Raw genomic sequence first — 108,376 nt, 5'->3', positions numbered from 1 at the left:
GCCCGTCCTCGGCCCCGAAGGCGCACCAGCCGCGGGTGGCCAGCGCCTCACGCAACGGCGGCGCCTTCCGTCTCGGCCAGCGCCGCGCGCAGCACGTCGAGCCCCGCATCGGGGCGATGCGCCCGCTCCGACAGCACGCGCCGCCAGCCCCGCGCCCCGGGCCGTCCCGCGAACAGTCCCAGCATGTGCCGCGTGACCTGGTGCAGCCGCCCGCCCCGCGCGAGATGGTCCGCGAAATAGGGCTCCATGGCCGCAACCACCTCCGCCGGAGCGCGCCTTCGCGTGGGCGCGCCGAAGATCCGCGCATCGGCCTCGGCCAAGATGTCGAAGGGCCGCTGATAGGCCGCGCGCCCGACCATCACCCCGTCGATCCCCCGCGCAAGCAACGACTCCGCCTCGTCCAGGCTCTGGATCCCGCCGTTCAGCGAGATGTGCAGGTCCGGATACGCCGTCTTCATCGCGACGACGAGGTCGTAATCGAGCGGCGGGATGTCCCGGTTCTCCTTCGGGCTGAGCCCCTGCAGCCAGGCCTTCCTCGCATGGATCTGCACCCGGTCGACCCCCGCCGCGCGGATCCGCGACAGGAAGTCGGGCAGCACCTCCTCCGGCGCCTGGTCGTCGACGCCGATGCGGCACTTGACCGTCACCGGCACGCCACGGGGCACCTTCGCGATCATCGCGGCGACGCAGTCGGCCACCAGGGCCGACCGCTCCATCAGCACGGCGCCGAAACATCCCGACTGCACCCGGTCCGACGGACATCCGCAGTTGAGGTTGATCTCGGCATATCCCGCCTCCGCCCCGAGCCGCGCCGCCTCGGCCAGTTCCCCGGGGTCCGAGCCGCCCAGCTGCAACGCCACCGGCGCCTCGCGCGGATCGTGCTCCAGCAGATGCACCGCGCCGCCCCTGACCAGCGCCGGCGCCGTCACCATCTCGGTATAGAGCAGCGCATGCGCCGAAAGCTGCCGGTGCAGCATACGGCAATGACGGTCGGTCCAATCCATCATCGGGGCCACGGACAGACGGGACGAACCGCGAACTTCTGATTTCACTTCACCAATCATCTCTCATCCGTCGGTTTACCGGCTGCAAGATCACGCCGTTCCGGGGGGGTTATGACTCATTTTGCCGGGTTCCGCGAGCCGTGCCGCTGCGGCGTGGCAACTCACGCGCCGCCTGTCCAAGCGGTCGGTAATCCCTCCGGCCCCGTCGGAGCGTCCCCATGTCCGGGCGTCCGGCCCCGGACCAGCCCTCTGCCACAACCGACCACGGATGCCCAACCGTGACCGCGCATCATCCGGTGGCCCGGCAGGGTCACCATCCACGTTAGATGTCATTCCTGATCGAGGTTTCCAGTCGGCGCTACGAAAGCGGGCAGCGTATCAGGCCCCCAGCTCCCTGTGTGACTGGATGAAGCGCGCGGGAGGCTCCGCTCCGAGGGCGCGTGTTATCTCGATCGCCGTTCCGGTCACCGCCGAGGCGATGCGGGTCTCCAGTTCCGGCGTGATCCGCGAGGCGAGGCAGGCGGCGGCTACGGTTCCCATGGCATGGCCGGATGCGTCGAAGATCGGCGATGCGATCCCGATGGTCTCCAGTTCGAAGCTGCTGCTCGAGACGGCGTAGGCGCCGCCGCGAATTTTCGCCAGCGCGTCGATCAGCACCTCCCTGCTCGTGATCGTGTGCTCCGTATGGGCGCGGAAATCGGTGGAGGAGAGCGCATGGTCGACAAACTCCGCGCTTGCGAAGGCGAGGAAGGCGAGACCTGACGCCGTCGCATGGTAGGGAAGCGGTTGCGACGGGTCCACGTAGACGCGCGTGGCACGCTGGGGTTCGACGATGTGGACCGTGGCAAGCGCATCCGCTTCCGGCAGACAAACGTGAATGGTTTCCCCGATCGACGCCGACAACCTCTCGGACGGCGGCTTGGCGAGGGAAAGAAACGGAAACGAGGCTTCGCGGACCCGCGCCAGCTTCAAGACGGCAGTCCCGATTCGAAAGGTCCTGGCGTCCGGATCCTGCTCCACGAAGCCGCCGGCCATGAGGCTGTTGAGCAGGCGCAGCGCGGTCGCCTTGTCCTGTCCAGCCCTCCGCGCGAGGTCGCTCAGGCCCCACTCCGGCTCGGTGACCGTGAAGCACGACAACAGGTGGAACGCCTTGTCCACCGTTCCCATCGATTTTCCCATGACTCGGCAGACCTCCCGTAACCCGTGCAGCGATGTCTACTTCAAACCAGAGTTGACACAAGGTAAGGGGGCGTGCAACATATTTGAACCACTGGTTACAATAATGAACCGATCAACAGGTAGAACAGGGAGATACCTCGAATGCGCAAGGATTGGAGGAAGGGCGTGGCCATGGCCATCGCCGCGTCAGCAAGTCTCATCGCGGGCCCCGCGCTCGCCGAGTATCCGGAGCGTCCGGTCACGTTCATCGTTCCGTGGCCGCCGGGCGACCTTGAAGATCAGCTGACCCGGGTCATCGCCGAGGAGATGACGCGCGAGACCGGCGTGCCTGCGAAGGTGGTTAACCGGCCCGGCGGTGGCGGCATCGAGGGTGCCACTGCCGTGTCCCAGGCAGGCGCCGACGGCTACACCATCGGGTCGTTCGTGATCGACGTGCCGACGATGCATGTCATAAAGGGCAATGCCGCCTACGGCCGCGACACGTTCGAACCGATCGGGATCTTCCTGACCTATCCCTTCGCGCTCGTGGCCGCCGCCGACGCGCCCTACTCCAACCTCGCGGAGCTTGCCGAATACGCGAAGTCCCACTCGGTGCGGCTGGGCCATTACGGCTACGATCTGGTTCCGACCATGGCGACCTTCGCCGCGGCACGGGAGCTCGGGTTCGAGTTCGGCGCAGATGCCGCGTTCGACCTGCTGGACTGCTCGACCTTGCGGACCGGCGACGTGGACGTGATGAACACCACCATGGCGACCGTCCTGGCCTGCCTCGACGACGTGAAGGTCATCGCCGCCTACACCGACGAACCGCTGTCGATCAAGCCCGACGCCAAGCTTCTGTCCGAGCAAGTGCCGGGCCTGAACATCACCCTCTGGAACGGCCTGTTCGTGCCGGCCGGCACGCCGCAGGAGGTGAAGGACAAGATCGCAGCCGCGGCCGAAAAGGCCGTCGCGTCGCAAGACGCCCAGGACATCGCCGCCGCGACCGGCGCGGGTGTCTACTGGATGGGGGCCGAAGAGGCCGCTGCACGCATCGAGGCCGACTACTCGGCGGCAGAGGCGCTCGTCGAGGCGGCGAAGAAGTGATGCGCGTACCGGGCGCGGCCTGTCCGCGCCCGAACTGTCCAACCCCAGGAGGTGACGATGACCCGCAGCGGTCCACCGGGCAGTGAACTCGAGATCATGGAGGACGATCACGAGGAGGTCGTGCCGCCCGAGGCGGAAGGTCTGGCCTCGACCATCTTCCTGATCGTGACCCTCGTCCTGCTCGGGCTCGCCCCCTTCGCGACGCAGCCGCAACCCGAGGGCCGCGGCTGGTATCTCGCCCCGATCGGATGGCCGCTCGTCAGCCTGGGAATGGCGGGGATCGCCGGGCTTGTCCTTGCCTGGGGCTTCCTCCGTGATCTTGCCAGGTCCGCCGACAAGAGCGGCTTTCTCAGGCAGGCGCTCTGGGCCTTCGGCGGAACGGCCCAGGCCATCGAATACGCCGTCTATTTCTGCATCTACCTCGTCGGGGTCTCGTACCTCGGGTTCGGGATCGCAACACTGATCTTCCTGGTCTTCGTGACCTGGCGGGCAGGACTGCGCGGGCGGGGATGGGTCCTGAAGGCGTGCTGCGTGGCCGTGGGCCTCGTTCTGGTCTTCCGCCTGGGCATCGGCCTGTGGTTTCCGCTCGCACCCATCTTCCAATACCTGCCCGGCTGGGTGGGAAACACGCTGGGGTCCGTCCTGTGATCGACAACTTCCTTCTGGGTCTTGAATACGTCGCCCACTGGCAGGTCCTGGCAGCCCTCGTCGCCGGCGCCGTCCTCGGCATCATGGTGGGCGCGGTCCCCGGTCTCGAACCGGCGGGGGCGATGGCGATCCTGCTGCCATTCAGCCTCCAGCTCGACCCCCTGCCCGGGATCATGCTGCTGCTCGGCGCCTATGGTGGCGCGTGGTACGGCGGAGCCATCCCGGCGATCCTGATCCGTGTGCCGGGCACGCCGGTCAACGTGCTGACAACCTATGACGGCTACCCGATGTCGCGGCGGGGCGAGACCTTCCGCGCCCTGTCGCTGGCCTATTCCTCGTCCTTCATCGGCGGGATCGTTTCGGTTCTCGCGCTCGTCCTTCTCGCGCCCTACCTCGCCAGGGTGGCCGAGCGCTTCGGGGCGCCCGAATTCGCGATGGTCGCGGTGCTGGCCCTCGTCTCGGTCCTGCTTGCGCACCAGAGGCAGATCGCGGGCGCGATCCTGTCGCTGGGCCTTGGCATGTTTCTGGGTACGGTCGGCTTCGAGTCGCCGTTCAACACGCAGAGATTCACCTTCGATCAGCAGTGGCTGCTGGGCGGCGTACCGCTCGTGCCTGTGGTCATCGGCCTCTTCGCGATGTCGCAGGCGTTCGTGCTTCTGGGAACGGACGCCCGGCCGAAAGCCGACATGGGGGGCGCGGGGGAAAGCCGCTGGAGCGGCTTGGCCGAGGCGCTGAAATACCCGCGCACGCTGGCGCGGTCCTGCGGGCTGGGCGTGTTCATGGGGCTTCTTCCGGGGGTGGGCGAATTCGGCGCGCAGTTCCTGTCATATTCGCTGGCCCGCCGCTTTTCCAGGAAGCCGGAGGAGTTCGGGAAGGGATCGCCCGAGGGTCTCGTCGCGTCGGAAAGCTCGATCAACGCCTGTACCTCGACGGTTCTCGTGCCGCTCCTTTCGCTGGGCATTCCGGCGGATCCCCTCATGGCGATGCTTCTGGCCGTCCTCATGATCCACAACATCGTTCCCGGCCCGGAGCTGTTCGCGAGCCGGCCCGAGTTCATCTCGGGGCTCTACATCTCGCTCTTCGTGCTGAACGTCGTGATCCTGCTGCTGCTGCTCGTCTCCACGAAGTCCATCGTCAAGCTGTCGAACATCAACCCCCGGATGATCGGCGCGACCATTCTCGTCCTCGCGCTGGTCGGATCGTACACGCAGAATTATCGTCTGACCGACGCACTCATCACGGTGATCTTCGCCATCATCGGCCGTTTCATGCTGCGCAATGGCATTCCGCCGTTCCCGCTGGTCATCGGGCTGGTTCTGGGGCCATTGCTGGAGCTTCGGATGAAACAGTCGCTCAGCCTGTCGAACGGCGATCCGAGCGTGTTCCTGACGCGCCCCATCGCGGCGACGCTGCTGGGGTTTTCGGTCGCCGCCGTTCTTCTCTTCACGATCTCGCGCTTTCGCGCGGGCAAAGCGCAGGAGTGAAGCCTCCGGGAGGCCGGCTGGCCGGCGGAACGCGATTGCGCTCCACCTGCGCGCATCACCGGCCATCGGCAGGCTGCCTGCCTGCGGCTAGGGTCGCGCCAAGGCCGCCGAAAGCTGGAACGCAGTCTTGCCGGACAGCGCGGCGACGTCCCGCAAGGACAGCTCGGGCGACGACATGTCAAAACCGGCAGTGTCGAGCCGCGTCACGATCACGTCCGCCGGGATGCCCAGAACGGGCGACAGGGTGGCGGCATTGTTGTCGATAAGCCTTTCGACCAGGGCGAATTGCGGCGGGCCGCCCGCGGCGCCTTCGGTGTTCACCATGAAGAATGGCACGGACAGCGCGACGGCGACGACAAGGGAAAGCATCATCGGCATGCGCTTGAAGTAGTTGACCATGGGTCTCCAGTTCTTCCACAGGTGCAGGGCGAACGGAATGATCAGCACGATGCTCAGCCATTCGTGGATACCGTGCCATGCCCGCCCTCCGAGGTGAAAGAAAAGGGCAAGGCCGGACACCAGGGATACGACAAAGAATGTCGTGATCATCGGCGTCGCATATTTCCTGAATGTGGATGTCATCGTTTCGTCCGCTTCGTGGCTGCAATTACACCTCTTGAACGGGGTGAAGGTCAGCCTCCGTCGCGGACGGCATGAACTTTCCGATCCCGCCGGGCCGGCGGATCCGGACCACGACTTGCGGTGAAAGCGGAGGAAGGCCGGGAGGAGCACGACCCTACCCGGCCTGATAGTGACGCCGATCAGTCCGTGACGGGGCGTGCCGGTCGCACCTGTCCGCTGCACGCCCCGAAGCCGATGCGGTAGCCCTTCCCGAGCGCGGCGCCGCGCAGGGTTAGGGTGTCGCCGTCCTCGATGAAGCTGCGGCTCTCTCCGGTGTCGAGCGTGATCGGCGCCTTGCCGCCCCAGCTCATCTCGAGGAGCGAGCCGCGGGCGTCCGGATCCGCGCCCGAGATCGTGCCGGAGCCGAGGAGGTCGCCCACCCGCATCGGACAGCCGCTGCTGGTGTGGTGCGCAAGCTGCTGGGCGGCGGAATAGTAGAGCTCCCTGACGTTGGTGCGCGACAGCACCGTCTCCTGCCCGCCCTCCGGTGTCAGGCCCACCTCCAGCGTGATATCGTAGAGCATCGGCGCGGGCTCGGCGAGGTAGGGAAGCAGCGGCACCTCGCGCGCGGGCGTCGGGATGCGGAATGGCTCCAGCGCGGCGGCGGTGACGATCCACGGACTGATCGTCGTGGCGGTCGCCTTGGCCTGGAACGGACCCAGCGGCTGGTATTCCCAGGCCTGGATGTCCCGCGCCGACCAGTCGTTCAGCAGCACGTAGCCGAAGATGTTGTCGAACGCCTCCGCCACCGTGATCGGCCCGTCCGAGGGCTGGCCCACGATGGCGCCCATCTCCAGCTCGATGTCGAAGCGCCGGCTCGGCCCGAAGCGGGGCGCGTCGTCGTCCGGGCCCTTCAGCTGGCCGTTGGGCCGGACGACAGGCGTGCCGGAGACGACGACCGAGGAGGCGCGGCCGTTGTAGCCGATGGGAATGTGCAGCCAGTTCGGCGGCAGCGCGTTCTCGGAGCCACGGAACATGCTGCCCACGTTGAAGGCGTGGTTCTTGCTGGCGTAGAAGTCGGTGTATTCGCTGACCCGGAACGGCATGTGCATCCGCACATCCGCCTGGTTCACAAGGTATTCGGGCCGGGGTTCGGCGCCTTCGGACAGCAACCCGGTCAGGCGGGCGCGCAGCTCGGCCCAGGCCTCGTGCCCTAGGTCCATGAAGTCGTTCCAATAGGGAACGTCGAAAACCGGATGGCCCGCCGGTGTCACCAGTCCGTCGCCCTCGGCGGCGCAGAGGTCGAAGATCCTGTCGCCGATGGCCACCCCGCAGCGCGGCATGGTTCCATCGTCGGCCGCGAAAACGCCGTAAGGCAGGTTGTTCAGCGGGAAGTCCGTGCCGGGCGCATTGGCGCTCTCGACCCAGGAGCGGATCAGGTCGGTCATGTCGGTGCCTTTCAGGTCGCGTCGGGTTGGTTTTCGGGCCGGGAAGCCTCGAAGGCCGGCAGTGCGAGGCAGCGCGCCTCGATCTCTGTCAGGCGCTTGAACGGGGCCAGGTCGCAGCCCCAGCGATGCGCGTTGTAGAGTTGCGGCACGAGGCACAGGTCGGCGAGGCCGGGCGCGTCGCCGAAGCAGAAGGGTGTGTCGGCCTCGATCATCGCCGCGAAGGCCGCAAGGCCCCGCGTCATCCAGTCGTTCATCCAGGCCACGGCCTCGTCCTGGCCGTGACCCATGGACTTCAGCTTGGCCACGACGCGCATGTTGTTGACCGGGTGGATGTCGGTTGCCACCGCCAGCGCCGCGGCGCGGACACGGGCGCGGGCCATCGGATCGGGCGGCAGGAGTGCCGGTTCGGGAAAGGCCTCGTCCAGCCATTCGAGAATGGCCATGGACTGCGTCAGCACGGTGCCGTCGTCCAGCATCAGCGTCGGCACGCCCCGCCCGGGGTTGAGCGCGACATAGTCCGCCGCGCCCTGTTCCCCGGCAACGAGGTTCACCGGGACCGCCTCATGGGCGACCCCCTTCATCGCCAGAGCGATCCGCACCCGCCAGGACGTGGTCGACCGCCAGTAGGTATGGAGCTTCATTTCCGGCCCGGCGTGCCGTCGAACTTCTTCTCCAGGCTGTCCCAGCAGTCGATGTAGTCGTCCTGCAGCGGCGCCTCCTTCCCGGCGAACTCGGTCAGGTGCTGCGGGAAACGGGTCTCGAACATGAAGGACATGGTGTTGTCGAGCTTGTCCGGCCCAAGGTTGGCGTTCGACGCCTTTTCGAAGGCCTCCCGGTCGGGCCCATGGGGCAGCATCATGTTGTGCAGCGACATGCCGCCCGGGACGAAGCCCTGCGGCTTGGCGTCGTACTGGCCGTAGATGTTGCCCATCAGCTCGGACATGACGTTCTTGTGGTACCAGGGCGGGCGGAAGGTGTTCTCGGCCACCAGCCAGCGCTCGCGGAACAGCACGAAGTCGATGTTCGCGGTCCCCGGCACGGCCGAGGGCGCGGTCAGCACGGTGAAGATCGACGGGTCGGGATGATCGAACAGGATCGCGCCGACCGGGCAGTAGGTCTTGAGGTCGTATTTCAGCGGCGCGTAGTTGCCGTGCCATGCCACCACGTCCAGCGGCGAGTGCCCGATCTTCGTCTCGTGGAACTGGCCGCACCACTTGATCGTCAGGGTCGAGGGTGTCTCGCGATCCTCGAAGGCCGCGACGGGCGCCTTGAAGTCGCGGGGGTTCGCCATGCAGTTCGCACCGATGGGCCCGCGGCCCGGCAGGGCGAACTTCTGACCGTAGTTCTCGCAGACGAAGCCGCGGGCGGGGCCTTCCAGCAGCTCGACCCGGTAGACGAGGCCGCGCGGCAGGATCGCGATCTCCTGCGGGGCGATGTCGATGATCCCGAGCTCGGTGAAGAAGCGCAGCCGGCCTTCCTGCGGAACCACCAGAAGCTCGCTGTCGGCGGAGTAGAAATAGCTGTCCACCATGCTCTCGGTGACGAGGTAGACGTGGGCGGCCATGCCGGTCTGCGTGTTGACGTCGCCCGCGGTGGTCATGGTCCGCATGCCCGTCAGCCAGGTCAGCCCGTCCTGGTGCGGCACCGGGTTCCAGCGGTACTGGCCGAGACTCGTGACGCCATCGGGATTATGCGGCGCCGTCTTCCAGTACGGCAGCGCGATCCGTTCGTAGCGGGCAGAATGCTTGACCGAGGGCCGGATGCGGTAGCACCAGGTCCGCTCGGGCCGGACGTCGGTGAAGGCGGTGCCGGACAGCTGCTCGCCGTAGAGGCCGTATTCGCATTTCTGGGGCGAGTTCATGCCCTGCGGCAGCGCGCCGGGCAGCGCCTCGGTCTCGAAATCGTTGCCGAAGCCCGGCATGTAGCCCGGCGTGGTCGTGCCGCCCTCGGCCTGGATGGTGACGTCCGGTTGATACCTGGTCATGGCGCATCTCCTGATCTGGGTTGGCCCGAGGTGCGGGCGGCTTCGAGGGCGGCGGAAAGCGTGGCGCGGTCGCCGATGTGGTTGGCGAGGATGAGGATCAGCCGGGCGTTGAGGGCGTGGCTTTCCTCGGGCGCCAGCCCTTCGTGCACGCCCAGAAGCTCGGCGTAGAAGCCGTCGGGATCGGGGATATTGGGGGCGAGGTTCAGCATGTCGCCTCTCCCATCGCGCGGCGCATCGCGGCGCGGACCTGCGGTTCGTCGAAGGTGGGCCAGCGCCCCGCCACGTGCTGGTCGGGGCGTATCAGGTAGAGTCCCGTCGGCGCCTCCCCGAGATAGCGGTCGCGGATCAGCGGCGCGACGGCGGTGTCGACGCTCAGGCGCCTCGCGGTCACGCCCGCCTCGGGGAGGCTCTCGGGTGCCTCGCAGTCGAGGGCAAGGAGCGTGAAGCCCGCGCCGAGGGACTTCAGCAGAAAGCCGTCGCCGAGGGGCGCGTCTGGGCAGGGTGCGCCCGGGCGGCTGCGGGCCGGGGCGTCCAGCGCATCGGGCGTGTTGAGCGGCGAGCCGTCATAGATGCAGGGCACGCTCAGGCGGCCCGAGTTGATCAGCTGACGGGCGAACGGGTGATCGCGCGCAAGGTCCAGCACCGCGTTGCGGAAGAGGCGCGAGACCTGCGACTTCGGGGTGAGGAAGTCGGTGGAGCGGGAAGAGTTCAGGATGTTCTCGTCCGCCGCCATCACCCGCTCGGCATCGTAGCTGTCGAGCAGTCCGTCGGGTGCGCCTTCCAGCACCGCCTTGAGCTTCCACGCCAGATTGTCCGCGTCCTGCACGCCCGAATTCGCCCCGCGCGCCCCGAAGGGCGAGACCTGGTGCGCGCTGTCACCGGCGAACAGCACCCGGCCGTGGCGGAAACGCTCCATCCGGCGGCACTGGAAGGTGTAGATCGAGCACCAGTCGAGCTCGTAGTCCGAATGCCCCAGCATCTGGTCGACGCGGGCGCGGATGTTCTCGGGCCTCAGCTCCTTCTCGCGGTCGATGTCCCAGCCAAGCTGGAAGTCGATGCGCCAGATGTCGTCGGGCTGCTTGTGCAGGAGTGCGCTGTCGCCGGATTTGAACCACGGCTCGAACCAGAACCAGCGCTCGGTCGGGAAGTCGGCGGTCATCTTCACGTCGGCGATCAGGAAATTGTCTTCGAAGACGCGACCCTCGAACCCCAGACCCAGCATCGACCGGACCGGCGAGCGGGCACCGTCGCAGGCAACGACGTAATCCGCTTCCATCCGGTAGGGTCCGTCCGGAGTAATAAGGTCGATCGCCACCCCGTCGCCGGTATCCTTCACGGCGTCGACACGGTTCTTGCCCCGCACCTCGATCGGCGCGCCCTTTGCCTGCGCCCGCGTGACCGCCTCCATCACGAAGCGTTCGAAATGCGGCTGCTGGAGGTTGATGAAGGCGGGATATTCATGGCCTGCCTCGGGCAGCAGGTCGAAGTCGAAGATCTCGTCCCGGTCCCGGAAGACGCGGCCCTTCTGCCAGACGATACCCTTGCCCAGCATGTCCGGCCCTGCCCCGAGCCGGTCCATGATCTCGAGCGTGCGCTTGGCGAAGCAGAGCGCACGAGACCCGAGGCCGACGCCCTCGTGATCGTCGAGCACGACGACCGGCGTGCCGCGCAGGCCGAGGTCCAGGGCCAGCGACAGCCCGACCGGACCCGCGCCGACGATGACGACGGGGTGCCGGACGGGCGCCCCGGCATCCTGATCGGGCACGCGGGCATAGGGGTACAGCTTGAAGGCCAGCGGATATCGGTCCTGCATCGTCATGTCTCTCCTCCCCTCGCCGGCCCTCTCAGGCCTGAAGCTGCTCCCACATCTCCAGATCGCGGGCGGCGGTCCAGATCCGCGGCGTGTCGATGCCGCGGGCCTCGTCATAGGCGCGGGCCACGTTGAACGGCAGGCAGTGTTCGTAGATGGCATAGTCCTTGAACTTCGGGTCGCAGGCCTCGCGCACGGCGTCCCAGGCGTCCTTGAGGCTGCCGCCCCGGGCCGCGACCTGCCTGACCGGACGATAGGTGCTCTCCACGAAATCGCGGGTATTGGCGAGCGCCGCATCGACCATCTCCCGCCCGACCAGCGCATCGCCGCGGCCGGGCGCGATGCTTTGCGGATCGTAGGCCTTCACCGCGTCGAGCGTCCCGCCCCAATCCTCGAAGTGCCCGTCGCCGCAGTAGCAGGCGGAGTGGTATTCCACGATGTCGCCGGTGAACATGGTCTGCGCGTCGGGCACCCAGATCACGCTGTCGCCCGCGGTATGGGCGCGGCCGATCTGCTTGATCTCGATCTTCCGGTTGCCGAGGTAGACGGTCATACCGTCACTGAACGTCGTCGTCGGCCAGGTCAGGCCCGGGATGCTCTCGTGGCCTTCGAAGAGGCGCGGGAAGCGCTGGAATTCGCTGTCCCAGTCCTCCTGTCCGCGCTCGACCACCATCGCGCGGGCGGTGTCAGACATGATGATCTGGCTCGCGCCGAAGGCCGAGGCGCCAAGGACGCGCACGGCATGATAGTGGGTCAGGACCACATGGCTGATCGGCTTGTCGGTGACGGAGCGCACGCAGTCGATCACCTTGTTCGCCAGCCGCGGGGTCGCCTGCGCCTCGACGATCATCACGCTGTCGTCGCCGATTATGACACCAGAGTTGGGGTCTCCCTCGGCGGTGAAGGCATAAAGACCCTCGCCGATCTCGGTGAACGAGGTCTTCTTCTCGGTCATGTCCCCCTGGGACGCGAATGCCTTGGCCATGTGGGTTCCTTTCCGTGCGTTTCGTGGCGATGTCGTTTCAAACGCAACGAGTCGGTTATCGTTGCATCTGCAATGAAAGTCAATATTGTTGCACCTGCAACGATGCCGGGATCCTGCGACCATGCCGACCGCTTTCCGCCTCTCCGCCTTCCTGCCCTACCGGCTCGCCGTCCTGTCCGAGAGGGTCAGCCGCCGGCTTGCCGTCGAATACGAGCGGAGCCATGACCTGTCGGTGGCCGAATGGCGTGTCCTCGCGCATCTGTCCCGCTGCGGCGCGGTCTCGGTCCGCGACATCCACGACTGCGTGAACCTCGAGAAACCGCGCGTGAGCCGCGCCGTCAGCCGACTCGAAAGCCAGGGCCTCGTCACCAAGGCGCCGGTCGACCGCGACGGCCGACTGCTGGCGATCTCGCTGACTCCGAGTGGTCGCGCGATCCTGGACGACATCGTGCCCAAGGCGCACTCGGTCGAGCGGAGGTTGCGGGAGGCGGTCAGCCCCGAGGACCTCGCAACCTTCTTCAGCGTCATGGAGCGATGGCACGCCGTCCTCGACGACGACCCCGACGCCAGACCGCGGTCGCGGATGGACGTCGAGGGCCTCGATGCGCCCGAGGCACCGGATCCGGCAACGTCCGGTCTGCCGGGCTGAAGCCGCCACGACGCTCATCCGGCGGTCGCGAGGCCGGCGTCGAGCGCCGAAAGGATCGCCGCGACATCGGCTTCGGTCACGACCAGCGGCGGCGACAGGATGATGTTGTTGCCGGAGACCCGCAGCATCGCGCCGCTCTCGTAGGCCACGCGATGCACGCGGCCGATGGTCTTCTTGTCGATCGGTTTCCTGGTGTCCCGGTCCGAGACCAGCTCGACCGCGCACATCAGGCCATGCCCGCCGCGCACGTCGCCGACGACCGCATGCCTGTCCTTGATGGCCTGCAGACCCTCCCAGAGCTGCGCGCCACGGGCGGCGGCGTTGTCCTTGACCTGAAGGCGCTCGGTCTCGCGAAGGCAGGCGATGGCCGCAGCAGCGCCCACGGGATGGCCGGAGTAGGTATAGCCCGACCCGATGGACCCCTTGCCCGACGTGTCCGCCTCGAAGACCTCGGCGATCCTGTCACCGATCATCACCGCGCCGAAGGGGAAGTAGCCGTTGGTGATGGCTTTCGCCGTGCACATCATGTCGGGCCGGACGCCCCAGTGACGGGAGCCGGACCAGCTTCCGGTGCGACCGAACGCGGTGATGACCTCGTCCGCGATCAGAAGGATGCCGTGCCGGTCGCAGATGTCGCGCACGCCGGGCATGAAGCTTTCGTGGGGCGGGATCACCCCTCCCGCGCCAAGGACCGGCTCCATGATGAAGGCCGCGATGGTCTCGGCCCCTTGGAAGGCGATCTCGTCCTCGAGCGCCGAAAGGCAGAGCTGCGCCAGCCGCGCGGGGTCGGCCTCGTTGAACGGGTTGCGGTAGGTGTAGGGCGCCGGGATGTGGAAACAGCCCGGCATCAGCGGTTCGTACTGGGTACGGAAATTGGCATTGCCGTTGACCGAGGCGCCCAGCGTATGGGTGCCGTGATAACCCTTCTTCAGGCTGAGGAACTTGGTCCGTCCGGCCTCGCCGCGCAGCTTGTGATATTGCCGCGCGAGGCGCAGCGAGACCTCGACCGAGTCCGATCCGCCGGAGGTATAGAACGCGCGGGCCATTCCGTCCGGCGCGAAGAAGTCCCGCAGCATGGCGCCGAGTTCGATGACCGCATCGTTGGAGGTGCCGCGGAAGATCGAGTAGAACGGCAGGCGGTTCAGTTGATCGGTGATCGCCTGTTTCACCGGATCGCAGGAATAGCCGAGATTCACGTTCCACAGACCGCCGACGGCGTCCACCGTCTCGTGACCGTCCACATCCCGGATCCGGACCCCCTGCCCTTCGACGATGATGTCGGGCGGATTGGCGATGCTGTCGGCCGGATGCGCCATGGGGTGCCAGACGTCGCGGGCGTTGTGTTCTTTCAGGGAATTCACGTCTTGGCGCATGGCGGCCTCCTTGATGTCCGGGTCCGGCGGTCTCAGTCGAGCATCGGGTCTGCGGCGAGTTGGTCGTGGGGCCCTCCGACGAGGGCGGTTTCCAGCCTCTCGACGCCCACGCGCAGGCTGTCCACCAGGAAGCGCTCGTGTTCCGGCGTCAGGTTCAGGTCGGGCACCGCAATCGCGATCGTGCCCGACGGATCCGCCGAGCCCAGAAAGAACGGCATGGCGACGCTCGCCACGCCCACCTCGACCGTATTGCGTGTGCAGGCATAGCCCGCGGTCCTGGTCGTGGCGCAGAGCGTGCGAAGGTCGTCGGCATCCGTGACCGTGAAGCGCGTCAGCCTTTCGCGCGGAAGTTCGAGAAGGCGCTCGCGGGTCTCAGGGGTGCAGAAGGACAGGTAGGCAAGGCCCGAGGAAGACGAGTGGAACGGATACCGGTCCGCGGGACGCAGGTTGATGACGTTGCCGCGTTGCGGAAGGTTGTAGGCCACCGTCGACATCCCTGCCTGCCCCGCGATGCTGACGTGGACCGTCTCGTTCGTCTTTCTGCTGAGCCAGGCCGACACGATCTGCGTCGCGCGGACCATCGGGACGGTCGCTTCACGCAGACGCGCGAGCGCCAGGAATCCCGAGCCGAGGAAATAGCGCTGGTTCTCCGGGTTCTGTTCGACGAAGCCGCTCTTCACGAGCGAAACGAGGATCCTGCGAACGACGGCCTTGTCCTCGCCGGTCAGTCTGGCCATCTCGTTCAGGCCGATTTCCAGCCGCTCCAGCGAGAACTGTCGCAGCACTGTCATGGCCTTGTCGACAGTCGTCATGGCTCGCTCCCGTCCCTCTCCCTACGGCCCGCAAAGTCATCGGTAAGGCTGCACGGGGCCTCGTTCCAGAAAATTGCGCTTATGGTGCGTTAATCGCACCTCTGGTGCAATTTCTTTTGAGAACCGACTCCGCCTCGGCATGCTGCCCGGCAAGACGACTCTTTCCGACCGCCCGAGGTCGCACCGTGGCGAAAGGCCGACAGCAGATGACCAGCACCCTTCCCGAGACCGCTCCCGCCGTTATCATCGGTGGCGGCATCATCGGTGTCTCGACGCTTTATCACCTTGCGAAGCGCGGCGTTCCTGCGGTTCTGATCGAACGGCGCAAGCTCGCCAGCGGGACGACCTGGCACGCGGCGGGCATCGTGGGCCAGCTGCGAGACAGCACCGCCCAGACCGAGCTGGGCAAGTACACCGCGCGGCTGTTCCGCGAGCTGGAAGAAGAGACCGGACAGGCGACAGGCTACAAGCCCAACGGCACCATCAACCTTGCCCTCGGCGAGGTGCGCCACGAACAGCTGCTGCGCAGCCACGACCACGCCGTGCGCATGGGCATCGAGACGCAGCTTCTGTCCGTCGCCGAGTTGCAGGAGAAATGGCCCTGGATCGAGACCTCGGACGTCAGGTCGGCCTTCTTCGTCCCCTCCAACGGCCAGGTGAACCCGCTCGACGTGACCGTCGCCATGAGCAAGGGCGCGCGGGCCAATGGTGCGCAGGTGTTCGAGAACACCAAGGTCACCGACCTGCTGGTGAAGGACGGCAAGGTGATCGGCGTCGAGACCGACAAGGGCGTGATCGCCACCGACAAGGTGCTGCTGGCGGGCGGCATGTGGAGCCACCTCTTCGCCAAGGCGAAGGGCGTGACGGTACCTCTGCACGCGACCGAGCACTTCTACATCGTGACCGAGCCGGTGGAGGGGCTGCCGAGGACACAGCCGATCCTGAATATCGCCGAGGAACGCACCTACTGGAAGGAAGACACCGGCAAGCTGCTGATCGGCGCGTTCGAGCAGCGCGGCAAGCCCTACGGGCAGAACGGGATCCCCGAGGATTTCGAGTTCGACGAGCTGCCCTTCGACATGGAGCACGTCGAGGCGAACCTCGAGAAGATGTTCGAACGGATGCCGGCGCTTGGCGAGATGGGCATCCAGACCTTCTTCAACGGTCCCGAGAGCTTCACCCCGGACGGGCGCCCCTATCTGGGTCCGACGGCCGAGATCAAGGGGCTGTTCGTGGCGACCGGTATGAACTCCAACGGCATCCTCAATTCCGGCGGCGTGGGCCTGACCATGGCGGAGTGGATGACCGACGGCGCGCCGTCGCGCGGGATGGGGCCGATGCTGGCGCGGCGCGCGCATCCGTTCCAGTCCAACACCCGCTACAACCGCGAGCGGGCCATGGAGTCGGTCGGCTTCCACTACGGCGTCTCCTGGGTCGGGCGCCAGATCCACTCGGCCCGGGGCGTCCGCCGCGTTCCGCTGCACGACCGGCTGAAGGAGGCCGGTGCGACCTTTGCCGAGCGGATCGGCTGGGAAGTGCCGATGTATTTCGACCCCGGGAAGAAGGGCTGGAACGAGGAACCGAACCTGCGCTGGAAGGACTGGGCGCCGCATGTGCAGGCCGAATGCCTTGCCGCACGCGATGCCGCCGTGATGATCGACCAGTCGATGTATGCCAAGATCCAGGTGCAGGGGCCGGACGCGGTGAGGGCGCTCAACCGGGTCTGCGGCGCGCAGATGGACGTCGAGGTAGGCACCTCCGTCTACACGCAGTTCCTGAACGGCCGCGGCGGGATCGAGGCCGACGTGACCGTCACCCGCATCGCGCACGATCGTTTCATGGTCATAACCGGCCACCCCAGCCAGATAAGGGATCAGGCCTGGATCAGGGACCACGCCGATCCCGACTGGCGGTTCGAGATCTTCGACGCGACATCGGCCTACGGCCTGATCTCGCTTCACGGCCCGAAATCGCGCGAGATCCTTTCGGCCCTCTCCGGCGACGACCTGTCGGACACGGCCTTCCCCTTCGGCGCGGCGCGCGAGATCGACATCGCCTATGCCCGCGGCTGGGCGATCCGCCGATCCTTCCTGGGCGAGCTCGGATACGAGCTGATGGTGTCCACCGAGTTCCTCGCAGGCATCTACGAGGCGCTGATGGAGGAAGGCGCGAAGCACGGCCTGAAGCACATGGGCATGTTCGCGATGAATGCCTGCCGGCTCGAAAAGGGCTTCCGCCACTTCGGCCACGACATCGCCGAGGACGACACGCCCTACGAGACCGGCCTCGGCTTCGCCGTGAACCTCGGCAAGGACGACTTCCTCGGCCGCGACAGGCTGGCCGGGCAGAAGGCCAACGGCCCGGCGCAGAAATACCGCACCGTGTCCTGCATCGTCGAGGGCGTCGACCACACCGGCCCCTACCTCATTCACAACGAACCCGTCTGGAAGGGCGGCGCCATCGTCGGCCATGTCACCTCGGGCGACTGGGGCTTCCGGATCGAGGCGATGGTGGGGCTTGCCAGCCTTCACCACGAGGACGGCGTCACCAAGGCGTGGATCGAGGACGGCGGCTTCGAGGTGCAGATCGCGGGCGAGATGTATCCGCTGAGGGTCCAGCTTGCGCCGTTCTACGATCCGTCGGGCGCGATCATGCGGGGCTGACCGCAGGGGGAGGAGAACCCATGGCCGACAAGACCATCCTGATCGTCGGGACCTACGACACCAAGAACGACGAACTCGACTTCATCGCCGCCAAGATCCGGGCGCTTGGCGGAGGGACCCTGACGCTGGACGTCAGCGTGCTGGGCGATCCCGCGCAGCCGACCGACATCTCGAAACACGAGGTGGCCGAAGCCGGCGGCAGCTCGATCGACGAGGCCATCGCCAGCGGCAGCGAACACGTCGCCATGAACATCATGTCGAAGGGCGCCTGCCTCCTGTCCCGCCGGTTGTGCGATGCGGGGTCCATCGACGGCGTCATCATCCTCGGCGGCACAATGGGCACCGACCTGGCGCTCGACGTCTGCCGGGGACTGCCGCTCGGCCTGCCGAAATACGTCGTCTCGACCGTCTCCTTCTCGGCGCTCATCCCGTCCGAGCGCCTGTCTCCCGATATCCAGATGATCCTCTGGGCAGGCGGCCTCTACGGGCTGAACGCGATCTGCCGGTCGTCGCTGTCCCAGGCGGCCGGGGCGGTGCTGGGGGCGGCCCGCGCCGCCGAGCCCACGACCAGCCAAAGGCCGGTGATCGGCGTCACGTCGCTGGGCACCTCCTGCCTGAAGTACATCAGGTTCCTCAAGCCCGCGCTCGAGGCGCGCGGTTACGAGGTCGCGGTGTTCCACGCCATGGGCATGGGCGGCATGGCGTTCGAGCAGATCGCCGCGCAGAAGGGCTTCGCCTGCGTCTTCGATTTCGCCGGGTGCGAACTCGGCAACCTCATGGCCGGGTCGGTCGTGAACGCCGGCAAGGACCGCCACCGCGCCGCGGGCCGGGCGGGCATCCCGCAGCTGGTCGCGCCTGGCTGCATGGACCTGATCGATTTCGCGGGCTGGCAGGAGATCCCCGAGCGTTTCCGGGACCGGCCACTGCACATCCACAACAAGCTGGTGACGAACACGATCTACAACGCCACGGAACGACGCGAGATCGCGCGGGAGCTGAACAGGCGGATCGGAGAAAGCGCCGCGCCGACCCATCTGCTGATCCCCGGCGGCGGGATCGAGGAGTGGGACAGGCCGGGCGGGGATTGCCACGATCCCGAGGGGCTCGGCGCTTTCCTGTCCGAGCTGCGCGCCACCGTCGCCGAGGGCGTCTCGGTCAGCGACACCGACCTGCACATCAACGATCCCGGGTTCTCGGAGCTCGCGCTCGAAATCTTCGACGGCTGGGTGAAGGACGGCATCGTTCCGGCCGCCGACAGCGCGGGGTCGGCTCAATGACTGCAGCGAAGGGCAAGACATGCTGAACCAGGCCACCATCGACGCGCTGCGCCATTTGCCGGTGCCGCCTCAGGCACATTTCATCGGCGGAAGGCGGACCCCTGCCCTCGACGGCGGGCTGCTCGACGTCGTCTCGCCCATCGACGGCCGCGTCCTGACGCAGATCGCGGATGGCAGCGCGGGCGACGTCGATGCCGCCGTCGCAGCGGCACGCGCGGCCTTCGAGGATGGCCGCTGGTGCCGCATGGCGCCCGCGGCGCGCAAGAAGGTGCTGATGCGTCTTGGCGACCTGATCGAGGCGAACGCCCTCGAATTGTCCGTCCTCGGCGTGCGCGACAACGGCACCGAGATCGCCATGGCCTACAAGGCCGAGGCGCTGTCGGCCGCCGGGACCTTCCGCTACTACGGCGAGGCCATCGACAAGGTCTATGGCCAGATCGCGCCGACGGCCGAAAATGTCCTCGGTCTCGTCCACCACGCACCGGTGGGCGTGGTCGGCGCCATCGTGCCGTGGAACTTCCCGCTGATGATCGGCAGCTGGAAGGTCGCCCCGGCGCTCGCCGCGGGCAATTCGGTGGTGCTGAAACCGGGCGAGACCGCCTCGCTGACGCTGCTGAGAATCGCCGAACTGGCGAGCGAGGCCGGCGTGCCGGACGGCGTGTTCAACGTCTTCACCGGCCGCGGCGCCACCGTGGGCGAGGCGCTGGCGCTCCACATGGACGTCGATATCCTGGCCTTCACCGGCTCCGGCGCGACGGGGCGGCGGCTGCTGGAGTACGCCGCGCGCTCGAACCTCAAGCGGTGCTACCTGGAATTGGGCGGCAAATCCCCCAACGTGGTCTTCAGTGACGCGCCCGACCTGGCCGAGGCGGCGAAAGTGTCGGCCGCCGGGATCTTCCGCAATTCGGGGCAGGTCTGCGTCGCCGGCTCGCGCCTGCTGGTGCAGGAGGATATCGCCGAGGATTTCGTGGCCGAGCTGACCCGCCACGCCGAGGCGTTCAGGGTCGGCGATCCGCTGGACCTCGGCAGCCAGATCGGCGCGGTGCATTCGGAAACCCAGCTTGCCGCCAACCTCGATTTCGTCCGCGCCGCCGAGACCGAGGGCGCGGAGCGCCGGACCGGCGGCGAGCGCATCCTGACCGAGACCGGCGGCACCTACATGCAGCCGACGATCCTCGCGGGCGTGAAGGAGGGCGACCGCCTGTTCCAGAACGAGGTCTTCGGCCCGGTCCTGTCGGTCACAACCTTCGGGGACGAGGACGAGGCCGTGCGCCTTGCCAACGGCACTGCCTTCGGGCTGGCCGCCGGCGTCTGGACGTCGAACCTGTCGCGCGCCCACCGCATGATCGGGCGCATCCGCGCGGGCGTCGTGCACGTCAACACCTATGGCGGCTCGGACCTGACGGTGCCGCTGGGCGGACACAAGCAGTCCGGCAACGGCCACGACAAGTCGCTGCACGCGCTCGAGAAATACACCGACCTCAAGACGGCCTGGATCCAGCTATGACCGAACCAACCCTCGCCAAGGCGCTCATCTTCGATTTCGGCGGCGTCATCTCTCGCACGCTCTTCGAAACCCACGCCCAGACCGAGACGACCCTTGGCCTGCCCCCCGGCAGCCTGACCTGGCGGGGGCCGTTCGACCCGGAGACCGATCCGCTCTGGCGCGACATGCAGGCCGACAGGATAAGTGAGCGCGACTACTGGTATGCGCGCACGCGCGAGCTGGGCGAGATGGTGGGTGAGGACTGGACCGAGCTTTCGGATCTGGTGAAAGCGGTGCGCGGCAATGCCCCGTCCGAGGTGATCCGGCCCGAATTTCTGGACACCATCGCCGCCGCCCGCGCCCAAGGGGTGCGGCTGGCGATCCTGTCGAACGAGCTCGACCTGTTCTACGGGGCGGAATTCCGCGACAAGCTGCCGTTCCTGCAGGATTTCGAGGTGATCGTCGACGCGACCTATACCGGCATCCTGAAACCCGATCCGCGCGCCTACCGGATCGTGCTCGACAAGCTGGACCTCGCGCCGGGCGACTGCGTCTTCGTCGACGACCAGGACCGCAACATCGCGGGCGCCGAAAAGGTCGGGCTGCGGGCCGTCCCCTTCGACGTCACCCGCCCCGGCGAAAGCTACGCCCGAGTCCGCGCGGCGGCAGGGTTGCAGCAGACGGGAGCCACCGCATGAAGCGCGACACCGAAACCCTGATCGCCGACCGCAGGCGGCTGCTCGGCCCGAACGTCTCGACCTTCTACGACGACCCGGTGCACGTGGTGCGCGGCGAGGGCGTCTGGCTCTGGGACGCCGAAGGGCGCAAGTACCTCGATTGCTACAACAACGTGCCCGTGGTGGGCCACTGCAACCCCCGCGTGGTCGAGGCGATCTGCCGTCAGGCGGGCACGCTCAATACCCACACGCGCTACCTGCACGACGGCATCCTCGACTATGTCGAGAAGCTGACCGGGACGATGGATGCCTCGCTCAATACGGCGGTGCTGACCTGCACCGGGTCCGAGGCGAACGACATCGCGCTGCGCATGGCCGAGGCCATGACCGGCAAGCGCGGGATCATCGCGACGGATGCCACCTATCACGGCAACACCGCGCTGGTCAGCCAGCTGAGCCAGTCGAACAAGCCCACTGTGGGCTTCGGACTCGGGCGGTATTTCAGGTTTGTCGAGGCGCCCGACAGCTACCGCAGCCCCGACCCGGACGGCACGCGCTTCGCCGATGCGGTGGCCGAGCAGATTGCCGAGCACGAACGCTCCGGCACCGGCTTCGCGGCGCTGGTGATCTGTCCCTATTTCCTGAACGAAGGCTTCCCCGACAACCCGGACGGCTGGCTGAAGCCGGTGGCCGAGGTCGTGCGAAAGGCCGGGGGCCTGCTGATCTGCGACGAGGTGCAGTCGGGCTTTGGCCGTACCGGCACGCACATGTGGGCGCACCAGAAGATGGGCGTCCTCCCCGACATCATGGTGCTGGGCAAGCCGATGGGGAACGGGCATCCGATCGCGGGCCTCGTCACGCGCGCCGAGATCGTGGCCAAGTTCCGAAAGGGCTATCGCTATTTCAACACCTTCGGCGGCAACCCCGTCTCCTGCGCGGCGGCGATGGCGGTGCTGGAGGAGATCGAGGAGAAGAACCTTGTCGAGAACGCCCGCACCGTCGGCCTCTACGCCCGCAAGCGGCTTGAATCGCTGAAGGCCAGGTACGACGTCGTCGGCGACGTGCGCGGGTCGGGCCTGATCTTCGGGGCCGAGATGGTGCTGGACCGCGAGACGAAGGATCCGGCGAGCGACTTCACCGACCGCGTCATCAACGCCATGCGCCACCGCGGGGTGATCCATTCCAAGCTCGGGCGGCACAAGAACACGCTCAAGATCCGCCCGCCCCTGCCCTTCTCCATCGAGAACGCCGATCTGCTGTTCGACACGCTCGACGAGGTTCTGGCCGAGACGCCGCTTCGATCATGAGCGATGTGATCGGAAAAGCGCTGTCGCTCTGGGGCTTCGACGGCGCGGGTTGCCGCCTGATCGCCGCGCGCGAGAACAAGGTCTACCGCGTCGACCGTGACGGTGCCGCCTATGCGCTGCGCCTGCACCGGCCGGGCTATTGCTCGGAGGCCGAGTTGCGCTCCGAGCTGCAGTGGATGGCCGCCGCCGATGCAGGCGGGATCCACGTTCCGTCTCCGGTCCCCTCGGCGGACGGCAAGCTGCTGCACACCATCGACGGGGTGGCCGTCGATGTCCTGAGCTGGCTTGGCGGCACGCCGCTCGGAAAGACGGGCACGCCGCTGGCGGTGGCCGACCGGCTTGGCCTCTTCCGCGCGATCGGACGCGAGATGGCCCGCCTGCACGCCGTCTCTGACGCCTGGGCGCTGCCCGACGGCTTCATCCGACGCCGCTGGGACCGGGACGGTCTTCTGGGCGAGGCTCCCGTCTGGGACCGGTTCTGGGACAACCCGACCCTGTCGCCCGAGGATCGCGCGCTGTTCTTGCACCTCAGGGTGGTTGCGGCCGCGGACCTCAAAGCTCGCGAGGGTGCGCTGGATTACGGGCTGATCCATGCGGACCTCGTGCGCGAGAACATCATCCTCGACGCTGGCCGGGTGCAGCTCATCGACTTCGACGACAGCGGCTTCGGCTTCCGCCTTTTCGACATCGCGACGACCCTGCTGCGCAACCGGCCGGAGCCGGACTTCGAGGCGCTGAAGACCGCGCTGCTGGACGGCTATCGATCGCAGCGCGACCTCGACCTCGACGCGCTCGACCTCTTCCTGGCGCTGCGCGCCGCGACCTATGTGGGCTGGATCATCTCGCGCATGAGGGAGGACGGGTCGGTCGCACGGAACGCCCGCTTCGTCACCACCGCGCGCGACCTGGCCGAGGCATATCTCTCGAAAGGCGAAGCATCATCATGACCCGTTTCCAAGGCAAGACCGTGATCGTGACCGGGGCCGGCACCGGCATCGGCGCGGCCTGCGCGCGCCGCCTCGCCGGCGAAGGCGCCAACGTCATCCTCACGGGCCGCAGGCCCGAGCCCCTCGAGGCCGTCGCGGCGACCTGCAACGGCGTGGCCGTCGCCGGTGACGCGGCCTCAAAGGATCACGCCGAGGCGCTGGTCCGGCTCGCGAGGGACCGCTTCGGCGGGCTCGACGCGGTGGTGTGCAATGCGGGCGGCTTCGGCTTCGGCACCCTGACGGACGTCTCGGACAGCGATTGGGCGAAGGCCGTCGAGGCGAACCTGAATACCGCGATGGTCATGGCCCGGGCGGCGATGCCCGCGCTGGTCGAACGCGGTGGGAATGTCCTGATGATGGCCTCCATCGCCGCACTCGCCGCGGGGCCGGAAGCCTGCGGTTACGTCACCATGAAACACGGGCTGATCGGCCTCACCCGCTCCATCGCGCGGGATTTCGGCCGACAGGGCGTGCGCTGCAACGCGATCTGCCCCGGCTGGGTCCGGACCGAGATGGCCGCCATGGAGATGTCGGAGATGATGGAGCGCAAGCGCCTCGCCAGCCGGGAGGAGGCCTACGCGCTGGTGACGCGGGACGTTCCCCTGGGCAAGCCCGCGATGCCCGAGGACGTGGCCGCCGCCGTCGCGTTCCTCTGCTCTGGCGAAGCGTCGATGATCACCGGCGCGGTCCTGACCGTCGATGGCGGGGCGAGCGTCGTCGACGTGCCCACGCTGGCGTTCTGAACGCGAAGTCGCCCCCCCGACCGGCCAAGGCTGCGGGGAAATCCGAAGTTCGCCGACTAAGGGCTTGTCGCCGACCTCTTAACCTCCATTCCGGAACTGACCGGAAAGCTCTGACACCGCGACCACCGCCGGACAGCCAGGGAATGTCCCACGGCGGGTCGATCCGACCTGAAAGGCTGGAAACATGACATACGTTCTGACCGTCCGTTGCGCCTCGCGGCGCGGTATCGTCGCCGCCGTCTCGGGCTATCTGGCCGAACACGGCTGCAACATCACGGACGCCGCCCAATTCGACGACACCGAAAACGGAAGCTTCTTCGCCCGTATCAGCTTCGCGGCCGAGACCGGCGTCCCCCTCGCGACGCTGAAGGAAGGGTTCGCCCCGGTCGCCGAACCTTTCGCCATGGAATGGGGCATGCACGACACCCTCGACCGCATGAAGGTCGTGATCATGGTGTCGAACTTCGGCCATTGCCTGAACGACCTGCTGTATCGCTGGCGCATCGGCGCGCTGCCGATCGACATCGTCGGCGTGATCTCGAACCACATGACCTATCAGAAGCCGGTGGTGAACCACGACCTGCCGTTCCACCACATCAAGGTCACGAAGCAGAACAAGCCCGCGGCCGAGGCGCAGCTTCTGCAAGTGGTCGAGGACTCGGGCGCCGAACTGGTCGTGCTGGCGCGCTACATGCAGATCCTGTCCGACAGCCTGTGCCGCAAGATGTCGGGGCGGATCATCAACATTCACCATTCCTTCCTCCCCAGCTTCAAGGGGGCCAACCCCTACAAGCAGGCCTTCGAGCGTGGCGTGAAGCTCATCGGCGCGACCTCGCACTACGTCACCGCCGATCTGGATGAGGGGCCGATCATCGAGCAGGACACGACGCGCGTCACGCACGCCCAGAGCGCGTCCGACTACGTGTCGCTCGGCCGCGATGTCGAGGCTCAGGTTCTCGCACGCGCGGTCCATGCCCACAGCCAGCATCGGGTCTTCCTCAACAAGGACAAGACCGTCGTCTTCCCGGCCAGCCCCGGAGCCTATGCGTCGGACCGAATGGGTTAGCAGCGGCTTCCAGTTCGCCTTGCGCGGAAGTGCGCCGGGGATCTGCGCCCCGCAACCTGCGTTCCGTCGCAACCCCGGACCGCGAGGCACCTCCCGGAAGGTCATGCGGGGTGGACGGCCTTCGGGCTTTCGTCCATCTGACCGATCACACGGTCGAGGAGGCGCGCCGTCATTCCGGCCCGTACATCCGCGAACGTTGGATCGTCCCACTTGTTGTCGATGTTCTCGGGGTCCGCTTTCCGGTCGTAAAGCTCCCCCCACCCCTCGCCCGCGGGCACGATCAGTGTCCAGTCTTCGCTCATAAGGGCACGGATGCGGGCCGGTGAGCGATAGCCTTGCCGCGCGTTGGCGTCGTTGTATTCGACCATGACATCCGGGCGCTTCTCTGCCGTCTCGTCGGCGAGGACCGGCAGGAAGGATCTGCCCTGCACTCCGTTGAAGGGCGCCAGACCGGACCGCTGAAGGATCGACGGCGCGATGTCGACGGTCGAGGTCAATGCGGCGCATCGGGCCGGCTGTCGGGGAACGGCAGGATCGCTCCAGATCAGGGGAACCCTGGTGATCGACTCTCGCATCCACGGTCCCTTCAGCAGCAGGTCGCTGTCGCCGAGATAGTCGCCGTGGTCCGAGGTGAAGATCACCACCGTGTTGCCCGCGCGGCCCGATTCCTCCAGCGCCGAGAGGATCTCGCCTACCGCGTCGTCGATCATCGCGATCATGCCCGCCGTCAGCGCCATCGCCTCCCGCAGATGCCGTTCGTGCGCCATGAACGGGAAGGTGCGCGCCGCCGGTGGCGTTCCGGCCCGGAAGTCGGCGTGCAGCGTCTCCAGCGGCAGCGGGGGCGCCTTGTGATCGGCGTAGCGGGTGCCGAGGGCGAACTGGGCGGGGTCGTACATGTCCCAGTATTTTCCGGGCGGATTGAACGGGTGATGCGGGTCGGGAAACGACACGAAGGTGAAGAGCGGCCGGTCGGAGGCCGCCCGATCGCGCAGATACCGGGCCGCCCTGTCGCGGATGTAGGAGGTGGTATAGGCCTCTTCCGGCATGTCCGGGCGCAGCGCCTGCGGCACGGAATAGGCGTGCGGCAGCGCAGGCACCGGTCCGTCCGCGAGGTGGGGGTAATGCCGCCGCAACCATTGGCGATAGTGGCCCCCCGCCTCGGTTCCGTGGTCGGTCACCATGTCGACGTGGTCGAAGCCGTAATAGGGCAGCGCGATGCCGTAGCCGTCCGCGCCCCGATAGCGGTCCGGCTGTTCCTCGCCATATCGGTCCTGATCGACCTTCCACGCCTCCGCGATCGGGCCGGCGTCGGCCCGCGCGGGCAGCCGGCGGCCGATCATCGGTTGAAGGTGCGACTTGCCGATGGCCGCCGTCCGGTACCCCCCCGCGCGGAGGACGTCGACGAAGGTGTTGGCTTCCAGCGGCAGATGGCAGCCGTTGTAGCGCAGGCCGTGCACCGTCGGGAACCGCCCCGTCATGAAGCTGGCCCGGTTCGGCATGCAGACCGGCGAGGCCACGAAATACTGGTCGAACGACGTGCCCCGCGCCGCGATGCCGTCGATGTGCGGGGTCCTCACCACCGGGTGGCCATTGCATCCCAGCCAGTCGCGGCGGTGCTGGTCTGTCATGATGACAAGGAAATCGGGTCGGTCGGTGATAGCCGTCGCGAGCCGAGACATGTCAGGCCTGCCGTTCGCCGGCGGCCCTTGCGGGCGCCGAGGGGGCCTTCCTGGCCATCAGGTAGTGGCCCGCCACCACGAGAACACCGGCGAGTGTCGCGACGCCGTGAATCCAGGGATCGTGCAGGATGATCGCGACCGCCAGTGCCAGACGCAGCACCACCTGCCATGCCCGAAGCCGCGCGACGTCGAACCCGGCAAGCGCGCTGGCCAGCAGGTAGAGCGCGACGAGAAGCCTCAGGCTCAGCAGCGCGAGGTGGCCCGCATCGACCGTGCCGTCGTAGCCCGGCAGATAGACGATGCCGGTCGCCTGCGGATCGAGGACCGCCTGCGGGATCAGCAGAAGCTCGGGATAGGCGGCGAAGATGAAGGGGATGACGAACATCACGATGCCGGAGCGCAGCGCCGAGAAGCCTGTCATGATCGGATCGGCCTTGGTGATCGAGGCCGCGGCATAGGCCGCCAGCGCCACCGGCGGGGTGATCGCCGATGCGGCGGCGAAGTAGAAGATGAACATGTTCGCGGTGAAGATCGACAGGCCCAGCCCCGCCAGCACCGGCCCCATCAGGAGCGACACGTTGATGAAGGCCGGCGCCGCCGGCATCCCCATCCCCAAGAGGATCGCCAGCAGCATCGTCACGGTCAGCGCAAGGAACTGGAAGAAGCCCGCTCCGCCCTCGCCGAGGTTCAGGCTGTTGAGCCACTGCAGCACGTCGAGCGAGATGTAGAAGGGCATCCCCGTCAGCTTCAGGCTGAAGTCGATGATCGTGACCACGAGGAACATGAGGTACAGCGTCGCGATCAGAACGCCTGCATTGGACAGCGCGTCGATCAGGTTCCGCGGCCGGGCCCGCATGGCGGGGTCGAGGAACAGCAGACCCATCAGCAGCAGAACCGCCCACCACCCGGCGCCTCCCACGTCACCGGCGGCATTCTGCAACAGTTGCAGCAGCCATGGCAGGTCGCGGGCAATGCATCCGTTCGCGGTGATGCTCTGCTCGACGCCCAACAGGCTGCCGAAGACACCGCAGCCGACGGCCTCCTTCGGGGTCAGCAGCAGCGTCGTGATCAGGACGATCGGCGCGAAGATCATCAAGAGGTTCAGCAGGTCCTGACGGCTCAGGTGCATCTCCGCCGTGAACTCGCCCACCGCCTGGATGTTCTGGCGGCGGGCCTGGAACACGACGGTCAGGAACAGGCACAGGAAATAGGCAACGGCGGGGATCAATGCGGCGACGATCACGTCCCCGTAGGGCACCCCCGTCATCGCCGCCAGGATGAAGGCCGCCACGCCCATCACCGGCGGCATGATGGTGCCGCCCGAGGATGCCGCCGCCTCGACCCCGCCGGCGAAGGTCTTCGAGAAGCCGCGCTTGAGCATCATCGGGATGGTCAGCACGCCGGTGGACAGCACGTTGACGACCGGCCCGCCCGATATCGTGCCGAACATCGCCGAGGACACGATCGCCGCATGGGCCGGGCCGCCGCGCAGCGACCGCGTCCAGCGGAAGGCAAGCTTGATGAGCGACTGCCCGCCCGCCGACACGCCGAAGAGCGAGCCGAGGATGAGATAGGGAAAGATCTCGTTCAGGACGATGGACATGAACCGCCCCAATAGGCCCGAGGCGTTGCTGGTCAGGATGTCGTGGACCCGCGAATAGCCGTCCGCGAGGGTGCGCGGTTCTCCGCCCAGCTTGGTGATGAAGTACTTGTTGATGCCGGTATCGCCGAAGGCATACCAGATGCCGATGGTGGTGAAGGCCCATGCGACGACGATGATCGCCACGATCACCAGCGGCAGGCCCCAGACCCGGACCGCATTGGCCAGGAACACGACGATCGACAGGCCGACGATGCCGACCAGCCAGCCGCCCAGCGTGTTGAGGCACTGCGGATCGTCCACGGTCGACGGCTCCGGCATCCCGAACAGCGCGGCATTCTCCTTCTCGATCCGCAGCGCCTCGCCGATCAGGCGCGCCCGGTCGCCGGTGATCTGGTCGGCGAGGCAGACCGACTGGATCTCGTTCAGGTAGGCCAGCGAGATCGCGCCCGCCGCCACGACGAGCGCGATGTCGAGCGCCAGCGCCAGCGGGCTGCGGACCCCTTCCAGCTTGCGGGTGTTGTACTGCCGAAGGGCGACGATCAGCATCATCACGAAGAAGGCGATCGGGTAGAAGTATTCGAACGGGAAGCGGCGGATGCGCAACGCCGTCTGGTCGGTCAGGTCGGCGAACAGCGCGTCCAGCCCCGGAATGCCGGGCATGGCGTTGAACAGCCCGACCACCACGAAGGCGAAGGCCAGCCAGTAGGCGAGGCGGATCGAGAAGGTGTTTGCCTGAACGGCGGAAGGATCGTGATCGGCCATGTTGCACCCGTTTGAGAACTGGCGGCCGAGGTCCGGCCGCCGGTCTTGACTGATGGTGTCGCCTCAGGTCAGGACGCGGGCTTGGCGCAATCCGGCACGGTATGGCCGGCCTCTTCCCAGGCCGCGACGGCACCGGGGTGGTACTTGACCGGGTTGGGGCCGCACATTCCGGTCTCGGCCGCGTCGATCGCGCCCAGCAGCGCGTAGCGCATGTAGGGGGCCTTGCCTTCGAAGGCGGCGATGTTCTTCAGCATCAGCGCGGTCATCGCCTTGGCCGTGTCGAAATCCATGTCGGAATTCACCACGATGGCCCCCGCCGTCACCGGGCTGCGCCAGGTGTCGTCCTCGGAGCTGATGGTCACGTTCTCCTGCTGCGGCAGCTCGGCGATCGGGATCTCGTAGCCGACGGTGCCGGGGCTGGAGAGGTACTTCTGGAACGGCTCGCTGTCATAGGCGGCCTTGGGCACGGAATAGAGGGTCAACGCGCCGGCGGCGGAGGCCTGGGTGATCCGGTCGTCCGGGAAGTAGATCGGCAGCACCATGGCGTCGCCGGATCCGTCGGCGATGAATTGCGACATCTGCCCCCAGTTCGACTGCACCCCCTCGTAGCCCTTGCCGTCCTCGAGGCCCGCGATGATCTGGATCATCGCCCGCGCATTGGCGAGCGCGCCGCCCGAGGGCGGGCCGTTGATGATGCGCTTGCCCTCGAGCGTGTCCCAGCCCGACACGTTCGAGCTGTCGTAGGAATAAAGGCTCATGGCACCGAAGCTTATGGTGAAGAGCGCAGACACCTTGCCCACCAGCTGCGTGCCCTCCTCTGCCCCGATCGAGGCATAGGGGCCGGCGCCGCGCGACAGCAGGAACGGAGCGATCAGCGGCACCGGGGCCACGTCCGTCGTCCCCCGCGCCACGTTGACCAGCGAATCCGTCAGGGTCTGGCCGTCCTGCACCTGGAAATCCGCGATGCCCTCGGCCCCGGCGAGTTCGGCCAGCACCATGATCGTGGTCAGCGGCGTGCTGCCCGGGTTCGAGCCTTCGGCGGTCATGGTCTGCGCCTGCGCCGCGAGGGCGATGCAGGATGCCGCCGCGGCGACGCCGAGTGTTGCGGTGATCTTCATGAGGTTTCCTCCCTTGTGGCCGGACCGGTCCGGCGTTTGAAATGCCTGCACGAACCTAGCCGCGCGCCGTCTCTCCCGAGTGGATCGCGATGGATGCGCCGAAGCGGATGACGGTCAGATCGCGGGCCACCATGACGGGCTGGTCGTACTCCTGTCCCACCTCCTCCAGCAGCTCGGCGAGGCTGGGCGCGTCGGGCGCTTTGAGGACGACATGCGTCAGCATCGCGACCTTGGGACCGACCTGCGCGAAGACGCGGCCGACCTCGCGCGGGGTGATGTGATGCTCCAGCACCGTGCGCGCGTGCGGATCGCGTTCCAGCGTCTCGGCCCGCGCCATGGCGACCTCGTGCACCAGGACGTCGGTCCCTTCGGCGTGTTTGATCAGGTTGTCGCAATAGCGGGTGTCGTGGCTGTGCACGAAGACATGCCCGCCATACTCGACCCGGTAGCCGAAGGCAGGCTTCACGAATTCGCCGTGGTCGACCTCGAAGGCGACGATCCGCAGGCCGTTCTCCTCCAGCACGACGCCTTCGGTCAGCACGCCCACATCGAGGCGGTGCAGCTTGGCGTCGATCTCGCTGTCGGCCACGCGGATGTTGCGATCTGCGCTGGTGAAGGCCCACAGGCCCTCCGCGACCTCGCGCACGCCTTCGGGCGCGATCAGGCGCAGCGGCCTTTTCCGACCGCCCCAGGGCGCCGGGATCGCCCCGGTCATCACGATGTCGGGCAGCGCCGCGTAATGGTCCGAATGGAAGTGCGAGATCAGCACCGCGTCGATGGAACCGACCGGTACACCGAGCTGCGCCAGTCGCACCACGGCACCGCGGCCGCAATCGAGAAGGACACGCATCCCCCCCGCCTCGACCAGGGTGCTGGTGCCGAACTTGTGCCCGTCTGGCTGAGGGGTGCCCGTACCGAGCAGGGTGATCTTCAGGGTCTGGTCCATGGCATCCTCCCGATGCGCTCGGGCGCTTGGCGCGCCCGTACTCGATTATCCCGCCGATGGTGCGCCCATCGCTTCGGGGCGGACGCCATGGCCTGTTCGGTCAGGACCAGACATCGACCAGCCAGAAGCTGAGGGCCGGGAAGGCGATCAGGAGCCCGATGCGGACGAACTCCGACATGATGAACGGCACCGTGCCCCGGAAGATCGCCGCGGTGGGAATGTCCTTCGCGATGGCGGATATGATGAAGAGGTTCATCCCCACCGGCGGCGTGATCATGCCGAGCTCCACCACCACGAGGGTCAGGATGCCGAACCAGAGCGCCTGCTGTTCCGGCAGGAGTCCGAAGTCGAGGCTCATCATCGTGGGAAAGAACACGGGCACGGTCAGCACGATCATCGAGAGGCTGTCCATCACGCATCCCATCACGAGGTAGAACCCCACGATCAGGAGCAGGACGGTCATCGGTCCGATCTCCGCGGCGATGAAACAGTCCGCCAGCGTCGTCGGCGCCCGCGACAGCGCCATCGCCACGTTGAAGATGTCGGCGCCGAACAGGATGACGAAGATCATCGCGCTCGTCGCCGCCGTCTCGACCAGGCTTTCGACAAGGGCGTCCAGCGACAGGGCGCGCGTGAAGACGCCCACGGCGGCGGTCAGAACCACGCCGATGGAGGCGCCCTCGGCCGGGGTGAAGAAGCCGCCGTAGATGCCGCCCAGCACCACGACGAAGATGCCGACGATGTGCCAGATGCTGCCGAGGCTCTTCAGCCGGATCCGCAGGCTCGCCTTCTGCTGCAACGGCGCGGCATCGGTGAAGATGCGGACGTAGATCGCGATGGCGATGATGAAGCCCAGGACGGCAAGCACGGCCGGGACCGTCGCGGCCAGGAACAGCTTGACGATGTTCTGCTCGGTCAGAAGCGCATAGATGATCAGCACGATGGACGGCGGAATCAGGATCCCGAGCGTGCCCCCCGCGGCCAGCGCGCCCGACGACAGAGCGCCGCTGTAGCGATGCTTCTGCATCTCGGGCAGCGCGACCTTCGCCATGGTGGATGCCGTGGCGATGGACGAGCCGGAGATGGACCCGAACATCGCGCATCCGGCGACCGCGGCCATGGCAAGGCCGCCGCGCCAGTGCCCGATCCAGGCGTTGGACGCCGCGAAAAGCGCGGAGGAAATCCCGGTCTGCGTGGCCAGGTGGCCCATCAGGATGAAAAGCGGGATGATCGCCAGGTCATAGGACATGAACTTGTCCGGCCAGGCGGTGGACAGGTAGGCAAGCAGACTGGCGGGGCCGGACAGCAGGACATAGCCGACCGCCCCGATGGCCCCCATTGCAAGGCCGATGGGGGCGCGCAGGACGATGGCACCCAGCAGGCAGGCGACCAGGACGACGGCCAGAAGGGTCGGATCCATCCTCAGTGCCCCGTCTGCACGATGGGTTGCCGCGGCAGCACGAAGACCTGCGCGAAGGCGATCAGGCTGGCCGCGCCGGTGCCGAGGGCCGACGGAATATAGGCCCACCACACCGGGACGGACAGAAGCATGGTCCGGTCGCCGTAGGCCCGGATCTCCGCGAGGCCCTGAAGGGTCAGATAGCACACCGCCGCCCAGCCAAGCGCGAAGCCCAAGAGCCAGATCCAGTCGAGGCCCGTCCGCACGCGCCGCGGCAGCCATTCCGTGAACAGGTCCACCATCACGTGACCGCGGTTCAGCTGGCACAGCGGCAGGAACAGTCCCGCCGCCGCGACGCAGGACATCTCGACCATCTCGAAATCGCCGCGCAGCCCCTGAAGTCCGACGATACGCATGACGACGGAAAGCGTGACCGCAACGGCGACGCCGAAGACGACCGCCCCGCCAAGGGCGGCAAGGATCCGGGCAAGCCTGTCCATCCAGACCAGCATGGGGGAGGCGCCTCCCCCATGTCCGGGCCACAACGCGGTCCAACCGGTCATCTACGCGCCCTGATCCAGCAGCGCGTTCGCCCGCGCCAGGATCGCGGCACCGTCATGGCCCGCGGCATCCAGGGTCTTCTGCCATTCGGTATAGATCGGCTGCGCCGCCTCCTGCCAGCTGGCGATCTCCCCGGCCGGGATCTCGACGATCTCGTTGCCCTGCTCTTGCACCATCTTCCGTCCGACCGCCTCGAACTCGTCGAAGGTCTTGCCGATGCGGCGCGACAGCTCGATCCCGGAATGGGCGTCGATCACGCCGCGCAGGTCGTCGGACAGTCCCTCGTACTTGCCCGCGTTCATCAGCAGCACGTTGGTGTTGGCATAAAGGCCGCGGGCCCCCGGAGCCGCCTCGCTGGAGGATTTCGTGAGCTCTTGAAGCTTGAAGGGCGGCACGACCTCGTAGGGAAGGCAGCAGCCGTCGATCACGCCGTTGCTGAGGCCGACGACCATCTCGGTCACCGGGAAGAACACCGGCTCGGCCCCGAGCGCCGTCAGAAGCTCGCCCATGCCGGCATTGGGGCTGCGGATCTTCCTGCCCTTCAGATCCTCGGCGGTGCGCACGGTGCCCTCGCGCATGTGAAGCTTGCCGCCGTCGTGGCTCCAGAAGGCGAGCGGCTTCATGCCCCTGAACTCGTCGCCGCCGAATTCGTCCATCAGCCTGTGCAGCGCGACGGAGGTTTCCTCGGCATGCTTGGCGAGAAACGGCAGACCCATGGTTTCGGCGACGGGATAGCGGCCGGGGGTGTAGGTCGGCAGGGCCCATGCCATGTCGACGATGCCCTTGTTGACCTGGTCGGCCAGCTGCGGCGGCTTGCCGCCCAGCTGCATCGCCGGGAAGATCTGCACCTCGATCGCGCCATTCGACGCCTCGGCCAGTTCCGCGGCCCAGGGTTCGAAGAACTGGGCATGCATCGGCGCGACGGGCGGCAGGAAGTGGTGCAGGCGCAGGGTCACTTCGGCCGCGGACGCGCGCCGGACCAGAGCCGGGGTGGCGATGAGGGCGGCGACGCCGGCCAGCACCTGACGGCGCGACGGTTTGAATGATGTCATGGATGGACCTCCCGATGTTCCAGATGTCGTGTTGCCCGCGCAGGCCCGGCCTGTGGCGGGAAAGGCTATTTGCCCTGCTCCGCCTGCAGCCGCTCCGCCGCCCGGTCCCGCAGGAACGCGATCTGCGCCAAGAGCCCCTCGGGATTCACCAGCACGTGCGCCTCGCCCGGCGCGCGGGCGGCCAGCGCCTGGCGATCCTCGTCGAGGTTGTTGGAGAAGCCGTGGGTGGACAGATGGACGTCGATCCCGTTGCCGGGCGCCTCGACCAGCGCGCGCAGGTGATCGACGCTCGCGATATAGGCCTCGACCTGCTCCGGCCCCTCGATCGCGTTGAGGCCGAGGCCCCCGATGGTGATCGCGCGGTAGGTCTCGTCGCCATCCTTCACGTCGAAGGTATAGGACGCGGTGCCCCAGGTGTGGCCCGGCGTCTCGATGACGGTGAAGGTATTGCCGCCCAGAGTGATCCGGTCGCCATCGGCGGCCACCATGTCGGGGGCGATCATCTTCCACGCGCGCGGCGTGCCCTCGGAGGCCGCGGCACCTGCCATCGCCTCGTCCCAGCCGCCCCGCGTCATCACGAAGGTGGCGTTCGGCAGAAGCGGTTTGAGCGCCGCGGCACCGCCCACATGGTCGAAATGACCGTGGGTCATCAGGACGTAGCGGATGTCGGACAAATCCGTGCCGGTCTGCGCGATGTTGTCGATCAGGGTCTGCTGGAAGGGTCCGTAAAGCGTGTCGATCAGCACGGTGCCCTCATCGGTGTGCACCAGCCAGGCCGACACCCAGCAGATGCCGACGTAATCGACGTTGTCGAAGGCCTTCCACGGCGCGACGGCCTGCGCCTCGGGCGTGTTGAGCCAGCGGCCGAGATCCGGCGGCATTTTCCCCGTCTTTCCGAATTCGGCGAACCGCTGCTGGATCTGGCCCGACGGGCAGCCGTCGAACAACGCCTGCGCGGACACCGCCCCCGCCGCGCCAAGCGACAGGACGACACCGGCGACGATCTGGCGAACCATTGCAACCATTTCGGCCACTCCTCCCCTTCCCGCACCCCGCCGCAACCTCCTCGCGACGGCGATCCGGCTTCATCCGAACGCTGCGGCTTCGGATCTCATCCCTAAAAGTTATATAACTAGCTTTTCAAATGTCCGCAATCGGATTCTTGCCTAACGGCGTTCGCTGCTCCGATGATCGCGCCGTCAGGACGTACACGACGCCGGAAATCCGAACCTTGACATTAAGCTATAAACATAGCTTATAGCCTTTGCAACGGACGTTTAAGCCCGGCTTCGGCCGGACGGGCCGATCGTCCGGCACCCCACGGGAGGAGGCAAAGACCATGACCAAAGCTTCTGCGACAAGGGCCTACGATCCCTGGCCGGAGGGCGTGCAGCCCAGCGTTCCGATCGAGGGCTACACCAACACCTGGACGCATACGCCCTCGCAACCGGCGTTCAAGCGGCCCGTGACGCGGACCGATACCACCGGCCCGGCCGAGCTGTGGCGCAAGCTGGTCTGCGGCGACAACAACCTCGCGGCAAGCCGGACCGGCAAGCTGGCGCAGGGCCTGCTGATGCAGGTCTCGGGCCGAATCCTCGACGAGGACGGACGCCCCGTCCCCGGCGCCATCGTGGAACTCTGGCAGGCGAATGCCGCCGGTCGCTACACCCATGCGCTCGACCAGCGCGCGGCACCGCTCGACCCCAATTTCCTCGGCCATGGCCGCGTGCGCTCGGACGAGAACGGCGCCTACAGCTTCCTGACGATCAAGCCGGGCGCCTATCCGGTCCCGGTCAAGGACACCTGGTGGCGCCCGCCGCACATCCACTTCTCGGTCCTCGGGCCCAGCACGCTGTCGCGGCTGGTGACGCAGATGTATTTCCCGGGCGATCCCCTGAACGACTGGGACCGCATCCTCAATTCGGTCGGCGACGAGGGCGCGCGTAAGCGGCTGGTCGCGACCCAGATTCACCCCGCCGAGGTCGGCGTCGACCACCTCGGCTTTCGCCACGACATCGTCCTGCGCGGACGCAACGCGACGCCGGAGGCATGATGCCGACCCCTGCCCAACCCCGCCACATCCCGCTGTCGCAGCACACCATCGGGCCGTTCTTCCCGGCGGATTTCTTCCAGCCTGGCGACAACGACCTGACGCGCCTGTCCGCCGATGCGGCGCCCACCACGCAAGGCACGCCTTTCCTGCTGACCGGCACGGTCCGCAAGGAAGGCGGAGAGCCGGTCGCCAACGCCATCCTGGAGCTCTGGCAGGCCGATGCGGCAGGCCGCTTCCGCCATCCCGATGACCCGGAGGGCGACCGGGCCGATCCGGATTTCCTGGGCTGGGGCCGGGCGTGGTCGACCGCGGAAGGCGCCTATTCCTTCCGGTCCATCCGCCCGGGATCCTACGCCGAGAATGGCCGCATGCGCGCGCCGCACCTGAACATCATCGTCATGGGCATCGGGCTGATGCGCAACGCCGAGACGACGCTCTTCTTCCCCGAGAACGCGCAGGCCAATGCCGCAGATCCGGTCCTGTCCGTCCTTCCGGAAGACCTGCGGCACCTGCTGGTGCTGCGCGATCTGGGCAAGGCGGACGGCGTGCAGACCTACGGTTTCGACATCCTGCTGCGGGGGCCGCGGGGGCAGGAAACCCCCTTCTTCGAATCGTGACCGCCGGGGCCCGGCCGGACCTTTCAGGTCCGGCTTCTGTCCAGCAGCCGCGTCAGGCCATAGACCCCGTCCATGACCGGCGTGCGCACGTCCAGCCTGCGCGCCAGTTCGACCAGCGCGCCAAGGATCGGGTCCAGTTCCAGCGCGCGCCCGGCGTCGAGGTCCTGCAGCATCGACGTGCGGAACGCGCCCAGCTTGCGCGTCATGTCGATCCGCGCGGGGATGTCGTCGAAGCCGGTCAGGCCGATGCGGGTGCCCACGGCCGACATCTCCTCCATCATGGCGATGGCAAGGCCGCGCACGCCGTCGTCGTCCAGCATGGTGGACAGATCCGCCCGCGACAGCGCCGAGAGCGGGTTCATGTTGGAATTGCCCCAGAGCTTGCTCCAGACATCGTGGTGAATCCGGTCGCTGGCACTGGCGGGGAGGCCGCCCGCGGCCAGGTGCCGGGCGATCTCGGGCGCGTGCCCGCCCTGCCCCGCATCCCCCAGCAGTACGCGGTTCGCCGCCACGAGGCGGATGCGCCCCGGCGCCTCCACCCGGCTGCCGGCGTGGACGACCGCGCCGACCACGCGGTCTGCGGGCATCAGCTGCGCCAGGGCGCCGCCCGGATCGACGGCGTCGAGGTGCAGGCCATGCGCGGGGCCGCCGAACGCCTCGAAATACCACCAGGGCAGACCGTTGATCGCGGCCACCACGGTTGTCTCCGGACCGAGGGCAGCCTCGATATGGGGGGCCAGCCCCGGCAGATCGTGCGCCTTCAGCCCCAGCAGCAGCACGTCGACGTCCCGCAAGTCGGCGGGATCGTCGGTGGCCCTCACATCGAAGCTGCGCACCGCCGCCCCGTCGTCGAGCGTCAGCCCGCCGGCCCGCAGGGCCTCCAGCGTCTTGCCGCGTGCGAGGACCGTCGCCGTCGCGCCAGCCTCGACAAAGCCGCAGGTCAGCCAGCCGCCGATCGCGCCGGCACCGATGACACCCAGTTTCATGAACTGTCTCCCTTCCCTGAACGCACTTGTGCGCCCATCCTTGTTGAAAATTGCAGCTCGCACGCATGATGACCAGCACCCCCCGGACCAAAGCCGACGACGTTCACCAGCGGCAGCTGAGCCGTGACGGCATCACCCTGCACTACCGCGTCTGCGGCGCAGGGCCTTCGGTCGTGCTGATCCCTTCGCTCGGGCGCGGGACTGAGGATTTCGACCCGCTTCTGCCGCCCCTGCTGCAGGCCGGGCTGCGCCTGATCCTGCCGGAGCCGCGCGGCATCGGCGGCTCCTCGCCGTTGCGCGACGGCGAGACGCTGCACCAAATGGCGGCCGACGTCGCCGCGATCATCGCGGCCGAGGCGGCGGGCCCCGCGGTTCTGGTCGGCCACGCCGCCGGAAACTGGGTGGCGCGCGTGCTGGCCCACGATCGGCCCGACCTGACGCGCGCTGTGGCCCTCGTCGCCGCCATCGTGACCAACGTGGTACCGGAAGGCGTGAAGACCTCGATCTCGGCCAGCTTCGACATGGCGCTGCCGGACGAAGAGCGGCTCGGCCACCTGAGGGCGGTCTATTTCGCCGCCGCCTCCGACGCCTCGGTCTGGCTGGACGGCTGGTGGCCCGAGGTCTCCGCCGCGCAACGCGAGGCTGCCCGCCTGACCCGTGACCAGGACTGGATCCGCGTCGCGGACCGATTTGAGACCCTCTATGTCGGGGCGGCCGAGGACGTGATCTCGCCACCGCCGGACCTTGACGTTCTGCGCGACAAGATCGGTCCCAAGGCCGATTGCGTCGTCATCCCGGGCGCGGGCCACGCGCTCCTGCCCGAACAGCCGGAGGCCGTGGCGCAGGCGCTGGCGGACTGGGTCGGCGGCCTGCCCGGCTGAGCGGGGCCCGCGCGCGCCCCTCAAACCGCCGCGATGGCCAGCGCGATGCCCTGTCCCACCCCGATGCACATGGTCGACAGGGCGCGTTTGCCCCCCGTCTCGCGCAATTCCAGCGCCGCGGTCCCGACGATGCGCGCCCCGGACATTCCCAGCGGATGGCCCAGGGCAATCGCCCCGCCGTTGGGGTTCACGCGGGGATCGTCGTCCGCGATGCCGAGGTCCCGCAACGTCGCCAGTCCCTGGCTCGCGAAGGCCTCGTTCAGCTCGATCACGTCGAAATCCGGCTGCGACAGCCCGAGCCGCGCCATCAGCTTTTTCGACGCCGGGGCCGGGCCGAAGCCCATGATCCGCGGCGGCACCCCGGCGGTCGCGCCGCCGAGGACGCGCGCGATGGGTGTCAGGCCATGTGCCCGCGCCGCATCTTCGGAGGCGAGGATCAGGGCGGCGGCCCCGTCGTTGACGCCCGAGGCGTTGCCCGCCGTCACCGACCCGCCCGCGCGGAACGGCGCACGCAGCCTGGCCAACCCTTCCAGCGTGGTGTCGGGGCGCGGATGCTCGTCGGTGTCGACGACGACCGGATCGCCCTTGCGCTGCGGAATCTCGACCGGCGTGATCTCGGCCGCGAGCCGCCCGCGCGCCATCGCCGCCGCGGCCCGTTGTTGGGACCGCAGGGCGAAGGCGTCCTGATCTTCGCGGCTGATATTGAAATCCTCGGCCACGTTCTCGGCCGTTTCGGGCATCGAATCGACGCCGTACTGCGCCTTCATCAGCGGATTGACGAAGCGCCAGCCGATAGTCGTGTCCTCGATGGCGGCCTGCCGCGAAAAGGCGCTGTCGGCCTTGGGCAGGACGAAGGGCGCGCGGCTCATGTTCTCGACTCCGCCCGCGATCATCAGCTCGGTCTCTCCGGCGCGGATCGCGCGGGCGGCGGTCATCACCGCATCCATCCCCGATCCGCAGAGGCGGTTCATCGTGGTGCCCGGCACCGTCTCGGGCAGGCCCGCGAGCAGCGCCGCCATCCGGGCGACGTTGCGGTTGTCCTCGCCCGCCTGGTTGGCGCAGCCGAAGATCACATCGTCCACGGCAGCCCAGTCGACGCCCGCATTGCGGGCCATCAGGGCGCGCAGCGGGATCGCCGCCAGATCGTCGGCCCGGACCTGTGACAGCGCCCCGGCGTAGCGGCCGATGGGCGTCCGGATGTAGTCGCAGATGAAGACGTCACGCATGGCCGGATTTCCTTTTCTCGATCTCGTCCCGCTCGGTCCGCAGCGGGGCGAGCATTCCATTGACGTTGCCGGTTCCGTATCCCGGACCGGCGGCCCCCGCGACGGCCTGCATCATGCCGTCGATGCGCGCGCGCGGCTCAGCCGACGCCCACCAGAGCGGGCCGCCGCGCCACCGCGGAAACCCGTAGCCATGCACCAGCGCCACGTCGATGTCGCCGGGCCGCTGTGCCACGCCTTCGTCCAGCACCAGCGCCGCCTCGTTCAGGATCGCGCCGAGCAGGCGATCCCGGATCTCTGCCGCGGTAAAGCGGCGGGGGCTTATGCCCTTGGCGGCGCGCGCCTTTTCGATGATCACGGCGGCCGCCTCGGATGGCGACGTCTTGCCGCCCTCGTAATCGTAATACCCCCCGCCGGTCTTGCGTCCGAACCGCCCCGCCTCGCACAGCCGGTCAGGAACATCGACATATCGCATCCGAGGATCGCGGGTGCCCGCCTGCCGCTTTCGCATGGCCCAGGCGATGTCGAGCCCCGACACGTCGCCCACCGCGAAGGGCCCCATGGCGAAACCGAAGGCGGTCGCGGCGTTGTCCACCTCCATGGGTGTCGCGCCCTCCTCCACCAGATACTCCGCGTGGCGGCGATAAGCGGCATAGATGCGGTTGCCGATGAAGCCCTCGGCCACCCGCGACACCACCGGCTGCTTGCCCAGCCGCCTGGCGAAGGCAAGGGATGTCGCCAGCGCGCGGTCGGATGCGCTGTCGGTCCGGACGATCTCCAGAAGTTTCATGATGTCGGCGGGGCTGAAGAAATGCAGGCCGACGACATCGGCGGCGCGACCGGTGACCGAGGCCATCTCGTCGATGTCGAGGTAGGAGGTATTGGTCGCGAGGATCGCGCCCGGTTTCAGGATCCGGTCGAGCGCGGCGAAAAGCTCCTTCTTCACCGCCATGTCCTCGAACACCGCCTCGATCACCAGATCGCAGTCCGCCAGATCGTCCAAGTGATCGGTGGTCGTCAACCGCGCCGTGCGGTCCGCGGCGGCGTCTGCGGTCAAGCGCCCCTTGGCCACGGCGGCGTCGAGCGACCTGCCGATGGCCTCTGCCGCCGCGTCGCGGGCTTCGGCGTTCCGTTCGGCGAGCGTGACCGGCAGGCCGGCCGCCAGCACCGCCCGGCAGATGCCTTGGCCCATGGTGCCGCCGCCGACGATCCCGACCCGAGCGATATCGGCCGGATCGTCGGTCAGCCCGTCGATCCGCGTCGCGGCGCGTTCGGCGAAGAACAGGTGCCGCAGCGCGAAGGCTTCCTCCTGCAACCGCAGCGTCTGGAAGGCGGCGCGCTCGATGCGCAGCGCCTCCTCGACCGACTCCTCGGCCGAGAGCTTCACCAGGCGGATCGCCTCGGCGACGTTCGGACGGCCCTTGCCGCGCTTCAGGGCATCGGCCTCGGCCTTTTCGACGGCGCCTGCGTCGGCGGGCGGCACCGGCCGGTCGCGCAGCCTGCGCTTGGCGGGCGCGGCCGTGATCGCGGCCTCGGCGGCGGCGATCAGCGCCTCGGGCGTGGCGCTCTCTGCCAGCGCGTCGATGATTTTCAGCCGCAGCGCCTCCTCCGCCTTCACCCTGCGACCCGAGCAGACCAATTCCATCGCTTCTGCCAGTCCGGTCAGGCGCGGCAGGCGTTGCGTGCCGCCTGCCCCCGGCACCATGCCAAGCGTCACCTCGGGCAGACCCAGCACCGCGCCGGGTGCCGCAACACGCAGATCGCAGCCCAAAGCCAGCTCGAACCCGCCGCCAAGGCACGCGCCATGGATCGCGGCGCAGACGGGGTGCGGACTGTCCTCGATCGCGGCGATGACCTGCGGCAGTTCGGGGGCCGCCAGCGGTGCGCCGAATTCGCTGATGTCGGACCCGGCGATGAAGCTGCGTCCGGCCCCGAGGATCACGATGCCCGCCAGGTCCCGCCCGGCAAGGTGTTCGAGAGACGAAAGAAGACCCGCGCGCACCGCCGTCGAGCCGGCGTTCACCGGGGGATTGTCGATGGTCACGATGCCGACCCTGTCCCGCACCTGCACGTGAACGACGCTGTGATCCTGGGTCATTGGCCCCTCATGCTACCGGACTGTCCAAGGCTGGCCCGCGCCGATGCATGAATGCCATTCCGCAGCCGCCCCACTTCCTTTTATGCTATAAAACTAGCTTAATGGATACGTCAATGCGTTTGTCCGGTTCGGATGAAGGCCCGTCGTGCATGCAAGGGATGCTTTCGGAGGTCATGTTGCCCGCGTTGGGACATATTGTGCCCCGCGGCAGATCACCCGGGCGTGAAAATGCGGATTGCGTTCGGAGTTAAAAACCATATAACTAGCTTTTAGATTATCAGTGCGATCGGAGACCGGAGAGGCATGGCGGTGCAGGCACCATTCGGCAGGACACTGTCGGTTCCGCGGGACGGCTACACGCTCCACGCGGAAGCGATTCCGCCCGCCTCCGATGATGCCCGCTGGCTCGTCTTCGGCAATTCGCTGGTGACCGACCTGTCGATCTGGGCGGCGCAGGCCGCCGCCCTCGCCGGGCGATACGGCATCCTGCGCTACGACCAGGCAGGACACGGGCAATCGGGCGTTCCGCAGGCGGCGGTGGACTTCGACGATCTGGGCGGCGATCTGCTGGCGGTCATGGATGCGGCCGGGCTGCGCCGGGCGACCTACGTCGGCCTGTCGATGGGCGTGCCCACGGGGCTTGCCGCGCACGCCCAGTCGGCGGACCGGTTCTCGGCCCTGGTCCTTTCCGACGGTCAGGCGAAAACCGCGCCGGGCGGTGCCGCAAGCTGGGCCGAGCGGATCGACGGGGCACGCGCCGCGGGCATGGGTGCCTTCGCGGAAGAGACCGCCGGTCGCTGGCTGACCGAAGGGGCCACTGCCGCGCAAAGGGCGGAGTTGACCGCGATGATCGCCGCCACGCCCTTCGAGGGGTTCGAGTCCTGTGCCACCGCGTTGAAGGGCTATGACTACGCCGAGGAGCTGCAGCGCATCGCCTGCCCCGTCCTGCTGCTGGCGGGGGCGCAGGACGGCGCGATGCCTGAGGGCATGGTGACCAAGCTGAAGCCGGCGATTGCCGGGGCCGAGATGCAGGTGATCGACGGCGCGGGCCATGTCCCCTGCTTCGAGCAGCCGGCAGCCTTCACCGCGCATCTGACGCGCTTTCTGGAGGGTGCCGCGTGATGAAGCTGCACTGGTCCCCCCGCTCGCCCTTCGCCCGCAAGGTCAGCATCGTGCTGGCGGAATGCGGCCTGACCGACAAGGTCGAGCGGATCAATTCGCTCGCCATCTTCGCCGCGCCGCCCAACCCCGCGATCCTGAAGGACAACCCGCTGGGCAAGATCCCCTGCCTCGTCACCGACGACGGGCGCAGGCTGATCGATTCCCGCGTGATCTGCGAGTTCCTGATCCTGCAGGCGGGCCGTGACGACCTGCTGCCCGCCGAGACGGACGCCCGCATCCGGCAGTTGACGTGGCAGGCGCTGGCCGACGGGCTGACCGACATCCTGCTGCTGTGGCGCACCGAGCGCGGGCGCGGCGACAAGGCCGACCCGGTGATCCTCTCCGCGTTCGAGACCAAGACCCGCGCCACCCTTGCGGTGCTGGAGGACGACAGCGCAGCCCTCGCGCAGGCGCCCTTCGGGCTGGGGCAGATCGCGGTGGTCTGCACGCTCGGGCAGCTCGACTTCCGCTATCCCGGCTGCGGCTGGAAAGGGGCGCTGCCGGGCCTTGCCGCTTGGTATGCCGACGTCTCGCAACGCCCATCGGTCGCCGCGACGGTGATCGTCGACGACGGCGGCGCGCCGCCGACCGGGGCGGACCTCATCCCCTCCTTCACATACGGGACGAACTGATGACTGGACCCCTGAAACACATCCGCGTGCTCGACCTGTCACGGATCATGGCCGGGCCCTGGGCCGGGCAGATCCTGGCCGACCTCGGCGCAGAGGTGATCAAGGTCGAACGCGCCGGCGTCGGCGACGACACCCGCAAGTGGGGACCGCCCTACCTGAAGGACGAAAGCGGCGCGGATACCGCCGAGTCGGGCTATTACCTCTCCGTCAACCGCGGAAAGAAGTCGGTCGAGATCGACATCGCCTCGGCGGAAGGACAGGCCACCGTCAAGGCGCTGGCCGCCAAGTCGGACATCGTGCTGGAGAACTTCAAGGTCGGCACGTTGGAACGCTATGGCCTCGGGCCGGACGATCTGCGCGCGGTGAAGCCCGACCTGATCTTCTGTTCCATCACCGGCTTCGGCAAGGACGGCCCGCGCGCCCATGACGTGGCCTACGACTTCATGATCCAGGCCATGGGCGGGTTGATGAGCGTCACGGGCGCCCCCGACGACGCCCCCGGCGGCGGGCCGCAGAAGGTGGGCGTGCCCATCGTCGACATCATGACCGGCATGTACGCCGCCATCTCCGTGCTGGCCGCCCTGGCCGAGCGCGGGCAGAGCGGCAAGGGCGACACCATCGACATCGCCATGCTCGACGTGGCGACGGCGATGCTGGCCAACCAGGCGATGAACCACCTCGTGTCCGGCGCGACGCCGGTGCGGCGGGGCAACAAGCACCCGAACATCCAGCCGCAGGACGTGTTCCCGGTGCGCGACGGTCACATCGTGCTGGCCGTCGGCAACGACGAACAGTTCGCCCGCTTCGCCAACGCCATCGGCCGTCCCGACCTCGCCGGGGACGACCGCTATGCCACCAACCGCCAACGTGTACGCAACCTCGACACCCTGCACCCGATCATCGTGGAGCAGTTCGCGGGCAAGGACCTTGCCGACTGGACCCGCATCCTGGGCGAGCACAAGGTGCCCTGCGGTCCGATCAACACCGTCCCGATGGTCTTTGCCGAGGAGCAGGTCAGGCACCGCCGGATGCTGCGCGACCTGCCGCATCCGCTGTCGGGCAAGGTTCCCTCCGTGGTCAGCCCGATGAAGTTCGAACGGGCCGCGCTGAGCTTCGACCGGCCGCCGCCGCTTCTGGGCGAGCACACCAGCGAAGTCCTCGAGGCACTTGGCCTGAAGGCGGAAACGACATGACGGGCCCCCGCATCCCCCTGCCCGGCCCGGACGAGATGAACGCGGCCCAGCGGGCCGTCTACGACAAGATCGTCAGCGGCCCGCGCGGCACCCTTGTCGGGCCGCTGCGCGCAGCGCTCCACAACCCGTCCCTCGCCGATGCCTGGCAGGCCCTCGGCCAGGTCCTGCGGTTCGAGACATCTCTGCCGCGCAGCCTCAACGAACTGGCGATCCTCGTCACGGCCCGGCACTGGAACAGCGAGCTCGAGTGGACGATCCACGCCGACGCGGCGCGCACTGCCGGACTGGACGAGACCGTCATCGAGGCAATCCGCACCTGCAAGGTTCCCGACTTTTCGGATGTGGCCGCACGCGCGATCTACGAATTCTGCCGGGAACTTCTTGAACACGGAAAGGCAGGCGACACCGCCTATGCCGCCGTGCTCGACCGCTGGGGCGCTGTCGGCGCCGTCGAGCTGTCGGCCGTCGTCGGTTATTACTCGATGGTCGCGATGACGCTGAACAACCATGGCATACCGCTGCCCGATCACATTCCGGCCCAGCTGAACTCCGCTGCGACGTCGCGCACGTTGCTCCCCCCCGGCCCGATGCGCGCCGCCGCCGAATAGACCGCAGGCGATCCCGTCCCGGAAAACATCGCATGGCCACAGCCGCCCGGGCGCGGGTCGATCCGGCTTGCCGGACAGCTTGAAAACATATTAAGCTAGCACAATTATATGTTTCACCTTGCCGGTGCGAGGTGGGTGCGAATGCGGAGGCGCGGATGCCCGACAGCGAACCGACAACCACGACGGCGACAGCCATCCGGAAAAGCGCCGTGGCCCGCTACCTGCAACTGGCCGCCCTGTTCCGCCGGCGGATCGAGACCAGCGAATGGCCCGTCGATTCCCGCATCCCTACGGTCGAGGAACTGGCCAAGGAATGCGGCGTCGCCAACATGACCATCCGGCAGGCCCTGAGCCTTCTCGAACAGGAAGGCCTGATCGAGCGGTTCCGCGCCAAGGGAACCTTCGTGCGCAAGAACAACCGCCGCGATCTCTGGTGCGAGGTGCAGACCGACTGGAACGGCCTTCTGATGGCGCGGGCCAATGCCCGGATCGAACTCCTTGGCTCCGAAGCCGACGCTACTCCGACCGACATTCCCGCGGGGACTGGTGAGCTTGCGCCCTCCTACCGGCACCTTCGGCGACGCCACAGCAGGGAGGGCCAGGCTTTCCTGCTCGCCGACGTCTTCATCGACGAACGCCTCGCGGACAGAATTGATGAGCGGGATTTCACGACGAAGACGTCCATGCGCCTCATTGCGGATATTCCCGGCCTGAAGATCGTCGACGCCCGACAGACATTGACCATCGGCTCGGCGGACCCCGAAGTCAGCGAACTGCTGGGCGTGCTGCTGGGCGACCCCATCGCCTATGTCCAGAGGGTCGCGGTTGCCGAAGACGGAACAACGGCCCTTATCGCCAACGGGATCTACCGCGGCGACACGGTCCGGGTCGAGTTCAAGCTGACCTGACGGGCGCTCAGGCCCCCCTCGCCTTCCGCATCTCCTCCAGAATGGCTTGCCGTTTGTCCAACGCAGCCGCCGTCGTCCGGTCGTAGATGCTGTTGCCGTGCGCATCTATCCCGACGGTCAGAGGCCCGAGGCGATCGACCTCGATCCGCGCGATCCGGTAATGCGAGATCATCTCCGGCCACCCGATACCCGTCACCCGCCGGATGCCCGCCGTGATGATCTCTGCCCCGCCACCGAGAAACGCGAGGTACACGCAACCGGCCTCGGCCATCGCCTTCGCGCTCTCCGCGCTCAGCCCCCCCTTGCCGCCGGTGGCCCGCAGACCGAGGCCCGGAATGAGCCGCGGCATATGGGCGTTGAACCGCGTGCTGGTGGTCGGGTTCATGTAGACGATCCGGAGCGCGCCGTCCTCGCCCTCCTCGTTCAGGCTTCCGAGGTGGAACAGCGCACCGCCCTTCAGGTCGAACGGCAGATCCTCCACCCCGTCGAGGCAGCCCAGCAGGCGGTCATGGGTCGGCATGCCCGCCGTCGCGAAAATCTCGCCCGTCAGATAGACGATATCACCCACGTTCAGCGCACGGACGGCGTCTTCCGTGAGCGGCAGCGTGAGGTCGTGTTCGCGCAGCGTCATTCGCCCCACTCCATCCGGCCGTCGCCCCAGATCTTCACGCTGGTCCGCCGGTTGATCCAGCAGTTGAACGCCACGGCCACGGGGGTGAAGCCGTGCCCGCTCGCATAGTCCACATGCACCCCCAGCACGGTCGTGTCCCCTCCGGTGCCCATCGGGCCGAAGCCAAGGGCATTCACCGCCCTGAACAGCCGCTCCTCCATCGCCGCGAGCGCCGGATCCGGATTGGTCGTGCCGATCTTGCGCAGCGTCTGCTTCTTGGCGAGACCCGCGCAGTGATCGAACGTGCCGCCGATCCCGACGCCCATGACGACGGGCGGACAGTGCTGCGCCCCGGCCTTGATCGCGACGTCGAGGATGTAGGTCTCGATCTCCTCGAGCGACGGGAAGGTGAACAGCTCCATCGCAGCCCAGCGGCCGGACCCGAGCGCCTTGGGCGAACAGATGATCTCGACGTAGTCGATGCCGCTTTCGAAATCGTAGCTGACGATGGGCATGTCCTTGCCGTGATAGCTGCGCTCCAGCGTCAGGGGGTTCGTGACGTGCTTGAGCATCGGCGGCTCGATGGTATCGACCAGTTCTTCGTAGCCCGCCCGGATCGACGTCTTGAAGTCGCACTTCAGTTCGGCTCCGGCGCCGACCTTGACGAAATAGACCGGCACGCCGCTGTCCGAACACACAAAGCGGTCCTTCTTCTCCGCCAGTTCGGCACTGCGCAACTGAAGCTCCAGAGTGTGACGCGCGGTCTCGTCGGTCTCGGTCGTCATCGCCTGTGCTAAGGCCGCCTTCGCGTCCTCCGGCACTTTCCGCAGGGCGCGGGAGTAAAGCTCCTTCGTCGCGTGGAGGATCATCTCGTCCGTGATCGCCATTGCGGTTCCTCCCTATGCTGAAACGGCCGTCGACGTAGCAAGACCCAACAGCCGCCTGATCTCCGAAATCAAGTCGCGCCGGTTCTCGCGGGTGAATGTCGCGGCATGGGGCGACAAGATGCAGGTCCGAAGTTCCGCGAACCGGGGGTCCGGCGTCGGCTCGTTCTCGAAGACGTCGAGCGCCGCGCCCGCGATCCTGCCCTCTTCCAGCGCGGCGATCAGGGCAGCTTCGTCCACCACAGACCCGCGCGAGACGTTGACCAGAAACCCGTCCGGTCCCAGCCGGTCCAGCACCTCCGCACCGACCAGCCCCCTGGTGCCTTCCCCGCCCGCGCAGGTCAGCACCAGCACATCGACCGCGTCGGCCAGGCGTGCGACATCGCTGACGAACGTCCAGGGCGCGGCCTTCGCGCTGCGCCCCGTATACGAGACCACGCAGCCGAGCGCGGCGAGCTTCTCCGCCACGCGCGCACCGATCCGTCCCAGACCGACCACGCCGATCCGACGGCCCGACACGCGCCAGCCAAGGGGCGCGCGCCCCGCAACCCAGTCACCCCGCCGCACGAAGCGGTCGTTCCCGACGACGTTGCGCAGAAGCGCAATGACAAGGCCGACCGCGCACTCCGCCGTGTCCTCCGTCATCACGTCCGGCGTCGGACAGAGCGCGATGCCCCGCCGCGACAGATCGGCGAGATCGAAGGCGTCCGTCCCGGCACCGACGCTGGCAATGGCTCGCAGTCCCGGCAGCTTGTCCAGTGTTTCGGCATTCCCCCCGCCCATGGCCGAGGTCAGTCCAAGCCCTATTCCGGCACGCGACGGCCCGTCGAGCGCCGCAAGTGCGCCCGCCTCCAACAGCGACACCTCGCCGTCCAGCGCGGCGCGCACATCCGGCGGTATCCGTCCCAGGACCGCAACCATGGGCACCCCTGTCATGCGGGGGCCGTCACGGCTTGAAGATCGGCGCCCGCTTTTCGCGGAACGCGGCCATCGCTTCTGCGCTGTCCTGCGAGGTGGAAAGCGCCTTGGTCTGGCCCTGCTCGAACCGGTAGCCCTCATAGATCGACTGGCCCTCGGTCACCTGGAAGGACGCCTTCGCAGCGCGCACGGCCGAAGGACTGGCCCTGGCGATGTCGCGGGCGATGCCCAGGGCCGTCTCCATCAGGTCCTCGGGCGCGGTGCAGGCCGAGGCCACCCCCATGCGCAGCAGGTCCGGCCCGTAGAGGCGACGCGCCGTGAACAGCATCATCCGCGCGTCGGATTCGCCGAGGTGACGCCGCACATGGCTTACCCCGCCGGCCAGGCCGACGGTCACCTCGGTCATCTGAAGATATCCCTTCTCCGAAAACACCAGGATGTCGCAGCACAGCGCCGTCACGCAGCCCGCTCCGATGGCGGGACCGTTGACCGCGGCGATCACGGGCTTGGGGCACTCCATGATGCAGTCGAAACTGGCACGGACCCGCCGGTTGTGCGCGGTATAGGCACCCGGCTCCTGCGTCGGACGCTCGGACAGGTCCGCCCCGGCGGAGAAGGCCTTGCCCTCGCCCGTCAGCACGATGGCCCGCACGTCGGTCCGGTCGCCAAGGCTGTCCATCACCAGCTGCATTTCCTCGCGCAGCTTGTTGTTCTGGGCGTTCACGGGCGGGCGATCGATCGTCACGGTGGCGACATGGTCGGTGACGGAAACCGAAAGCGTTTCAAGGATCATGGCGGTGCTTCCCGAGCGCAGACACTGACCGGACTGCGGCCCGTTCTCGCACAGGCAAGTCACGGGCGCAAGCATTACATCTAATAATATAGCTTTTATATGTTACCAGCTTCTGATTGCGCTCACGAATTTCCCTCGGGTCCCGGCCCGGCTCCGATCAGGGCCGGGCCTGGGCGTCCCGTACGGCGGCCTTCTTCTGCTCCTCCGCGACCAGGGTGGCAAACCGGTAGAACCCGTGGACCATCTTGCTGAAGGGCAGCAGCAGGAAGAAGGCCAGGACCGTCCCGAGATGGATCGTCAGCAGCACCGGAACCGCGGCCGTACCGCTCGCAAGATAGAGCGCAAGCCCGGTGGCACCTGTCGCGCCCAGCAGCAGGACGAACGCCATCTCGCCGCCCCAGACGCGCACCGCACCGAGCGCGGGGTCGGCCTGCGTCTTGAGCCAGGCGAGGCCCGCGCAGCCGACCGTCAGCAGGATGCCGCCCGGCACGCCCAGCAGTTTCGGAAGGCTGAAGAAACCGTAGGGTGCCTGCATGTCGAACGCGTAATGGAGGACCGTGCCGGAGGACGTCGCCGCGAAACACAGCAGGAACCCGTAGAGCACCGTCTGGTGCAGCCAGCGCCGCCGGTCCGAATAGCGGTCGCCCTGCTCGAAGTTGCAGCCCTGCCCCTGCCCGCCGTCGAGGTTCTTCAGCCGTGCCGCGGATCTGCCCGCACCCAGCAGGTCGCGCCAGCGCAGCGACCCGCCCCCGATTTCCTGCCAGTAGCCACGCAGGCTGACGGCGACCGAGGCGAGCGGCAGCAGGAAGGCCGGCAGGAACAGCGCGACCATCGCGCCATGGGCGAGATAGGCATAGAAGCCCGACCCGCCCCCGGAGTGCAGGGTCTGAAGCATCCCGAGGATCAGCGCGAAGCCCGCGACGAGGACCACCGCGATGGCCACGCCGCTTTCATGGAACAGCCGCGCGAACGGACGCGGCCAGGCGTGGCGCTCCCAGCTCTCCTGCCGCACCTCCGCCAGCGCCGCAGGGAAGTTCAGCGCGAATTCGTGCGGCGCGGTGTACTGGCAGGAATAATAGCAGCCCCGGCAGTTGTGGCAGAGGTTCGCGAGATGGGTGATGTCGCCGTCCGCGAAGGCCTTGTTGCGGGTCAGCGCCGGAAAGACCGAACAGAAGCCCTCGCAATAACGGCAGGCGTTGCAGATCTCGGTCTGGCGGCGGGCTTCTGCGATGACGTCAATTGACATGGGCTGCGGCCTCCCGGCCCGCGATGCGTCCGAAGACGGTTCCGATGGTCATGCCGAACCCGGCAAGGTAGCCCTGGCCCAGGATCGATCCGGCCATGATCTCGCCCGCGGCCCAGAGATTCCGCACCGGGCCCTGCGCCGTGTGGACTTGCGCGCTGTCCGAGACCTTGAGCCCGAGATAGGTGAAGGTGACACCGGGGCGCAGCTGGTATCCGTAATAGGGCGGCGTATCGAGCGGGCGTGCCCAGTTGGTCTTTGCCGGGGACAGCCCCACGGTGGCAAGCCGGTCGAGTTCGGTCGGGTGGAAGGTCCCCGGACGGCAGGCGGCGTTGAATGCCGCCACCGTCGCGGCGAGTCTTGCGCCGTCGAGACCCATCTGCGTACCGAGTTCCTCGATCGTGTCGGCGCGGTTGGGCGGAAAGACCGAGGGCATGAAGAGGTCGATCGACTTGGCGTCTATGATCGCATAGCCCACCTGGTCTGGCTGCGCCGCGACCAGCCGCCCCCATATCGCATAACGCTTGGGCCAGACATCCTCGCCCTCGTCGTAGAACCGTTCGCCGTCGCGGTTGACGACGACGGAGAAGGGCACGCAGTCCAGACGGGTAACGATGCCGCCGTCGAATTTCGGCGCGCGCCCGTCGATGGCGACGGCGTGGCACTGGGTCGGGTCGCCCACGCTCTCGCAGCCCTGGTCGAGCATGTCGCGCAGCACGACGCCGCGGTTGTAGGGCGTGCCCCGGATCAGGAAATTCGCCGCCGCCGGTCCCCAGGCCCGGGTCAGCCAGTCGAGGTCGGACTGGAAACCGCCCGAGGCCAGGACCGCCGCGCGCGCCGCGATCCGGTGCGTCTCGCCGCCGATCCGCGCGTCGAGATGCGTGACGCGGTCGCCGTCCAGATGCACATGCGTCATCTCGGCGTCGTAGGCGACCGTCACGCCCAGGTCCTCGGCGGTGTTGTAGTAGGCGTTCACCAGGGCCTTGCCGCCGCCGAGGAAGAAGGCGTTCGTGCGCGACAGCGACAGGGTGCCGGAGAGCGAGGGCTGAAACCGCACGCCGTGCGCCTCCATCCAGGGCAGGCAGTCCTCGGAGGACCGGATCGCGAGACGCGCCAGCGGCTCGTCGGTCTTGCCCTTGGTGACGAGCATCAGGTCGTCGAAATACTCGTCCTCGCCGTAGCTGCCCGTCAGCACCGAGAGCGGGCCCCGGTGCATGCAGCGGAAATTGCGCGTGTGGCGGCTGTTGCCGCCGCGATAGGTCTTGGGCGCGGATTCGAGGATCAGCACGCGCGCGCCCGCCTCGGAGGCGGTGATCGCGGCGCAGAGGGCCGCATTGCCGCCGCCGATGACGACGATATCCCAGGTGTTCTTCGAGAGCATGGCATTCATCGTGGTCACTCCTCAAACCGCATCGATGGGGCGTTCGCGACCGCGCAGGGCCTTGAGCCTGACGCGGTGCGCGGCCTCGATATGCGCCCGCATCAGCGCCTCGGCCCGCGTCCCGTCACGGGCCTTCAGCGCGTCCAGCAGCGCGGCATGCTCTTCGACCGCCTGTTTCGCCCGGTCGGCCTCGGCCAGGGTCGAGGGTCCCAGGATCAGCAGCGTCTTCTGCAGCGCGTTCACGGACCTGATCAGGTAGCGGTTCTTGGCCGCGTCGAGCAGCGTCAGGTGGAACTGGCGGTTGAGATCGTAGGCCAGGCGCAGATCCCCCGTCGCGGCCAGCTCCTCGTTCAGCGCGGCAAGCTCGTCGAGCTCGAGGTCCGACGCCGCCCGGGCCGCAAGGCGCGCTGCGGTGCCTTCGAGCACGGCGCGCATCTCGTAAAGCTCCATCACCTCGGTGTAGTCGAGCACCCGGATCGTGGCGCCCTGCCGGGGCACATGGGCGACAAGGCCGTCCGCCTCGAGCTGCCGGATCGCTTCGCGGACCGGCGTGCGGCTGATCCCCAGCCGCTCGGCCAGTTCGGTTTCCCGCAGCCGCGCGCCGGGCAGCAGGTCGCCGCGGCTGATCTCCTCCAGCAGACGCCGGTACGCGCCGTTCCCCTGCGGGCCGTCCTCGATGTCCGTCGTGTCGATCATGTGCCGCGCCCGATACGTCCCTTGCCATATTGCATGCAGCTGGATACAAGAGGATACAATTCTCGTCAAGCTCGAAGGAAAGGTGCGAAGATGAACCTGTTGCGGCGCACCCCTCCCCGGCTGCTGACGTTGCTCGTGGCGGCACTGGGAACGCTTGCCTTCACGCTCTTCGGGCTCCCCCTGCCCTTCCTTTTCGGACCGATGGCCGCCTGCCTGATCGCCGCCCTGCTCGGCGCGCCGTTGAAGGGGCTGGGCCAGGTCTCGGTCGGCGCGCGGACGATCCTCGGCGTTGCCGTCGGCGCGTCGATCACGCCCGCGCTGCTGCACCAGCTGCCCCTGATGGTGGGGTCGGTGGCACTGATCCCCGTCTACATCACCGTCATCGCGCTGATCGGCGTGCCCTTCTTCAACCGTCTCTTCGGCTTCGATCCGGTCACGTCCTTCTATGCCGCCATGCCGGGGGGATTGCAGGACATGGTCATCTTCGGCGAAGCCGCGGGCGGCAACGTGCGGACCCTGTCGCTCGTCCATGCGACGCGGGTCCTGATCATCGTCACCATCGCGCCCGTCCTGCTGACGCAGCTTTACGGCGTGACGCTGACCAACCCGATCGGTGCGCCGGCCACGACGATCCCCCTGAAGGAGCTTGCCCTGATGGCCGTCGCCGCCCTCGTCGGCTGGAAGGGGGGCGAGCGCATCGGGCTCTTCGGCGCCTCGATCCTCGGGCCGATGATCGTGGCGGCGGTGTTCTCGCTCGCCGGGTGGATCCACATGCGCCCGCCGAAGGAGGCGATCCTTGCGGCGCAGTATTTCATCGGCATGGGAATCGGCGTGTTCTACGTCGGCGTCACCCTGCGCGAACTGAGGCAGGTCGTCGTCGCGGGCGTCGCCTTCGTCCTTGTCCTCGCAATGCTTGCCGCCGCCTTTACCGAGATCGTGACGCTGACGGGCTTTGCCCGGCCGGTCGAGGCCTTCCTGTCCTATGCCCCCGGCGGCCAGGCCGAGATGACGGTGCTGGCCATCGTTGCGGGCGCGGACCTCGGCTTTGTCATCACGCATCACCTGACGCGGATCATCCTGGTGATCACCGGCGCGCCGATCGCCGCGAAGATGCTGGGCGTGCGCAAGGGCGCGCGCGACCGATCCTGAGGACCGGTCCCGCGCCGCTTGAATCCGCCGCCTAGGGCTGTCGCGGCGTGGGCACGTGGGGGAGCGATGTCAGCGCCTCGAGGGCGGCACTCACCTGCTGGCGTTGTGCCAGCAGGTGGTTGAACTGCGCATCGCATCCTGAAATCGGGGTCGGATACTCTGAGATCTCGGTCGCGATCTTCTGCCGGGCCGCCTGAAGCTCGGCCTTGGCGAGCGTGATGCATTCGGAAATGTCGGCATTCATCTTGGATGCTCCATTGTATACTACAGTATACTATACCCGCTCCGGTGCGGGTTAAAGCCCTTTCCAGATGCGTTCCGGCACAAAGACCTCGCCGCGCGCCAGCAACCGCGCCGTGCGCAGCAGACCCGCGGATCGCAGTTGGAAACCGCCCGGCCCGGTGTCGTAATCGACCGTCACGTCGATGCTGCCCGACGGATGTTCGATCACCACCAGCGCCGGTTTGCCCTGGGGCGGCGTGAACAGCCCCTCGGCGACCGTTCCCGGTGTCAGCACGCAGGAGGCGAGACATTGCGCCCCCGTCACCGCCATCGTCGGGTGACAGTTCTTCGGCATGAAGTAGCGCGCCGCGACGGTGCCGCCGGCGCGCGGTTCGGCCAGCAGCCCGAACTTCGGCGTCACAGAGCCCGATACGTCGCCCATGCCCATGCGCCTGCCCGCCTCGATGCGGATTGGCTCCATCCCGGCGTAGAAGGCGCGGTTGGCGTCGAGCTCGGCGGCGGTTTCATGGCCGGTGAGACCGAAATCCGCCGCGCGGGCGATGACCACCGGCATGGCGACATCCATGCAGGTCACCTCGATCCCGTCGATCACGTCGCGGACCGACCCGGTCGGCAGCAGCGCCCCGGTGCCGGAGCCGACGACATCCATGAAGTTCAGGTAGATCGGCGCGGCCGTCCCCGGCACCCCGTCGATGGCGGCGCCGCCGTCATAGCGCACCTTGCCGCCCGGCGTCTCGACCACCGCCTCGACCCGGGCGCCGGTGTTGACCGACAGAACCCGGATACGGGTGACGTCGCCCGTCGCCTCGACCAGCCCCATTTCCAGCGCAGCCGGCCCGACACCTGACAGCATGTTCCCGCAGGTGGGCTTGAAGTCGACGGTCCGGCCCTCGACCGAGACTTGGGCAAAGAAGTAGTCGACGTCCGCGCCCGGATCGGTCGAGCGCGACAGCATCACGACCTTGGTCGTCACCGCCGCCCCGCCGCCGAGCCCGTCGATGTTGAGCGGATGGCCCGAGCCCAGGACCGCCAGCAGCACCTCCGCCAGCGTCTCGCGGTCCTCGGGCAGATCGGCCCGGTTGAAGTAGGGCCCGCGCGACGTGCCGCCGCGCAGGAAGTGGTAGGGAATGGCGGTCTGTGTCATCGCAGGACTCCTCAGCGGATCGGCCAGGGCAGGTCGTAGGCGCTCTGCAGCCATCCGGACGGGAAGTTCAGGCTGAGCATGTAGGCAAGGCCCAGGATGAAACCCGCCGCGCAAGCCGTCATCACGATCGTCGTGAACCAGGAGGCCTTCGCCCGCAGTTGCAGGAATGCGATGAAGAAGAGGATCATCGCGATGTAGAAACCCAGAAGCGCCGTCGCCGCGACAAGTCCGGCGATCCAGGCGGGGCCGGTCCAGAACCAGCTGTTGCCTTCCTTGCCGACATGGTCGCCCACGATCTCGTAGTCGAAGAAGGCCGGGTGGTCCTCGTGTCCCATCCACAGGTGGACAAGAAGGATCGCGCCGAAGACCACGCCGACGATCCCGACACCCATCGGGAAGACCGCGCCCAGCATCGTGTGCTGCGACGCATCCCAGAGCGCCAGGCCGAAGAACACCATCATGGCCAGGGCAAAGGCGATCTGGATGTTGCGGCTGGCCCGCGAGGTCTGCACGACCTCGCCGGTCGGGCCGGTGTCGTCCACGCGGTTCTTCAGGCCGAAGTAGATCGAGGCCAGCGTCAGGGCGGCGATGATCAGCACGCCGGGACGGACCAGGAATTCCCAGCCGTTGAACTGCAGCGCCTGGTAGAAGAAGGTCTCGGCCTGCGGAGCGAGCACGTAGCCGATCAGCAGCGCGGGACGCGGCCAGCCGAAGCGCTTCATCAGGATGCCGACAAGGCCGATGACCAGGAGCGCCACGAGGTCGGCCAGGTCGCGGGTCGCCTGGAAGGCCGCGAAGCAGATCAGCGCGATCATGCAGGGGGCGAGCAGCTGGAACGGGATCGCGGTCAGCTTCGAGATCGGACGGGCAAGGGCAAGGCAGATGCCGGCACCCATGATGTTGGCCAGCGCCAGGGACCAGATGATCGAATAGGTCACGTTGAGGTCGGGTCCGACCATCGAGGGGCCCGGCTCGATCCCGATCAGCACCATGCCGCCCAGGAACACCGCCATCGACCCCGAACCGGGGATGCCGAAGAGCATCGTGGGCAGGAGGGCACCGCCCTGCATCGCGTTGTTGGCGCTTTCCGGGGCCACGACGCCACGGGGGTCGCCCTTGCCGAACTGCGAGGTGTCCTTCGCGGTCTGCACCGCATGGCCGTAGGCGATCCAGTCGACGACCGATCCCCCGAGGCCGGGGATGGCGCCGATCATGCAGCCGAAGCCCGAGCAGCGGATCGACAGGAAGATGTTCTTCCACCAGTCCCGGAAGCCCATGCCCCAGCCGGAGCCGAGCGTGTTGCCCTCGGCGATCGAGCTGTTCTTGCGCAGAAGGTCCGAGATCTCCGGGACGGCGAAGAGACCCAGGCCGATGATGACCAGCGGGATGCCGTCGTAGAGGTATTCGGTGCCGAAGATCATGCGGAATTCACCGGTCGCCGGGGCGCCGCCGATCGACCCGATCAGAAGGCCGACGGCACAGGCCGCGAGCCCCTTGGGCAGGCTGCGGCCCGCCAGCACGGCGACCATGGAGAGGCCGAAGAGCGCCAGCATGAAGAGCTCGGCCGACCCGAACAGAAGGATCAGCGGCCGCGCGATCAGCACGAAGCCGGTCAGGATGACGGCACCGACCACGCCGCCGAAGAGCGACGAGATGAAGGCCGCCGACAGCGCGCGCGCGGCCTGGCCCTGCTTCGCCATCGGAAAGCCGTCAAGCACGGTGGCCTGGCTGGCGCTCGATCCGGGGATGCCCATCAGAACCGAGGAGAACGTGTCGGATGTCGGGATCACGGCGACAAGGCCGATGAGCATCCCGAGGGCCGAGATCGGGTCCATCCCGTAGAGGAACGGCACCAGCAGCGAGAGCCCGGCAATGCCCCCGAGACCGGGGATGATGCCGATCACCAGCCCCAGGGAGACACCGAGCAGCATGTAGGCCAGGTGCTGCAGAGTGAGCAATGCAGCCAGGGCGGCAAGTAGAGTGTCCATCATGACGGTGTCCTCCGGCCCGGCGCAGCGCGGCACCGGGCAATATGGGCGTGGGAATGTCGAGAGGGTGTCAGCGTGGCCTGCTCACGGGATGCGGCAGGCCACGCGGGGTACCCGGATGGGGTCGGCGGAGCCGCGCGGGCTCAGTCCGAGCCGAGCTGGACGCCGTAGTCGGCCGCCAGCATGTCCACGACCTGCTTGCGCAGTTCGGGGGTGATCTGCGTGCCCTTCTCGAACAGCGCCTGAGCAGCCTGGCCGGTCACCTGCTCGTAGGTGCCGAGGACGGCTTCCTTGTTGGCCTGGTACTCCGGATCGGCCTTCATCGCCTCGACCGCAGCCTGGTAGGCGTCGACGATCTCCTGCGGCGTGCCTGCGGGCAGGAACACCATCTTCTGGGCCGGGAAACCGGCGGTGAAGAAGGCGAAGTAGGCGTCGTATTCCGGACCCTCCGGCGCCTTGCCGGTGATCATTTCATAGGCTTCGCCGAAATGCGGCAGGTCCGGGAAGGTCGGGTCGCGGGTCAGGTTGCCGTTCTCGTCCAGAACGCCCCAGCTGAACAGCGGCACCGCGGTGCCCGCCTCGACCAGCGGCTGCACGTTCTTGATGTAGGCGGACGAGGTCTGGTAATCGATGTTGGTCTCTCCCCGCTCGAAGGCGAGACGGCCATCGCCGCGCCCCTTGAAGCCGAACACGTGCTGCACGTCGAGGCCCATCAGCTTGAACCCGAGCAGCGGCACGAGGTCCAGCGAGGTGGCGCCCTGGCTCGCGTAGATCAGCTTCTGGTCTGCCAGCTTGCCGATCTCCTCGGGGCTGGTGACGCCGGTGGACGGAGAGGTGTAGACGACGCCGCCGGTCGGCGAGGCCATGACGATCTTCCAGTCGGCGTATTCGTAGCGCACCCGGGGATCGCCCAGCAGGTAGGGAAACTGCGTGGATCCCGACGTGCCGAGGATGGTCAGCCCGTCCGGCTTGGCGCGGGCGGCGAAAAGGTTGGTGCCCTTGGTCGAGCCGCCGCCGGGTTCGTTGACGACAACCACGGTCGGCTGGCCCGGCAGGTACTTGCCCAGAAGCGGCGCGTTGAACCGCGCCCAGGTGTCGGACCCGCCGCCGGCGGAGAACGGAATGATCCATTCGATGGTCTTGCCCTCGAACGACACTTCGGCCGATGCGGCCCCGGCCAGCATGAAGGATGCTGCCGCGCCGAATGTCATGGCGATCGCGCCACGGCGCGTGGTGTTGAACAGTGCTTTCATTTGGGTTCCTCCCCGTTGCGACTTCTTGTTCTGGATTTGCAGCAAAGGCGTCATCGCGGATGACACCAGCCTCCCGTGCTCCTCCCGTACACGAGACGACCGGGTGTCCTCGTGCCCGGGCGCCTTGATAAGCAGCACAATAATGTCGCATCCTGTCCAGAACCTGTCAGGCTGAAAGAAATGCGGATCGTCCTGATCGAAGACAGCGAGAGGCTCGCCAAGGGGATCGTGAACGCGCTGCACGATCAGGGCCACGCCGTGGACTGGCTGCCGGACGGAACCGAGGGCAGCAGGTTCCTCGAGGCAGAGGGCGCCGACCTCGCGATCATAGACGTCAACCTGCCCGGTTTGGGCGGTTTCGAGATCGTGCGCGCGCTGCGCGCGCGCGGAAGCCACATCCCGGTGATCATGCTCACGGCGCGCACCGAACTCGGCGACCGGATCACGGGACTGGATGCCGGTGCCGACGATTACCTCGGCAAACCCTTCGAGATGGCCGAGCTTGCCGCCCGGATACGGGCGTTGTCGCGGCGCAAACCCGACATCCAGACAGGCGAGACGAAGATCGGCCGCCTGCGCTTCGACCGCGTGTCGCGCAGCCTGACCGGCCCCGACGGACCGATCGACCTGCCCCGCCGCGAACTCGCCCTGTTCGAATGCCTCCTGGACCACTGCGGCCGGATCGTCTCCAAGGACCGCATCTGCGACAAGCTCTACGGGGTGGGAGCGGATATCGAGGCGAACGCCGTGGAACTGCTGGTCTCCCGCCTGCGGCGAAAGCTGTCCGGGACCGGAGCAACGATCCGCACGGCACGCGGCCTGGGATATCTCCTGGACGACGACACCAGATGAACCGCTGGTCGCTGCGCAGCCGGCTCTTCGTCCTGATCATACTGCCCCTTGTCGCCGTCGCCGCCCTGGCGGCTGTCGCGCGCTACATCATGGCGGAACAGACGTCTCGGCGCCTCTACGACAATACGCTGCTGGCGGTCGCCCTGACGATTTCGCGCGACGTGGTGCTCAGCGAAGGCGACCTGCTGACCGAACAGCTGCTCGACGCCCTGACCCGGGCCCTCGGGGATCCGGTCTACTATCGCGTCGAGGGACCCGACGGGCGGTTCGTGACCGGCTATTCGGATGCGCCCGAGCGCCCAGAGGGGGGCGAAGTCCCGTCCGGCATTCCATATTTCTATGATGCGGTAAGCCTCGGCGAACCGGTCCGCGTCGTGGCCTTGCGCGAATTCATCTCCGAACCGCAATTCGGCGGCTGGGTCACGGTCGACGTCTGGCAGACCGTCGAGCAGCGCAACGCCCTCAGCCTGTCGCTGTTGATGCAGTCCATCATCCTGATGACGATCGTGGTGGCGACGGCCGCGCTGCTCGTGTGGTTCGGGATCAACCTCGGGCTCAGGCCGCTTCTGGACCTGCGCAATGCCGTCGCCCAGCGGTCGCCCGCCGATCTCGGTCCCATCAGGCAGGCGGTTCCGAAAGAGGTCCGCAGTCTCGTCGCGGCCATGAACTCGCTGTTCGCCCGGCTGTCCGAGGCCTTCACGGTGCGCGATGCCTTCATCTCGGACGCGGCGCATCAGCTGCGCAATCCGGTCGCCGCCATTCAGGCGCAGGCCGAGGCGGCCACCACCGCACCGGACGAGGGAGAATTGCGCGTCCGCGTCCGCGACCTTGCCGAGACGGCACGGCGCACCGGCCGCCTGACGCAGCAGCTCCTGTCGATGGAAAAGGCCCGTGGTCGCGCCGCCACCAGAAAGCTGGAGGCCGTGAATGTCCGGGCGCTGGCGGAGGACCTCGTGAAGCGGTTCGCCGAGCGTGAACTGCGGCGCGACGTGTCCGTCTCGTTTCAGGTGAGCGGCGAGGAACGCCCGGTTCCGGGCGATCCCGTCATGCTGTCCGAAGCGATCGAGAACCTGCTGGACAATGCCAGCAGGTACGGCTGTCCCGACGGGGGCGAGGTCGGACTGGAAGTGAGGTTCGACGAGACCGATGTCGTCGTCCGCGTGGCGGATTCGGGACCGGGTATTCCCGACGACCAGCGAGAGCGCGTTTTCGACCGGTTCTTCCGGATGAGCGACGATGCATCGGGCGGGTGCGGTCTTGGCCTTTCCATCGTCAGACAGGTCGCGGAAGTCCACGGCGGATCGGCCCGCGTTGCCGACTCCACCGGCGGCGGCGCCGTCGAGATCCGCCTCCCCCTTGCGCGGCAAACAGACAGGGCGGACCAGCCCGCTTCCTGAGTTGTAAGGCCAAGGCAATTTTCCACGACCCGGTGACAGGGCTTGCCTCTACACTCTCCCGAAGGACGGCTCTCCCCCTCTTGCTTCCATCTGCCGGAGTGCGGCACACCCGCCGACCGGAACATCGGGTCCGACTCCGTTCAGCCGACATGAAGGCGCGGGTTCTTTCGGCAAGAGGTTCATCGAGTTTGTGCGGCTGGATATTGGCGTTCGGATACTCCACCCTCGGGGAGGACCAAGCTCCTGTCTGGGGCAAAGGGAGGATCACCCATCTCGTATTCCAATGCCATAGAATTGCTGCGTCTCGCGGATCTGGCGGCCTCCCGCTATTCCGGCGTCTCCCTCGAGGAAATCGCGGGGGAATTCCATGTCCATGAACGCACCGCTCAACGCATGGTCCGCGCGCTCGTCCAGATCTTTCCCCACGCGGTCGAGGTCCACGACGGTGCAGACCGCAAGAGACGGTGGCGACTGAAGGAGATGCCGGTCGCGCGGATGCGCCTGCGGGGGGCCGAGGAGCTGGAGGCGCTGGAGGGCGGCATCGCTGCGCTCGAGGCGCAGGGCGACCGGCGCGAGGCCGATGCGCTCTCCAGCCTGCGCGACCGGCTTCTGGCGGCGCTTCCCCCGACCGCGGCGCGGGCGGCCGAGGCCGATGCCGACGCGATGCTCGAGGCGCACGGGGTCGCAGCGCGGCCCGGGCCCTTCGTCCAGATCGACCCGGGCACGGCGGACGCCGTGGCGCAGGCGCTGAAGGGGCCTTGGCTGCTGCGCTTCTCCTATTCCGGGAAGGCGCGCGAGGTGGAGCCCTATGGCATCCTGATCGGCGCGCGTCGCTACCTCGTCGCGAAGCAGACGGACGACGGCACGGTGCTGCGCCATTTCCGGCTGGACAGGATGACCGATGTCCTGCCGACGCGGACGCCCTTCGCCCGCGACCCGGGCTTCAGCCTGTCCGAACATGCGGCGCGCGCCTTTGGCTCGTACCAGGCCGAGGAGGAATACGGCGAGGTCGTGCTGCGGTTCTCGCAGCAGGCGGCGGACCGTGCCGCAGAGTGGCGGTTTCACCCGACGCAGAGCAGCCGGCCCCTTGCGGACGGGCGGCTGGAGGTGCGATTCACCGCCTCGGGCTGGCTCGAGATGGCCTGGCACCTTCTGAGCTGGGGCGATTCGGTCGAGGTGGTGTCTCCCGAAGGTCTGCGCAGGCTGCTCGCCGATCCGCAGCGCAACGGGGACGTTCTGCCCTGAGATGTTCCGCATGCGTTCACGGAGATCAACTGCAAAGCCGGTCAGGTCTGCCCCCTGCACGACAGCATCTGTCGTGCCCGTCCCTCAAGGCTCGATACATCCGGCCCGCCCGCCGGCCCTGCTTGCCGTTCAGGAGTAATCCATGACCTTCCGTTTCATCCACACCTCCGACCTGCACCTCGGCACCAAGTTCGCCAACATCCCCGAGCCGCCGGATGGCAGCATCCGCGGCCGGCTGCGCGAAGCCCGCCACGGTGCCATCGCCCGGATCGCCGCCGCCGCGCGCGCCCAGGGCGCGGCCGACATCCTGGTCGCGGGGGACACCTTCGACACCCCGACGCCCTCGCTGCCCGTCGTGCGCCAGGCGATCGCGGCGATGGCCGAGGATTCCGGCCTGCGCTGGTGGCTGCTGCCCGGCAACCACGACAACCTGCGCGAGGCCGAGCCGCTCTGGGACATGATCGCGCGCGAGGCGCCGGGCAACGTCCGCTGCCTCACCGCGCCCGAGCCGGTGAGCCTCTCGCCCGAGGCGACCCTCCTGCCCTGCCCCGTCGAATGGCGCTCCTCCGGCGCCGACGCCACCGAGGCGCTGGTGACGATGCCCTCGGACGAGGGAACGCTGCGCATCGGGCTGGCCCATGGCGCGGTGACGGACTTCACGGACGAGGGCGCCAACGTCCCGCCGGATCGCGACCGGTCGGCGCGGCTCGACTACCTGGCGCTCGGCGACTGGCACGGCCGGATGCAGATCGGGCCACGGGTGCACTACCCGGGCAGCCCGGAACAGGATCGCTTCAAGCATGGTCGGCGCGGCGTCTGCCTTGCGGTCGGCATCGACGGCCTCGGCGCCGCGCCCCGGGTCGAGGAGATCGAGACGGGCAGCTTCCTCTGGCAGGACCTCGACCTGCCGCTCACGCCCCGCCAGGACGCCGCCGCGGCGCTGCTGGACCTGCTGCCGGCCGAGGCCCGCCGGGACCGGCTGGTGCGGGTCAACGCGACGGGTTGGGCGGGCCTGCCCGAACAGGCCGAACTGAAACGCGCGGCCGACCGCATCGGCCCCGAGTTCGCGCACTTCGAGTTGCGGACGGGCGCGCTCCAGACACAGTACGAACTGGCCGATCTCGACGAGATCGACCGCGGCGGTGCCCTGCGGCTCGCCGCCGACGCGCTGATGACCGAAGCCGGGGGCGAGACCCTGTCGCGCGAGGACCGCGAGGTGGCGGCCGACGCGCTCGCCCGGCTCTACGCCTATGTGAAGGAGGCCCGTCAATGAAGCTCCGCGCCATCACCCTGAACAACGTCCGCCGCTTCACCGCGCCGACGGGCCTCACCGGCATCGGCGACGGGCTGAACGTCCTCTGCGAGCCGAACGAGCATGGCAAGTCGACCCTGTTCGACGCCGTCCAGGCGCTGTTCTTCAAGGCCCACGGCGCCAACGACAAGGAGATCAAGGCGCTGAAGCCCCATGCCGGCGGCGCGCCCGAGGTGACGGTCGAGGTCGAGACCGATGCCGGCACCTTCACCATCGCCAAGCGCTGGACCTCGCGCCCCGCGGCGACGGTCCGCCAGGCCGGCCGCCTGGTCGCCCAGGCCGACGAGGCCGAGGCCTGGATCGCCCGGCTGGTCGGCGGCACCTCGGGTGGCCCCTCGGGGCTGGTCTGGGTGCGCCAGGGCATGACCGGCCTCACCGGCGGCTCGAACCGGGAGCAGGCGGCGGCGCTGGAGGCCCGGCGCGACCTGATGTCCTCGGTCTCGGAAGAGGTCGAGGCGATGACCGGCGGCCGGCGCATGGACATGGCCCTGGCGCGCTGCCGCGAAGAGCTGTCGGTGCTTGCCACCGCGACGGGGCGCGAGAAGACGGGCGGGCCGTGGAAGGCGGCGTCGGACCGGGTCGAGGCGCTGCGCCTGCGCCGGGCGGAGCTTTCGACCACGGCGGCGGCGCTGCACGACGCGCTGGACCGGCGCAAGCGCAAGCGGCGCGAACTGGCCGAGATCGAGGCACCGGACGCTGTGACCGCGCGGAAGAAGCGTCTCGACGATGCGACCAAGGCCCACACCATGGCCGAGCGCCATGCCGAGAGCGTCGAGGTCGAAGCGCGCAAGGTGACCACCGCCCGCATGGCCGTCACCGCGGCGCAGTCCCGGCTGGAAGCCCTGCGCGTCGCGCTCGCCGAACGCGACGAAGCAGCCGGGCTCGCGACCGGCGCCGCCGCCGCGAAAGCCGCCGCGCAGGCGGACCATGCCGCGGCCCGCACCGCCCTCACCGCCGCCGAGACGACGCTGGACCAGGCGAAGGCCGCACTGAGACAGGCGGAGGAAAACCACCGCAGGGCCGGGCGCCAGCAGGCCGCCCGGGAGGGCGCGCAGCGCCGCGCCGAGCTGGTCCAGAGCATCGCCGAGGCCGAGGCCGCGCGCAAGCTGAGGGAGGAAGCCGAGGCAGCTGCACGCACCGGCCCCGACCAGGCGGCGCTGCGCAGGCTGGAGACCCTGTCGATGGCCCTCGCCACGGCGCGGGCGACCCGCGACGCGATGGCGACGCAGCTTGTCGTCACCTACGCGGCAGGACGCGACGGGGCGGTGATGCTCGACGGAGCCGCCTTGGATGGCGGAACCCCCTACCCCATCCCGCGCGGCGCGCGGCTGGCGATCGACGGGCTCGGCGAGATCGAGATCCGCCCCGGCGCCGGGGCCCAGGACGACGACGCCGTCGAGCGGGCCGAGCAGGCGCTGGCGAAAGAGCTGGACAGGCTGGGCCTTCCCGACCTGGCCGCCGCCCGGACCGCCGCCGAGGCCCGAACCCGTGCGGCGGCACAGGCGCGCGAGGCGCAGGCGCGGTTCGAGGCGCTGGCGCCCGCGGGCATAGAGAAGCTTCGCGAAGTGCTGGCGCGCATCCCGGAGGCCGAGGAGGACGCCGAACCGCTCGACCCGGCCGCCACCGAGGCGAGCCTCGGCGCGGCCGGGTCGGCAATGACCGCCGCCCAGTCGACCCAGGCCAGTGCAGCCGAAGCGATGGCAAAGGCGCGCGAGGCGCTGGCCCGCACCGACGCGGCGGAGTGCGGGGCCCGCGAGCGCCTGGGCCGTGCAGAAACCGCCCTCGCCGCGCTCGGCGATGCCACGGTCGCGGCGCTCGACGCGGCCATGAGGCAGGCCGTCCAGGAACTCGAGGCGGCAGAGGCCATCCACGCAGAGAAGCTGCGCGCCGCCCCCGACCTGGCCGCCGCCGAAGCCACCCTGCGGCGCGCGCGGTCGGTGGACGAGGCGGCCCGCGCCGACATCGCCCGTCTGCGCCCCGAGATCGCGACGCTGGACGAACGCATCGCCCGCGGTTCGGGCGAGGCGGTCGAGGAACGGTTGGCGGAGTGCGAGCAGGAACTGGCGGCCGCAGAGGCGGAGCTCGCCCGTTACGCCCACGAGGTCGCCGTTCTGCGCCGTCTCGAAGCCGCTCTGACCCACGCCCGCACCGAGGCGCGCGAACGCTACTTCGCGCCGGTCGCGGCCGAGCTGAAGCCGCTGCTGCAACTTCTCTGGCCGGATGCCGAACTGACCTGGACCCAGGACACCCTCCTGCCCGAGGCGCTGACCCGCAACGGCCAGGCCGAGCCGATCGACATCCTTTCGGGCGGTACGCAGGAACAGGTCGCGCTGCTCGTGCGCCTCGCCTTCGCGCGGATGCTGGCGAAGGACGGCCGCCACGCACCTGTCCTGCTCGACGACGCGCTGGTCTTCACCGACGACGACCGCATCGAGCGCATGTTCGACGCCCTCCACCGGCAGGCCGGCGATCTCCAGATCATCGTCTTCACCTGCCGCCAGCGCGCCTTCCGCGAGCTCGGCGGACAGACGCTGCGCCTCGCCGCGCGGGAATCGGTGGAGCCGGTGGCATGACGCGGGAAGGCGACGGATTGCGCCTGTCCACCTATGCACTCGGGACATCCGGTCGCGGCCTTCGGGAGTGCGGGCGGTTCCTGCGGCCAGCCGCCGAAGATGGTCTCGTGATCCAGCGCGCCCGTTCCGCGAGGCTTCCCGCAGTTCGAGGCGGTCCGAAGACCGAAGCGGGGCCGATCCTTGCACCCTCCCTCAGGCGAGGCCCAGCAGGCGCGCCGCGTTGCCCTTCAGGATGTCCGGGCGCAGGTCGTCCCGGATCGCGATCTTCTCGAAATCCGCCAGCCAGCGTTCCGGCGCGATCATCGGCCAGTCCGAGCCGAACAGGACCTTCTTCTTCAGGATCGAGTTGCAGTATTTCACCAGGATCTCGGGAAAATAGCGGGGCGACCAGCCCGACAGGTCGATGTAGACGTTGGGCTTGTGCTGCGCCACGGCGAGGCTCTCCTCCTGCCAGGGAAAGGAGGGGTGGGCGAGGATGATCTTCAGGTCGGGAAAATCGACGGCCACGTCGTCCACGTGCATCGGGTTCGAATACTTCAGCCGCATCCCGTTGCCGCCGCGCATCCCCGACCCGACCCCGGTCTGCCCGGTGTGGAACAGCGCGATGCCCCCCTCCTCCTCGATCGCCTCGTAAAGCGGATAGGCCATGGGATCGTTCGGGAAGAAGCCCTGCATCGTCGGGTGGAACTTGAAGCCGCGGATGCCGAAGTCGCGGATCAGCCGCCGCGCCTCGCGCACGCCCATCTTGCCCTTCCAGGGGTCGACGGAGGCGAAGGGGATCAGCACGTCGGCGTTCCCGGCGGCGAGTTCGGCCACCTCCTCGTTGCGGTAGCGGCGATAGCCCGTCTCGCGCTCGGCATCGACGGGGAAGATCACGGCGGCGATGTTCTGGTCGCGGTAGTGCCGCGCGGTCTCGGGAATGGTCGGGGGATGGGTCCAGGGTGCGCGGAAATACTTCGCCATCGTCGACTGCAACTCGTCATAGCCGTCGTCGGCGTGGTGGCCGCAGGGCTCTTCGGCGTGGGTGTGGATGTCGATGGCGCGGACCTTGGCGAGGTCGATCATGGGGTCAGATCCTTGTCACGGCAGGGTCGTCGTCGGCATGGAGCCGGTCCAGAAGCGCGGCACGGCGGGCGAGGACGCGGCGGATGTTGAGGTTGCCTTTCGCCGTCACCTCGCCCTCCGGCATCGAAGGCGGCTCGGCCAGCACGAGCGCGCGCGCGACGCGGGTCGAAGAGGCGGTGCCGGGGCGCGCGGCGAGGCGGCGGCGGATCTCGGCCAGCAATTCCGGATCGAGAAGCGCCCCCTCGCCGTCCGGCGCGCCACGGACGGCGGCGGGGTTCGGGAAGATCAGCACGCCGATCTCGTCCCGGTCGGCGCCGGTCAGCACCAGGTCCGAGGCGAGCGGCGCGAGGCAGGCCAGAAGCTCGAGCCGCAGCTGCGTGGCCCGCACCCAGGTCCCCGAGAGCAGCTTGAAATCCTCGGACAGGCGGCCGTCGAAGCGCAGGCCGCGGGCAGGATCGTCCGGATCGACGAACCGCATCGCGTCACCGGTGACAAGGAAGCCCTCGTCGTCGAAGGCCTGCGCCGTCCGGTCGGAATCGCCGAAATAGCCCGGCGTCACGTTCGGCCCCTTCACCCGGATCTCGCAGCGCATGTCGTGGTCGGGCACAAGCTTCACCGTCACGCCGGGCAGCGGCACGCCGACCACCCCCGAACGGTCCGTCGGCTCCTGCTGGAGCACGCAGGCCGGGGCCGTCTCGGTCAGCCCCCAGGAGGTGGTCATCAGCGGCACCTCGCCGCGAACCTCCATCGCCATCCGCTCCAGCGCCTGCCAGACGTCCTGCGGCAGCGAGGCACCGGCGTAGAACATCAGGTCGAGGTCGCCGAAGAAGCGGCGGCGCAGCGTGGCGTCCTTCTCCAGCGCCGCGACCAGCATCGCGTAGCCGAGCGGCACGTTGAACGACAGGGTGCCCGCGGCAAGGCGCAGGTTCTCGAGCGTGCGGTCGAACAGGCCCGGCGCGGGCTTGCCGTCGTCGATGTAGAGCGTTCCGCCATGGGCCAGCGCCATGTTGAAGTTGTGCGAGCCGCCGAAGACGTGGTTCCAGGGCAGCCAGTCGACCAGCACCGGCGGGCGGTCCGTCAGCATGGGCAGCGCATGGGCCAGCTGCGCCTGGTTCACGCACATCATCCGCTGGGTCGTCAGCACCCCCTTGGGGGCCGAGGTGGATCCCGAGGTCATCAGGATCTTCGCCACGGTGTCAGGCCCGGTCAGGGCGTGGGCGGCATCGGGCGCGCCGCCACCGCCCCTCAGCAGGTCGGCGAAGGGCGTGACCCGGTCCTGCCCCGCGGTGTCCGAGGCGACGATCTCGGCCCCGGCGAGGTCCGGCAGGGCAAGGGCGCGGGCATGGCGGCCCGCATCCGCGGCGAAGACCATCCGGGGGCGGACGATCCGCGCGACCTCGGCCAGGCGGGGATGGGCGGCCTCGACCAGCGCGTACTGCTCGGCCACCGGGGTCAGCGGGACGCCCACGTACTGCGCGGCAAGCGCCAGCAGGCCGTGGTCCACGCCGTTGCCCGACAGCACCAGGATCGGCGTTCCGGCGCCCATGCCGCGCGCCAGCAGCGCCGAGGCGATGGCGCGCACCTTCTCCAGCGCCGCGCCATAGCTCTCGCCCCGCCAGCCCGCGCCCGAACGCTCGGCCAGGAACAGCCGCTCGGGCGCGGCGGCGGCCCAGCGGTGCAGCCAGTCACCGGTCCGTGCCACCACGGGGCCGAGGGCGTCTGACGACTGCATCAGCAGGCAGCCGTCGGCGCGGCGGGTGACGGTGGCGGCATGGGGGCGGAAGCGGGCGGTGCGTCTCGGCATGTCACAACCGCTCCGACAGGCGTTCGAGCGCGGCGTCGATGGCCCGGCGCTCGGCCGCGGATAGGGCGCCGAACAGCCGCGCCTCGTGCCGCTCGACCGCCTCGGTCGCGGCGCGGCTGAGGGCGCGCCCGCGCGGCGTGAGGTCCAGCGCATAGGCGCGGCGGTCGCCGGGATCGCGGCGGCGGCAGACCAGCCCGCGCCGCGCCAGTTCGTCGACGATGGCCACCACGTTCGGCCGCTCGACCGTCATCAGCCCCGCGAGGCGCGCCTGCGACAGGCCCGGATTCGCCTCGATCAGCACCAGCGCGGTATAGGTCAGCATCCTGAGGTCCAGCGGGCGCAGCGTTTCGGCCAGGTCGGCGCGGATGCCGATCCAGGCCCGCCGCAGCCGATAGCCGAGCAGGCTGCGGAGCGGGCTGTCGGAAAGGCCGGTCGCGGCGGTCATCGGAAGCTCGGCGGGCGCTTTTCCAGGAAGGCGGCCAGGCCCTCCCGCGCGTCGGGGCTGGTCTGGGTCAGCGCGGCGCAGAGGCTTTCGGTGAACAGCCCGTCGGCCTTCGACATGTCCTCGATCCGCGACAGCGCCTGGATCATGACGTAGTTCGAAAGCGGCGCGTTCTGCGCGATCCCCCGCGCCAGCTCCAGCGCCCGCGGCAGCGCCTCGCCCGCGCCGACCGCGTAGTGGGCGAGGCCCAGGCGCTCCCCCTCCTCGGCGCCGTACTTCCGGCCGGTCAGCATCATCTCGATCATCCGGTCGGCGCCGAGGATGCGCCCGATCCGCACCGAGGCGCCGCCGCCCACGAAGATCCCGCGCCGCCCCTCGGGCAGCTGGAACACGGTCGAGGGGTCGGCCACGCGCACGTGGGTCGCCGCCGCCAGCTCCAGCCCGCCGCCGATCACCGCGCCCGCAAGTGCCGAGACCACGGGCAGGCCGCCGAACTGGATCCGGTCCATCACCATGTGCCAGCCGCGCGAGTGGCGCATCGTCCCCTCGGCGTCGCGGGCGACGTGTTCGGCGAGGTCGAGCCCCGCGCAGAAGTGGCCCCCGGCGCCGGTCAGCACGGCCACCCGCACGCCCTCGGGCGGGGCGCGGAAGAAGCCGTCGATGGCGTCGAGCAGCGCATCGCTCATGGCGTTGCGCTTCTCGGGGCGGTTCAGGGTCACCAGGGCGACGGGGCCGTCGATGTCGATGCTCAGCATGCGATCACCGCGGCGGCAGGCGCGTCGCGGCGTCGAGCCGGATCGTCGTGCCGTTCAGATAGGGATTCTCGACGATCTGCGCGGCCATCAGCGCATATTCCTCGGGCGCGCCCAGGCGGGCGGGGAACTGGATGTCGGAGACGATCTTCGCCGTCACCTCCTCGGGCAGCCCCTCCATCATCGGCGTGTGGAACAGGCCCGGCGCGATGGCGACCACGCGGATGCCCGCGCGCGCGAATTCCCGCGCCGCCGGCAGCGACATGGCCGCGACCCCGCCCTTCGAGGCGGCATAGGCCGCCTGCCCCACCTGCCCGTCCTGCCAGGCGACGGAGGCGGTATTGACGATCACCCCGCGCTCGCCCGTGTCGGTCGGATCGGTCTCCATCATCAGGCGGGCGGCGTGGGACATGACGTTGTAGGTGCCGAAGAGGTTCACCCGCAGCACCCGTTCGAAGACGTCGAGCGACAGCTTGCCCTCGCGGCCGACGATCCGCCCGGCAAGGCCCACGCCCGCGCAGCTGACCGCGATGCGCAGCGTGCCGACCGCGCCCGCGGCCCGTTCGACCGCTGCGCCCACCGCATCGGCGTCGCCGACATCGACGCGGATCGCCGTCGCCCCGATCCCCTCGGCCACCGCCCGCGCGCGGCCCTCGTCGAAGTCGAGGATCGCGACGCGCGCGCCGCGCGCCGCCAGCAGCCGTGCCGTGGCGGCGCCAAGGCCGCTGCCCCCGCCGGTGACGATGGCGCCCTGTCCTTCGATCTGCATGGCCGTCCCCTTTCGTAACTTTGCGCTCGTTGCCCTCTACCGCAGCAGGAACAGCGTGATGCCCGGGAAGGCGACCAGAAGCGCCACCCGCAGGATGTCCGAGGTCACGAACCACAGCACCGCGCGATAGGTCGCCGCCATCGGCGTCTCGCGGTCCATGGAGTTGATGATGAACAGGTTCATGCCCACCGGCGGCGTGATCAGCCCGACCTCGACCACGATCAGCACCAGGATGCCGAACCAGATCGCCGTCAGGGTCGAGCTGAAATCGGCGTGCATCGCCTCGGTCACCGGGCGCAGGCCCAGCTCGCGGAACTGGTCGCGGGTCAGCGCCACGCCCTCGGCGAGGCTGGCCCGCGCGGCTTCGAGCAGCGGGTTCGCCGCGTCGATGCCCGCCGCCAGCGCCTCGTCCAGCCGCGCGCTCTGCATGTCGAGGAGCGAGACCAGGCCGAAGTCCATGTGCTGCATCACCGGCCAGAAGATCGGGATGGTCAGCAGGATCATCGACAGGCTGTCCATCAGGCAGCCCATGACAAGGTAGAAGACCAGGATCAGGAGCAGCACCGTCAGCGGCGCGTAGCCCTGGCCGACGACCCAGGACGACAGCTCCTGCGGCATCTGCGTGACGGCGAGGAAGATGTTGTAGAGCTTGGCGCCGAGGATGATGAAGAAGATCATCGCCGTGGAGGTGGCGGTGACGAGGATGCTCTCGCGGAACAGCGCCCAGGTCATGTTGCCCGACAGCAGCGCCAGCACGCCTGTGCCGAAGGCGCCGACCGCCGCGCCCTCGGTGGGCGTGAACCAGCCGAGGTAGATGCCGCCGACGACGAGGCCGAAGACGACGACGACCGGCCAGACCTCGAGCAGCGCCGCGATGCGCCGCGCGTAGGGCACACGCTCGCGCACCCCCGCGCCGCCGGGATTGACGCGGACGTAGACCGAGATCGTGAGCATGTAGCCGATGGCGGCGAGGATGCCGGGCACGAAGGCGGCGAGGAACAGCGAGGCGATGTTCTGCTCGGTCAGGATGGCGTAGATCACCAGCACCACCGAAGGCGGGATCAGGATGCCGAGCGTGCCGCCCGCCGCCAGAGTGGCCGTCGCGAAGCCGCCGGAATAGCCGTAGCGGCGCAGCTCGGGCAGCGCGACGCGCGACATGGTGGCGGCGGTGGCGAGAGAGGAGCCGCAGATCGCCCCGAACCCCGCGCAGGCCCCGACCGACGCCATGGCGACCCCTCCCTTCCGGTGCCCGAGCCAGCCCTCGGCGGCGCGGAACAGGGCGGCCGACATGCCCGACAGGGTGGCGAACTGCCCCATCAGCAGGAACATCGGGATGATGGTGAGCGAGTAGCTCGAGAAGGTGGAATAGCTCTCCGCCTTCAGCAGGTTCAGCGCCATGTCGCTCGATCCGGTGGCGAGCCACAGCCCGACGCCGCCGGTGACGAACATCGCCATGCCGATCGGCGCGCGCAGGAAGATCAGCAGCAGCAGGACCGGGAAGGACCAGAAGCCGAGGGCGAGCGGCGTCACTGACCGGCCCCCCCGCCCGCGGGCAACCGGCCGAGAAGGCGCGCGGCGGCGCACCAGGCCGCGACCAGCGCGGCGACGGCGGCGGCAAGGAGGCTCGCCCCGTAGGCCCACCAGAGCGGGAACTGGAGCAGGAAGGTGGTCTGGCCGTTCGCCAGCTTCTCGGAGAAGCCGACGCCGAGGCGCCAGGCGATGACGAGGATCACGAGGGCCAGCAGCATCTCCCAGAAGGCGGCGAGCGCCCGGGTCGCGGGGGCGGGCAGAAGGTTGGTGAAGACGTCCACGGTGGCATGTTCCGAGCGCAGCTGGCAGAGCGGCAGGAAGGCGAAGATGGCGAAGGCGATGCCGGCCTCGACGATCTCGAAATCGCCGTTCACCGGCCCGACGCCGAGCCCGAGCAGCCAGGCGGCAAGACCCGGCGCCGCCTGCTCGAGAAAGGCGCTGTGACCCAGCGTGTTCAGCCCCCGGCCCGCCACGCTGACCACGGTCAGCAGGACCAGCGCGACCAGCACGAGTCCGCCGAGAAGCGCCATCAGCCGGGCCAGCCGTTCGATCATGCGGTGCATGGACGCCATCCTGCGCGCTCCGCTGCCCCGGGGCCGCATGGCAGCCCCGGGACGGCCGGGTTCACTGGTTCTCGGAGATCAGCTCGCGGGCGCGGGCCAACAGGCCGGTCCCGTCCAGACCCTTGCCGTCCATCTCGGCCACCCAGGCGTCGATGGTCGGCTGCGAGGCCTCCTTCCACGAGGCGACCTGCTCGGGCGTCAGCTCGATGATGTTGTTGCCGCGATCCTCGGCGATGATGCGGGCGGGCGCGTCCTGCTCCTGCATCGCCCGGCCCGAGCGTGCCGAGAACTCGAGCCCCGAGGCGTCGTCGATCACCTTCTTCAGGTCGTCGGGCAGCTTGTCGTAGGCGTCCTTGTTCATCGCGAAGAGGAAGGCGGTGGTATAGAGCGACTCGTCCCCGAACTCGGTGTGGTTGTCCACCAGCTCGGCGATGCGCAGCGACGCGGTGACCTCCCACGGGATCACGGTGGCGTCGATCACGCCCTGGCTCAGCGCTTCGGGCACGGCCGGAACGGGCATCCCGATGGGCGTCGCGCCGAGCGAGGAGAACAGCATGTTCGTCGTCCGGGTGGGCGCGCGCAGCTTGACGCCGTTCAGGTCCGCGACCTCCTCGATCGGGGACTTGGAATGGATCAGGCCGGGGCCGTGGACCCAGGTGCCGAGAAGGTGGAACTGCGAGAAGTCCTCCTGCATCGTCTCCTGCGCCAGCTTCCAGTAGGCGCGCGAGGTCGCCTCGGCGTTGGAGTTCTCCATCATGAACGGCAGCTCGAACACCTCGGTGCGCGGAAAGCGGCCGGGGGTATAGCCCGCGATGGTCAGGACGATGTCGGCGGTGCCGTCGATGGCCTGGTCGATCAGCTCGGGCGGGGTGCCGCCAAGCTGCATCGCCGGAAACTTCTGGATGGCGATCCGTCCGCCCGACTTCTCCTCGACCTCGGCCGCCCAGGGGTCCAGCACGTGGGTCCAGAGGGTGGCCTGCGACGGCAGGAAATGGTGCAGGCGGAAGGTGAACTCCTGCGCCTGTGCCGCCTCCGTCACCAGCCCGAGCGACAGCGCCGCGGCGCAGAGCCGCAGGAACCTCTTGCGATTGATCATGTGTATCCTCCCATGTGATCGGGTAGGACGCTTCCGGTCCCTGCCGATTCCGTCAACAGGTATAGCATGTACCTATTTCTGCCAAGCTTCCGAAGGTCGGGGGTCGGCCGGGCGCGGCCGGCTCAGCCGTTCCAGAGCACGCGGCCGAATCCCGCGATGTCGTAGCCGCCGTATTCCTCGGCGCGACGGGCGAAGGCGGCGGAGCCGCAGAACTCCAGCAGCGCCTGCATCCCCGGCTCGAACCACGAGCGGCGATGGACCAGCAGCGCGAACTCCTCCTCCAGCACCGGCCGGAACTCGAGCCCGTAGGACTGCGCGACGGCGGCGAGGCCGAAGGCGACGTCGGCGGCGCCGCGGCGCACCGCCTCCACCGCCTCGTCCTCGGTGCGGGCGACCTCGGCAAAGCTCAGGTCGGACAGCGACAGCCCCTCCTTCGCGGCGAGCTCGCGGAACAGCGTGTCGGTGCCGGACTCCGCCTGCCGCGGCACGATGCGCCGCCCGGCCAGGTCGGCGATGCCGCCGGGCGCGTCCGCGCCGGGGCGGAACACCAGCCCCCGGCGACGCGTCGCGAAGATCACCAGCACCGCGTCCTGCCCCGCCGCCACCTCCGCCACGGCGGGCACGTTCCAGCGGTCGGTCTCGGCATCGTGGATGTGCAGCCCCGCCGCCACGCCCTCGCCCTGCGCGAAGCGGCGCAGCCCGTCGAGCGAGCCGTCGAAATAGCTGGCGAGCCCGCAGCGGGACTGGCGGATCGCCCAGTCGAGCAGCGGGGCGTGGCTGCCGAGCACGATCGGCGGGCGCTGCGCCGACACCCGCTCGCTCCCGCCCTCGCCGCCCGACTTGGCCCGCGCGATCCAGGCGCGGACCTCGTCGGCGGGAAACAGCAGCCGCCCGGTGGCGCGCGAACAGGGCACGGCGCCGGTGGCGGCAAGGTCGTAGATCTTGCGCTCCTTCAGCCGCAGCAGCGCGGCCATCTCCTTGACCGTCAGGTATTCGTGGTCGGGAAAGGCCGTCTCTGTCATCGCGCTCCGTCCGGTGTGGCAGGGCGGCAGCGCCGCCGCCCCGCCCTTCCTATCACTTGTCGGGCGCGTTGGGGAAGAACAGCTGCTGACCGTCGACCTTGTAGCCCGCGATGGCCTCCTGCCCCTCGTCCGACAGCAGCCAGTCGGCGAAGGTCTGCGCCGCCTCGGCCTTCACGCTCGGGCATTTCTCGGGGTTCACCGGGATCACGCCGTACTGGTTGAACATGTCCTCGTCGCCCTCGACCTCGATCCGGTAATCCTGCTTGTTGTCGAAGCTGATCCAGGTCGCCCGGTCGGTCAGGACATAGGCGCCCATGCCGATCCCGGCATTCAGCGTCGCCCCCATGCCCGAGCCGGTCTCGCGGTACCAGTCGCCCGAGCCTTCCGCCGGATCGACGCCCGCCTTCTTCCACAGCGCCTTCTCGGCCTTGTGGGTGCCGCTGTCGTCCCCGCGCGAGGCGAAGGGCGCCTTGGCCTCGGCGATCTTCTTCAGCGCGCCTTCCACGTCATTCATGCCCGCGACCCCGGCCGGATCCGCTTCGGGGCCGACGACGACGAAATCGTTGTACATCAGATCGGTGCGCATGGTGCCGTAGCCGTCGGCGACGAACTTCTCCTCGGCCGGCTTCGCATGGACCAGCAGCAGATCGCCGTCGCAGTTCTCGGCGTTCTTGATCGCCTGGCCGGTGCCCACGGCGACGACGTTCACCTTGATCCCGGTCTTGCCCTCGAAAATCGGCAGGAGATAGTCGTAGAGGCCCGAGTTGGCGGTCGAGGTCGTGGACTGGACGAGGATCGACTGATCCTGCGCCAGCCCCGCGCCCCCGAGGGTCAGCGCGACGGCGGTCGCGGCGAAAGTGCGTGCAAGCATGGTGGTTTCTCCCTTGAAGTTCAGGTCAGACGACAAGTTTGCCGTTCAGGTAATCCCGCGCCGCCGCACTTTTCGGGGTCGGGAAGAAGGTGGCGGCGGGGCTGTGCTCGGCGACCCGTCCGCGGTGCAGGAACAGCACGTCGTCGGCCAGTCGGCGCGCCTGTCCGGTGTCGTGGGTGACGAAGACGATCTTCACGCCCCGCTCCCGCGCCCCGGCGACGATGCGCTCGATGGCAAGGACCGAGGCGGGGTCGAGGCTGGCGGTGGGTTCGTCCAGGAACAGCACCTCGGGATCGGTGGCGAGCGCGCGGGCCAGCGCCAGCCGCTGCGCCTCTCCGCCCGAAAGCAGGCGCGCGGGCTGGCCGGCCTTGTGCGCGAGCCCGACATGGTCGAGCAGGGCGTCGCGACGGGCCGTCACGTCGCCGCGCCCCGCGCCGCGCGCCTTCAGCACGAAGTCGAGGTTCGCCGCGACCGAGCGGCGCAGCAGCACGGGCTTCTGGAACACAAGCGCCTGGCGCGCCGTCACCGCGCCCGGCCCCTGCCCGCCCCAAGCGATCCGCCCCGCGGTGGGCTGCATCAGCCCGTGCAGGAGCTTCAGCAGCAGGCTCTTCCCCGCCCCGTTCGCGCCGAGGACCATGGTGCAGCCGCTCTTCTCCAGCGCGAAGGAGAGCCCGTCCAGCACGGTCGCCCCGCCCAGCCGCAGGACCAGATCCTGCACCTCGCAGGCGCGGATGTCGGCCCGCAGGGTCTGCGCCGCCGGTGCGACGGACCCGAAGATCGCGGCGTCAGACATAGGCATACCGCGCCGCGGTCATGCGCACCGACTGCACCGCCGCGTTCACCCCGAGGGCGATGGTCAGCAGGATGATGCCGAGCGCCAGCGCCAGCGCCAGGTCGCCCTTCGACGTCTCCAGCGCGATCGCCGTCGTCATCACCCGCGTCAGGTGGTCGATGTTGCCGCCGACGATGATCACCGCCCCGACCTCGGCCACCGCCCGCCCGAAACCGGCGAGCCCCACGGTCAGCAGCGAATAGCGCGCGTCCCACAGCAGCGCCCGCACCGTCTGGAGGCGCGTCAGGCAGAGCGAGCGGAACTGCTCGGCGTATTCGGTGTGCAGATCCTCCAGCACCTGCCGCGACAGCGCGGCGACGATGGGGGCGATCAGCACCGTCTGGGCGACGATCATCGCGGTCGGCGTGTAGAGCAGGCCGAGAAACCCGAGCGGACCGGAGCGGGAGAACTGGAGGTACAGAAGCAGGCCGACGACCACCGGGGGCAGCCCCATCAGCGCGTTCATCAGGATCAGCACGCCATTGCGCCCGCGGAACCGGGAAATGGCGACAAGCGCCCCGACGGGCAGCCCGATCAGGCAGGCCAGCGCCGTGGCGGTCAGGCTGACCCGGAGCGACAGCAGCACGATCGCCAGCAGGTCGGCATCCCCAGAGAGGACCAGCTGAAGCGCCAGGGCGAAGGAGTCGCCGATGCTGTGCAAGATTTCCCCCCGCCTGCATGATTTCCGCAGCGGGGACAGCTATGCAGGCCGGGCGGGAAAATGCAAGGACCGGTAACCGCACCCCTGCACAGGATGCGTTTACCGGCCCGACATTGCAGATTTTCCGGCCGCGCGAAGGCGCCGCGGCGTCAGAACCCTTCGCCGAAAGCCGCCTTCCGGTCGGCCATCTGCGCCAGCTTCACCTGCATCAGCGCCGACATCTCGTCGTAGGTGGTCCAGTCGTCGACGATCCGTCCGTTCTTCACGTGGAGGTGGGTCATCCCCATCAGCTGCACTCGCTTGCCCGTCGGCGCGCCGAGCGACTCGAGCACGCCCCAGCCCAGGTGGTGCCCCTCGACGATCCAGCGCACGGCGACCTTGTACCCGCCCTCATCGCAGGGCACCGAGCAGATGTGCTGCGGCATGAAGAAGCCGTCGGGGAAGTTCGCATAGAGGCCGACGGTCTGGTGCGTGACCGCGCCGTGGCCGTAGAGTTCCTTCATCAGCGGCCCGTGGTACTGGACCGTCGGCGCATAGACATCGCGGATCTTGCCGAACATGCGGCGGTTGTGGATCTCGTGCAGCCAGCCCAGCACCTCGCGCTCGAGGTCGTTCTTCGCGATCTCCAGGTCGGGCGCGCTGGTCGGCGGGTACTGCCCGATCATCCGCCGGTTCTCGCCGATGTCGACGGCAAGGAGGCCCTTGTCGAAGGAGGCCTTCGCCATCGCCTCGGCGAAGCCGTGGGGGTCGAGCCCGATCTGCTGCACCTGCGCCATGGTGTCGACCACCAGCCACTCGCGGAAGATCATGTTCTCGTAGATCATGCAGTCGGCCACGGTGCGCGCGACGAAGGTGCGCCCGGTCGGCGGGCCGTAGGGGCCGGGCTGGGTGTGACGGCCGGTGCCGGTGACGAGATGCGAGGTATAGAAGCCGTCGTCCTCGTTGCCGCTCCAGATCACCTGGGTCGCCATGCCGCGCCGCTCGGGCAGCATGAACATCCGCTGGATGGTGTTCTGCACCACCTCCTCGCGCGTGTAGGAGGTGCCGAGCGCGCTGTAGACGACGCAGTCGTGGGTGTAGTGGGTATAGATCAGGCCGACGTCGCGCTCGTCCCAGATGCGGTGGGTGCAGCGGATGATGTAGTCGACGATGTCGGTGTAGATCGGGTCGAACCCGCGCATCGGCTGCACCCGCCCGCGGTTCTCGGGGACGAGATCGACGAAGTCCCGCCGCTCTGCCTGGAGCACCTGCCCCGTCGCCGCCCTGCCCGCCTTCCCGTCCGCCCCGCCTGCCGCCTGGTCCTTCACCGCCATGACCCGTCCCCGTGTTCTGGTGTCCCGTTCGCGCTTCACCGAAGCACGATATGCATACGCTTGCAAGAATTAGTCGAGCCGGCCGCGCGAGAAGTGCGGGCGCATCCGCGCCAGCACGTCGACGCCCATCTGCTTCAGCAGGTCGAGGATGTCGAGCGGCACCCAGTTCTCGCGAATCAGCCCCTCGTGGTGCAGGTAGAAGTCCATCACCCGCATGGTCACGGGCCGGTTGGTGGCACCGACCCCCAGGAAATCGTTGCCCTTGTGCACGGCAAAGACGCTGGGCCAGCCGCCGGTGACGGAATAGGGCCCGTCGCCGATGCGGATGTAATGGCCGCCGCCGTGCTTCGCCTTCAGGTCGGAAATCTCGTCCCACTGCCCGCCGCCCTTGCGCCCCGGAAAGGCGGTGCGGAACGGCAGCTGGTGATAGTCCACGAAGCCCTGAAGCCCCCGCGTCGTGCCGATGCCGGACGGCCCGTACCACATCATCTTCGGATGCCAGTGTTCCTTCTGCGGCATGGACAGAAGCCCCTCGCGCCCCGCCTCCGCCTCGTCGCGGTAGGCGCCGAGCGTGGCGTGCATCGCCAGCGTCTGGGCAAGGCTGGCAGCCCCTTGGGTTGCGTCCTGCGGGCTCAGCACGATGCCGTCGGCGGTCAGCGGCCCGGGCCACATGCCTTCGGTGCCGAGACTGGGCGCGATGGGCCAGAATCCCGCCTGCCGGATCAGGTCCAGCACGTCCCACAGGCAGTTCGTCTGCACGATCCGCCCCTCGCGCAACTCGTGCACCTCGCCGTAACGCAGGTAGACGGGCCGCCCGGTCGCCGGGATCCCGAGCCAGTCCCGCCGGAACGTGCCGCAGTAATGGCCGACCATGGCGACGTAATCGCGCCCTTCGTAGCTGCCGCCGACCAGGATCGAATCGCGCCGCTCCAGATCCGGCAGCGCCGCCATCAGTGGCCCCCAGAGGACGTCGCGCAGGAAGCCGTGGCCGCGCCCCTCGTTCATCGGGTGGGCGGCGCGCACCTCCACGTCGGGCGCGTAGAGGTCGGACATAGCGGCGTCCAGCCCGCCTGCCCCCCCGTCGCACAGTGCCGCGAGGCCTGCGTGTAATTTCAGTTTGAGGGTGAGAATGTCGTCTGCCATCGCGATCTCCTTCAGCTCCAGAAAGCGCGGACAGAAAATTATTGCAAGCGTATTCACTCGCCGCTAACGTGACTCGTGCCCGCGGTGCGACCGGGGTGCCTGCAACGACAAGATGCGCCACCCGTCCGGGTGAGCGGCACGGTGCAATTCTCTGACGGGAGACTGGAATGACCTTCACACTGAAAGCATCGGTTGCCGCGACGGCGCTGATCGCCTCCGCCGGGCTCGCCTCGGCCGACTGCGGGATCGAGAGCGGCTCGGTCCGCATCCTGTCCAACGACTTCTCGGCGCTGCACGCCGTCAACGACTGGGCGCAGAAATGCGCCACCGACAAGGTCGAGGTCACGAAGAACGAGACCGAGGAGCACAAGAACATCCAGGTGCCCGCGCTCACCACCAACCCGGCCACCTATACCGTCGCCGTCGTCGCCACGAACTCCATCGTGCCGCTGATGAACGACAACCTGATCCGCCCGCTCGACGAATACGTGGCGAAATGGGGCCAGCAGCTCCAGGACAGCCAGAAGGTCTATGTCGACGGCAAGATCATGGCGATCGCCTTCATGGCCAACGCCCAGCACCTGTTCTACCGCAAGGACGTGCTGGAGGAGAACGGGATCGAGGTGCCGAAGACCTACGACGAGATGTTCGCCGCCGCCGAGAAGCTGCGCGAGGCGGGCGTGATGCAGACCCCGATCACGTCGAGCTACATGCCCGGCTGGAACCTCGCCGCCGAGTTCGTGAACACCTACCTCGGCACCGGCAAGGACTTCTTCGAACCCGGCACCGCCAAGCTCGCCATGGACCAGGACGCCGCGATCAAGGTGCTCGAGGCGATGAAGAAGATGACCGAATACATGAACCAGGACTGGGCGACCTACGACGCCAACGCCCAGAAGCCGGTCTGGGACGCGGGTGAGGCGGCGCTCTCGATCAACTGGGGCTCGCGCGCCGGGGCCTACATTGCCGCCGACAACCCCTCGCCCGAGATCGCGGCCGGCACCGCCTTCGCCGCCTCGCCCGCCATCGGCGGCGGCAACATTCCCACCGCGGCGCTGTGGTGGGACGGCTTCACCATCGCCAAGAACATCTCCGACGAGGATGCCGAGGCGTCGTTCCGCGCGATGATGAACGGCATCTCGCCCGAGATGATGGCCGAGAACCCCGACGCCGCCGTCTGGCTGATCGAGGGCTACCAGCCGACCCCCGCCGCCGTCGGGGTGATCGCCGACCTGCAGGGCGGCGCCCGGCCCTACCCGATGCTGCCCTACATGGGCATGCTGCACACCGCGCTCGGCGACAACCTGGCCGAGTTCCTGCAGGGCAAGGAAAGCGCCGAGCAGGCGCTGTCCGACGTCACCGCCGCCTACAACACCGCGGCGAAGGAAGCGGGCTACCTGAACTGACACCCCGCCGGGGCCGCCCCGCGCGGCCCCCTCTCTCTCCGACACCCCGGATCATCCGTGCACGCGGGTCGTGCACGGCAGGGAGGCCGCCATGCCGCACAAGACGTTCCTGTTCTTCATCTGGCCGTCCCTGCTGGCGATGATCCTGTTCATCGCGCTGCCCATCGGATCGGTCGCCTACCAGTCGCTGTTCATCGAGCACGAGAAGATCCTGATCGAGGCGAAGAACTGCGGCCCCTTTGGCTGCACCTCGCAGGTCAGCGTCGACGCCGAGGCGATGGCGCGGCTGCGCGCCGAGCAGCCCGCCGGTCGGTTCAACGGGCTTGGCACCTACACCAACCCCACCCACCTCGCCACGGACGAGATCGCCGACATCGTCGCGACCTCGAAGAACTTTGGCGAGATCCGCAGCCGGATCATGAACCTGCCCTTCTACAAGGCGCTGATCTTCACCTTGGCCTATACCTTCATCGTGACGCCGCTGGTCATCATCCTCGGCTTCATCATCGCGGTCGTCGTAAACTCGGTGCCGAAGCTCTTGAAGGGGCCGGTGATCTTCTTCTCGCTGCTGCCGATGCTGGTGACACCGCTCGTCGGCTCGCTGGTGCTGTTCTGGATGATCGACTCGCGCGGGATCATCGGGGCGATGCTGCAATCGCTGTTCAACGATCCCACGCTGTCGCTCAAGGCCTCGCCGACGCTGACCTGGCTCACGCTGTTCACCTACGGCGTCTGGCACTCGGCCCCCTTCGCCTTCGTGGTATTCTACGCAGGCCTTCAGACGGTGCCGAAGGACACGCTGGAATCCGCGATGGTGGACGGGGCAAGCCGGTGGGAACGGGTGCGCTTCGTCACCATCCCCTATCTCGCGCCGCTCGCCACCTTCATCGCGCTGATGCAGCTGATGGACAATTTCCGGGTGTTCGAGCCGATCATCGGCTTCTCCGCCGCCGCCTCGGCCACCTCGCTCAGCTACCTGATCTACAACGACCTGCGCGCCGCGGAATCGCCGCTGTTCGGCTCGGCCGCCGCCACGTCGATGCTGACGATCATCGGGGTGATCATCCTGCTTCTGCCCGTCCTGCGCCGCAACTGGCGCGAATTCAACCGCAAGACCTGAGGAGGCGCCGATGTCGGATCTCGCAAACCGCAAGCCACTGCCGCTGGCGCTTCTGTCCGCGGTCTTCGTGCTCTGCTGGCTGGTCATCGCGGCCTTCCCGTTCCTCTGGACCATGTGGGGCTCGTTTAAGGTCGAGGGCGACTTCTTCTCGCGCGCCGACTGGATGAACGCGATCACCGGCCCCGTGACCGAACGCCAGTACGGCAGCCCCTTCACCCTTGCGGGCTACGAGGGCGCCTGGGTCCAGCAGGAGTTCTGGCGCGCGGTCGTGAACACCGCCATCGTGACGGTCTTCGTCGTGCTGATCTCGCTGACCCTCGGCACGCTCGGCGGCTATGCCCTGGCCCGCTCGGGGTTCCGCTACACCTTCTGGCTTCTGATGGCGGCGCTGGTGTTCCGCGCCATGCCCCATGTGACGCTCGTCTCGGGCTACCTGCTGCCGTTCTTCCAGCTGAACGTCTGGGGATACCTGCCGACGACGATCATCGTGCTGGTGGCGATCAACCAGCCCTTCACGCTCTGGATGCTGCACTCGTTCTTCCTGTCGATCCCGAAGGACCTGGACGAGGCGGCGATGGTCGACGGCTGCACCCGGTTCCAGGCGTTCCGGCTGGCGATCATCCCGGTGATGTGGCCGGGCGTCGTCACCACGGGGCTGTTCAGCTTCCTGCTCGCCTACAACGATTTCACCGTGACCTCGATGCTTCTCAGCCAGGAGAACGCGACGATGATCCCCAAGATCAACAGCTTCCTCGGCTCGACCCAGGAAGAGGGCAAGGTGATGTATGCGGTGGCCGCCGTGGTCTCGGCCATCGTGCCGCTTTTCGTGCTCATTCTTTTCTTCCAGCGCCAGATCGTCAGCGGCCTGACCGCCGGCGCGGTCAAGGGATAGGAGGTCGTCATGGCCAGACTGCAACTGAAGAACGTCAACAAGCGCTGGGGCTCCTTCGTGGGCGTCGACAACTTCGACCTCGACATCGCGGACCAGGAGTTTCTCGTCCTGCTCGGCCCGTCGGGCTGCGGCAAGTCCACCACCATGCGGATGATCGCGGGACTGGAGGACGTGACCGACGGCGAGATCTGGCTCGGCGACCGGATGGTGAACGACCTGGAACCGAAGGACCGCGACATCTCGATGGTGTTCCAGTCCTACGGGCTTTACCCCAACCTCTCGGTCTACGAGAACATCCGCTTCCCCCTGCGCGTCCGCAAGGTGCCGAAGGAGAAGCACCACGAGATGGTGATGAAGGCGGTCGAGATGGTGGAACTCGCCGATTTCATGGACCGCCGCCCCGCCGAACTCTCCGGCGGGCAGCGCCAGCGCGTGGCGCTCGGGCGCGCCATCGTCCGCAAGCCCACCGTGTTCCTGATGGACGAGCCGCTGTCGAACCTCGACGCCAAGCTGCGCGTCTCGACCCGGGCGCAGATCAAGAACCTGCAATCGAAGCTGAAGACCACCACCGTCTACGTCACCCACGACCAGATCGAGGCGATGACGCTGGCCGACCGGGTGGTGGTGATGAACAGGGGCCGGATCCAGCAGGTCGGCACCCCGACCGAGATCTACGACTGGCCCGCCAACACCTTCGTGGCGAGCTTCATCGGCTCGCCCGCCATGAACCTCGTCGAGGGGCGGCTGGACGGCGGCACCTTCACCGGCGACGGGATCCGGGTCGAGGGGCTGCCGACGGCCACCTCGGGCAAGGTCACGCTGGGCTTCCGCGCCGAGGATGCCGAGATCGTGCCGGAGGGCGGCGAGATCGCGGCGCCGATGTATTCCATCGAACTCCTCGGCGAGGCGTCGATGATCACCTGGCGGCTCGGCGGCGCGCTGGTCTCGGTCAAGACCGCCAAGGACTTCCGGGCCGAGATCGGCGACACCGTCCGCGCCCGCATCCCGGCGCGCATCTGCCACCTCTTCGACACGGCCACGGGCCAGAGGATCGACACGAAATGAACGCGGAACAGAAGGCCGAGGCGACCCGGCAGGCGATCCTCAGGATGGAGGCGGCGCTGGCCGCCAACTCGAACGACATGGCGGCGCATTTCCACGAGGATTTCCGCTGGCTCGGCAACCGCGGCTGCGGCACCAAGGTGGGCCTTGCCGCCTTCCGCGCGAATTGGCAGCTGCCTCTGCGCGCCGCCTTCACCGAGCGGGAATACAGGACCGACCGGCTGATCTGCGAAGGCGACTGGGCCTCCTGCTTCGGCCTGATCGAGGCGACCCACAGCGGCCCCTTCATGGGCATCGCACCCACCGGCAAGCGGGTCGAGATCCCGTACATGGACTTCTGGGAACTGAAGGACGGACGGATCGCCGACAACTGGGTTTCGGTCGACTTCGCCCACGTTCTCTGGCAGCTCGGCCGTGACGTCTTCGACGGTCACGGCTGGGAAGCCTTCGACGACGGCCGCGCCGTCCCCCCGAAACCCGACTGAGGAACAACATGACCATCACCTACCTGAAGCAGGGCAAGTCCACCGGCGAGCGGGCCGAGGACGATGCCAAGGTCCGCGCGACCGTGGAATCGATCCTTGCCGACATCGAGGCCCGCGGCGACGCCGCCGTGCGCGAGCTGTCGGAGAAGTTCGACGGCTACGCCCCGGCGAGCTTCCGCCTGAGCGAAGACGAGATCGCGGCGCTGATCTCCGAGGTGTCGCAGAGCGATCTGGACGACATCCGCTTCGCCCAGGACCAGGTGCGCGCCTTCGCCGAGGCCCAGCGCGCCTCGATGACCGACATCGAGATCGAGACCCAGCCGGGCGTGATCCTCGGCCACCGGACGATTCCGGTGCAGTCCGTCGGATGCTATGTCCCGGCGGGCAAGTTCCCCATGGTCGCCTCGGCCCACATGTCGGTGCTGACCGCCGCCGTCGCCGGGGTGCCGCGCATCGTCGCCTGCACGCCGCCCTTCAAGGGCAAGCCGAACCCGGCGGTGATCGCCGCCATGCACCTTGGCGGCGCGCACGAGATCCACGTCATCGGCGGCGTCCAGGCGATCGGCGCCATGGCCATCGGCACCGAGACGATCGAGCCGGTGCACATGCTGGTCGGCCCCGGCAACGCCTTCGTGGCCGAGGCCAAGCGGCAGCTTTTCGGGCGCGTCGGGATCGACCTCTTCGCCGGGCCGACCGAGACCATGGTGATCGCCGACGATACCGTGGATGGCGAGATGTGCGCGACCGACCTCTTGGGCCAGGCCGAACACGGCTACAACTCGCCCGCGGTGCTGGTCACGAACTCCGAAACCCTCGCCCGCTCCACCCTGGCCGAGATCGACCGCATCCTGAAGATCCTGCCGACCGCCGACACCGCCGCGGTGTCCTGGCGCGACTACGGCGAGGTGATCCTGTGCGCCGGCCACGACGAGATGCTGGCCGTCGCCAACGACATCGCCAGCGAGCACGTGCAGGTGATGACCGACCGCGACGACTGGTATCTTCAGAACATGACGAGCTACGGCGCGCTGTTCCTCGGGCCCCGCACCAACGTGGCGAACGGCGACAAGGTGATCGGCACCAACCACACCCTGCCGACGAAGAAGGCGGGGCGCTATACCGGCGGGCTCTGGGTCGGCAAGTTCCTGAAGACCCACAGCTACCAGCGGATCCTGACGGACGAGGCGGCGGCGCGGATCGGCGCCTACGGCTCGCGGCTCTGCATGCTCGAGGGCTTCGTCGGCCATGCCGAGCAGTGCAACCTCCGCGTCCGCCGCTACGGCGGGGTGAACGTGCCCTACGGCGAAGGCGCGCGGCTGCCCGAGGCGGCCGAATGACGCTGCCGAAGCCTCCCTCCTTCCGGCTCGACGGGCGCACCGCGCTCGTCACCGGGGCCTCGTCCGGGATCGGGCTCGGCTGTGCCGTGGCGCTGGCCGAGGCGGGGGCGCACGTGATCTGCGCCGCCCGCGGCGCCGGGCGGCTGGAGGGCACGGTGGCCGAGATGCAGGCCGAGGGCTGGTCGGCCGAGGCGCTGCCGCTCGACATCGCCGACATCGACGCCCTGCCCGCCGCGCTGGGCGAGCGCAGGCTCGACGTCCTCGTGAACGCCGCGGGCCTCGCCCGCCATTCCGCGGCGCTCGACACGAAGCCCGCGGACTACGACGCGGTCATGGACGTGAACCTGCGCGCGGCCTTCTTCCTCTCGGTCGAGGCGGCGAAGCGGATGCCGGAACGGGGCGGGTCCATCATCCACATCAGCAGCCAGATGGGCCATGTCGGCGGGATCGACCGCGCGGTCTACTGCGCCTCGAAGCACGGGCTCGAAGGCATGGTGAAGGCCATGGCGATCGAATGGGGCCCGCGCCGGATCCGCATCAACACCCTCTGCCCCACCTTCATCCGCACGCCGCTGACCGAGGCCACCTTCGACAACCCCGAGCGCGTCGCCTGGATCTCGGAGAAGATCAAGCTCGGACGCACGGGCGAGGTCGAGGACATAATGGGTGGCGTGCTCTACCTCGCCTCCGACGCCGCGGCGCTGGTCACGGGCACGTCGCTGCTGATCGACGGGGGCTGGACAGCCGACTGATGGCGGGGGAACGGGTCACATCGCTGGAGGTCGCGCGGCGCGCCGGGGTCAGCCAGTCGGCGGTCAGCCGGGTGTTCACGCCGGGCGCGAGCGTGTCGAAGGCGACGCGCGAGAAGGTGCACCGCGCGGCGGAAGAGCTCGGCTATCGCCCGAACGTGCTGGCCCGCGCGATGATCACGGGCCGGAGCCGCATCATCGGCCTCGTCGTCGCCTATCTCGACAACCAGTTCTATCCCCACGCGGTCGAGGCGCTGTCGGTCGCGCTCCAGCGCGAGGGCTACCACGTGCTCGTCTTCATGTCGGCCCCCACCGTGGGCGACGTGGAGGACGTGATGAAGGAGATCCTCGACTACCAGGTGGACGGCCTCGTGCTGGCCTCGGTGTCGCTCTCCTCGGTGCTGGCGAAGCGCTGCCACGAAAGCGGCATCCCGGTGGTGCTGTTCAACCGCGAACAGGACGACGCGCGCATGTGCTCGGTCACGACCGACAACCGGCAGGGCGGGCGCGAGATCGCGCGCCACCTGACCGCGCAGGGCCTGCGGCGGATTGGCTATATCGCCGGGATGGAAGAGGCCTCGACCCAGATCGACCGCGAGGCGGGGTTCCGCGAAGGGCTGCGGGAGGCGGGACTGACCCCCGCCGCCCGCGAGGTCGGCAACTTCGAATACGGCGGCGCCCGGGCCGCGGCGCTGGAGATGTTCGCGGGCGCCGACCGCCCCGAGGCCGTCTTCGTCTGCAACGACCACATGGCCTTCGCGGTGATGGACGCGATCCGTTTCAAGCTGGGCCTGCGCATCCCCGAGGACGTGGCCGTGGCGGGCTTCGACGACACCCCCATCGCCGCATGGCCGGCCTACGACCTGACGAGCTATCGCCAGCCGCTCGACCGGATGATCGCCCAGACGGTGGAGACCCTGCTGCGCCGGATCGACGACCGCGACGCGGCGCCCGAACGCGTGGTGCTGGACGGCGCGCTGATCGTCCGCCGCTCCTCCCGGAAGGCGGAGGGCGCGTGATGGACGGTCTCGCCCTCGTTCCGCCGCGTCCCGCCGTTGGCCGGCACGCGGCACGCACCGTGACCACCCCCGGCCGCCCGGCCGCGCCGGGCCGCCGCAAGCGGACACCACTCCAGACGGGACAGCAGCCATGAAGGGCTTTTCGAACCGGTTCACCGACCTGCCGGACTATATCCTGAAGATCACGAAGGAGATCTGGGAGGATCGCGGGCTCGACACCCTGCACCACTACTACGCGCCCGACATCCCGATGCGCTTTCCCTCGGGCCTCGTGCGCGGCAACGCGGGCGTGATCGACGGCACGCTTGCCACCCTGGCCGAGTTTCCCGACCGCCAGCTTCTGGGCGAGGACGTGATCTGGTCGGGTAACGAGGACGAGGGCTTCCTGTCTTCCCACCGGATCCTTACCACCGGCACCCACACCGGCCACGGCGCCTTCGGCGCGCCGACCGGCAAACGGTTCGAGATCCGCGCCATCGCCGACTGCGCGGCCCGGAACGACGTGATCGACGACGAATGGCTGATCCGCGACGTCGGCGGCATCGCGCGCCAGCTTGGCATCGACCCGTCCGACCACGCGCGGAGCCAGATCCGCGCCGAGGGCGGGCCGGAAAGATGCGTCCGCCCCTTCCACCCCGACCACGACGTGCAGGGGCCCTACAGCGGCACCGGCAACGACAACGAATGGGGCCGGCGGCTGGCCGACATCCTGACCCGGATGATGGACAAGGAGTTCTCGGTCATCCGCGCCGAATACGACCGTGCCGTGAGGACCGAACACTGGGGGTCGCGCGGCGGCTGGTCCTGGGACTTCGCCGAGACCGACTGGATGCGGCTGCGCTCCTCCTTCCCGACCGCGCGCTTCGCCGTGCACCACCGCATCGGCCGCGTCGACCCCGGCACGCCCCACCGCGCCGCCGTCCGCTGGTCGCTGACCGGGCCCCATGCGGGGCCGGGCCATTTCGGCGCGCCCACCGGAGCCGAGGTGCACGTCATGGGCATCACACACGCCGAATGGGGGCCATGGGGCCTCCGGCGCGAATTCACGCTGATCGACGAGGTGGCGATCTGGAAGCAGATCCACCTTCACACCGGCGCCGCGGACTGACCCGCGGCGCCAGGCACACCCTCAGGACACAGGATCGAGGACCGGAATGACCCCCGCAGAAATGGAAGCCCGCATCGTCCGCTACGGCGACCTTCAGCCCTGCAAGACCGCCTTCATCGACGCCCACACCCCGGGCTCGGACCAGAAGGAGAACTTCACCATCATCGGCGGCGGCGTCTCGGAATCCGCCGACCAGCACGTCCACATCGCCCTGCCCCACGGCTTCAACATCGGCGCCGCGGGCCAGCCGCCGAAGTGCCGCAACTCGCTCCACTCCCATCGCACGGCCGAGGTGTTCTTCGTGCTCTCGGGGCGCTGGCGCTTCTTCTGGGGCCGCTGGGGCACCGCGGGCGAGGTGGTGCTGGAGGAAGGCGACATCATCAACATCCCCACTGGCATCTTCCGCGGGTTCGAGAACATCGGAACCGATTACGGGATGATCATGGCGATCCTCGGCGGCGACGATGCCGGGGGCGGCGTCATCTGGGCGCCGCAGGTGATCGAGGATGCGAAAGCCCACGGCCTGGTGCTGGGGGCGAACCAGAAGCTTTACGACACGCGGAAGGGCCAGCAGCTGCCCGAGGGGGTCGGCCCGATGCCGGTGCTGAGCGAGGAGGAGCTGAAGGCCTTCCCCGAGCCGGAACCGGCCGAGGTTGTGCCGAACCACGTCGCCCGCTACCAGGACATGGTCTCGCTCGCGGGCAAGCGCCCGGTCAAGGTGATCGGCGAGAACGGCATGCTGCGCGACCGCCCCGGTTTCGAGGTCGACTTCCTTACCCGCGCCTCGGCCACGGAGGAGATGCACAGCCACGACCGCCCCTCGGTGCTGATGCCGGTAAAAGGCCACTGGCGGGTCAGCTGGCCCGACGGCTCGGCCGTGCTCAATCCCGGCGACACCATGTCGGTGCCCGCCGACCTGCCCCACAACGCCCTGCCCGCGATGACCGGCCACGCCTCGCTGTTCCACGTCGTCGCCACCGACGATCCCGCCGGTCCGACCTGGAAGGGCTGAGGTGCGGGGGAGCCTCCTTTTCGCCCTGCTGCTGACTGCGGCAGGGCGGCTCGCGGCGCAGGGCTGGCAGGCCGAGCTGTCCGACGACGGCGGCTATGCGATCGGCACGGCTCTCTATTCCGGGCTTCCCCTGGTCTTCGACTGCGCGGCGCGTTCGGTGCAGAACCCACTTCCGGCGGACCGGATGTGGCCCGACTATACCCACGCGCCGCCCTGGCAGGTCCTGATCGGCGCCGGCGATGCGCTCGTGCGCGCGTCGGGGGCGGAGCGTGCGGATATCCTGCTGCTCGTGGACCAGACCGGCTATCGCCTGCCGCCCCTTCGCTGGAACGGAATGGACGAGGCCTGGCAGGTCGCGCTTAGCATGGGCGACCCCATGCTCGCCGCCCTGCGGTCCGCATCCCGGCTGGTGATGCAGGTCGGCACCGAGGCCGCCTGGGAGATCCCAGTCGCGGGCCTCGGGGCGGCGCTGGACGCGGCGCAGGCCTACTGCGGCGCGGCCTGGGTCGCGGCCGGAGAGGCGCCACCTCCGGGCATCGCCGCCCCACCGGCCGCACCGCCTGCGCTCCCCTCTCCGCAAGGCGGAGCCTTCGCCCTGCCGTCCCAGATCCAGGCCCACGCCGATGCGAAATGCGAGGGCCGCGCCACGATTTCCCCCGATGCGCTGCAGGCAGGCGATCTCGACGGCGACGGCGCGCCGGACGTGGTGATGGACTGGGGCGGCGTCCAGTGCGCGGGCCGAACGAGCCGCCTTTTCTGCGGCGCCGCGAACTGTTCGCTCGACGTCTTCGCCTCCTCCCGCGGCTATGGCGACCCGATTCACATGCTGGGCACGGCCCTGACCTTCGTGGCGCTGCCTTCCGGAGGCCTGGGCCTGAAGCTCGACGGCACCTACAGCATCTGCGGCGAGACGGACTGCGACGCCCCCTTCGTCTGGAGCGGCAACCGTCTCGTGCAGCTCAAGCCATGACCGAAAGGACCACACCATGCCCCACCTGACGACCCATGTCGGCTCCCTGCCCCGCAGCCAGGAGGTGGTCGACTTCATCTTCGCCCGCGAGCGGCGGGAGCCCCACGACGAGGCCGCCTTCGACGCCTGCATGACCGCCGCCGTCTCGGAAACCGTGCGCCGCCAGGTCGAGGCCGGGGTCGACATCGTCTCGGACGGCGAGACCTCGAAGATCAGCTACGCCACCTATGTCAAGGACCGCTACACCGGCTTCGACGGCGACAGCCCGCGCCGCGCGCCGGCCGACCTGAAGCTGTTCCCCTCCTTCCTCGAGCGCATCGCCAAATCCGGCGGCACCCCGCAGTACGCCCGACCGATGTGCGTGGGCGAGGTCCGCTCGAAGGGCCAGGGCGAGTTGGAGAAGGACATCGCCAACCTCAAGGCCGCCATAGCCGAACACGGGGCACAGCGCGGTTTCATGAACGCGGCCTCCCCCGGCGTGATCTCGCTGTTCCTGCAGAACGACTTCTACCCCACGCGGGAGGCCTATCTCGCCGCCCTGGCCGACGCGATGAAGGCGGAGTACGAGACCATCGTCGCCGCGGGGCTCGACCTCCAGATCGACTGCCCCGACCTCGCGCTCTCCCGCCACATGCTGTTCACCGACCTTTCGGACGAGGATTTCGTGAAGGTCGCCGCCTCCCACGTCGAGGCGCTGAACCACGCGCTGTCGGACGTGCCGCAGGAGAAGGTGCGCATCCACATCTGCTGGGGCAACTACGAAGGCCCCCACGTCTGCGACATACCCATGGCGAAGATGTTCGACACGCTGATGGGCGCGAAGGCGCGTTACGTCCTGTTCGAAACCTCCAACCCCCGCCACGGCCACGAATGGACCGTGTTCCGCGACCGCAAGGCCGACATTCCCGAGGACCGCATCCTGGTGCCCGGCGTGCTCGACACCACGACGAACTTCGTCGAACACCCCGACCTGATCGCGCAGCGCCTCGCCAATTTCGCCGATATCGTCGGGCAGGACCGGGTGATCGGCGGGTCGGACTGCGGCTTCGGCACCTTCGCGGGCTTCGGCGCGGTCGATCCCGACATCGCCTATGCCAAGCTCGCGGCGCTTTCGGAAGGCGCGAAGAAGACGGCATGATCCCCCTCGTCCTCCTGCCCGGCATGATGTGCGACGCGCGCCTCTTCGCGCCGCAGATCGCCGCCTTCTCGGCCCGCCGCGCCGTCCATTGCGCGCCGCTCACCGGCGCCGACCGGATCGACGCTCTGGCCGAGGCGGTGCTTGCCCACGCGCCGCCCCGCTTCGCGCTGGCGGGCCTCAGCATGGGCGGCATCGTGGCGATGGCCATGGCGCGCCTCGCACCCGGGCGGATCGCGGGCCTTGCCCTGCTCGACACCAACCCCCTGGCCGAACCCGAGGCCACGAGCCGCACCCGCGACGCGCAGATCGCGCGGGTGCAGGCGGGCGGGCTCACCGCGGTGATGCGGGACGAGATGAAGCCGAACTACCTGACCGACAGCCCGCACCGCGCCGCGATCCTCGACCTCTGCATGGACATGGCCCGCGCGCTCGGCCCCGGGACCTTCATCGCCCAGTCCCACGCCCTTCAGAACCGCATCGACCAGAGCGAGCATCTGAGCCGCATCGCCTGCCCGACCCTCGTCCTCTGCGGCCGCGACGACGCGCTCTGCCCCGTGGCGCGGCACGAGATGATGCACGGCCTGATCCCCGGCAGCCGCTTGGTGGTGATCGAAAACGCCGGGCACATGCCGACCCTCGAAAACCCCGAAGAAACCACCGCCGCGCTGGCGGACTGGCTGGAGAGACTGGATGGATGACGCCCTTCTGACGCTGCTGCGAAGCGTCGACACCCCCACCGTGTGCAACGCCATCGAGGTGGCGCAGGGAAAGCGCGGCTTCAACCGCTTCACCCGCGGCACGATGCTGTCCTCCGACCCCTCCGCACCGGCAATCGTCGGCTATGCCGTCACCGCCCGCATCGCCGCCCTCGCCCCGCCGCAGGAGGCGCCCGACGCCATCCGCGCCCGCCGCATGGCCTATTACAAGGCAATGGCCGAGGCGCCGAGGCCCTCCGTCGCAGTGGTCGAGGACGAGGATTTCCCGAACGCGATCGGCGCCTTCTGGGGCGAGGTGAACACGACGATCCACAAGGGCTTCGGTCTGTCGGGCGCGCTGACCAACGGCGTCATGCGCGACCTCGGCGACCTGGCGCCGGACTTCCCGGTGATCGCGGGTTCGGTCGGACCCAGCCACGGCTTCGTCCATGTCACCGCGCTCGACGTGCCGGTGAAGGTCTTCGGGCTGAGCGTCGCGCCGGGCGATCTGGTCCACGCCGACCGCCACGGCGCCGTGGTGATCCCGCCCGAGGTGGCCGACGGGCTGGCGGGCGCCGTCGAGAAGATGCAGCGGACCGAGCTGCTGGTCCTCGGCCCGGCCCGCGCCGAGGGTTTCGATTTCGCGGCGTTCGAGGCGGCCTGGGCGGCCTTCGAGAAGGCGCGCACGTGATCCGCCACCCCGCCGACCTGTCGCTGGCCGAGGCGGGGGCGCGGCTGCGCGACGGCACCCTGACCGCCACGGCGCTTGTCACCGCCCAGCTGGAGCGCATCGCCGAGCGGGATCCGCGCATCGGCGCCTTCGTCCACCTCGCGCGGGAGGAGGCGCTGGACGCGGCCGCCCTGGCCGACCGCCAGATGGCGGACGGCGACGAACTCGGGCCGCTCCATGGCATCCCCTTCGCGGTGAAGGACCTGATGGACGTGGCCGGCTGTCCGGTGCGCTTCGGCTCCCGTCTCCATGGCGCGCGCATCGCCGCCGCCGACTGCACCCTGGTCGCGCGGCTGCGTGCCGCGGGGGCGATCCCCCTCGGCCTCGTCGCCACCTACGAGCTTGCGACGGTGGGCCCGGACACCGGTGCGCTCTATCCGCAGCCGGTCAATCCCTGGAACGCGGCCCACGTCACCGGCGGCTCTTCCTCCGGCTCTGCCGCTGCCGTGGCCGCGGGAATGGTCCGTTTCGCGCTCGGCACCGACACCGGCGGCTCGGTGCGCAGCCCCGCCGCTTATTGCGGCGTCGTGGGGTTGAAGCCGTCCTTCGGCGCGCTCCCGCTCGACGACGTGATGCCGCTCTCACCCACGCTCGACCACGCCGGGGTGATCGCGCGCACGGTGGGCGATGCGGCGACGGCCTTCGCCGTGCTCGCGGGGCGGGATCGGGCAGAGCCCGGCGGGATCGCAGGTCTCGCCCTCGCCTATGGGCGCGGCTGGGCCGGGGACGACGCTGCGGACGGGGCGCTGGTGCCGCTGCTGGACGAGGCCGCCTCCGCGCTCAGCCTCTGCGGCGCGGCGGTGCGCATCGTCGACCTGCCGGACTATGCGCCGCTCGAAGCCGCCGGTTCAGACCTGATCCTGTCCGAGGGATACCTGCTGCACGGTGCCGCCATCGCCGTGGACCCCGCCGCCTGCGGCCCGATGGCCCGCGCCAGCCTCGCCGGGGGCGCCGACATTCCGCCCGGGCGGATCGAATCCGCCCGCGCCGCTGCCGCAGACCTGCGCCACCTCGTCGACGCCCTGCTGACGGAACACGCCGCGCTGATCCTGCCGACGACCCTCACCCCGGCGCCGCCCTTCGCGGCCTTCCAGCCCGGCAAGCCGCTCTGGACCCCCATGCGCACGATCCCGTTCAACCTGACCGGCCACCCGGCGATCTCGGTGCCCATGGGATTTGCCGGAGGCCTGCCCCTCGGCCTCCAGATCGTCGGGCGGCACGGGGACGAGGCCACGGTGCTGAGCATCGCCGCCGCCTTCGAGGCGGCGACGGATCACGGCGCGGTTCAGCCCGCGGGCTGCTGAAGCCGGTCGAGCCGAAGCTGCGCCGCCCGCCGGTGCCCTTCCAGCCCCTCGCTCGCGCTCTGGCGCACGGCCGGGGGGGCGACGGCGCGGATGCCCTCCGCCGTAAGCCACTGGTGCGTCGCGACCTTCAAATAGGCCCCGACCCACAGCCCCCCGGTATAGCGCCCCGCCGCCATGGTCGGCAGCGTGTGGTTCGTGCCGCAGCACTTGTCGGAATAGACCACGCTCGCGTTCTCGCCGATGAAGAGCGAGCCGTAGTTCCTGAGCCTCTTCGCCAGCCCTTTCGGGTCGGCGGTGTGGATCTGCAGATGCTCGGCCGCGATGTGGTCGGAATAGGCGATCAGCGCCGCCTCGTCCTCGCAGATCGCGATCTCGCCGAAGGCCTCCCAGGCCTGCCCCGCCGTCGAGGCGGTCGAGAGCGTGGAGAGCTGGCGCGCCACCTCCTGCTCCACCGCCTTGGCCAGCGCCGCATCCGTGGTGATGAGTCCGACGCGGGTGTGCACGTCATGCTCGGCCTGCGCCAGAAGGTCGGTCGCGATCATCTCGGCATCGCCCGTGGCGTCGGCGAGGATGTAGATTTCCGAAGGTCCCGCCAGCTGGTCGATGCCGACCGGCCCGAAGACCTGCCGCTTCGCCTCGTTCACGTAGGCATTGCCGGGCCCGACGATCTTGTTCACCGCCGGAACCGTCTCGGTCCCGAAGGCCATGGCGGCGATCGCCTGCGCCCCGCCGATGCGGAAGATCCGGTCGGCGCCCGACAGATGACAGCCCGCGATCATCGCCGGATGTGCGTTCGGCGGCAGGCAGGCGACGATCTCGGACACCCCCGCGACCTTCGCCGGAACGATGGTCATCACCGGCGCCGAGAGCAGCGGGTAGCGCCCGCCGGGCACGTAGCAGCCCACGCGTTCCACCGGGATCACGCGGTGGCCGAGATGGACGCCCGGCAGGATCTCGACCTCGAGCGGCAGCATGGTGGCGGACTGCGCCTCGGCAAATCTGGTTACGTTTGCAATGGCGAACTCGGTGTCCTTCCGCGTCTGCGGATCCAGCGCGTCCACCGCCTGCCGCCGCGCCTCGGGCGTGACCTCGAATGCGTCGAGGTCGCTCTTGTCGAACTTCTTCCCGAACTCGCGCACCGCCGCGTCACCTCGTGCGCGCACGGCAGCCAAGATGGAGGTCACGGCGTCCTCGATACCGGAGGTTTCCGAGGCGGCGGGCGGCTTCGGCTGCCGGTGATGGGTCACGCCGGGGAAGGGATGGGAGTCGGACGGCACGGCAGATCCTTTCGATGTCAGCACGCAGCGGGAGTCGCGCGAGCCTAGCACCCGCTCCGATTTTTGCAAACGTATTCATTCCGAATTGCCCCGTCGCGCGTAACGCCCTACCCCTTCCCGACCAGTCCCCGCGGAGAGCCCGCGATCAGCAGCGCCACGTCGCGCATCGCGAAGACCGGAGAGACCTTCGGCGGCACCGCGAGGTAGCGCGGCCGCCATTCGGGCTGGAACTTCTGCTTGAAGGCCCTGAGCCCCGCGAAGTTGTAGAACGCCCCGCCGTGCCGGTAGATCAGCCGCCCGAACCTGTTCCAGGACCGCGCCACAGACCGCTCCGACAGCCCCGCCAGCGGCGCCGAGCCAAGGCTCAGCTCCTCCGCCCCCGCGGTCTTGTAATGCTCGATCAGGCTCAGGAACATGTACTCCATCAGCCCCGACGCCTCCTCCGGCAGATAGCGCATCAGGTCGACCGCCACGAACCGCCCGCCCGACGAGGCCATGATGTTGGCGAAGGCGACGATCCGCCCGTCCTTGCGCGCGACGGCGATGTCGAAATGCCCCAGGTAGACGGGATCGAACCGCCCCACCGAGAACCCCTTCTCGCGCCCCGTCTTGCCCCCCAGCCAGAGGTCCGAGATCGCCTTCAGCTCCTCCATCAGCCCGTGCGCATGGGGCGGCGACAGGAGCGCGATCTCGTAGCCTTCGCGCTGCCGCTTGTTCAGCGTCGCGCGCATGGTCTTGAACCGCCCGCCCGCCAGGCTGAACTCCGGCAGCCGCACCACCGCCTCCTCGCCGATCTTGTTCAGCGACAGCCCGAGCTCCACCCAGAGCGGCAGGTTGCGCCCGCTGACCTCGTAAAAGACGGGGCGCGCATTGGCCGCCGCCGCCTGCTCGGCGAAGGACCAGCACAGATCCTCGAACTCGTCCGCATCGCCCACCGGATCACCGAGCGCGATCCAGGACCCCCCGCGCACCGCGTACATGATGACGGCCCGCCCCGAATCGGAGAACAGGAACCGCTTGTCCCCGGTCTGGCTCAACCAGCTCTGGGGATCCGCCGATCCCTCCGCCAGCACCGCCGCCCGCGCCATGGTGGCCGGATCGGCATCCACCGGCAGCGTCCGCCGCACGGGCCGGATCAGCAGGTAGATGCTGAAGAAGAACAGCACCGCCGACGCCGCCAGCCCGCCCCGAAGCGCCCGTGGCGTGGTCGAGGCGCGCGAGAACTCGGACATCAGGTCGTTGGAATAGGGCACCGCCTTGTGCACGAAGAAGAAGAAGGCCGCCGTGGCGATCCCGACGCCGAAGACGGTGGCGAACCAGCGCGCCTCGAACACCCCCTCGGTCAGCCGCCCGGGCCGGTTGAAGGCCCGGCGGAACGGCAACAGCGACACGGCCCCGAGGCAGAGCACCAGCGCGTTTTCGATGTCGAGGTCGTTCAGCAGCAGCCCCGCGGCGCCGCCCACCAGCGCGAAGATCGCCACCCAGTAGGCCGAGGACACCCGTTGCGCGAGCCCGTGGGACACGATCAGCAGCGCCACGCTCGCGATGGCCGAACCGATGGTGCCGCCTTCCAGCAGCAGCCAGCCCACGAGGTCGCCGTCGGCGATGGCGCCGCTCCGGACCGAGGGCACCATGGTGACGAGCATCAGGTAGACCCCGAAGCCGAAGGCCACCGCCGCCGCCAGCGCCGGCGCGATCCCGTGCAGCGTGCCAAGCGCCGCCTGCATCCCCGGCATCCGCGCCAGCAACCGGCTGCCGAACCCGCTCGCCAGCCGCGCCTCGTTCAGCGCCACGATGGCGAAGGCCAGGGCGAAGGGCAGAAGGTAGTAGATCAGCCGGAACAGCAGCAGCGCCGCCGCCGCGTCCCCGACCGCGACCGAGGCGGGCAGCGTGCCGATCACCACCGTCTCGAACACGCCGACGCCCCCCGGCACGTGGGACAGGACCCCGATCATCATCGCCGCCGCATAGATCGCGACGAAGGTGGCGAAGTCGGGCTTGCCCGCCGGCAGCAGGACCCACAGCGCGAAGGCCGCGGCGAAGACGTCGATCAGCGTGACGATCAGCTGCCCGCCGACATCGCCGGGCGGCGGTAGGTGCAGGTCATAGCTCCAGACCCGCAGCTGCCGCTGGCTGACAGACAGGTAGAGGATCAGCCCCACCGACAGCGCCAGCACCGCCCCCGCCACGGCCCGGATCGTCCCGGGACCGTAGGGCAGATAGGCCGAGGCCGGGCCGGGATGCACCGCCACGGCCCCGAGCCCCACCAGCGTCAGCCCGGTACCGAGCGCCAGCGCGATGTATCCCGACACCGCCGCCACCTCGAACGCATTCAGCCCCGCGGCGGAATAGATGCGATAGCGCACCGCGCCGCCCGACACGACGCTGATCCCGATCGTGTTGCCGAAGGCATAGCCGAGGAAACCGCCAAGCGCGACGACCCCGGGGCTGAGACGCCGGTTGATGAAGCGCAGCCCGAACCAGTCGTAGAAGATCAGCGCCGCATAGCCCGCGACAGTGGCCCCGAGCGCCGCCAGCAGCACACCGACGGGGGTGGCCCGGATCTGCGCCGCGACATCCGCCGGATCGACCGGCCGCAGCAGGTGGTAGAGCGCATAGAGCCCGAGCGCGAACAGCCCGACCCCCAGCAGCACGGGAAACGCCCCCCGCAGCACCTGCAGGTTCAGCCGCGCCCGCACCCTCTGCCCCGTCTCCGCGTCCATGAGATCCTCCGCCCCCTGCGTAAGCAAAGCCGCGGCGAGACGAAACCGTTTCCTGCGAGCGGGCCGACCATCTTCCCGCGCCTGCGGCACCGCCGCACCTCCCTCCACCGCCGGACCGGCACGCCCGCAGCCTGTCCCGGTTGCCGTCCCGACCGGCTGGCCATGGGTCCCTGCCCACCCGGCCCGAGGCGCGACCACGCCCGGGCCTTCCCCCGCCCCGTCATCTTTGCTTTCCAAATATCCCCGCCGGAGGCATCCGACCTCGCAACCGGAACGACGGTCGCGATATCGCCCCGCCCCCGCCACGGGCGCCCCGCTTTCCCCCGGAAAGCGGCGCCGCAAAAAAAACGCCGCGCATCCGGAGATGGCGGCGTCAGTGGCAATCCGAACGAGGGCCGGTCGATCCGGGCAGGCGACCCGGCGACTGGGGACAGTCAGGTGCATCCAGGCTTGGGGAAAGGGGATGCGTGACCGGCAGAGCGGAGAGCAGGCAGAAAGACCTCAGAAAAGGCCGGGGAGGTACAGCCCGGCGACGAGAAGCACGGCTAGGGCGGAGGCGCCTGCAAAGTCCTGCATCAGCGTTTCCGAGCGCTTCAGCACCGATACGATCTGTTGCAACATCCTGCGATCCTCCTCACCGCGTTTCCGTTGCCCCTTTGTTCTCACAGCCGTTCACCAAAGTAAAGAACTTTTTGAGAACATTCGCGAACAAAACGGAACGCGCCCGCTAACCCACGGAAATCAGGCGGATCGCCTTGTCCTGCTCCATCAGCCACAGAAGCTGCCGCGCGGCCGCTCCCCGTGCGCCCTCCAGCTTCGGATCGCTTGCCAGCAGCGCGCGCGCATCGCTCTGGGCCACGGCCATCAGCGCCGCCTGCCGCTCCAGATCCGCCACCCGGAACCGCGGCAGGCCCGATTGCGCATGGCCGATCAGGTCGCCCGCGCCGCGCATCTCCAGGTCCACCTCGGCGATGCGGAAGCCGTCCTCCGTCTCGCGCAGGATCTCGAGCCGCCGCCGCGCCGTCTCGCCCAGGGGGGGCTGGTACATCAGCAGGCACGTCGAATCGGCCGTGCCGCGCCCGACCCGGCCGCGCAGCTGGTGCAGCTGGGCAAGGCCGAAGCTCTCGGCCCGCTCCACCACCATGATCGAGGCATTGGGCACGTTCACCCCGACCTCGATCACCGTCGTCGCCACCAGGACGCCCGTCTGCCCCGCGACGAACCGCGCCATCGCCGCGTCCTTCTCGGCGGGCGGCATCTGCCCGTGGACCAGCCCGACGACCCCCTCGCCCAGGGCCGCGCGCAGCCGGGTGAACCGCTCCTGCGCGGCCGTCAGGTCCGAGGATTCGCTCTCGTCCACCAGCGGACAGACCCAATAGGCCTGCCGCCCCTCGCCGACCGCGCGGCGCAGCGAGTCGACCACCTCGTCGAGCCGCCCGGTGCCGACCAGCGCCGTCTTCACCGGCAGCCGTCCCGGCGGCTTCTCGTCCAGCACCGACACCTCCATGTCGCCGTACTGGGCCAGCGAAAGGCTCCGCGGGATCGGCGTCGCCGTCATCACCAGCACGTCGGCGCCCTTCCCCTTCGCGCCCAGTTCCAGCCGCTGGCGCACGCCGAAGCGGTGCTGCTCGTCCACCACGGCGAGCCGCAGGTCGTGAAACGCCACGTCCTTCTGGAACACGGCATGGGTGCCGACCAGCACCTGTATCCGCCCGTCGGCCAGCGCGGCGAGCTTCGCCGCCCGCTCGGCCCCCTTGTCGCGGCCCGTCAGGATCTCCAGCACCACGCCCGCGCTTTCGGCCAGCGGCCGCAACCCTTCGAGATGCTGGCGCGCGAGGATCTCGGTCGGGGCCATCAGCACCCCCTGCCCCCCGGCCTCGACCGCGACCAGCAGCGCCATCAGCGCGACCAGCGTCTTGCCCGCCCCGACATCGCCCTGCAGCAGCCGGTTCATGCGGGTGGGCCGGGCCATGTCCTGGGCGATCTCGCGCATCGCCCGCTCCTGCGCGCCGGTGGGCCGGTAGGGCAGCGCCGCCAGCACCCGCGCCTGCAAGCGCCCCGTGGCGCGCGACACGATCCCCCTCGCCCTCGCCCGGTCCGCCCGGGCAAGCGCCAGGGTCAGCTGGTGCGCCAGCAGCTCGTCGTAGGCGAGCCGCTGGCGCGCAGGATGCTCGGCCGACAGTCCCGCCACGCCCTCCGGCCCATGGGCCTGCCGCAGCGCCTCACGCCACGAGGGCCAGCCCGCCTTGGCCAGCTGCCCCGGGTCGATCCATTCCGGCAGCTCCGGCGCCCGGTCCAGCGCCGAGGCCGCGGCCCGCTGCATCGTGCGCTGCGTGACGCCGGAGGTCAGCGGATAGACAGGCTCGAACGCCGGGATCGCTTCCGCCTCCTCCGGGCGCAGGATGTGGTCGGGATGGACCATCTGCGCGATGCCGTCGAAGAATTCGAGCTTGCCCGACACGACCCGCCTCTGCCCCGTGGGCAGCTGCCCGTTCAGCCATTCGCCCCGCGCGTGGAAGAACACCAGCTGGAAGGTCGTCGCCGCATCCGTCACCTCGACGCGATAGGGCCGCCCCTTGGCCCGCGCGGGGATGTGGCGGCCCACCAGGACCTCGACGCTGACAACGGTGCCCGGCTCGCTGCCCTGCACCGTGTCGCGGCGCTGCCGGTCGATGCCGGAATGGGGCAGCGTGAACAGCAGGTCGCGCGGCTTCTCGATGCCAAGCTGGGCCAATGCCTGCGCGGTCTTCGGTCCCACGCCGTCCAGCACCGTCGCCTCGGCGAAGAGCGGGAACAGGACCTCCGGCCGCCCGCTCATCGCCCCTCGATCAGGCGCAGCCAGCCGTCCTCGTCCAGCGTCTCGATCCCGAGTTCCGCCGCCTTCTTCGCCTTGCTCCCCGAGTTCGGCCCCGCCACCAGCAGGTCGGTCCTGGCCGAGACGCTGCCCGCCACCTTGGCGCCCAGGGCCTCGGCCCGCGCCTTCGCCTCGGCCCGCGTCATCCGCTCCAGCGTGCCGGTGAAGACCACCGTCTTGCCCGAAATTGAGGAGGCTTCATTGCTTTCTCGCAACGGAAGAACATTGATTAGCTGATCAACCAAGCGGTCAACTGCAGAAAGTTCTTTTGGCTGGCTTAATGTACTTATCAACGCGCTGCAAATTTGTGGCCCAACTCCGTCTACGTCTATAAGAATTTTGTAGGTAGACTCTCTTAATGAGCCACTACCGAAAAGATTTCGAAAATTTTCCCACTTTACAAAATGTCTCGCCAACCTCGTAGAGACGTACTCGCCCACATGCCTTACGCCTATTGCAAAAATCAAACGATCAAGATATATTTCTCTCCGCTTATCAATTGCTTGAAACAAGTTCTGCGCAGAAACCTCACCCCAACTCACTCTTTTATAAAGACGTTTCCCTGATAGGTGATCGAGAAGATCGGCTGCTGACGGAACATCTTCCACATCACCTCTCCCCTCAGCTTCTGATATTCTTGAGTAAATCGAACGAAGGCGACTTGGCAAATTTGGATAATTCCTTCTGCTTATGGAGGAGGTTCTCACGATGATGGAATTTTCGAATTCCATCTGATTCGCCTCAAGCAAGGAAAGTCTCAGTATGAAATCAAATGAATTTCCCTTAAGCTTAGCTCCGTCGCGGTCGCGCTCCTTGAGAGTAAAAATATCCGCTGGTTCATCGATCCAGTTCAAGAAGTAGAATTCTTCCACTTGCTTCGCCCCCAGTCCCTCGATGTCGAAGGCCGCGCGACTGACGAAATGCTTCAGCTTCTCCACCGCCTGGGCCGGGCAGATCAGCCCGCCGGTGCAGCGGCGCACCGCGTCGCCGGGCTCGCGCACCGCGTCCGAGCCGCAGTCGGGACAGCGCGTCGGAAAGGCATAGGGCACCGAACCGTCCGGCCGCTTGTCCAGGTCCACGTCCGCCACCTTCGGGATCACGTCGCCCGCGCGATAGACCTGCACCCAGTCGCCCTCGCGGATGTCCTTGCCGCCGCGGATCTCGCCACCCTTCGCATCGCGGCCCGCGATGTAATCCTCGTTGTGCAGGGTCGCGTTCGATACCACGACGCCGCCAACCGTCACCGGCGTGAGCCGCGCCACCGGCGACAGCGCCCCGGTGCGCCCCACCTGGATCTCGATCTTCTCGAGCCGCGTCCAAGCGAGTTCGGCCGGGAACTTGTGCGCGATGGCCCAGCGGGGCGTTGTCGAGCGGAAGCCGAGCCGCCGCTGCAGCTCCAGGTCGTTGACCTTGTAGACCACGCCGTCGATGTCATAGCCGAGCGTCGCGCGCTGCTGCTCGATCGCCGCGTAATGGGCCAGCATTTCCTTCGCTCCGTCGCAGAGCCGCGTCAGCGGATTGACCGAGAAGCCGAGTTTTTCCAGCTGCTCGATCGCGTCCATCTGCGTGTCGGCCAAAGGCGCCGAGACCTCGCCCCAGGCGTAAGCGAAGAACCTCAACGGCCGACGTTCCGTGATCCGCGGATCCAACTGGCGCAGCGACCCTGCGGCGGCGTTGCGGGGGTTGGCGAAGGTCTTCGCCCCCATCTCGCCCTGCCGCAGGTTCAGCGCCGCGAAATCGGCGTGGGACATGTAGACCTCGCCCCGCACCTCCAGCACCTCCGGCGCACCCTCCAGCCGCTCGGGAATGTCGCCGATGGTGCGGGCGTTGGCCGTCACGTTCTCGCCCACCGCGCCGTCGCCCCGGGTCGCCGCCTGCACCAGCCGCCCTGCCTCGTAGCGCAGCGACAGAGACAGCCCGTCGATCTTCGGCTCGGCGGTAAAGGCCAGGTCCGCATCCTCGCCCAGCCCGAGGTACTTGCGCACGCTGCGGTCGAACTCTGTCACGTCCTCGGCGGCGAAGGCATTGCCAAGTGACATCATCCGCTGGCTGTGGGCGACCTTCGCGAACCCCTCCGCCGGGGCGGCGCCCACCTGATCCGAGGGGCTGTCGGCGCGCTTCAGCCGCGGAAACCGCGCCTCGATCTCCTGATTGCGCCGCTTCAGCGCGTCGTAGGCGGCATCGCTGAGCTCGGGGGCATCCTCGGTGTGATAGGCCGTGTTGGCCTCGGCGATGACCTGCGCCAGGCGCTCCAGCTCTGCCGCGGCCTCGTCCTCGGTCAGATCTTCCACCTTCTTCTGCGTGCCCATGCCGTTCTCCGCCGCCTGCTCTCTCCTCAGGTGATAGGAGCCGTCCGCGGACCGGTCCAGTGGCTTTGCACCCCGAAAGTCGTCGCACCGATCCCCGTCGGCCCGGGAGAAAGGAAATTCCCGCACCGCCCGGTCCCGCTCTCCGGCGAGGGCGGTCGACACTGTCTCTCCGGTTCCATTGCAGGGCGCTCTGCCGTGCCGGCGCCCAGGACGGCGAACGCCCCCGAAGCAGCTTGCGCCTTGCCGTACCCGGGCCGAAGCGACACGGCGGGCGAACGACCGGACCGCATGGACCAGCCGGCCGAGGCAGGCGATTGCCGAGCCACCTGAGGCGGCGCCACCCTTTCACCAATCCTCAAGGGGTTCACGCCAATCGTTCCGGGACAACGCTCCGAAGCGCCTGTCGGCATCCGACATCGACAAGGACCCGCCCGGATACCTTCACGTCTCGTCACATCCCTTCGGCAGCCGTCGCACCCCGTCACGGCCACCATCGATCACGGCCGCCATTCAACGCGTCACCGCCGCCCTTCGCAACCGTCGTCCCGCATCACGGCCTCCATGCGCCATGTCCGCCCATGTCACGACCGTCCCTGATATCCGCCGATCGCACGTCAGCGGCCCTGTCCGGCACGGGCCGGCATTCGACACGCCCGCCGATGTCACGACCGACACTCATCTCGCCCGACCGCCGCGCCCCACCTGGCCCGGGCGTCACTCGTCACATTCCACGCAGATCGCCGCCCATGACGGTCAGCCCGCAGTTCTGCACAAACCCGCCTTCCTCGTCGGCGCCCCCGTATGGCTCCGAGTGCCATAATCGGCAGGCATCTGGGGGAAACAGCGAAGATCGCCCGGCGCACAGGCACATCACCGCATCGGACCGGCGCCACCGCTGGTCGGCAACCGACTCGCCGCTGCGTCACGCCGAGGAGTCAGGCGCTCGCCACCATCCGCTGCGGATCTTCCTTCTGATCGGGATCGCGCAGGACGTAACCGCGGCCCCAGACCGTCTCGATGTAGTTGTCGCCGTCGGTCGCCTGGCTCAGCTTCTTGCGCAACTTGCAGATGAACACGTCGATAATCTTCAACTCCGGTTCATCCATGCCGCCGTAAAGGTGGTTGAGGAACATCTCCTTGGTCAGCGTCGTGCCCTTGCGCAGGGAAAGGAGTTCCAGCATCTGGTATTCCTTCCCGGTCAGGTGCACCGGCTTTCCCTCCACCTCGACGGTCTTCGTATCCAGGTTTACCGAGAACTTTCCGGTGTGAATTACCGATTGGGCGTGGCCCTTCGATCGCCGGATGATCGCATGGATCCGCGCCACCAATTCCTCGCGGTGAAAGGGCTTGGTCAGGTAATCGTCGGCGCCGAAACCGAATCCCTTGATCTTGCTTTCGGTATCGTCCGCGCCGGAGAGGATCAGGATCGGCGTGTCGATACGCGCCATGCGCACCTGCCGCAGAACCTCGTGCCCGTTCATGTCCGGAAGGTTCAGGTCTAGCAGAATAAGATCGTAATCGTAGAGCTTTGCGAGATCGACCCCTTCTTCCCCGAGGTCCGTACAATACACGTTCAGGTTGGCATGCGTGAGCATCAATTCGATGCTGCGCGAGGTCGTGGGATCATCTTCCACCAGCAGAACGCGCATGTGACTCTCCTCTTGACGGCTTCTCCGGCCACGTTCACAGCAATTCGTTAATCTATCATTACTCGTTAACGCAATCTCCGGCTACCTCCTAAAGTTGTCGGTATTTTTGCAGGCGGGTCGTCTTCAGGGCGGCTTCGCCATGGCGGTCGACGGCCTGCGCCCAGGACTGCAATTCCTCCCGCGTCAGGGCGTAGGTCTCCATCGCCTCCTCCTCTGTGATCAGACCTGCGGCAACGGCCCGGACGACGGCCGCCTTCCGGCTTGCCACCCATCGTTTCGTGGTCCTGTCCGGAAGATCCGCCCGCGTCATGATCTTTCCTCCCGGCAGCCTGACGGCGCGCGGACCGTCGAGTTTCTTCAGATACATCGTTCACCCCTTTCCTTCCCCACGCGGGAAAGACTAGGACGAGCCGCTTAATCGGGGGTGAAACGCCGCCTTGAGAGTATCGCCAATTTTCCTATATTGCGCGGGTCCGAAAGGAGGGACACCATGCCGCTCGACACCAAGATGCCGCTCAATTCCCTGGGCTTCGCAAAGCCCCCGGCAGAAACCCGCGTGGTTGTCGCGATGTCGGGGGGCGTGGACAGCTCGGTGGTCGCCGCGATGCTGGCCGAAGAGGGCTATGACGTCGTCGGAGTCACGCTCCAGCTCTACGATCACGGGGCGGCTCTGGCGAAGAAGGGCGCCTGCTGCGCGGGGCGCGACATCCACGACGCCCGCCGCGTGGCCGAGGCCATGGGCTTCCCCCACTACGTCCTCGATTACGAGAACACCTTCCGCGAGGCGGTGATCGACGAATTCGCCGACAGCTACCTCGCCGGGGCGACGCCGGTGCCCTGCATCCGCTGCAACGAGCGGGTGAAGTTCAAGGACCTGCTGGAAACCGCCAGGGACCTCGACGCCGACTGCATGGCGACGGGCCACTACATCCGGCGCCGCGTGGGCGCGGCGGGGCCCGAGCTGCATTCCGCCGCCGACGCGAACCGCGACCAGTCCTATTTCCTGTTCTCGACCACGCCCGAACAGCTCTCCTACCTCCGCTTCCCCCTCGGCCACCTGGCCAGCAAGGCGGAAACCCGGGCGCTTGCCGCGAAATACGGGCTCTCGGTCGCCGACAAGCCGGACAGCCAGGACATCTGCTTCGTGCCGAACGGCAACTACGCCGCGGTGATCGAGAAGCTGCGCCCCGGCGCCGCCGATCCGGGCGACATTGTCGACACCGAGGGCCGCGTGCTCGGCCAGCACCGCGGGGTGATCCACTACACGGTCGGCCAGCGCCGCGGCCTCGGCATCGGCGGGCTGGACGAACCGCTGTACGTCGTGAAGCTCGACGTGGATCGCCGCCACGTGGTCGTCGGCCCGAAGGCCCTGCTTGCCACCCGCAGCGTGCCGCTGCGCGAGATCAACTGGCTCGGCGACGCCCCCCTCGCCTCCCGCGACAGCTGGGAGGTCGAAGTCCGCGTCCGCTCCACCCGCCCGCCCCGCGCCGCTCTGCTGCGGCCGATCTCGGACACCGAGGCGACGGTGGAGCTGCTGACCCCCGAGGAAGGCGTTTCCCCCGGCCAGGCCTGCGTGTTCTACGATCCCGACAGCACCCGCGTGTTGGGCGGCGGCTGGATCTGGCGCGGCTGAACCCGTCGCGCGCAGGTGCTGCGCACCCTCGTCGGGCGGTTCTTACCGAGGGGTCGGAGCCTCCGGCGGGGATATTTGTGAAGCAAAGATGACAGGGTCATCCCCGGCCTCGTCTGCCCGATCTGCGGTTCCGGCAGCGGCCTGTGGCGCTGAACCCGAAGGGGCACGCATCGCCCCATCTTTGCTTTTCTAAATATCCCCGCCGGAGGCTCCCGCATCCTCCGCCTGCGCCGCGGCCATACCGTCGAGCACCGCCCGCGCCGCCCGCACCCCCGGCGCTTCGCCGCCGCGGCCGAGCCGCTCCATGGTCAGCGCCAGCGCGGCGCGCTGCGCACCGGGGCGGGCGAGCTGGTCGAGGACGGCGGCGGCGACGGGCGCGGGGCGGCAGGCGTCGCCCAGGAACTCGGGCACCACACGGGTCCCGGAGACGAGGGTGACCAGCGTCACCGTGTCGATCCTCACCACGCGGTTCGCGATCTGGCGGCTGATCCAGCCGAAATCGTAGCCGATGACCATGGGCGTGTCCGCCGCCGCAAGCTCGAGCGACACGGTTCCCGAGGCCGCCATCGCGACATCCGCCGCCGCGAAGGCCGCCCGCTTGCGCCAAGGCGCCCGTGGATCGCCGCGCGGGTCCAGCACGACCGGGGCTCCG

The 108,376-nt window shown here is 68.4% G+C and carries 95 protein-coding genes and 1 pseudogene; 42 read left to right on the top strand and 54 right to left on the bottom strand.

What is annotated here, in order from left to right; translation table 11 throughout:
- Window positions 1–47: 47 nt before the first annotated feature.
- Window positions 48–1,064 (bottom strand): tRNA dihydrouridine(20/20a) synthase DusA, encoded by a 1,017-nt coding sequence (dusA, locus tag A7B20_RS07815; protein ID WP_102108006.1) that lies wholly within the window; start codon window positions 1,062–1,064, stop codon window positions 48–50.
- Window positions 1,065–1,382: 318 nt separating this feature from the next.
- Complete coding sequence (locus A7B20_RS07810; protein ID WP_216641179.1) at window positions 1,383–2,183, bottom strand: IclR family transcriptional regulator; 801 nt, start codon at window positions 2,181–2,183, stop codon at window positions 1,383–1,385.
- Window positions 2,184–2,324: 141 nt separating this feature from the next.
- On the opposite strand from A7B20_RS07810, the gene A7B20_RS07805 reads away from it, so the two are divergent.
- The 3 genes from A7B20_RS07805 to A7B20_RS07800 are packed head-to-tail and all read left to right on the top strand — an operon-like array spanning window position 2,325 to window position 5,401.
- A complete protein-coding gene (locus A7B20_RS07805; protein ID WP_102108005.1) occupies window positions 2,325–3,269 on the top strand; it encodes a tripartite tricarboxylate transporter substrate binding protein in 945 nt (314 codons plus the stop codon).
- Between the two features lie 57 nt (window positions 3,270–3,326).
- Window positions 3,327–3,917 carry a hypothetical protein gene (locus tag A7B20_RS21565; protein WP_245866679.1) on the top strand — a complete coding sequence of 197 codons (591 nt, stop codon included), beginning with the start codon at window positions 3,327–3,329 and terminating at the stop codon, window positions 3,915–3,917.
- Window positions 3,914–5,401 carry a tripartite tricarboxylate transporter permease gene (locus A7B20_RS07800; protein WP_245866677.1) on the top strand — a complete coding sequence of 496 codons (1,488 nt, stop codon included), beginning with the start codon at window positions 3,914–3,916 and terminating at the stop codon, window positions 5,399–5,401. The genes A7B20_RS21565 and A7B20_RS07800 overlap by 4 nt, the downstream gene beginning before the upstream one ends.
- An 87-nt stretch (window positions 5,402–5,488) precedes the next feature.
- Here A7B20_RS07800 and A7B20_RS07795 read toward each other — a convergent pair whose 3' ends face one another.
- The 7 genes from A7B20_RS07795 to A7B20_RS07765 form a co-directional block, all read right to left on the bottom strand.
- The gene (locus tag A7B20_RS07795) at window positions 5,489–5,983 is read right to left on the bottom strand and encodes a DUF4405 domain-containing protein (RefSeq protein ID WP_102108003.1); all 495 of its coding nucleotides are present in this window, start codon (window positions 5,981–5,983) and stop codon (window positions 5,489–5,491) included.
- A 179-nt stretch (window positions 5,984–6,162) separates the two neighbouring features.
- On the bottom strand, window positions 6,163–7,410 hold the full coding sequence (gene fahA / locus A7B20_RS07790) for a fumarylacetoacetase (protein WP_102108002.1): 1,248 nt from the start codon (window positions 7,408–7,410) through the stop codon (window positions 6,163–6,165).
- Between the two features lie 11 nt (window positions 7,411–7,421).
- Window positions 7,422–8,051, bottom strand: coding sequence for a maleylacetoacetate isomerase (gene maiA / locus A7B20_RS07785; protein WP_102108001.1), 630 nt, complete (start codon window positions 8,049–8,051; stop codon window positions 7,422–7,424).
- Window positions 8,048–9,394, bottom strand: a complete 1,347-nt coding sequence (gene hmgA, locus A7B20_RS07780; protein ID WP_102108000.1) for a homogentisate 1,2-dioxygenase — start codon at window positions 9,392–9,394, stop codon at window positions 8,048–8,050. Before hmgA ends, maiA begins: the two co-directional genes overlap by 4 nt.
- On the bottom strand, window positions 9,391–9,603 hold the full coding sequence (locus tag A7B20_RS07775; protein ID WP_102107999.1) for a DUF2783 domain-containing protein: 213 nt from the start codon (window positions 9,601–9,603) through the stop codon (window positions 9,391–9,393). Before A7B20_RS07775 ends, hmgA begins: the two co-directional genes overlap by 4 nt.
- Window positions 9,597–11,207, bottom strand: coding sequence for an FAD-dependent oxidoreductase (locus A7B20_RS07770; protein ID WP_102108011.1), 1,611 nt, complete (start codon window positions 11,205–11,207; stop codon window positions 9,597–9,599). Before A7B20_RS07770 ends, A7B20_RS07775 begins: the two co-directional genes overlap by 7 nt.
- 31 nt (window positions 11,208–11,238) lie before the next feature.
- Window positions 11,239–12,189, bottom strand: coding sequence for an MBL fold metallo-hydrolase (locus tag A7B20_RS07765; RefSeq protein ID WP_102107998.1), 951 nt, complete (start codon window positions 12,187–12,189; stop codon window positions 11,239–11,241).
- 121 nt (window positions 12,190–12,310) lie between these two features.
- Between A7B20_RS07765 and A7B20_RS07760 the strand changes: the two genes are divergently transcribed.
- A complete protein-coding gene (locus A7B20_RS07760; protein WP_102107997.1) occupies window positions 12,311–12,838 on the top strand; it encodes a MarR family winged helix-turn-helix transcriptional regulator in 528 nt (175 codons plus the stop codon).
- 14 nt (window positions 12,839–12,852) lie between these two features.
- On the opposite strand, the gene A7B20_RS07755 is transcribed toward A7B20_RS07760, so the two are convergent.
- Together A7B20_RS07755 and A7B20_RS07750 are read right to left on the bottom strand one after the other, a co-directional pair.
- On the bottom strand, window positions 12,853–14,211 hold the full coding sequence (locus A7B20_RS07755) for an aspartate aminotransferase family protein (protein WP_102107996.1): 1,359 nt from the start codon (window positions 14,209–14,211) through the stop codon (window positions 12,853–12,855).
- Between the two features lie 32 nt (window positions 14,212–14,243).
- On the bottom strand, window positions 14,244–15,023 hold the full coding sequence (locus tag A7B20_RS07750; RefSeq protein WP_102107995.1) for an IclR family transcriptional regulator: 780 nt from the start codon (window positions 15,021–15,023) through the stop codon (window positions 14,244–14,246).
- Window positions 15,024–15,229: 206 nt separating this feature from the next.
- On the opposite strand from A7B20_RS07750, the gene A7B20_RS07745 reads away from it, so the two are divergent.
- From A7B20_RS07745 to purU, 8 genes are all read left to right on the top strand, one after another.
- Window positions 15,230–17,686, top strand: a complete 2,457-nt coding sequence (locus A7B20_RS07745) for an FAD-dependent oxidoreductase (protein WP_102107994.1) — start codon at window positions 15,230–15,232, stop codon at window positions 17,684–17,686.
- 20 nt (window positions 17,687–17,706) lie between these two features.
- Window positions 17,707–18,963, top strand: coding sequence for a Tm-1-like ATP-binding domain-containing protein (locus tag A7B20_RS07740; RefSeq protein WP_102107993.1), 1,257 nt, complete (start codon window positions 17,707–17,709; stop codon window positions 18,961–18,963).
- A gap of 19 nt (window positions 18,964–18,982) precedes the next feature.
- Window positions 18,983–20,470, top strand: coding sequence for an aldehyde dehydrogenase (locus A7B20_RS07735; protein WP_102107992.1), 1,488 nt, complete (start codon window positions 18,983–18,985; stop codon window positions 20,468–20,470).
- Window positions 20,467–21,147 carry an HAD-IA family hydrolase gene (locus tag A7B20_RS07730; RefSeq protein ID WP_102107991.1) on the top strand — a complete coding sequence of 227 codons (681 nt, stop codon included), beginning with the start codon at window positions 20,467–20,469 and terminating at the stop codon, window positions 21,145–21,147. Before A7B20_RS07735 ends, A7B20_RS07730 begins: the two co-directional genes overlap by 4 nt.
- Window positions 21,144–22,433 carry an aspartate aminotransferase family protein gene (locus A7B20_RS07725; RefSeq protein WP_102107990.1) on the top strand — a complete coding sequence of 430 codons (1,290 nt, stop codon included), beginning with the start codon at window positions 21,144–21,146 and terminating at the stop codon, window positions 22,431–22,433. The genes A7B20_RS07730 and A7B20_RS07725 overlap by 4 nt, the downstream gene beginning before the upstream one ends.
- Complete coding sequence (locus A7B20_RS07720; protein WP_102107989.1) at window positions 22,430–23,380, top strand: phosphotransferase enzyme family protein; 951 nt, start codon at window positions 22,430–22,432, stop codon at window positions 23,378–23,380. The genes A7B20_RS07725 and A7B20_RS07720 overlap by 4 nt, the downstream gene beginning before the upstream one ends.
- Window positions 23,377–24,162, top strand: a complete 786-nt coding sequence (locus tag A7B20_RS07715; RefSeq protein WP_102107988.1) for an SDR family NAD(P)-dependent oxidoreductase — start codon at window positions 23,377–23,379, stop codon at window positions 24,160–24,162. Before A7B20_RS07720 ends, A7B20_RS07715 begins: the two co-directional genes overlap by 4 nt.
- A 184-nt stretch (window positions 24,163–24,346) precedes the next feature.
- On the top strand, window positions 24,347–25,228 hold the full coding sequence (gene purU / locus A7B20_RS07710; RefSeq protein ID WP_102107987.1) for a formyltetrahydrofolate deformylase: 882 nt from the start codon (window positions 24,347–24,349) through the stop codon (window positions 25,226–25,228).
- A 101-nt stretch (window positions 25,229–25,329) separates the two neighbouring features.
- Here purU and A7B20_RS07705 read toward each other — a convergent pair whose 3' ends face one another.
- The 8 genes from A7B20_RS07705 to A7B20_RS07670 all read right to left on the bottom strand — a co-directional run bounded on the left by A7B20_RS07705 (window position 25,330) and on the right by A7B20_RS07670 (window position 35,229).
- Window positions 25,330–26,907 carry a sulfatase family protein gene (locus tag A7B20_RS07705; protein ID WP_102107986.1) on the bottom strand — a complete coding sequence of 526 codons (1,578 nt, stop codon included), beginning with the start codon at window positions 26,905–26,907 and terminating at the stop codon, window positions 25,330–25,332.
- A 1-nt stretch (window position 26,908) separates the two neighbouring features.
- The gene (locus A7B20_RS07700; RefSeq protein ID WP_245866674.1) at window positions 26,909–29,272 is read right to left on the bottom strand and encodes a TRAP transporter permease; all 2,364 of its coding nucleotides are present in this window, start codon (window positions 29,270–29,272) and stop codon (window positions 26,909–26,911) included.
- A gap of 68 nt (window positions 29,273–29,340) precedes the next feature.
- Complete coding sequence (locus tag A7B20_RS07695; protein WP_102107985.1) at window positions 29,341–30,390, bottom strand: TAXI family TRAP transporter solute-binding subunit; 1,050 nt, start codon at window positions 30,388–30,390, stop codon at window positions 29,341–29,343.
- A gap of 55 nt (window positions 30,391–30,445) precedes the next feature.
- The gene (locus tag A7B20_RS07690; RefSeq protein WP_102107984.1) at window positions 30,446–31,336 is read right to left on the bottom strand and encodes an MBL fold metallo-hydrolase; all 891 of its coding nucleotides are present in this window, start codon (window positions 31,334–31,336) and stop codon (window positions 30,446–30,448) included.
- A 100-nt stretch (window positions 31,337–31,436) separates the two neighbouring features.
- Window positions 31,437–32,756, bottom strand: a complete 1,320-nt coding sequence (locus A7B20_RS07685) for a TRAP transporter large permease (RefSeq protein ID WP_102107983.1) — start codon at window positions 32,754–32,756, stop codon at window positions 31,437–31,439.
- A gap of 2 nt (window positions 32,757–32,758) precedes the next feature.
- Window positions 32,759–33,247, bottom strand: a complete 489-nt coding sequence (locus A7B20_RS07680; RefSeq protein ID WP_157937622.1) for a TRAP transporter small permease — start codon at window positions 33,245–33,247, stop codon at window positions 32,759–32,761.
- 51 nt (window positions 33,248–33,298) lie between these two features.
- Window positions 33,299–34,348 carry a TRAP transporter substrate-binding protein gene (locus A7B20_RS07675; protein ID WP_102107981.1) on the bottom strand — a complete coding sequence of 350 codons (1,050 nt, stop codon included), beginning with the start codon at window positions 34,346–34,348 and terminating at the stop codon, window positions 33,299–33,301.
- A gap of 65 nt (window positions 34,349–34,413) precedes the next feature.
- Window positions 34,414–35,229, bottom strand: a complete 816-nt coding sequence (locus A7B20_RS07670) for an MBL fold metallo-hydrolase (RefSeq protein ID WP_425437131.1) — start codon at window positions 35,227–35,229, stop codon at window positions 34,414–34,416.
- Between the two features lie 458 nt (window positions 35,230–35,687).
- On the opposite strand from A7B20_RS07670, the gene A7B20_RS07665 reads away from it, so the two are divergent.
- Complete coding sequence (locus A7B20_RS07665) at window positions 35,688–36,401, top strand: dioxygenase family protein (protein ID WP_102107979.1); 714 nt, start codon at window positions 35,688–35,690, stop codon at window positions 36,399–36,401.
- Window positions 36,401–37,018 carry a protocatechuate 3,4-dioxygenase subunit alpha gene (gene pcaG, locus A7B20_RS07660; RefSeq protein WP_157937621.1) on the top strand — a complete coding sequence of 206 codons (618 nt, stop codon included), beginning with the start codon at window positions 36,401–36,403 and terminating at the stop codon, window positions 37,016–37,018. Before A7B20_RS07665 ends, pcaG begins: the two co-directional genes overlap by 1 nt.
- 23 nt (window positions 37,019–37,041) lie before the next feature.
- Here pcaG and A7B20_RS07655 read toward each other — a convergent pair whose 3' ends face one another.
- On the bottom strand, window positions 37,042–38,004 hold the full coding sequence (locus tag A7B20_RS07655; protein WP_102107977.1) for a 2-dehydropantoate 2-reductase: 963 nt from the start codon (window positions 38,002–38,004) through the stop codon (window positions 37,042–37,044).
- 68 nt (window positions 38,005–38,072) lie between these two features.
- On the opposite strand from A7B20_RS07655, the gene A7B20_RS07650 reads away from it, so the two are divergent.
- Entirely contained in the window at window positions 38,073–38,885 is an 813-nt protein-coding gene (locus tag A7B20_RS07650) for an alpha/beta fold hydrolase (protein WP_102108009.1), read from the top strand.
- A 20-nt stretch (window positions 38,886–38,905) separates the two neighbouring features.
- On the opposite strand, the gene pcaF is transcribed toward A7B20_RS07650, so the two are convergent.
- Window positions 38,906–40,111 (bottom strand): 3-oxoadipyl-CoA thiolase, encoded by a 1,206-nt coding sequence (gene pcaF / locus A7B20_RS07645; RefSeq protein ID WP_102107976.1) that lies wholly within the window; start codon window positions 40,109–40,111, stop codon window positions 38,906–38,908.
- Window positions 40,104–42,206, bottom strand: coding sequence for a 3-hydroxyacyl-CoA dehydrogenase NAD-binding domain-containing protein (locus A7B20_RS07640; RefSeq protein WP_102107975.1), 2,103 nt, complete (start codon window positions 42,204–42,206; stop codon window positions 40,104–40,106). Before A7B20_RS07640 ends, pcaF begins: the two co-directional genes overlap by 8 nt.
- Window positions 42,207–42,515: 309 nt before the next feature.
- Here A7B20_RS07640 and A7B20_RS07635 point away from each other — a divergent pair, with 309 nt between their 5' ends.
- The 5 genes from A7B20_RS07635 to A7B20_RS07615 all read left to right on the top strand — a co-directional run bounded on the left by A7B20_RS07635 (window position 42,516) and on the right by A7B20_RS07615 (window position 46,708).
- The gene (locus A7B20_RS07635) at window positions 42,516–43,328 is read left to right on the top strand and encodes an alpha/beta fold hydrolase (RefSeq protein WP_245866672.1); all 813 of its coding nucleotides are present in this window, start codon (window positions 42,516–42,518) and stop codon (window positions 43,326–43,328) included.
- Complete coding sequence (locus A7B20_RS07630; protein WP_102107973.1) at window positions 43,328–43,999, top strand: glutathione S-transferase family protein; 672 nt, start codon at window positions 43,328–43,330, stop codon at window positions 43,997–43,999. Before A7B20_RS07635 ends, A7B20_RS07630 begins: the two co-directional genes overlap by 1 nt.
- Complete coding sequence (locus tag A7B20_RS07625) at window positions 43,999–45,192, top strand: CaiB/BaiF CoA transferase family protein (RefSeq protein ID WP_102107972.1); 1,194 nt, start codon at window positions 43,999–44,001, stop codon at window positions 45,190–45,192. The genes A7B20_RS07630 and A7B20_RS07625 overlap by 1 nt, the downstream gene beginning before the upstream one ends.
- Window positions 45,189–45,800, top strand: coding sequence for a carboxymuconolactone decarboxylase family protein (locus tag A7B20_RS07620; RefSeq protein WP_102107971.1), 612 nt, complete (start codon window positions 45,189–45,191; stop codon window positions 45,798–45,800). The genes A7B20_RS07625 and A7B20_RS07620 overlap by 4 nt, the downstream gene beginning before the upstream one ends.
- 155 nt (window positions 45,801–45,955) lie before the next feature.
- Window positions 45,956–46,708, top strand: a complete 753-nt coding sequence (locus A7B20_RS07615; RefSeq protein ID WP_102107970.1) for a GntR family transcriptional regulator — start codon at window positions 45,956–45,958, stop codon at window positions 46,706–46,708.
- 7 nt (window positions 46,709–46,715) lie between these two features.
- On the opposite strand, the gene A7B20_RS07610 is transcribed toward A7B20_RS07615, so the two are convergent.
- The 7 genes from A7B20_RS07610 to A7B20_RS07580 form a co-directional block, all read right to left on the bottom strand.
- A complete protein-coding gene (locus tag A7B20_RS07610; protein WP_102107969.1) occupies window positions 46,716–47,339 on the bottom strand; it encodes a fumarate hydratase C-terminal domain-containing protein in 624 nt (207 codons plus the stop codon).
- The gene (locus tag A7B20_RS07605) at window positions 47,336–48,205 is read right to left on the bottom strand and encodes a fumarate hydratase (RefSeq protein WP_102107968.1); all 870 of its coding nucleotides are present in this window, start codon (window positions 48,203–48,205) and stop codon (window positions 47,336–47,338) included. Before A7B20_RS07605 ends, A7B20_RS07610 begins: the two co-directional genes overlap by 4 nt.
- A 12-nt stretch (window positions 48,206–48,217) precedes the next feature.
- Entirely contained in the window at window positions 48,218–49,123 is a 906-nt protein-coding gene (locus tag A7B20_RS07600; protein WP_157937620.1) for an NAD(P)-dependent oxidoreductase, read from the bottom strand.
- A gap of 25 nt (window positions 49,124–49,148) precedes the next feature.
- Window positions 49,149–49,913 (bottom strand): enoyl-CoA hydratase/isomerase family protein, encoded by a 765-nt coding sequence (locus A7B20_RS07595; RefSeq protein ID WP_102107966.1) that lies wholly within the window; start codon window positions 49,911–49,913, stop codon window positions 49,149–49,151.
- 157 nt (window positions 49,914–50,070) lie between these two features.
- Window positions 50,071–51,159, bottom strand: coding sequence for a tricarballylate utilization 4Fe-4S protein TcuB (gene tcuB / locus A7B20_RS07590; RefSeq protein ID WP_102107965.1), 1,089 nt, complete (start codon window positions 51,157–51,159; stop codon window positions 50,071–50,073).
- Window positions 51,149–52,546, bottom strand: a complete 1,398-nt coding sequence (gene tcuA / locus A7B20_RS07585; RefSeq protein ID WP_281260094.1) for an FAD-dependent tricarballylate dehydrogenase TcuA — start codon at window positions 52,544–52,546, stop codon at window positions 51,149–51,151. The genes tcuB and tcuA overlap by 11 nt, the downstream gene beginning before the upstream one ends.
- Before the next feature lie 12 nt (window positions 52,547–52,558).
- A complete protein-coding gene (locus A7B20_RS07580) occupies window positions 52,559–53,233 on the bottom strand; it encodes a GntR family transcriptional regulator (RefSeq protein WP_102107964.1) in 675 nt (224 codons plus the stop codon).
- A 90-nt stretch (window positions 53,234–53,323) separates the two neighbouring features.
- On the opposite strand from A7B20_RS07580, the gene A7B20_RS07575 reads away from it, so the two are divergent.
- Window positions 53,324–54,382, top strand: a complete 1,059-nt coding sequence (locus A7B20_RS07575; protein WP_102107963.1) for an AbrB family transcriptional regulator — start codon at window positions 53,324–53,326, stop codon at window positions 54,380–54,382.
- 31 nt (window positions 54,383–54,413) lie between these two features.
- On the opposite strand, the gene A7B20_RS07570 is transcribed toward A7B20_RS07575, so the two are convergent.
- From A7B20_RS07570 to A7B20_RS07555, 4 genes are all read right to left on the bottom strand, one after another.
- On the bottom strand, window positions 54,414–54,626 hold the full coding sequence (locus tag A7B20_RS07570; protein ID WP_102107962.1) for a hypothetical protein: 213 nt from the start codon (window positions 54,624–54,626) through the stop codon (window positions 54,414–54,416).
- Between the two features lie 51 nt (window positions 54,627–54,677).
- Window positions 54,678–55,769, bottom strand: a complete 1,092-nt coding sequence (locus A7B20_RS07565) for a 4-oxalomesaconate tautomerase (protein WP_102107961.1) — start codon at window positions 55,767–55,769, stop codon at window positions 54,678–54,680.
- Between the two features lie 11 nt (window positions 55,770–55,780).
- The gene (locus tag A7B20_RS07560) at window positions 55,781–57,757 is read right to left on the bottom strand and encodes a tripartite tricarboxylate transporter permease (RefSeq protein WP_425437129.1); all 1,977 of its coding nucleotides are present in this window, start codon (window positions 57,755–57,757) and stop codon (window positions 55,781–55,783) included.
- 143 nt (window positions 57,758–57,900) lie between these two features.
- The gene (locus A7B20_RS07555) at window positions 57,901–59,010 is read right to left on the bottom strand and encodes a Bug family tripartite tricarboxylate transporter substrate binding protein (RefSeq protein ID WP_102107959.1); all 1,110 of its coding nucleotides are present in this window, start codon (window positions 59,008–59,010) and stop codon (window positions 57,901–57,903) included.
- Window positions 59,011–59,190: 180 nt separating this feature from the next.
- On the opposite strand from A7B20_RS07555, the gene A7B20_RS07550 reads away from it, so the two are divergent.
- The 5 genes from A7B20_RS07550 to A7B20_RS07530 all read left to right on the top strand — a co-directional run bounded on the left by A7B20_RS07550 (window position 59,191) and on the right by A7B20_RS07530 (window position 66,389).
- Entirely contained in the window at window positions 59,191–59,862 is a 672-nt protein-coding gene (locus A7B20_RS07550) for a response regulator transcription factor (protein WP_102107958.1), read from the top strand.
- Entirely contained in the window at window positions 59,859–61,259 is a 1,401-nt protein-coding gene (locus tag A7B20_RS07545; protein WP_102107957.1) for a sensor histidine kinase, read from the top strand. The genes A7B20_RS07550 and A7B20_RS07545 overlap by 4 nt, the downstream gene beginning before the upstream one ends.
- Before the next feature lie 294 nt (window positions 61,260–61,553).
- The gene (locus A7B20_RS07540) at window positions 61,554–62,504 is read left to right on the top strand and encodes a helix-turn-helix transcriptional regulator (protein WP_216641178.1); all 951 of its coding nucleotides are present in this window, start codon (window positions 61,554–61,556) and stop codon (window positions 62,502–62,504) included.
- A gap of 142 nt (window positions 62,505–62,646) precedes the next feature.
- Window positions 62,647–63,777 carry a metallophosphoesterase family protein gene (locus tag A7B20_RS07535; RefSeq protein ID WP_102107955.1) on the top strand — a complete coding sequence of 377 codons (1,131 nt, stop codon included), beginning with the start codon at window positions 62,647–62,649 and terminating at the stop codon, window positions 63,775–63,777.
- Window positions 63,774–66,389: an AAA family ATPase gene (locus A7B20_RS07530; RefSeq protein ID WP_102107954.1), complete on the top strand. Its 2,616-nt coding sequence runs from the start codon at window positions 63,774–63,776 to the stop codon at window positions 66,387–66,389. Before A7B20_RS07535 ends, A7B20_RS07530 begins: the two co-directional genes overlap by 4 nt.
- Before the next feature lie 192 nt (window positions 66,390–66,581).
- Here A7B20_RS07530 and A7B20_RS07525 read toward each other — a convergent pair whose 3' ends face one another.
- The 14 genes from A7B20_RS07525 to A7B20_RS07460 all read right to left on the bottom strand — a co-directional run bounded on the left by A7B20_RS07525 (window position 66,582) and on the right by A7B20_RS07460 (window position 80,162).
- Complete coding sequence (locus A7B20_RS07525; RefSeq protein ID WP_102107953.1) at window positions 66,582–67,454, bottom strand: amidohydrolase family protein; 873 nt, start codon at window positions 67,452–67,454, stop codon at window positions 66,582–66,584.
- A 4-nt stretch (window positions 67,455–67,458) separates the two neighbouring features.
- Window positions 67,459–69,258, bottom strand: a complete 1,800-nt coding sequence (locus A7B20_RS07520; RefSeq protein ID WP_102107952.1) for a feruloyl-CoA synthase — start codon at window positions 69,256–69,258, stop codon at window positions 67,459–67,461.
- A 1-nt stretch (window position 69,259) separates the two neighbouring features.
- Window positions 69,260–69,703: a MarR family winged helix-turn-helix transcriptional regulator gene (locus A7B20_RS07515; protein WP_102107951.1), complete on the bottom strand. Its 444-nt coding sequence runs from the start codon at window positions 69,701–69,703 to the stop codon at window positions 69,260–69,262.
- The gene (locus A7B20_RS07510) at window positions 69,700–70,455 is read right to left on the bottom strand and encodes a crotonase/enoyl-CoA hydratase family protein (RefSeq protein WP_102107950.1); all 756 of its coding nucleotides are present in this window, start codon (window positions 70,453–70,455) and stop codon (window positions 69,700–69,702) included. The genes A7B20_RS07515 and A7B20_RS07510 overlap by 4 nt, the downstream gene beginning before the upstream one ends.
- Before the next feature lie 4 nt (window positions 70,456–70,459).
- Window positions 70,460–71,221 (bottom strand): SDR family NAD(P)-dependent oxidoreductase, encoded by a 762-nt coding sequence (locus tag A7B20_RS07505; RefSeq protein WP_102107949.1) that lies wholly within the window; start codon window positions 71,219–71,221, stop codon window positions 70,460–70,462.
- Between the two features lie 36 nt (window positions 71,222–71,257).
- Complete coding sequence (locus A7B20_RS07500; protein WP_102107948.1) at window positions 71,258–72,751, bottom strand: TRAP transporter large permease; 1,494 nt, start codon at window positions 72,749–72,751, stop codon at window positions 71,258–71,260.
- Entirely contained in the window at window positions 72,748–73,314 is a 567-nt protein-coding gene (locus A7B20_RS07495; protein WP_102107947.1) for a TRAP transporter small permease, read from the bottom strand. Before A7B20_RS07495 ends, A7B20_RS07500 begins: the two co-directional genes overlap by 4 nt.
- Window positions 73,315–73,375: 61 nt before the next feature.
- Window positions 73,376–74,410 carry a TRAP transporter substrate-binding protein gene (locus A7B20_RS07490; protein WP_102107946.1) on the bottom strand — a complete coding sequence of 345 codons (1,035 nt, stop codon included), beginning with the start codon at window positions 74,408–74,410 and terminating at the stop codon, window positions 73,376–73,378.
- 122 nt (window positions 74,411–74,532) lie between these two features.
- Window positions 74,533–75,432 (bottom strand): helix-turn-helix transcriptional regulator, encoded by a 900-nt coding sequence (locus A7B20_RS07485; RefSeq protein WP_102107945.1) that lies wholly within the window; start codon window positions 75,430–75,432, stop codon window positions 74,533–74,535.
- 52 nt (window positions 75,433–75,484) lie between these two features.
- A complete protein-coding gene (locus A7B20_RS07480) occupies window positions 75,485–76,303 on the bottom strand; it encodes an ABC transporter substrate-binding protein (protein WP_102107944.1) in 819 nt (272 codons plus the stop codon).
- Window positions 76,304–76,328: 25 nt separating this feature from the next.
- Window positions 76,329–77,096 (bottom strand): ATP-binding cassette domain-containing protein, encoded by a 768-nt coding sequence (locus tag A7B20_RS07475; RefSeq protein ID WP_102107943.1) that lies wholly within the window; start codon window positions 77,094–77,096, stop codon window positions 76,329–76,331.
- The gene (locus A7B20_RS07470; protein ID WP_102107942.1) at window positions 77,089–77,796 is read right to left on the bottom strand and encodes an ABC transporter permease; all 708 of its coding nucleotides are present in this window, start codon (window positions 77,794–77,796) and stop codon (window positions 77,089–77,091) included. Before A7B20_RS07470 ends, A7B20_RS07475 begins: the two co-directional genes overlap by 8 nt.
- A 149-nt stretch (window positions 77,797–77,945) precedes the next feature.
- A complete protein-coding gene (locus A7B20_RS07465) occupies window positions 77,946–79,109 on the bottom strand; it encodes a nuclear transport factor 2 family protein (protein WP_102107941.1) in 1,164 nt (387 codons plus the stop codon).
- Between the two features lie 69 nt (window positions 79,110–79,178).
- The gene (locus A7B20_RS07460; protein WP_245866669.1) at window positions 79,179–80,162 is read right to left on the bottom strand and encodes an ester cyclase; all 984 of its coding nucleotides are present in this window, start codon (window positions 80,160–80,162) and stop codon (window positions 79,179–79,181) included.
- A 257-nt stretch (window positions 80,163–80,419) separates the two neighbouring features.
- Between A7B20_RS07460 and A7B20_RS07455 the strand changes: the two genes are divergently transcribed.
- The 15 genes from A7B20_RS07455 (at window position 80,420) to A7B20_RS07385 (ending at window position 95,279) form a co-directional block, all read left to right on the top strand.
- Window positions 80,420–81,658: an ABC transporter substrate-binding protein gene (locus tag A7B20_RS07455; protein WP_102107939.1), complete on the top strand. Its 1,239-nt coding sequence runs from the start codon at window positions 80,420–80,422 to the stop codon at window positions 81,656–81,658.
- A 91-nt stretch (window positions 81,659–81,749) separates the two neighbouring features.
- Window positions 81,750–82,778 carry a carbohydrate ABC transporter permease gene (locus A7B20_RS07450; protein WP_102107938.1) on the top strand — a complete coding sequence of 343 codons (1,029 nt, stop codon included), beginning with the start codon at window positions 81,750–81,752 and terminating at the stop codon, window positions 82,776–82,778.
- Window positions 82,779–82,788: 10 nt separating this feature from the next.
- Window positions 82,789–83,670 (top strand): carbohydrate ABC transporter permease, encoded by an 882-nt coding sequence (locus A7B20_RS07445; RefSeq protein WP_102107937.1) that lies wholly within the window; start codon window positions 82,789–82,791, stop codon window positions 83,668–83,670.
- 9 nt (window positions 83,671–83,679) lie between these two features.
- Window positions 83,680–84,735 (top strand): ABC transporter ATP-binding protein, encoded by a 1,056-nt coding sequence (locus A7B20_RS07440; protein WP_102107936.1) that lies wholly within the window; start codon window positions 83,680–83,682, stop codon window positions 84,733–84,735.
- A complete protein-coding gene (locus tag A7B20_RS07435; RefSeq protein WP_102107935.1) occupies window positions 84,732–85,217 on the top strand; it encodes an ester cyclase in 486 nt (161 codons plus the stop codon). The genes A7B20_RS07440 and A7B20_RS07435 overlap by 4 nt, the downstream gene beginning before the upstream one ends.
- Before the next feature lie 8 nt (window positions 85,218–85,225).
- Window positions 85,226–86,554 (top strand): histidinol dehydrogenase, encoded by a 1,329-nt coding sequence (gene hisD / locus A7B20_RS07430; RefSeq protein ID WP_102107934.1) that lies wholly within the window; start codon window positions 85,226–85,228, stop codon window positions 86,552–86,554.
- Window positions 86,551–87,306 (top strand): SDR family NAD(P)-dependent oxidoreductase, encoded by a 756-nt coding sequence (locus tag A7B20_RS07425; protein ID WP_102107933.1) that lies wholly within the window; start codon window positions 86,551–86,553, stop codon window positions 87,304–87,306. The genes hisD (A7B20_RS07430) and A7B20_RS07425 overlap by 4 nt, the downstream gene beginning before the upstream one ends.
- Entirely contained in the window at window positions 87,306–88,322 is a 1,017-nt protein-coding gene (locus tag A7B20_RS07420; RefSeq protein ID WP_102107932.1) for a LacI family DNA-binding transcriptional regulator, read from the top strand. The genes A7B20_RS07425 and A7B20_RS07420 overlap by 1 nt, the downstream gene beginning before the upstream one ends.
- A gap of 130 nt (window positions 88,323–88,452) precedes the next feature.
- Window positions 88,453–89,430 carry a nuclear transport factor 2 family protein gene (locus A7B20_RS07415; protein ID WP_102107931.1) on the top strand — a complete coding sequence of 326 codons (978 nt, stop codon included), beginning with the start codon at window positions 88,453–88,455 and terminating at the stop codon, window positions 89,428–89,430.
- Window positions 89,431–89,476: 46 nt separating this feature from the next.
- On the top strand, window positions 89,477–90,442 hold the full coding sequence (locus A7B20_RS07410) for a cupin domain-containing protein (RefSeq protein WP_102107930.1): 966 nt from the start codon (window positions 89,477–89,479) through the stop codon (window positions 90,440–90,442).
- A 1-nt stretch (window position 90,443) separates the two neighbouring features.
- Window positions 90,444–91,412 (top strand): hypothetical protein, encoded by a 969-nt coding sequence (locus tag A7B20_RS07405; protein ID WP_102107929.1) that lies wholly within the window; start codon window positions 90,444–90,446, stop codon window positions 91,410–91,412.
- Between the two features lie 16 nt (window positions 91,413–91,428).
- The gene (locus tag A7B20_RS07400) at window positions 91,429–92,550 is read left to right on the top strand and encodes a cobalamin-independent methionine synthase II family protein (RefSeq protein WP_102107928.1); all 1,122 of its coding nucleotides are present in this window, start codon (window positions 91,429–91,431) and stop codon (window positions 92,548–92,550) included.
- Entirely contained in the window at window positions 92,547–93,248 is a 702-nt protein-coding gene (locus tag A7B20_RS07395) for an alpha/beta fold hydrolase (protein ID WP_102107927.1), read from the top strand. The genes A7B20_RS07400 and A7B20_RS07395 overlap by 4 nt, the downstream gene beginning before the upstream one ends.
- On the top strand, window positions 93,241–93,936 hold the full coding sequence (locus A7B20_RS07390) for an RraA family protein (protein ID WP_102107926.1): 696 nt from the start codon (window positions 93,241–93,243) through the stop codon (window positions 93,934–93,936). The genes A7B20_RS07395 and A7B20_RS07390 overlap by 8 nt, the downstream gene beginning before the upstream one ends.
- Entirely contained in the window at window positions 93,933–95,279 is a 1,347-nt protein-coding gene (locus A7B20_RS07385; protein WP_102107925.1) for an amidase, read from the top strand. The genes A7B20_RS07390 and A7B20_RS07385 overlap by 4 nt, the downstream gene beginning before the upstream one ends.
- On the opposite strand, the gene hisD (A7B20_RS07380) is transcribed toward A7B20_RS07385, so the two are convergent.
- From hisD (A7B20_RS07380) to sciP, 6 genes are all read right to left on the bottom strand, one after another.
- Window positions 95,261–96,556 (bottom strand): histidinol dehydrogenase, encoded by a 1,296-nt coding sequence (gene hisD, locus A7B20_RS07380; RefSeq protein ID WP_102107924.1) that lies wholly within the window; start codon window positions 96,554–96,556, stop codon window positions 95,261–95,263. The genes A7B20_RS07385 and hisD (A7B20_RS07380) overlap by 19 nt on opposite strands.
- A 107-nt stretch (window positions 96,557–96,663) precedes the next feature.
- Window positions 96,664–99,279: a bifunctional lysylphosphatidylglycerol flippase/synthetase MprF gene (gene mprF / locus A7B20_RS07375; protein ID WP_102107923.1), complete on the bottom strand. Its 2,616-nt coding sequence runs from the start codon at window positions 99,277–99,279 to the stop codon at window positions 96,664–96,666.
- A gap of 727 nt (window positions 99,280–100,006) precedes the next feature.
- Window positions 100,007–102,097, bottom strand: a complete 2,091-nt coding sequence (recG, locus tag A7B20_RS07370) for an ATP-dependent DNA helicase RecG (protein ID WP_102107922.1) — start codon at window positions 102,095–102,097, stop codon at window positions 100,007–100,009.
- Window positions 102,094–104,442: an NAD-dependent DNA ligase LigA gene (gene ligA / locus A7B20_RS07365; protein ID WP_102108007.1), complete on the bottom strand. Its 2,349-nt coding sequence runs from the start codon at window positions 104,440–104,442 to the stop codon at window positions 102,094–102,096. Before ligA ends, recG begins: the two co-directional genes overlap by 4 nt.
- A gap of 935 nt (window positions 104,443–105,377) precedes the next feature.
- Window positions 105,378–106,091 (bottom strand): response regulator transcription factor CtrA, encoded by a 714-nt coding sequence (gene ctrA / locus A7B20_RS07360; protein WP_102107921.1) that lies wholly within the window; start codon window positions 106,089–106,091, stop codon window positions 105,378–105,380.
- An 88-nt stretch (window positions 106,092–106,179) separates the two neighbouring features.
- A complete protein-coding gene (sciP, locus tag A7B20_RS07355) occupies window positions 106,180–106,458 on the bottom strand; it encodes a CtrA inhibitor SciP (protein WP_102107920.1) in 279 nt (92 codons plus the stop codon).
- A gap of 123 nt (window positions 106,459–106,581) precedes the next feature.
- On the opposite strand from sciP, the gene mnmA reads away from it, so the two are divergent.
- Window positions 106,582–107,724, top strand: a complete 1,143-nt coding sequence (gene mnmA, locus A7B20_RS07350) for a tRNA 2-thiouridine(34) synthase MnmA (RefSeq protein WP_102107919.1) — start codon at window positions 106,582–106,584, stop codon at window positions 107,722–107,724.
- A gap of 189 nt (window positions 107,725–107,913) precedes the next feature.
- Here the strand turns inward: mnmA and A7B20_RS07345 are convergent.
- Window positions 107,914–108,376, bottom strand: a pseudogene (locus A7B20_RS07345) (lipid-A-disaccharide synthase); the annotation flags it as partial.

The sequence above is a fragment of the Oceaniglobus roseus genome, assembly GCF_002869745.1.
Classification (GTDB): Bacteria; Pseudomonadota; Alphaproteobacteria; order Rhodobacterales; family Rhodobacteraceae; genus Oceaniglobus; species Oceaniglobus roseus.
The sequence above is the reverse complement of the archived record's forward strand: the minus strand, read 5'-3'. Positions and strand labels throughout refer to the sequence as shown.

What these genes read in the sequence shown, in the direction of transcription:
- dusA (WP_102108006.1), bottom strand. Translation starts at nt 1,064, where the DNA reads ATGATTGGTGAAGTGAAATCAGAAGTTCGCGGTTCGTCCCGTCTGTCC.
- A7B20_RS07810 (WP_216641179.1), bottom strand. Translation starts at nt 2,183, where the DNA reads ATGGGAAAATCGATGGGAACGGTGGACAAGGCGTTCCACCTGTTGTCG.
- A7B20_RS07805 (WP_102108005.1), top strand. Translation starts at nt 2,325, where the DNA reads ATGCGCAAGGATTGGAGGAAGGGCGTGGCCATGGCCATCGCCGCGTCA.
- A7B20_RS21565 (WP_245866679.1), top strand. Translation starts at nt 3,327, where the DNA reads ATGACCCGCAGCGGTCCACCGGGCAGTGAACTCGAGATCATGGAGGAC.
- A7B20_RS07795 (WP_102108003.1), bottom strand. Translation starts at nt 5,983, where the DNA reads ATGACATCCACATTCAGGAAATATGCGACGCCGATGATCACGACATTC.
- fahA (WP_102108002.1), bottom strand. Translation starts at nt 7,410, where the DNA reads ATGACCGACCTGATCCGCTCCTGGGTCGAGAGCGCCAATGCGCCCGGC.
- maiA (WP_102108001.1), bottom strand. Translation starts at nt 8,051, where the DNA reads ATGAAGCTCCATACCTACTGGCGGTCGACCACGTCCTGGCGGGTGCGG.
- hmgA (WP_102108000.1), bottom strand. Translation starts at nt 9,394, where the DNA reads ATGACCAGGTATCAACCGGACGTCACCATCCAGGCCGAGGGCGGCACG.
- A7B20_RS07775 (WP_102107999.1), bottom strand. Translation starts at nt 9,603, where the DNA reads ATGCTGAACCTCGCCCCCAATATCCCCGATCCCGACGGCTTCTACGCC.
- A7B20_RS07770 (WP_102108011.1), bottom strand. Translation starts at nt 11,207, where the DNA reads ATGCAGGACCGATATCCGCTGGCCTTCAAGCTGTACCCCTATGCCCGC.
- A7B20_RS07765 (WP_102107998.1), bottom strand. Translation starts at nt 12,189, where the DNA reads ATGGCCAAGGCATTCGCGTCCCAGGGGGACATGACCGAGAAGAAGACC.
- A7B20_RS07760 (WP_102107997.1), top strand. Translation starts at nt 12,311, where the DNA reads ATGCCGACCGCTTTCCGCCTCTCCGCCTTCCTGCCCTACCGGCTCGCC.
- A7B20_RS07755 (WP_102107996.1), bottom strand. Translation starts at nt 14,211, where the DNA reads ATGCGCCAAGACGTGAATTCCCTGAAAGAACACAACGCCCGCGACGTC.
- A7B20_RS07750 (WP_102107995.1), bottom strand. Translation starts at nt 15,023, where the DNA reads ATGACGACTGTCGACAAGGCCATGACAGTGCTGCGACAGTTCTCGCTG.
- A7B20_RS07745 (WP_102107994.1), top strand. Translation starts at nt 15,230, where the DNA reads ATGACCAGCACCCTTCCCGAGACCGCTCCCGCCGTTATCATCGGTGGC.
- A7B20_RS07740 (WP_102107993.1), top strand. Translation starts at nt 17,707, where the DNA reads ATGGCCGACAAGACCATCCTGATCGTCGGGACCTACGACACCAAGAAC.
- A7B20_RS07735 (WP_102107992.1), top strand. Translation starts at nt 18,983, where the DNA reads ATGCTGAACCAGGCCACCATCGACGCGCTGCGCCATTTGCCGGTGCCG.
- A7B20_RS07730 (WP_102107991.1), top strand. Translation starts at nt 20,467, where the DNA reads ATGACCGAACCAACCCTCGCCAAGGCGCTCATCTTCGATTTCGGCGGC.
- A7B20_RS07725 (WP_102107990.1), top strand. Translation starts at nt 21,144, where the DNA reads ATGAAGCGCGACACCGAAACCCTGATCGCCGACCGCAGGCGGCTGCTC.
- A7B20_RS07720 (WP_102107989.1), top strand. Translation starts at nt 22,430, where the DNA reads ATGAGCGATGTGATCGGAAAAGCGCTGTCGCTCTGGGGCTTCGACGGC.
- A7B20_RS07715 (WP_102107988.1), top strand. Translation starts at nt 23,377, where the DNA reads ATGACCCGTTTCCAAGGCAAGACCGTGATCGTGACCGGGGCCGGCACC.
- purU (WP_102107987.1), top strand. Translation starts at nt 24,347, where the DNA reads ATGACATACGTTCTGACCGTCCGTTGCGCCTCGCGGCGCGGTATCGTC.
- A7B20_RS07705 (WP_102107986.1), bottom strand. Translation starts at nt 26,907, where the DNA reads ATGTCTCGGCTCGCGACGGCTATCACCGACCGACCCGATTTCCTTGTC.
- A7B20_RS07700 (WP_245866674.1), bottom strand. Translation starts at nt 29,272, where the DNA reads ATGGCCGATCACGATCCTTCCGCCGTTCAGGCAAACACCTTCTCGATC.
- A7B20_RS07695 (WP_102107985.1), bottom strand. Translation starts at nt 30,390, where the DNA reads ATGAAGATCACCGCAACACTCGGCGTCGCCGCGGCGGCATCCTGCATC.
- A7B20_RS07690 (WP_102107984.1), bottom strand. Translation starts at nt 31,336, where the DNA reads ATGGACCAGACCCTGAAGATCACCCTGCTCGGTACGGGCACCCCTCAG.
- A7B20_RS07685 (WP_102107983.1), bottom strand. Translation starts at nt 32,756, where the DNA reads ATGGATCCGACCCTTCTGGCCGTCGTCCTGGTCGCCTGCCTGCTGGGT.
- A7B20_RS07680 (WP_157937622.1), bottom strand. Translation starts at nt 33,247, where the DNA reads ATGCTGGTCTGGATGGACAGGCTTGCCCGGATCCTTGCCGCCCTTGGC.
- A7B20_RS07675 (WP_102107981.1), bottom strand. Translation starts at nt 34,348, where the DNA reads ATGACATCATTCAAACCGTCGCGCCGTCAGGTGCTGGCCGGCGTCGCC.
- A7B20_RS07670 (WP_425437131.1), bottom strand. Translation starts at nt 35,229, where the DNA reads ATGCCGCCGGATCTCGGCCGCTGGCTCAACACGCCCGAGGCGCAGGCC.
- A7B20_RS07665 (WP_102107979.1), top strand. Translation starts at nt 35,688, where the DNA reads ATGACCAAAGCTTCTGCGACAAGGGCCTACGATCCCTGGCCGGAGGGC.
- pcaG (WP_157937621.1), top strand. Translation starts at nt 36,401, where the DNA reads ATGCCGACCCCTGCCCAACCCCGCCACATCCCGCTGTCGCAGCACACC.
- A7B20_RS07655 (WP_102107977.1), bottom strand. Translation starts at nt 38,004, where the DNA reads ATGAAACTGGGTGTCATCGGTGCCGGCGCGATCGGCGGCTGGCTGACC.
- A7B20_RS07650 (WP_102108009.1), top strand. Translation starts at nt 38,073, where the DNA reads ATGACCAGCACCCCCCGGACCAAAGCCGACGACGTTCACCAGCGGCAG.
- pcaF (WP_102107976.1), bottom strand. Translation starts at nt 40,111, where the DNA reads ATGCGTGACGTCTTCATCTGCGACTACATCCGGACGCCCATCGGCCGC.
- A7B20_RS07640 (WP_102107975.1), bottom strand. Translation starts at nt 42,206, where the DNA reads ATGACCCAGGATCACAGCGTCGTTCACGTGCAGGTGCGGGACAGGGTC.
- A7B20_RS07630 (WP_102107973.1), top strand. Translation starts at nt 43,328, where the DNA reads ATGAAGCTGCACTGGTCCCCCCGCTCGCCCTTCGCCCGCAAGGTCAGC.
- A7B20_RS07625 (WP_102107972.1), top strand. Translation starts at nt 43,999, where the DNA reads ATGACTGGACCCCTGAAACACATCCGCGTGCTCGACCTGTCACGGATC.
- A7B20_RS07620 (WP_102107971.1), top strand. Translation starts at nt 45,189, where the DNA reads ATGACGGGCCCCCGCATCCCCCTGCCCGGCCCGGACGAGATGAACGCG.
- A7B20_RS07615 (WP_102107970.1), top strand. Translation starts at nt 45,956, where the DNA reads ATGCCCGACAGCGAACCGACAACCACGACGGCGACAGCCATCCGGAAA.
- A7B20_RS07610 (WP_102107969.1), bottom strand. Translation starts at nt 47,339, where the DNA reads ATGACGCTGCGCGAACACGACCTCACGCTGCCGCTCACGGAAGACGCC.
- A7B20_RS07605 (WP_102107968.1), bottom strand. Translation starts at nt 48,205, where the DNA reads ATGGCGATCACGGACGAGATGATCCTCCACGCGACGAAGGAGCTTTAC.
- A7B20_RS07600 (WP_157937620.1), bottom strand. Translation starts at nt 49,123, where the DNA reads ATGGTTGCGGTCCTGGGACGGATACCGCCGGATGTGCGCGCCGCGCTG.
- A7B20_RS07595 (WP_102107966.1), bottom strand. Translation starts at nt 49,913, where the DNA reads ATGATCCTTGAAACGCTTTCGGTTTCCGTCACCGACCATGTCGCCACC.
- tcuB (WP_102107965.1), bottom strand. Translation starts at nt 51,159, where the DNA reads ATGTCAATTGACGTCATCGCAGAAGCCCGCCGCCAGACCGAGATCTGC.
- tcuA (WP_281260094.1), bottom strand. Translation starts at nt 52,546, where the DNA reads ATGAATGCCATGCTCTCGAAGAACACCTGGGATATCGTCGTCATCGGC.
- A7B20_RS07580 (WP_102107964.1), bottom strand. Translation starts at nt 53,233, where the DNA reads ATGATCGACACGACGGACATCGAGGACGGCCCGCAGGGGAACGGCGCG.
- A7B20_RS07575 (WP_102107963.1), top strand. Translation starts at nt 53,324, where the DNA reads ATGAACCTGTTGCGGCGCACCCCTCCCCGGCTGCTGACGTTGCTCGTG.
- A7B20_RS07570 (WP_102107962.1), bottom strand. Translation starts at nt 54,626, where the DNA reads ATGAATGCCGACATTTCCGAATGCATCACGCTCGCCAAGGCCGAGCTT.
- A7B20_RS07565 (WP_102107961.1), bottom strand. Translation starts at nt 55,769, where the DNA reads ATGACACAGACCGCCATTCCCTACCACTTCCTGCGCGGCGGCACGTCG.
- A7B20_RS07560 (WP_425437129.1), bottom strand. Translation starts at nt 57,757, where the DNA reads ATGGACACTCTACTTGCCGCCCTGGCTGCATTGCTCACTCTGCAGCAC.
- A7B20_RS07555 (WP_102107959.1), bottom strand. Translation starts at nt 59,010, where the DNA reads ATGAAAGCACTGTTCAACACCACGCGCCGTGGCGCGATCGCCATGACA.
- A7B20_RS07550 (WP_102107958.1), top strand. Translation starts at nt 59,191, where the DNA reads ATGCGGATCGTCCTGATCGAAGACAGCGAGAGGCTCGCCAAGGGGATC.
- A7B20_RS07545 (WP_102107957.1), top strand. Translation starts at nt 59,859, where the DNA reads ATGAACCGCTGGTCGCTGCGCAGCCGGCTCTTCGTCCTGATCATACTG.
- A7B20_RS07535 (WP_102107955.1), top strand. Translation starts at nt 62,647, where the DNA reads ATGACCTTCCGTTTCATCCACACCTCCGACCTGCACCTCGGCACCAAG.
- A7B20_RS07530 (WP_102107954.1), top strand. Translation starts at nt 63,774, where the DNA reads ATGAAGCTCCGCGCCATCACCCTGAACAACGTCCGCCGCTTCACCGCG.
- A7B20_RS07525 (WP_102107953.1), bottom strand. Translation starts at nt 67,454, where the DNA reads ATGATCGACCTCGCCAAGGTCCGCGCCATCGACATCCACACCCACGCC.
- A7B20_RS07520 (WP_102107952.1), bottom strand. Translation starts at nt 69,258, where the DNA reads ATGCCGAGACGCACCGCCCGCTTCCGCCCCCATGCCGCCACCGTCACC.
- A7B20_RS07515 (WP_102107951.1), bottom strand. Translation starts at nt 69,703, where the DNA reads ATGACCGCCGCGACCGGCCTTTCCGACAGCCCGCTCCGCAGCCTGCTC.
- A7B20_RS07510 (WP_102107950.1), bottom strand. Translation starts at nt 70,455, where the DNA reads ATGCTGAGCATCGACATCGACGGCCCCGTCGCCCTGGTGACCCTGAAC.
- A7B20_RS07505 (WP_102107949.1), bottom strand. Translation starts at nt 71,221, where the DNA reads ATGCAGATCGAAGGACAGGGCGCCATCGTCACCGGCGGGGGCAGCGGC.
- A7B20_RS07495 (WP_102107947.1), bottom strand. Translation starts at nt 73,314, where the DNA reads ATGCACCGCATGATCGAACGGCTGGCCCGGCTGATGGCGCTTCTCGGC.
- A7B20_RS07490 (WP_102107946.1), bottom strand. Translation starts at nt 74,410, where the DNA reads ATGATCAATCGCAAGAGGTTCCTGCGGCTCTGCGCCGCGGCGCTGTCG.
- A7B20_RS07485 (WP_102107945.1), bottom strand. Translation starts at nt 75,432, where the DNA reads ATGACAGAGACGGCCTTTCCCGACCACGAATACCTGACGGTCAAGGAG.
- A7B20_RS07480 (WP_102107944.1), bottom strand. Translation starts at nt 76,303, where the DNA reads ATGCTTGCACGCACTTTCGCCGCGACCGCCGTCGCGCTGACCCTCGGG.
- A7B20_RS07475 (WP_102107943.1), bottom strand. Translation starts at nt 77,096, where the DNA reads ATGTCTGACGCCGCGATCTTCGGGTCCGTCGCACCGGCGGCGCAGACC.
- A7B20_RS07465 (WP_102107941.1), bottom strand. Translation starts at nt 79,109, where the DNA reads ATGGCGGTGAAGGACCAGGCGGCAGGCGGGGCGGACGGGAAGGCGGGC.
- A7B20_RS07460 (WP_245866669.1), bottom strand. Translation starts at nt 80,162, where the DNA reads ATGTCCGACCTCTACGCGCCCGACGTGGAGGTGCGCGCCGCCCACCCG.
- A7B20_RS07455 (WP_102107939.1), top strand. Translation starts at nt 80,420, where the DNA reads ATGACCTTCACACTGAAAGCATCGGTTGCCGCGACGGCGCTGATCGCC.
- A7B20_RS07450 (WP_102107938.1), top strand. Translation starts at nt 81,750, where the DNA reads ATGCCGCACAAGACGTTCCTGTTCTTCATCTGGCCGTCCCTGCTGGCG.
- A7B20_RS07445 (WP_102107937.1), top strand. Translation starts at nt 82,789, where the DNA reads ATGTCGGATCTCGCAAACCGCAAGCCACTGCCGCTGGCGCTTCTGTCC.
- A7B20_RS07440 (WP_102107936.1), top strand. Translation starts at nt 83,680, where the DNA reads ATGGCCAGACTGCAACTGAAGAACGTCAACAAGCGCTGGGGCTCCTTC.
- A7B20_RS07435 (WP_102107935.1), top strand. Translation starts at nt 84,732, where the DNA reads ATGAACGCGGAACAGAAGGCCGAGGCGACCCGGCAGGCGATCCTCAGG.
- hisD (WP_102107934.1), top strand. Translation starts at nt 85,226, where the DNA reads ATGACCATCACCTACCTGAAGCAGGGCAAGTCCACCGGCGAGCGGGCC.
- A7B20_RS07425 (WP_102107933.1), top strand. Translation starts at nt 86,551, where the DNA reads ATGACGCTGCCGAAGCCTCCCTCCTTCCGGCTCGACGGGCGCACCGCG.
- A7B20_RS07420 (WP_102107932.1), top strand. Translation starts at nt 87,306, where the DNA reads ATGGCGGGGGAACGGGTCACATCGCTGGAGGTCGCGCGGCGCGCCGGG.
- A7B20_RS07415 (WP_102107931.1), top strand. Translation starts at nt 88,453, where the DNA reads ATGAAGGGCTTTTCGAACCGGTTCACCGACCTGCCGGACTATATCCTG.
- A7B20_RS07410 (WP_102107930.1), top strand. Translation starts at nt 89,477, where the DNA reads ATGACCCCCGCAGAAATGGAAGCCCGCATCGTCCGCTACGGCGACCTT.
- A7B20_RS07400 (WP_102107928.1), top strand. Translation starts at nt 91,429, where the DNA reads ATGCCCCACCTGACGACCCATGTCGGCTCCCTGCCCCGCAGCCAGGAG.
- A7B20_RS07395 (WP_102107927.1), top strand. Translation starts at nt 92,547, where the DNA reads ATGATCCCCCTCGTCCTCCTGCCCGGCATGATGTGCGACGCGCGCCTC.
- A7B20_RS07390 (WP_102107926.1), top strand. Translation starts at nt 93,241, where the DNA reads ATGGATGACGCCCTTCTGACGCTGCTGCGAAGCGTCGACACCCCCACC.
- mprF (WP_102107923.1), bottom strand. Translation starts at nt 99,279, where the DNA reads ATGGACGCGGAGACGGGGCAGAGGGTGCGGGCGCGGCTGAACCTGCAG.
- recG (WP_102107922.1), bottom strand. Translation starts at nt 102,097, where the DNA reads ATGAGCGGGCGGCCGGAGGTCCTGTTCCCGCTCTTCGCCGAGGCGACG.
- ligA (WP_102108007.1), bottom strand. Translation starts at nt 104,442, where the DNA reads ATGGGCACGCAGAAGAAGGTGGAAGATCTGACCGAGGACGAGGCCGCG.
- ctrA (WP_102107921.1), bottom strand. Translation starts at nt 106,091, where the DNA reads ATGCGCGTTCTGCTGGTGGAAGATGATCCCACGACCTCGCGCAGCATC.
- sciP (WP_102107920.1), bottom strand. Translation starts at nt 106,458, where the DNA reads ATGTATCTGAAGAAACTCGACGGTCCGCGCGCCGTCAGGCTGCCGGGA.
- mnmA (WP_102107919.1), top strand. Translation starts at nt 106,582, where the DNA reads ATGCCGCTCGACACCAAGATGCCGCTCAATTCCCTGGGCTTCGCAAAG.